Genomic DNA, 85,940 nt, shown 5'->3' with positions numbered 1-85,940 from the left:
GGGCGTTCCCAGACCTGGGAACGCCCTGTGCTGCTACCTAGTTGGGAGCGAGGAACCTACGAGAGCCGGAACGCCGGGTCCGCCGGCAGGTCGAAGCTGTGGTCCCTCGGCTCGGGCAGGAGTGCGGCGGTGAAGCTGAACCCCAAGCCGGGCAGGCCTGTCCCGTACAGGCGGCTGTCACGGATCTGGACGGGTGACGGCCCGGCGAGGATGCCCAGCTGTTCGAAGGAGGCGTCCTCCACATCCTCCACGCTGACGGCCTCGGCGAGGGTCAGGGCCAGCTGGCCGGACAGCTCGGGCAGCAGGTGCGGTGCCACCCGCACGCTGTTGGCCCGGGCCAGCTCAACGATCCGGCGGAAGGGCGTTATGCCGCCCACGCGGATGATGTTGGGCTGGATGATGTCCACGGCCCCGGCCTCGATGAAGTCCCGGAAACGGTAAATGGTGTGGACGTTCTCGCCCAGGGCGATGGGTACCCGCGACTGCTCCCGCAGGCGCCGGTAGGCCGAGAGGTCGTCGGCGCGGAGCGGTTCCTCCAGCCATTCCAGGCCGAACTGGCCCAGCACATCCAGTGCACGGAGGGCCGCGGGCAGGTCCCAGCGCTGGTTCGCGTCGATCATGAGCCTGCGGTCCGGGCCGAGCACCGATCGGACCGCGGCCACGCGTTCGGCGTCCTCCGCCAGGTCGGGCTTGCCCACCTTGATCTTCACGGCCTGGTGGCCCGCGGCCACCCACCGTTCGGTCTGCGCCACGAGTTCCTCGAGGGAGTAGTGCAGGTTCACGCCCGACCCGTAGACCTCCACGGATTCCCGCCGCTGGCCCAGCAGCCCGGCCACGGACACGCCGGCGGTGCGGGCCGCCAGGTCCCAGAGGGCCAGGTCGACGCCGGCCATCGCGATGGTGGTGAGCCCGCCGCCGCCGGCCTCGTGCAGCCGTTTCCAGAGCTGGTCCCAGACTACCTCCGGGTTCGCGTCCAGCCCGGTGATGAACGGGCCGATGTCGTGGTCAAGGAGGGCCTTGACCGCCTGCGGCCCGATGGTGGGCGTCCAGGAAAAACCGTGCCCCGCACCGCCGTCGTCCGTAAATAGACTGGTGGCGATGATGTGGTTTTCCGGCGCGTCGGCACCCCAACTGCGCCGCAGCGGCACCGTGATGAGGCGCGTGTGGAGCCCGGTGATCTTGGCTGCCATCAGCGGCCAGCCAGCTCGTGGCCTTTGGCCAGGATTGCCTTGAGCTCCAGGAGCTGGTCCTCGGTGGGATCAACCAGCGGGGGCCGGACCGGACCGACGGCCAGGCCGTTGAGGCGCAGCCCGGCCTTGATCAGGGAGACGCCGAAGCCGGGTGTCTGGTCGCGCAGGCGCACCAGGGGTGCGTAGAAGCCCTCGAGCAGGGCTTCCCGGCGGTCCTCATCGCCGCCGGCGTAGGCGTCGTAGTAGGCGGTGGCGATTTCCGGGGCCATGGCGAAGGCCGCCGAGGAGTACAGCGGGATGCCCAACCCGCGGTAGGCGCCCTGCGTCAGTTCGGCGGTCAGCAGGCCGTTGAAGAGCAGGAAGTCGTCCCGGCCGCTGGCCCTGACGGCGGAGACGATCTCCTGGGCCAGGCCGACGTCGCCGATGCCGTCCTTGAAGCCGATCACCTTGGGGTTGCCGGTCAGCTGCGCAATGGCCTTGGCCGTGAACTTGGCCGTGCCGCGATGGTACACGATCACCGGGAGGCTGCTCGCGCCGGCCACCGCCTCGATGTAGGCCACCACGCCGTCGGTGGGCCCGGTAACCAGGTACGGAGGCAGGACCAGCAGGGCGTCGGCGCCCGCCTCCTCGGCGGCGCGGGCCGCGGCTAGCGCGTGCCCCAGGGGTCCGCCGGCGCCGGCTATGACCGGCACCTGGCCGTTGACGGTTTCGACGGCGGCCGCCACCACTGTGCGCACCTCGTCGATGCTCAGGGCATGGAATTCGCCGGTTCCACACGCCGGAAACACCCCGCCGGGGCGGTGCGCCAGGCGCGAGGCGATGTGTTCCTTCAGGACCTCAACGTCCACTGCGCCGTCGGCGCGGAAGGGGGTGACGGGAAAGAACAGCACGCCGTCGAGTTTCATTTGGTCTCCTGTGATCCGGATGTGGCTGGTTCTGCGGGGGCTGGTCCTGCGGGGGCTGGTCCCGTGTGGGCCGGTCCTGTGGTGGCGCCGACGAGGGATTCGCCGGCCCGGAACTCGCCGGCGCTGGCTTCGTCGGCTTGGGCGAGTTCCGTGCGCCACGTGCGTTTGGGCTCCCAGCCGAGCAGCCGCTTGGCCTTGGCGATGGAAAAGGCGGGGCTGGTGCCGGTGAGTCCGGCGGCGTGCCCGGCGCTGCCGTCCACGAACCGGGGCAGAAGCGTGGCCAGCGGTTCGGTGGCCAGTGCATCGGCGGCGCCCACGAAGAAGGTCTCGCCGTTGGGGATGGAGTCCATCTTCCGCAGGAGAACGTCGAGGAACTCGGCCACATCCCGGGCATCCACGTAGTTGAAGAGGGCCGGCGCGGACAGGGCCGGGTCGGCGAGTCGTTCGCGGACGGTGTGCCCCTGCTGCGTCGGGGCGCCGTCCCATTCCTCCGGCGAGATGACGTAACAGGGCCGGAAGGCCGCATAGCGGATGCGGTCCCCCTGCGCGGCGGCGAACATCTGCACCGTCTGTTCCGCAATCTGCTTGGACAGCGCGTAGGCGTTCCAGGGGCGGGGCGTCGTGGCCTCGTCCACCGGGAAGGACTCCGGCAGCCAGCCGGCCGGCGAACCGTAGCCCAGGACGGTGGGGCTGCTGGCCGTGATGACCTTCCCGATCCCCAGGTCGGTGGCCGCACTGACCACCGCGAAGGCGAGCCGTGTGTTGGTGCTGAAGATGACATCCTCGGGCGCACTGAAAGGCACGGCAATAGCAGCGAGGTGGATGACGGCGTCGGGCGCTGTGCGTTCCAGGAGGCGGAACGCCTCGCCGGGAACCAGCAGGTCCGCCGTTTCCTGTTCGACGCCGGCGGGGAACGTGCCGTCCGGGACGGCGTCCCGGTCCGCCGAGACTACCTCGTGGCCCGCCCCGGCAAGGCCGGCGACCACGCTGCGTCCCAGCCGCCCGGCGCCGCCGGTGACAAGAATTCTGCTCATGGTGTTGTTTCCTGTTTCTGCTGGGTCAGGCGCGGCCGTGGCGCAGTTCGACGCCCAGGCCGAGCTCGCTGATGCGGACGGGGAGTTCGGTCTCGAGCGATGCGTTGCCCGCGATGCCAACGGACACGGAGCGCAGCCCGTCGAGGTAGCCGGAGGGCCTGCCCAGCGGATCCTCGCCGGGGCCGTTGAAGAGGTCGGACAGCAGGAGGTTGTCGCCGCCGCCGTGACCGCCCTCGCCGTTGACGATGGGCACCTCATAGGCGGGCTCCCAGTGACGCTGGACCACGAGGCGTTCACCGTTGCGGCGCACGGCGTCGTCCTCCTCCACGGGCGTCGCGGACGGGTCCACCACGGTTTTCTGGTCGGTGCTGTGGACGACGGCGGCACGCTCCACCACCTCCAGCTCGGCCCGGCCTTCGGTGCCGTTGACGGCAACCCGGTAGCCCTCCCACGGGCTGTGGGCGTTCAGGGAGTAGCTGAGCGTGGGCCCACCGTCGTAGTCCACCGTGAGCGCCAGGTTGTCTTCGATGGTGATGCCCGCCGTGAAGACGTCCTGGTCCCGGCGGTAACCGTCGAACTTCTCGTTGTCGTAGTACAGCTCGCGCAGCCGCTCGTCCTCACGGAGGTCCAGGGCGAAGGGGTCCCGGGTCCCTTCCGCTTCCTGGACCGTGCCGTTCTCCGTGGCGGCGCGCTCTGTGGTGCCGCGCTCCGGCCGTGCTCCGAGGCCGCGCTCCGCGGCATTTTTGGCGCCGTAGAACCGCAGCCCGCCGGAGGCGTAGACCCGCTCGGGAACGTCGTCGATCCACCAGTTCACCAGGTCGAAGTGGTGGGAGGCCTTGTGGATGAGCAGGCCGCCGGAGTTCTGCTTGTCGCGGTGCCAGCGGCGGAAGTAATCGGCGCCGTGAACGGTGTCCAGGGCCCAGCTGAAGTCGATCGACGTGACCTTGCCGATCACTCCGTCCTGGATGACCTGCTTGAGCGCGCTGTTCCGCGGTGAGTAGCGGTAGTTGAAGGTGACCACCACGTTGCGGCCGGTGGCCGCCACGGCTGAGGTGATGCGGCGGCAGCCCTCGGCGTCGATGGTCAGCGGCTTTTCAACCACGACGTCGGCCCCCGCCTCCAGCGCCTCGACGATGTAGTCGGCGTGGGTGTAGTCCGGGGTGGTGACGATGACGCGGTCGATCGCGTTGGTCCTGATGTATTCGGTCAGACTGCCGGGCTCGAACGAGTCGGCCGGACCCGCCGCGCCGAGTTCCTGGATGAGCCGCTGGTAGTACTCCACGCGGCCGGGATTGGCGTCCGAGAGGGCCACCAGCTCGGCCACGTCCGCGTGCTGGCCGAGGATGGCGCGGATGTACATTTCCGAGCGGCCTCCGGTGCCGATCAGGGCGATGCGGGACCGCGTGACCGGTGTTTTCGTATCAGGCTGTGGCTGCCGGGCGGTGTCGACGTTGACCATGGGTGGGCCCCTTTCCAAAGGCGGTAGGCGGGCCGCTTGACGCCCTGCCCACATGAAGGAAGAATCCTGAGAAAGCGTTTTCTCGAAACGTTATAAGCTTTGTATCAAGACACCGGCGAGCGCGTCAACCATCGTTCGCAAAAGCCGGAGGGGCCGCAGCAGCGGCACGCGGCCACGGACAGGGAAGGAAGCACATGGGCAGGAGAACGGGCACCCGGCGCATCGGCATTGCGGACGTCGCCATCAAGGCCGGCGTCTCGCATGCCACCGTTTCCCGCGTGATGAACGGCAACTTCACTGTGGACCCGGCCATCGCGGAGCGCGTGCGGGATGCCGCGGCCGAACTGAACTACCAGCCAAATCCCGTGGGCCGCAGCCTGGCCCTGGGCAAGACCGACACCATCGGCATCGTGGTGCCGGACCTCGCCAACCCCACGTTCCAGGCCATTCTGCGGGGATTGAGCATGGCCGCAGCCCAGGACGGCTACCGGGTGCTTATTGCGGATTCGTCGGAAGTCTCCAGCGAGGAGGCGATCCTGGCCGGGGAAGCACGGCGGCGCTGCGACGGGCTGGTGCTGTGTGCGCCCCGCATGGCCGACGCCGAACTTGAGGAGCTGGCCCCCTCACTGCACCCCATGGTCCTGATCAACCGCAGCACCACGGAAACCCGAGTGCCCAGCCTCGAGGTGGACTACGGCCAGGGCGTGCAGGAGCTCGCGGAACACCTGGTCCTTTTGGGTCACACCCGAATCGCCTTCCTCGCCGGCCCGGCCCGAAGCGCCTCCAACCGTGCCCGCATGGAGGGACTCGACAAGTTCCGGGCCGCCCATCCCGACGTCGAACTCCGGATGCTCGAGGGCGGGTCCAGCTTCGAGACCGGCCATGAAGCGGTGGACGAGGTGCTGGCCAGCGGGGCCACCGGCGTCCTGGCATTCAACGACCTCGTGGCCATGGGACTGCTCAGCGGACTGCACGAACGCGGCGTCCGCGTTCCCGAGGACATCTCCATCACCGGCTTCGACGACATCCCCTTCGCCCGGTACACCACCCCGCCGCTGACCACCGCCGCGGTGCCGATCACGGAACTCGGCGAACGGTCATGGCACAGCCTGCGGGCCCTCATCCGCAGCACCGAGGCACCCGACGAGGAATCCACCTTCCAGCCGCGCCTGGAGATCCGGGGAAGCACGGGTCCCGCGGCAAACCAGCCGCGGAGCTAGGGCTTTGCCGGGGCCAGGAGCACGTCGACGAGCTCCTTCAGGCCGCCGGCCATGTCCACGTTCTTGTCGTACAGCCACTGCAGCTGAAGGCCGTCGAACGCGGCGATGACCAGCCGCGCGAGTGACTCCGCCCCGACGTCAGACCGGACCTCCCCAGCGTCCTGGCGCCGGCCGATATCCAGCGCCAGCTCCTCCACCAGCTGGGAGTACCTGTCCTGGAAGTAGCCGTGCGAGGCATGCCCGGGGTCGTTGGCCGTTGCCGACGCCACGGCATACAGCGTGGTCAGCCCGGGCTCCTTCCCGTTCCGCTCCGCCACGGACGCCAGGATGGGCAGGCCAAACTCGGCGAGCCCCCCAATGTCCCTGCTGCGGCGGTCCCGTTCGGCAAGCACCGCCGTCAGCAGCTCCTGCTTGCCACTGAAGTAGTGGAAGAGGGTGGCTTCCTTGACCCCCACGAGTTCGGCCACACGCTTGAGGGCGGTGCCCTCGAAACCTTCGGTGGCGAAGACATCTGTAGCGGTTTGGATGATCTGCTCGCGGCGTTCGGCGCCTTTGGCGTACTGCCCGCGGGGCTTGGATGGGGACATTGGGCCAGTTTATTTCACGGCATTGATCCACCGGGCGACAAGCCAATATCGAGCAAAACCTAGTCACACTAGGTTTTTGGCGCTACGCTTTTCTCCGAGGCCCAACGGTGGGTCACTTTTCGTCAGGAGGCAATGTGGCCATCGAATCCCTATCCGAGGAGACCGCGGCTCCGCCCGCACTCTCCCCAACCGCAGGACTGCCCCTCAAGGCGCCGCGGGCCTACGTCGTCGGCATGCCCATCGCCAGTGCCGGCCTCTGGATGGCCCTGCTCGCACCGGCCCTCGTCGTCCTCGCCATCAAAGTCTCCGAGATCACCACCCCGGAAACCAGGGCCGGAGCACTGAGCCTCGTGGCCGGCGTCGGGGCCGTCATCGCCCTGCTGGCCAACCCGTTCTTCGGACGCCTGAGTGACCGCACCACGTCCCGGTTCGGAATGCGCAAGCCGTGGATCGTTGGCGGTTCCCTGATCGGGCTCGGCGCGCTCTTCCTCCTGGGTCTCGCCGGCGATGTGCCCGGCGTCCTGGGCTCATGGGTTGTGGCGCAGCTGGGGTTCAACGCCGCACTGGCGGCCCTCGTGGCGACGCTCCCGGACCAGGCGGCCCCCGCCGAGCGCGGCCGCCTCTCGGGCCTCATCGGCATGACCCTGCCGGTCGGCCTGGTGGCTGCTGCCTACTTCGCCCAGCTCTTCGACAATGCCTTCCAGATGGCGGTGGTTCCCGGCATCGTGGGCACCGCCCTGGCCATCAGTTTCGCCTTCACGTTCAAGGACCGCGTGCTCACTGAACGGCCGGCACCCCTGAACCTCAAGGAAATCCTGGGGTCCTTCTACTTCGATCCGCGCCTCCACCCCGGCCTCGGCTGGGCCTGGCTGACCAAGTTCATGGTCTATGTTGGCTACTGCGCGGGCCTGCTCTACCTGCCGTACTTCTTCGCGGACCAGCTCCATGTGGCAGAGGAGAGCATTCCCTCCCTGGTCTTCCAGGCAACCCTGGTCAGCTCCGCCGGAACCGTGGTCACCAGCATCGCGGGCGGCTGGATCAGCGACCGGATCGGCAAGCGCAAGACCCTGGTCATCGCCTCCAGCCTCATCATCATGGCCGGCCTCATCGTCATCGCCATGAGCACCGGCACAGACCAGGTCCTGGTGGGCCAGGCGATCGTGGGCCTGGGCCTTGGCTGCTTCGGCGCCGTTGACGTGGCCCTCATCGCCGACCTGCTGCCCAGCGACCAGGCCGAGAACGCCAAGACCTTCGGGGTCTTCAACATTGCCCAGGCCCTCCCCCAGTCAATCGTGCCCGCCGTCGCCTTCCCCGTCATTGCCCTGGGTGGCTACCCCGCCCTCTTCCTCGGCGGGGCCGTCGTCGGCATCATCGGCGCCGTCCTCGTCACCCGCATCAAAGGAGTCAAGTAAATGAACGCCACCCTGTCCGCGCAGAAGACCGCCCAGGTGGACACCCAGCTGCCGGAGGACGTCGAGGCGCGCCTGCGCGAACTGGCCGGAAGCCTGGGCCTGGAACAGCAGGTGAGGCTGCTGACCGGCGCCGATGTCTGGTCCACCCATGCCCTGCCGGAAATCGGCCTCAGCCGGATTGTGCTGTCCGACGGCCCTGCCGGCGTCCGAGGCGAAGATTTTGACGAGCGCCACGACTCCGTCTCCCTGCCGTCGTCGTCCGCCCTGTCCGCCACTTGGAGCGTGGACATCGCCCGCCGCTACGGCCAGGTGCTCGGCCAGGAGGCGCGCCGCAAGGGCGTCCACGCCGTCCTCGGCCCCACCATCAACCTGCACCGTTCCCCGCTGGGCGGCCGCCACTTCGAATGCATGAGCGAGGATCCGCGCCTCACCGCCACCCTGGCCGCCGGCTACGTTTCCGGCGTGCAGTCCATGGGGGTGGGCGCCACCCCCAAGCACTACCTCGCCAACGAGGCCGAGACCGACCGCTTTACCTCCGATTCCGTCGTCGACGAACGGCCCCTTCGCGAGCTTTACCTGGCTGCGTTCGAGGACGCCATCACCGAAGCCCGCGCCTGGCTGGTCATGAGCTCCTACAACTCCATCAACGGCACCACCGCCAGCGAGAACAAGCTCCTCGAAACGCCGCTGTCCACCGAGTGGGGCTTCGACGGCGTCGTGGTTTCGGACTGGACCGGCGTCCGCTCGGTGGATGCCGCCAACGCCCACCAGGACCTGGAGATGCCCGGACCGGTAGGCCACTGGGGCGCCAAACTGCTCGCCGCCGTCGAGGACGGCCGCGTCAGCCGGGAAACGATCCTGGAAAAGGTCACCCGCATCCTGCGCCTCGCCGCCAGGGTCGGTTCACTCGACGGCTTCGAGGCGGTCACCGCATTCCCCGCGGAACTCGACGGCGCACAGGTGGCCCGCGAGGTGGCCGTCCGCGGCGCCGTGCTGGTCCGCAACGCGGGCGGCCTGCTCCCCCTCGACGCCAAGGCACTCGGCAGCGTCGCCGTCATCGGCCACAACGCCGAAGAGGCCCGTACGCAGGGCGGGGGCAGCGCCACCGTCATGCCCAAGTACACCGTCTCGCCGCTGGAGGGCCTGCGCAAGGCACTGCCCGACGACGTCACCGTGACATACGCCCGCGGCGCCAAGGTGGCCGAGGGGCTGCAGCCGTTCGCCCGCAGTGCCCTGCACAATCCGGTCAGCGGTGTGCCCGGCATGCGCGTAACCTTCCTGGCGGCCGACGGAACGGAGATCTCGGGTGAGGACCGGCTGGCTTCGCACTTGATCTGGTTCGGCGTCGGCATTCCGGAGGGCACGGCGGCCATCCGCATGCAGACCGAATGGACAGCGGAAACCGCCGGCGTGCGCCACCTCGGTGTGGGCACGGTGGGCCACATCGCCGTCTCCGTTGACGGGACGGAGGTCTTCAACGGCGAACTTGAGGACGACACAGACGTCCTGGGCGCGGCCCTGTTCGACCCGCCGCAGACCATCCACGCCTTCGAGGCCACCGCCGGCCAGAGGTTCGCCATCGACGCCCTGTACCAGATGCCGCAGCAGCAGGAGATTCCGCTGACAGCCATCCTGCTCGGCGAGGAGGCCATCGTCGCCGACCCCCAGGCCGAGATCCGGGCGGCCGTCGAGGCGGCACGGACGGCCGACGTCGCCGTCGTCGTGGTGGGCACCAACGCCGCGATCGAATCCGAGGGCTTCGACCGCAAGGACCTGGACCTCCCGGGCCTCCAGAACGAACTTGTTGAGGCCGTGGCCGCGGTCAATCCGCGCACGGTCGTGGTGGTCAACGCCGGCTCGCCGGTGCTGATGCCGTGGCTGGACAGGGTCAGCTCGGTGCTGCTGGGCTGGTTCGGCGGGCAGGAGTTCGGCACTGCGGTGGCGGACATCCTGCTCGGCAAGGAAGAGCCCGGCGGCCGGCTTCCCACCACGTGGCCGGCGGCGCTCGGGGACGTCCCCGTGCTGAACACCACGCCCGTTGACGGCAAGGTGGTCTACAGCGAGGGCATCCACGTGGGCTACCGCGCCTGGCTCAGGCAGCAGGCTGGGGGCGGCGCCGCCCCGCTCCTGCCATTTGGGTACGGCCTCGGCTACACGACGTTCGAACTCGGCACCGCCTCCGCGCCGCAGTCCGTTCCGGCCGGCCAGGACATCGTGGTGCACGTCCCCGTCCGGAACACCGGCACGCGCACCGGCCGCGAAGTGGTCCAGGTCTACCTGTCCCGCGAGGATTCGGCGGTGGAGCGGCCCGTCCGCTGGCTGGCCGGATACGCCGGTACGCATCTGGCCGCGGGCGGCACGGACACCGTTGAGGTGCGGATCCCGGCCCGCGCCTTTGGCCATTACGACGGCGGCTGGCAGGCTGAGCGCGGCCCGTTCCGCGTGCTGGTGGGCCGGCACGCGGCGGACGACTTCCAGGCGCTGGAGGTCGAGGTCCGCTAACCCGTCAACCCAACTGACTCGCAGTTAATGTCGTTTTGACCGCTCATAACGACATCAATTGCGAGCCAGTTGGGAAAGTCAGCTACGGCCGGGCCGGGTCCGGACCCTTCGGGCCCAGCCCGGCTTCGCTGTAGTACCCCCGGATGTGGGCGGCAACCAGCTCGGCTGCCCGGCCGCCGTCGTCCTTCCTGATGGCTGCCAGGATCTCCCGGTGCTCGGCCCGGAGCCGGGACGCGGTGGCGCCCCAGTCCGGCAGGTTCGCGGTCAGCTGCCCCGCGTAGCCCTGGATGGCCTCGCGCAGGGACCCCATCATGGCGCTGACCACGGCGTTGCCGGCGGCGTCCGCCAGGGCCAGATGGAAGCGGACGTCCAGGGCCAGGAAGTCATCGACGGCGTGGCCCTCGTCCATGTCGTCGAGCAGGGCCCCGGCCAGGTTAAGTGCGGGGGCATCCGGTCTGGCCCGGGCCGCGGCCCAGGACTCGAGCAGCACGCGCGTTTCCACCACGTCCTCCACCGGCAGGTGCTGCGTGGCCACGTGCAGCCGCAGCGCTGAGCCGAGTGCCGCCGTCGGATCCGAGATCACCACCGTCCCTGCCTCGGGGCCGGACCCTACGCCTGCCCGGACCACGCCCATGGCTTCGAGCACCCGGATGGCCTCGCGGACAGAGGTGCGGGAGACGCCGAGCTGCTCGGCCAGGGTCCGCTCGGCCGGAAGGCGGCCTCCGACGGCGAGCTGGCCTCCGGAGAGCTGGTCCTCGATCCACCGCAGGACAAGTTGGTGCGTGCGCATGAGCCCATCGTACTTGATGTGGTTGGACCACATGCTTTAGAGTGTGGTTAGACCACAGCGGGGAGGCTCCTGTTCAGCATCTCCCGGCACGCCCACGGAGGAACGCCATGACCCACACCATCCAGCCGAGCAACCCCGAGACCACCCCGGCCCCGGACGCTACGGACATCGCGGCCACGCGCCCCGGCACCGGCACCGGCACCGGCACCGGCGTCGCTGCCGCAGCCGCTGCTGCCGCGGCAGCCGCCGCCGTCCCGGCCGCGCTGAAGCGCCGCATCCCGAAGTACTCGGACCTCGCCCCGCTCATGCAGTTCAAGAAGCCCGAGTTCAGCAAGGAAGCGCGGCTCAAGCGCGCCAGCACCGTCTGGGAGCTGCGCGACATCGCCAAGCGCCGCACCCCGCAGGCCCCCTTTGACTACACCGACGGCGCGGCAGAGTCCGAGATCACCCTGCGGCGTGCCCGCGAGGCGTTCCTGGACATCGAGTTCCGCCCCGGCATCCTGCGGAACGTCTCCAGTATCGACCTGAGCACCGACATTCTGGGCAAGCCCTCCCGGCTCCCCGTGGGCATCGCCCCCACCGGTTTCACCCGGATGATGCAGTCCGAAGGCGAGTACGCCGGTTCGCGGGCCGCCGAAGCCGCAGGCATCCCCTACACGCTCTCCACCATGGGCACCGCCTCCATCGAGGACGTGGCCGCGGCGGCACCCAACGGCCGGAACTGGTTCCAGCTGTATCTCTGGACGGACCGGGACCGCTCCCTCGAGCTGATCGAGCGCGCAGCGAAGGCCGGGAACGACACCCTGATGGTCACGGTGGACACCGCCGTCGCCGGGGCGCGGCTCCGCGATGTCCGCAACGGCATGACCATCCCGCCGGCACTGACCCTGAAGACCGTCCTGGACGCGTCCTACCGCCCGGCCTGGTGGTTCAACTTCCTCACCCACGAGCCGCTCACCTTCGCGTCGCTCTCGCGGTACACGGGCACGGTGGCAGACCTCATCAACTCGATGTTCGACCCCACCCTCACCTTCGAGGACCTGGACTGGCTGCGCGAAACCTGGAAGGGCAAGCTCGTGGTCAAGGGAATCCAGACCGTGGACGACGCCCGAAAGGTGGTGGACCACGGCGCCGACGGCATCGTGCTCTCCAACCACGGCGGCCGCCAGCTGGACCGCGCCCCCATCCCGTTCCACCTGCTGCCCGAGGTTTCGAAGGCCCTCAAGAAGGACAACTCCGACGCCGCGATCATGCTGGACACCGGCATCATGAGCGGCGCCGACATCATCGCCGCCCTGGCCGTCGGTGCCGACTTCACGCTCATCGGCCGCGCCTACCTGTACGGGCTCATGGCCGGCGGCCGGGCGGGTGTCGACCGCGTCCTGCAGATCCTCGAAAAGGACATGGCCCGCACCATGGCGCTGCTGGGCGTCAGCAGCATCTCCGAGCTGACCCCGGACCACGTGCGGATCCTCGGCAAGTAACGGCCCCTCCGCCCAACTGACTCGCAGTAGTTGACGTTTTGAGGCTCCAAAACGACAACAACTGCGAGTCAGTTGGGTGGGTCTACTTTTTGCGGCCGAACTTGGGCAGGTTCGCCAGCAGGTCGGCGGCCTTCGTCGCGGCGCGGCCCACGGTGCGGCCGATCTGCTGCGGGACGGTGTCGTCCTGGCCGGCGGGTCCGGGTACCTGTCCGCCGGCAACCACGACGGCGGGACTCAGCTGGCCGCTCGCCGGTCGCCCGGGTGCGTGCGTGGCGTCATCCGCCGCGCTGCCGGCATGTGCCACTGCGTCGGCCCCGGCCGCCGCGAAGGCGTCCGGGATCTCTGAGGCCGGCTCGGCCGCCGGGCCGGACGCGGCCGGGGCGGGAGTTCCGGCGGACACGGCGGCCCGGCCAGTACCGGACTGGACTTCCTCAGCCTGCTGGCTTGCGGCGTGCGGTGACGCTGTGGCGGACGCCGGGCGTCCGACGTCGAACGTCTCCAGCCAGCTTGCGACGCCGGCCAGCGGCTTGGGATTGAGCGCGTAGTACCGCTTCTGGCCCTGCGCGCGCATGCTGACCAGGTCGGCTTCGCGGAGCACCTTCAGGTGTTTGGAGATGGTGGGCTGGCTGGCGGCGAGCTCCTCGACCAGCTCCCCCACAGCTTTGTCCCCCGCCTGGAGGGACACGAGAATGTCGCGCCGCGTTGCCTCAGCAATGACGGCAAATACGTCGTCTGTCACCATGAGACCCACCCTAGCGACATATACGCCGAATGGCATCTACTATTTCGCGGGCGGGTTGCCCCGTGAAGGGACTCGGACCTAGTCGAACCAGGGATCCAGGCCGTACAGGGGGAAGACTTCCTTGCGCGTGGCCATCACGGTGCGGTCGATGTCGTCGTTGGGATCGAAGCCCACCTCCCAGGAGCGCCACCAGACGTCGGCGTCGTCGCCCATGGTCTCGGGCGTGTCAACGCCGTAGCGCTCCTGCACATACGACCGCCACGCCTCCGGCACGGGCGTCCGCAGCGGCACCGGACGGTTTGCAGCGATGCCGATCAGGTGGCTCCACGTCCGCGGCACCACGCCCGTGATGTGGTACCCGCCGCCGCCGGTGGCGATCCAGCGGTCTTCGCAGTACCGGGCGGCGAGGCCCGCGACGGCGGATGCGGCCTCGCGCTGTCCGTCGACGCTGACGTTGAGATGGGTGAGCGGATCGAGCCGGTGCGAGTCGCAGCCGTGCTGGCTGACGATGACCTCAGGCGCGAACGCGCCAACGAGCTGCGGGACCACGGCATGGAATGCCCGCAGCCAGCCGGCGTCCCCCGTCCCGGCGGGCAGTGCCACATTCACCGCGCTGCCCAAGGCCCCGGGGCCGCCGATCTCGTTGGCGAATCCAGTGCCGGGGAACAGGGACATTCCGGTCTCATGCAGGGAGATGGTGAGGACGCGGGGGTCGTCCCAGAAGATGCTCTGCGTCCCGTCGCCGTGGTGGGCATCGACGTCGATGTATGCCACGCGCTGCACGCCGCCGTCGAGCAGTTTCCGGAGCGCCAAAGCGGCATCGTTGTAGACGCAAAAGCCGCTGGCGCGGTCCCGCGACGCATGGTGCAGCCCGCCGCCGAAGTTCACGGCCCGCACTGCCGAGCCGTCCAGGATCGAGCCCGCCGCGAGCAGGGAACCGCCGGCCAGGCGGGCCGCGGCCTCGTGCATTCCGGCAAAGGCGGGATCATCCTCGGTGCCCAGCCCGTAGGACTCGTCCGCGGCGGCCGGATTGTCGCTGGCCCGGCGCACCGCGGCCACAAAGTCGGGGCTGTGGACGGTGGTGAGTTCGCCGTCGTCGGCCACGTCCGGGGCAGCCAACGTGACGTGGGCGAGGTCCAGCAGGCCCAGGCTCCCGGCCAGCCGGGCTGTCAGGTCCATGCGCTCGGGTGCCATGGGGTGGCCCGGGCCGAAGTTATACGCCGTCATGGCGGCGTCCCACACCACCGTCGTTGGCAATGCGGGGAGGCTGAGTCCGGGCTGGAATGTCATTACTGACAGGCTACCGGAGCGCGGTCTGCTCCCGGGCCCGGCCACGGCGCGGGGATTAGTGGTTTACTACTGGAGGAAGCAGAGTCAATCGAGGAACAGCCGCACATGACCCAAAGCCAGTCGAGGTCCAAGAGCCCGGCCAGCTGGCAACCCGCAACGCCGGAGCGTGAGGGCCTGTGGATATTCACGGGCATCCGTGACTTCATCGATGACATTGCCAACACGTCGCCGGCCCGCCTTGCCCTGAGCGCCTTCGTGGTGGTCATCGTCCTCTTCACCGCCCTGCTGTCGCTGCCGGCGTCCTCGGCAACGGGCGACTTTACCCCGCTCCACCAGGCGCTCTTCACGGCGGTCTCTGCCGTCTGCGTTACGGGCCTGACCGTGGTCTCCACCGCCGTGCACTGGTCATTCTTCGGGCAGCTGATCATCCTGGTCGGCATTTTCGTCGGCGGCCTCGGCACGCTGACGCTGGCCTCGCTGCTGGCCCTCATGGTGAGCAAGAAGCTGGGGGTCAGGGGCAAGCTCATCGCCCAGGAAGCCATGAACAACGCCGGCCGGCTTGGTGAGGTGGGTACGCTGCTGCGGATCGTCATCACCACCTCCGTGGTCATCGAGGCCACCCTCGCGGTCGCCCTGATCCCGCGCTTCATGGTCCTCGGCGAGCCTTTTTGGCAGTCTGTCTGGCACGGCGTCTTTTACGCGATCTCGTCCTTCAACAACGCCGGATTCACCCCGCACTCGGACGGCATCGTCCCTTACGAAACGGACCTCTGGATCCTCATTCCGCTCATGCTGGGCGTGTTCCTGGGCAGCCTGGGCTTCCCCGTGGTCATGGTGCTGCAGCAAAACGGGCTGAACTGGAAAAAGTGGAACCTGCACACGAAGCTCACCATCCAGGTCTCGTTCATCCTGCTCGCGGCCGGCACCGTTCTGTGGGCGCTCATGGAGTGGGACAACACCCGGACCATCGGCGGCATGGACCTCGGCGACAAGATCACGCACTCGCTCTTCGCCTCCGTCATGACGCGCTCCGGCGGCTTCAACCTCGTGGACCAGAACCAGATGGAATCCACCACCAAGCTGCTCACTGACGCCCTCATGTTCGCCGGCGGCGGCTCCGCCTCAACAGCAGGCGGCATCAAGGTCACCACCATCGCCGTCATGTTCCTGGCCATCATCGCCGAGGCCCGCGGCGACGCCGACGTCAAGGTTTACGGCCGCACTATCCCGGAAGGCACCATGCGCGTGGCCATCTCGGTGATCGTCGCCGGAGCCACGCTGGTGTCCGCGTCCGCCTTCCTGCTCCTGCACATCAGCGGCGCCTCCCTGGACCGGGTGCTCTTCGAAACCATTTCAGCCTTCGCCACCGTCGGCCTGAGCACAAACCTCAGCGCCGAGCTGCCGCCGGAAGGCGTGTATGTGCTGTCCATCCTGATGTTCGCCGGCCGCGTCGGCACCGTCACGCTTGCCGCCGCCCTGGCCCTGCGCCAGCGCAGCCAGCTGTACCACTACCCGGAAGAGAGGCCCATCATTGGCTAATTCGTCAGGCGCCCCCAACCGCCCCGCCCACAACGCACCGGTCCTGGTGATCGGGCTGGGCCGCTTCGGCTCCTCCACCGCTGAGCAGCTGGTGAAGCAGGGCCGCGAGGTGCTGGCCATTGAGCGCGACAGGTCCCTGGTGCAGAAGTGGTCGCCCGTTCTGACCCACGTGGTGGAGGCCGATGCCACCAACATCGACGCGCTGCGGCAGCTGGGCGCGCAGGAGTTCAGCTCAGCAGTGGTGGGCGTGGGCACGTCCATTGAGTCCTCGGTGCTCATCACCGTGAACTTGGTGGACCTCGGCATCGAGCACCTGTGGGTCAAGGCCATCACACCGTCCCACGGCAAGATCCTCACCCGCATCGGCGCCAACCACGTCATCTACCCCGAAGCCGACGCCGGCGTCCGCGCCGCGCACCTGGTCTCCGGGCGCATGCTGGACTTCATCGAATTCGACGACGACTTCGCGATCGTCAAGATGTATCCGCCGCGTGAAACGGTCGGTTTCACGCTGGACGAGTCCAAGGTGCGGTCCAAATACGGCGTGACCATCGTGGGCGTGAAATCCCCGGGCGAGGACTTCACCTATGCCCGGCCCGAGACCAAGGTGTCCGCCCGCGACATGCTGATCGTCTCCGGCCACGTGGACCTGCTGGAACGGTTCGCGGCCCGGCCGTAGCGGCGGGGTTGGCAAGGCGCCCGACGACGGCGCCGCCCGCCGTCGTCCGCAACGCACCAGCCGCCGTCGTTCCCTAACGCCGTGGGGAGAGTTTTTGTCCAGATATCGGGCCCAAAAGGGGCTTTAACCCGCGGTATCTGGACAAAAACTCCAGCGCAGATGGTGGGCCCCGCCCGCAGGGTTCCCTGGCCGAGCTTGCGAGGTTAGGGTGCGGGTGGTGGGCCCCGCCCGCAGGGTTCCCTGGCCGAGCTTGCGAGGTTGGGGTGCGGGTGGGGACTAGCCGAGCTGCTTGGTGATCTCGGCGGCACGGTCGGCGGCGGCGCGTGCGCCCGCGGCGATGATGGCCGGCATGCCGCGGTCATCGAACGTGGCGATGGCGCGTTCGGTGGTCCCGTTGGGGCTGGTCACGGCTTTGCGCAGGGCGGCCGGTTCGGCGCCGGGTTCAGCGAGCATGAGGCCGGCCCCGGCCACGGTTTCGCGTGCCAGCAGGAGCGCCAGCTCCTCATCCAGGCCGAGTTCGACGCCGGCCGCGGCCATGGCCTCAGCCAGGTAGAACGCGTAAGCCGGGCCCGAACCGCTGATGGCGCTCAACGCGTCCACCTGCTCCTCGGGAATTTCGACGACGGTCCCCACCGCGCCAAGGATGTCCTTCGCCCGCTGGAGCTGCTCCGGCGAGCAGTTGGTGCCGGCAGACACCGAGACCACGCCGCGGCCCAGCTTCGCCGGGGTGTTCGGCATCGTCCTGATGACCGCCTGGCCCGCGGGCAGGGCGGCTTCGAGCTGGGCGATGGAGACGGCGGCCGCAACGCTGATGACAATCGCATCCGGGGACAGGGAGCCACTGACTTCCCGGGCCAGCTCGGCGATGCCCACGGGCTTCACGCCGAGAATCACGACGCCGGCCCCCTTAGCCGCCTGCTTGTTGTTGTCGGGTTCTTCGCTGCCGGCAATGGCGGTGATGCCGGTATGCCGTTCGGCCAGCTCCGCTGCCCGCTCCGCACGGCGGACGGTGGCCACGATCTCCATGGGATCCGTGCCGCTCTCCAGCAGGCCGCCCAGGATGGCCTCGTTCATTGATCCACAGCCAAGGAATGCGATTCGGTTGTTCATTGCTCCATCATTGCAGTTCATCGCTCCGGATGCAGACCGTGGCCATTCACAGGAAGCTCACATGTTGGCCGAAGCATTCACACACATTCGGCCCCTAACGTAGGTATTACCTCATTGAGGGTGCGAGTGATGAAGCAAGCATGGGGATGCTTGTCAGGCACCGACGGTCTGCAGTGGTTTTGCCCATTTTTCTGCAGCGGGCCGTCGGTGTCTTTGCTTTTTAAGCTCCAGCCCGGCGGCCGACGGATTCCCAGCCTGTTGTCAGGTAAATCCCGCAGAACACCCAAACTCCCTCGCTAGAGTCGTAAATGCCTCACAGGTGCGAGTGATGGAGCCGGTCCTTCGGGACCGGCGTTGCGCCGGCCGGTTGCAGAAGTGTTCCCCCCAGCTTCTTCTGCGTAACCGGCCGGCGTTTACTCGTTTAAGGCAGCCCCGGAGAGCGGCAGCCTTGTGCCGCCCCGGGCGGCAGGAAACCCTAGACGGCCGGCAGCGCAGAGACCTGCGGGACGCCCACGTGCGGAGCCGGCTCAAGCGGACCGTCAAAGACCAGCTGATCGAGCCGCCGGAGGATGAGGCCCTCGCGCAGCGCCCACGGGCAGATCTTGATCTTCTTGTACTCAAAGAGCTCCAGCGCCGCTTCAGCCACCAGGGCACCGGCGAGGAGCTGGTTGGCTCGTGCCTCGGAGACGCCCGGCAGGTGCAGCCGGTCTTCGGACTTCATGGCGGAAATTCGCTGGGCCCAGAGGCCAAGGTCCGTGCGGTTGAGGTCGCGCTTCACGTACGGGCCGGCGGCGCTGGGGGCTGCACCGGCGATCCGGGCCAGGGAGCGGAAGGTCTTCGAGGTACCGGCCACGACATTTGCCTTGCCCACCTCATTGAAGCTGCGGACCACTGGCTTGAGGGTGGTCCGGATGTAGCGGCGCAGTTCCTTGACGCTCTTCGCGGACGGCGGATCCTCGTGCAGCCAGTCCCGGGTCAGCCGGCTCGCGCCCAGGGGCACGGAGGTTGCAAGTTCCGGCAGTTCGTCCTGCCCCAGCGCCATTTCGAAGGAACCGCCGCCGATGTCGAAGTTCAGGACGGTACCGGCGCCCCAGCCGTACCAGCGTCGGACGGCGAAGAACGTCATGGACGCTTCCTCGCTGCCCGTGAGTTCCTGCAGAGTCACGGTGGTTTCGTGCTTCACGCGGGCGAGTACCGCAGGGCCGTTGGTGGCCTCGCGGATGGCCGAGGTACAGAAGGCCAGCAGGTCGTCAGCCTTGTGCCGCGCTGCAAACTCCCAGGCCTCGAGCACGAACTCCGTGAGCTCATGCTGGCCGGCGTCGGTGATGTTGCCGTCCTCATCGAGGTACTGCACCAGCGAGAGGGGGCGCTTGTGCGAGGCGAAAGGCACAGGCCGTGCGCCGGGGTGGGCATCCACCAGCAGGAGGTGGACAGTGTTTGAACCGATGTCGAGGACGCCTAGCCGCATCCTGCCATTATTCCCCCCGCCGGCGCAGCGGACGCAACCCGTCACCTACATTGCGTGCTTTGGTCTGCGGACAGCCGCGCAGGGTTACTCGCCTTCGAGGCCGGCGGGGTTGGGGTCCACTTCGTCGGCGCGCTTGAAGTCGCGCTTGATGTTGGCGATGCCCTCGGGGTTGATCTCGAAGCCGTAGGCCGCGCCGGGGTTGATGACCATGCCCAGTTCATCGCCGATGTTGGCGATGATCGCCGCACCCTGGGTGCCCAGGACGTTCGGGGCTGCTTCCAGGTACTCCGCGTCCACCCGGGTGGGGTGCGAGAAAACGGCAAGGACCGGCTGGCCGTCCGCGTTGCCCAGCACCAGCGGCTCGACCTGCGAGTCCTGGCCCTCGAGCGCGTCGGAACTGATGATGTAGACCTCGTTGTTGAGGAACGACAGGATGACGTCCACCGGATCGGCGTCCGGCTGGCCGCCCCGGGCGAGCTTCTCCTCAAGATCGTTCAGCGGCGTGATGTCTGCGGGTTCCGGCTGTTCAGTCATGCATCTACTCGACCACGTTGCCTGGCGCGAAGCAATTCCGGCCCGGTGACCCGGGCCGGACCGGCCCTACTTCTTGGCTGCAGCCTTCTTCGCCGGGGCCTTCCGCGTGGTGGTGCGCTTAACCGGGCCCTTGGCCCGCTTTTCGGCGAGAAGTTCGACGGCGCGTTCCCGGGTCAGTTCCTCCAGCGAGGTGCTGCGGGGCACGGTGATGTTGGTGATGCCGTCGGTGATGTACGGACCGAAGCGGCCCTCCTTCACCACGATGTTCTTCTCCGACACCGGATCCGGTCCGAACTCGGCCAGGGGGGGCACGGCTGCGCGGGCGCCGCGCTGCTTGGGCTCGGAGTAGATCTCCAGAGCCTGCTCCAGGGTGATGGTGAAGATTTCCTCTTCCGAGCCGATGGACCGCGAGTCCGTGCCCTTCTTCAGGTACGGGCCGAAACGGCCGTTCTGCACCGTGATCGGGTTGCCCTCGGCGTCCTGACCGAGGACCCGGGGAAGGCTCATGAGCTGCAGCGCCTCGTCCAGGGTGACGGATTCCACGGTCATGGACTTGAACAGCGAACCGGTGCGCGGCTTGGCCTTGACAGGCTTCTTCGGCGGCTTGGGCTTGCCGTTCTTGTAGTACTCCACGGGGAGGTTGGCCAGCTGCTCCTCGGTCATCTCCGGGATGATCTCGGTGACGTAGGCGCCGTAGCGGCCGTTCTTGGCAACAACCGTGTGTCCGGTGTGCGGATCGGCACCCAGGACCCGTTCCTCGGGCGCCGCGGTTTCCATGAGCTCCACTGCCTTGGCGGCGGTGAGTTCGTCCGGGGCGAGGTCCTCCGGGACGTTGGCGCGGGCGGACTCCATCACTTCGCCGGTCTTGGGGTCCACCGTGGGCAGGGAGCTCTCCAGGTAGGGGCCGAACTTGCCGACGCGAAGCGTGATGCCGTCCGCGATGGGCACGGAGTTGATCTCGCGGGCGTCGATCTCGCCCAGGTTGTTCACGATGCTCAGCAGGCCGGGGTCGGTATCTTCGCCGTAGTAGAAGTGCTTGAGCCAGGCGGTGCCCGCAGCCTGGCCGTTGGCGATCTTGTCCAGGTCGCCTTCCATGTCGGCCGTGAACTCATAGTCCACGTAGTCCGTGAAGTGCTGTTCGAGGAGCCGAACCACGGAGAAAGCGATCCAGCTCGGGACCAGGGCAGAGCCCTGCTTCCGCACGTAGCCGCGGTCCTGGATGGTGGAGATCGTGGAGGCGTAGGTGGAGGGGCGTCCGATGCCCTTCTTTTCCAGCTCGGCCGTCAGCGACGCTTCGGTGTAGCGCGGCGGCGGCGAGGTCTCGTGGCCGACGGCGAGAATGTCCGAGGCGGCCAGCGCGTCACCCTTCGCGACGTTCGGCAGGCGGCGGGCATCGTCGGATTCGTCGTCGCCGCGGCTTTCGTCCTTGCCTTCCTCATAGGCGGCCAGGAAGCCGGGGAAGGTGATGACCGTGCCGGAGGCCGAGAATTCGGCGTCGCGGCCGTCGGAGGCAACCGCGCCCAGGCGGATGGTGGCGGTGGAGCCCTTGGCGTCGCCCATCTGGGAGGCGACGGTGCGCTTCCAGATCAGCTCATACAGGCGGAATTCGTCGCCGCTGAGCTGCTTGGCAACCTGCGCCGGGGTGCGGAAGGAGTCACCGGCGGGGCGGATGGCCTCGTGGGCCTCCTGCGCATTGGCGGCCTTGCTGGTGTAGACGCGCGGCGACTGCGGAACGTACTCGGGGCCGTACAGCTCGGCGGCCTGGCGGCGCGCAGCCGTGACGGCCTCGTCGCTCAGCGCCGACGAGTCGGTACGCATATAGGTGATATAGCCGTTTTCGTACAGCCGCTGGGCCACCTGCATGGTGCTCTTGGATGAGAACCGCAGCTTGCGGCCGGCCTCCTGCTGCAGCGTGGAGGTGGTGAAGGGCGCGGCGGGGCGGCGGGTGTAGGGCTTGGTGTCCACGGAACGGACACGGAAATCGGCGTCCTGCAGGGCGGCGGCCAGGGACGTGGCGAGTTCCTCGTTAAGGTGGGCCACGTTGCGCGAGGTGAGTTCGCCGTCGTCGTTAAAGTCCCGGCCGGTGGCGACCTTGGCGCCGTCAACAGCGGCGAGCTTCGCTTTGAAGGAGCCGGCGTCGGCACCGAACTGGCCGGTCAGGTCCCAGTAGGACGCGGCCTTGAACGCCATGCGCTCCCGTTCGCGGTCCACCACCATGCGCGTGACCACGGACTGCACGCGACCGGCGGACAGGCCGCGCGCCACCTTGCGCCACAGCACCGGGGAGATCTCGTAACCGTAGAGGCGGTCCAGGATGCGCCGGGTTTCCTGGGCATCCACCAGGGCGGCATCGACGTCGCGCAGGTTGTCCATGGCGCGGTGGATGGCTTCCTTGGTGATCTCACCGAAGGTCATCCGGTAGACGGGGACCTTGGGCTTCAGGACCTCCAGAAGGTGCCACGCGATGGCTTCGCCCTCGCGGTCCCCATCGGTTGCGAGATAGAGCGCGTCGGCGTCTTTCAGCTGGGCCTTGAGCTCGGCCACCTTTTTCTTCTTGTCCGGAGAGACCACGTAGTAGGGCTTGAAGTCGTTTTCGACGTCGACGGCGAACTTGCCCAGCGAGGTTTTCTTCAGTTCCGCGGGAAGCTCGGACGGCTGCGGCAGGTCGCGGATGTGACCGATGGAGGCCTCAACAATGAAGCCCTCGCCCAGGTACTTGGCGATGGTCTTGCTCTTGGCCGGAGACTCCACAATCACGAGTTTCTTGCCGGTTTTGGCCTTGCTTGGCACAGTGCTCCTACAAAAAAGGTTGCTCGGGCAGATCAGCCCATATTGGCCTAGTTCACCATATTTTGCAGAATTCTGCGCTGTCATGTGGAAAACGGTGGCCCCCGTCACGGCTGTTGTCCTGGCCGGACTGCCGGCGGCCCGGGCGTGTCCCCGGAGCCTGGCAGAGGGCATTCGGCCGCGCCCGTCAGGTGCCTTCGTGGCCGCCCGATGCCCCCGGCAGGGTGCGGTCGTCGGGAATCATGGACCACATGGTGGCGGTCCGCTCGGCACCGGGTGGAATGCGGCTGGGATCATCCAGTTCGTAGTCGCGAAGGAGGTCAAAAACCCTTTCCGTCAGTTCGTTGCGCTGCTCGGCCGTCAGGTAGAGGAGGTTGCTGGCGAGCAGAACCGCCGGGGCCGGCTCGGAGGAGTCACCGCGCTGGCGGTGTTCGTCCCGGGCACGGGCGTAGGCGCTGGCTCGGCGGCGGAACGCGTCCAGTTCGAGGTCGATTACCGCAAAGTCCGGACCGGCCACGGCCCCGCCGGAATTGATCGCAAAATCGGTACCGGCAGCCTTCCACCGGCGTTCGCGGGCGTCGGCCGACGCCTCGGCGGGGACCACTATGCCCCATTTCTGCAGCGCCCGCAGGTGGTAACTCATCGCGCTGGGAGTGAGCCCGGTCTGCTGGGCCAGTTCCGTGGCCGTCCGGCTCGACTGCGTGGAGTACAGCTCGGAAATGACCTCCAGGCGGGCGGCGTGGGCCAGGGCCCGGATCGCTTTGGGGTCGGTGATTTCCACCTTCTTTTCCGGCCGGGTCCTGCGGCGCGGCGCGGCGTCCGGCTGCGGGGTTTCCGCCGGTCCCGAAGACGGCGTATCTGTACTCACTCCTTCAGTCTACGCAGCACGATGAGGTTCTGAAAGAAATGCTTGACATTCGCATTCAGGGGTCGGCCGGCTTGCTCCGGGAATACTAAGCATGCTTTGCTTACAGGCGTAAACAGACCTCCCGCAAGCAGTTCGCGGCGGGGCCGCCGGCGTTGGCGGCCCCGTGAGAAGCCCAAAGGATGACCATGATTACCCTCGACGAAGACGCATTGGTACCCACAACCCGGTCCGCCCCTGAACTCACGGGCGCAGGCCAGGACGCCGGCGCAGCCACGGACGGCGTCCTGCTGGCGCCAACGGGCACGCCCCGGCACTGCAGGCGGCCGATGAAGCGCCTCGATCAGGAGTTTTCGCTGGAGATGGCCATCAGGGTGGAAGGCCAGCGCCTGATCCGTTCGGTGAAGGCCGTGGGCGCAGCCGACGCCGTGACCTACCGCTGCATGTGCGGCTTCACCATCGACGTCCCTACCCCCGGGATGGGCCGCGCCCTGATTAACTGACAAGCCCCGGCATTAACTGACAAACTCAGCGCGAACGGACAGTTGAGCACCTTCGTGGGCCTCAAGTGTCCGTTCGCGCTATCGGATCGCTATCAGTCCGGGTCTACGGGCAGCAGGAATCCGTCCCGGACCAGATTGGCCACTTCGGTGAGCAGACCGGCCCGGAAAGCGTCGCCGTCGAACTCCTCCGTCCCGCCCAGCAGCGCCTCAAGGGCGCCGATAATCTGGCTGGCGGTCAGGTCGCCGTCGCACGCGGAGACAAAGCCCGCCAGTTCGGTGCTCAGCAGGTTGGTGCGGCGGAGGCCTGCTCCTTGGCGCAGGAGGATAACGCCGGGGTGTTCGGCGCCGGGGCGCTGGTGGCGTTCCTCGGTGACGTCCTCGGCCACGAGCAGGTGAGCTGCGGAAACGTCGTGGTCCGCCAGCCAGTCGGCCCTTTCGACCGCTGCCCCCAGATGCGGCCCGACCGGCTGTTCGATCGGGTAGGTGATCTCCTCGAACCGGTGGATCCGCCGCTCACCGGCCGGCCGGCGCAGGAAGATCATGCCGAAGCCGATCCCGCCGACATTCCGGGACGCGAAGTCGGCCAGGTAGGCGGCGTAGGCCTCCTGGTAGTGCCGGCGGTCCCGGGCTTCGGAGGCATCCTGCAGCCAGGTCTCGGCGTACTGTTCCGGCCCCACCTGTTCGCGCTGGATGAACCACGCGTCCGTGTCCGGACCGGCCCAGCTTTGCGGCCGCTCATCCCAGTCCGAGCCCTCCGGGATTTCCCAGTTGCCCAAAAGCTGGGCTGTTCCGCCCGGTGCGAGCACATCGGGCAGGGAACGGATCAGCGACGCGACGATATCGTCCCCCGGCAGGCCGCCGTCGCGGTAGGTGAACTGGTCGGCCGCGGCCTCGCCCGCAGTGCGCGGTGTGATGACGAAGGGCGGATTGGATACGACGAGGTCGAATGTCTCGCCGGCAACGGGCTCGAGGAGCGACCCGAGCCGCAGGTTCACCCGTTCTTCCGGCCGCTCCGGCTCAATGTCGAGGGCTGCCGCATTGAGCAGGAGGTTGAAGCGCGTGAATGCGAGGGCCCGGGCCGAGATGTCCGTGGCGGTGACGTGGCCGCTGTGCTGCAGGAGATGGAAGGTCTGGATGCCGCAGCCGGTGCCCAGGTCCAGCGCTCTGCCGGCGGGCCGGCGGATAGTGGACTGGACAAGGGTGGTGGACGCCTGGCCGATCCCTAGGACGTGGTCGTGCCTGAGGACGCCGGGCCGCTGGTGGGCGGCAAGGTCGCTGGCCACCCAGATTTCGACGCCGCCGTCGCCCGAGTCCCAGCCGTAGGGGCGCAGGTCCGCTTCGGCAGCAACCTCCGTCCCAGCGACTTTGGCCAGCCCCAGCGCCACGAGGCCTTCGGCGCGGGTCCGCGGCAGCGCGCCGTCGAGCACCGCCCCTTCCTGCGGAACGGCCAAAAGCCAGAAACGCACGACGGCGGCCAGCGCCGCGGTGCGCGGCCCGCCGGCGGCTGCTGCTTCCGTCGCGATCAGTGCCGGGATGAGCTGGTCCCGGCTGAGGGCCTCGTAGGCCGATTCCCCCAGCAGGTCCGCCACGCCCTCCAGGGTGTAGCCCACGTCCCGGAGGTCTGCGGCCAGCGCCTGCAGGAGCTCGGTCCGGTCGCTGCGCGGTGCGTCGGGAGTGTTGCCGGCGGTGAAGTGCATTGGTTCGGTCACCGGGCAAGTCTATTTCCCGCCCGCGCCTGCATGCCGGTCCCCATCCTTTTGGGACCTTTCGGCCCTTTCGGCCGCGGCGCCGCCACGTTTCAGGCCCTGGCGCGGCTGTGGTGCCTGATGGTTGTCGGCGGCGAAAGCTACAGTGGGGCCATGCTCGGAACCCAGGCAGTGGCGGCCGATCCCGATTGGCTGCGGTACGCGGCGGCATTCGCACCGCTGCTGGCCGCAGTCATTGCTGGCTGGATCGCGTGGCGCGCGCTCGCCCAGCGGCGCGAGGCGGACCGGCGGGACCAGTGGTGGAAGCGGACGCAGTGGGCCATCGACCTTGCCATGGACCGCGACTTCAGCAGGGCCGTCGTTGGCCTGGTGGCATTGAAACACCTTGGGGCCAGCGATCTGTGCACCGACGAGGACTACGAGATGCTGGACAATATCGGCGGCGCCAAGATCGATGCCCTGACCCTGTCCGAGGAAAGCGCCCGGCGCCAGGCCGGGGAACCGCAGGCCCCGGAATCCCGGCCCCCGCATCGTGAAGCCGCCGTGCCGCCGGACGCTGCGGCGCGAGCAACGGTCATTCCCGTGACCCTGGAGTCCCGGGGCGAGCGGATACTGGCGACCTCGGCAGGCATGGCCAAAGCCCTGACCGAGGCAGACAGACTTGTCTCTTTTGTGGCGTCACGGCGGAGCGGGAGGAGGGGGACTGCAACCGGCGGCACCTCAAACGGGTAAGTTTTAAGCCATGCCTGAACGTTGTCCTCTGATTACCCGTGCCTTGGGCGGGACGGCTGCGTCCGCCCTCATCCTGCTGGCAGCTACTGCCTGCTCCCCTGTGGTGTCTGTCGAAAATGCCGATGTTCCGCAGTGGCGGGCCACCGCGCTGCCGTCCGACGGCCAGGCATTGCTGGAGGACTCCGGCAAGATCCTCAACCGGGACAGGATTATCCAGGCGGCAGCCAGCGTACCGGCGGGTGACTACACGCTGACCATCACGTGCGACGGCGGCGGCAAGGCGTTCTTCGCTGTGACGCTCGCCGGCAAGGAACTGACGGAAGCCGGGGCGGCCTGCAACGGCAGCCGCGAAACCGCGAGGATCACCGTGCCGAAGACCGGGCGGATGGAGATCAGCGCCTCCAGCGTGGACGCGCCGCTCCTGTACGCCTACCACCTCGTTCCTGCGCGTTAGTCCGGGGCCGGTCAGCGGCGGCGCCCTACGGATCCCGCAGATCGGGGACGGCCCGGGCGAATTTTTTTCTTCCGGCGGATTGCCATCTGTACCGGCGCCTCCGGCAGGCTTAAAGTCGGGGTATGCCCGCGGTGCGGATGGCCTCCGCGCATCGTTTCCTGGGGCGGGCGCACCGCATGCTGTGGCTGCGGGCGCCGGCAGCCGCCGTCGTGCTTTTGTTTGTGCTGGTGGCAGCCGTTCTGGGCGGCTGTGAATACAGCTACGACGACGGCCGGGGCGAACTCCCGGACGCCGCCCCGGTGGTGACGGATCCCGTGCTGCCGCGTGATCCGCTGGAGAACGAGCCGGTGTCCGGTCAGGAACTCACGGAATGGGCGAAGGAAGTCCTGCCCGACGCCGAGGGACAGGTCTTCCACACCAGCTACGGCAGCGTTGCCAAGGGCGGCAGCAAGACCGAATCCACCAAGCAACTGCCGGGCGGCACGTACTCCCTCACCCTCGCATGCCGCAGCGAGCGGCGGGTCTCATTCACCGTCCGCGACGCAGAGTTCGCCCTGGTGGACCTGAGCCTCCGGTGCGGCACGTCGCGCGTCAATGTGGTGCACCTGTCCGAGGACTCCGTGCTTCGGGTGACGGTGGAGGCGCGCTCGGACGCCAATTTCGCCTACCGGATCAGCCGGATCTGACGCATCGGCTGCGAGTGGTTCGCTGGCCCGGACCGCTCAGGGGCGCAGTCTCGCCAGCTCAGGCGGCGCAGCCGTCCGGGCAGCGCAGGGTTTCCGGGGTGGCCGCGCACTCGGCGCAGTACAGGGTGAGGGTGCGGCAGCTGGGGTTCGAGCAGTTCTCGAACTTGCTGGTGGGCGCCTGGCACCGGACGCACTCGCCGATGGTCCGGGCGTCCTCGCTGAATTCGAGGTGCATGCGTTTGTCGAAGACGTACAGGGAGCCTTCCCAGAGGCCCTGGTCCTTGAACTTTTCGCCGTAGCGCACGATCCCGCCGTCCAGCTGGTACACCTCCTTGAAGCCGCGGTTCACCATGAGGCTGGACAGCACCTCGCAGCGGATGCCCCCGGTGCAGTAGGTGACGACCGGCTGGTCCTTGAGGTGGTCGTACTTGCCTGAGTCGAGTTCGGTGATGAAGTCGTGGGTGGTGGCGACGTCGGGGACGACGGCGTCCTTGAACTTGCCGATCTGTGCTTCGAACGCGTTGCGGCCGTCGAAGAACACGACGTCCTGGCCACTGGCCTTCTTCACGTCGACGAGTTCGTGGAGTTCCTCGGGATTCAGATGGGTCCCGCCTCCCACGACGCCTTTATCGTCCACCCTCAGCTCGCCGGGCGCGCCGAACGAAACGATCTCGTCGCGGACCTTGACGCTCAGGCGGGGAAAGTCCTCCGCCCCGCCATCGGACCACTTGACGTCGATGCCGTGGAAGCCCTTGTATTCACGCGTGGTTTTCACGTATTGCTTGACGGCCCCGATCTCCCCGCCGACGGTGGCGTTGATGCCGTCCTTGGAGATGAGGATCCGTCCGGTCAGGCCGAGCTTTTCGCACAGGGCACGCTGCCAGAGCCGAACAGCGTCCGGGTCTGCGATGGGAGTAAAGCCGTAAAAGAGTACGATTCGGTTCAAAGCCACGTATTTAAGGGTACTTGGTGGGCGTCCGGGGACGGATTCGGACCGGGGAAGAGCCTCCTATCACAATTGCATAAGCAAGCGCCAAAGCTCTGTTACTTGTGACAGCGCTGGAATACTCTCATCACATGACGCCAGAAGCCATGGTTGGAGACATCACTCATTTGCTTGAAGTCTGGGTAGCCGGTTGGGCTGGTTGCCGGGGCTATGAAACGCGCACCGAGGGACGGTTCCCCGCTGCCCTGCGTGCGGACACGACCGGGGACTGGGAATACTTCGCCTCCGACCCCACGGACGCCGAGTTCGCGGACCTTGCGGCAAAGACTGCCGAGGCCCCCAAGCGGGTTCTGACCATCCTGACCAATGATGTGGGACGCTACAAGCTCCTGGCTGAACAACACAACCTCAACGCCACGTCAGCGTCCCAAGCCATGATGGTCGTGGACATGGAAACGCAGGACTCCGAGGACCCGTGGCTCTCGGACGACGACCTGTCCCTGAAAACGTGGGAGTCCGGCGGGGTCCACTTTGCCGAAGTCCGCTCGGGCGACACTCTGGCGGTGAGCGGCCGCGTGGTGGTCATCAACGGCACCGCGGTCTTCGACAAAATCGTCACCGAGCCCTCCTTCCAGCGCCGGGGCCTGGGCAGCTTCATCATGAAGGCACTGGCGGCGCAGGCGTTCTCCCACGACGTGGAGGACGGACTCCTGCTGGCGTCCCTGGACGGGCAAAAGCTGTATTCGCATCTGGGCTGGTCCTCGGTGTGCCACGTGCTGATGCTCTCCGCCTCCGACGAAGGATCCGACCTCTCCGTGGTCTGACCCTCCCCCGCATTTCCCTCCCTCCGAGCTGTGTCCCGGGCCAGCTGCTCCGCGCCGGTTCGCTGGCCTGTCGTGTCCGCTGTTAGCTCTTCCCTGCTCTGTTCAGTGCCGGCGATTTTTGCCCGGATGAAAGAATGTTGGGGTGAACCCCCATGACTCGCTGATTCCGTTGCTGGGCCGTGGCCCGGACCCGGAGCAGCTCCGGCATGTGCGGACCATTCCGGCGCGCGCCGCCGTGCACGAACCGTGGCCGGACTGGGCGCACCCGGACCTGGTCGCGGCCTACGGCAAGCTCGGCGTTCACCAGCCCTATCGGCACCAGATCCGGGCAGCGGACATTGCCCATGGTGGCGATCACGTGGTGATCGCCACCGGGACGGCGTCCGGGAAGTCCCTGGCCTACCAGCTGCCGGCGCTGGACGCGATTCACCGGTCCGAACTCCGCGTCCTGTCGGAGCCCGGAAAGATCCACGACGACGGCGCCGTGACGCTCTACCTCTCCCCCACCAAGGCGCTGGCGGCAGACCAGCTCGCAGCGATCCGGTCCCTGAACCTCCCTACCGTCCGGGCTGAAACCTACGACGGCGACACCGACCAGGCCTCCCGCCGCTGGATCCGCGACCACGCGAACTTCATTCTGGCCAACCCGGACATGCTGCACTTCGGCATCCTGCCGAACCATGCCTGGTGGGCAGGGTTCTTCCGGCGCCTGCGCTACGTGATCGTGGACGAGGCGCACAGCTACCGCGGCGTTTTCGGCTCCCATGTGGCCAACCTGATGCGCCGGCTGCGGCGCATCTGTGCCTACTACGCGCCCAATGGCAGCTCCGCCGGACCGGTGTTCATTGCGGCGTCCGCCACCGCTTCCGAGCCGGAGACGTCCTTCGGCCGGCTTATTGGCGCCGCGGTCCGCGGAGTCTCCGAAGACTCCTCCCCCCATGGGTCCACGACAGTGGCGTTCTGGGAACCGGCGCTCACCGAGGTCCGCGGCGAGAACGGGGCCAAGGAGCGGAGGACGGCCGTGGCCGAAACCGCCGACCTCCTCGCGAACCTTGTGTCGTCGCGGGTCCGGACCATCGCGTTCATCAAATCCAGGCGCGGCGCCGAAACCATCTCCTCCATCACCAAACGGCTGCTGGATGAGGTCGACCCCAGCCTGCCGCAACGGGTGGCAGCCTACCGCTCCGGGTATCTCCCGGAGGAACGCCGTGCCTTGGAAAAGGCGCTGCGGACCGGCCAGCTGCTGGGCATCTCCAGCACTTCGGCCTTGGAACTGGGCATCGACATCTCCGGACTCGACGCGGTGCTGGTGGCTGGCTGGCCCGGCACCAGGGCGTCCCTCTTCCAGCAGATCGGCCGGGCGGGCCGCGCCGGGCAGGACGCCGTCGCGGCCTTCGTGGCCAGCGACGATCCCCTGGACACCTATCTGGTCAACCATCCGGAAGCTATCTTCGACGTGTCCGTCGAGGCGACGGTGTTTGATCCATCCAATCCCTACGTCCTGGGCCCGCACCTCTGTGCCGCGGCCGCTGAGCTCCCGCTCGGCGTTGCCGAGTTGCCGCTGTTCGGAGCCACTGCGGAGAAGCTCCTCGGGCAGCTGGTGGCACAGGGCTACCTGCGGCGGCGCCCGGCGGGCTGGTTCTGGACCCACCCGCAGAGCGCGGCCGCCATGGTGAACCTGCGGGCCGACGGCGGCGGGCCCGTGAGCATTGTGGATGCCGACACCGGTTCGCTGCTGGGAACCATGGACTCGCCGCAAACGCACTACCAAGCCCATACCGGGGCCGTGTACGTCCACCAGGGTGACAGCTACGTGGTGGAGGACCTGAACGAGGACGATCACTGCGTGGTGGTACGCCGGGCCAACCCCGATTACTACACGACAGCCCGGGACGTCACCCAGATCGAGGTCCTCGAGACCCAGCGGACGGCGCAGTGGGGCGATGTTGCCGTGCACTTCGGCGACGTCAAGGTCACAACGCAAGTGATCTCCTTCCAGCGGAAAGCCCTGATTTCCAATGAAGTCCTGGGCGAGGAGCCCCTCGATCTGGGAGCCCGGGACCTTTTTACGAAAGCAGTATGGTTTGTGGTGGAGAACCGGTCACTCACAGGCGCCGGACTCATCGAAGCCCAGTTCCCCGGAGCCCTCCACGCTGCCGAGCACGCCGCCATCGGACTGCTGCCGCTGGTTGCCTCGAGCGACCGGTGGGACATCGGCGGGGTTTCAACCGCCATCCATGCCGACACCGGCGTGCCGACGATTTTCGTGTACGACGGGCACCCTGGCGGCGCCGGTTTTGCCGAGCGAGGCTTCGAGAAAGCCAAGGTGTGGCTGAAGGCCACGAGAGACGCGATTGAGGCCTGCGAGTGTGAATCCGGTTGCCCCTCCTGTGTCCAGTCGCCGAAATGCGGCAACAAGAACAACCCGTTGGACAAGGACGCAGCAGTCACCCTGATCGATGTCCTGCTGAAGGACGCGCGGGACGCGGCAGCCCCGGAGGATTCCAAGGCGGGAGCACCGGCGTCGAACGCGGTCTAGAGACCAGCGCCGTCCCATTGACGCTGGGGCCAGTTTGGGACGGGTCCCCACGCTGAGAAGCTGTGATGCCGCCCACGCCCGGTGCTCTTTTGAGCCCGCGCAATTTTGGAGCCCCGTGCACTCTGGGAGCTTCGCGAAGGCTAGGGCGGCGGCCCCGCCCTGGCACGGCCGGTGGCGACACCCAGGAGCGGCCCCGCAGGCAGCTCCGTGCTGACTTCGACGGACTGGTCGCCTCCTGCGGTGCAGGTGACGAGCGTTGCTTTATGGCGGGCAGCCACCGCGGCGGCCACGACGCAGGGCTCCCCCGCTGAAACGCCACGGAGCGCGTCAGCCGCGGCCAACGCTGCGAGGTCGGCCGCGGCGGCGGCCCTGGACGCCGCCGCGGACGCCTGCGCCAGCAGGAGGAGCAGGGCCATGACCATCACAACCACCATGCCGAGCCCCGCGGCCAGCACAGTGCCCGATCCGCGTTCGGACTCGACACCGGATACCGGATTTCTGCGCTGGCCGAAGGGCTGTCTGCACCGCCGGCTCACAGGGGCCACCCGGCAGTAGTGCCGTATGCGTGCCCCACCAGTGCCGGCCGCGTCGGTCGCGCCGGGTGCTCCGGGTGCTCCGTTCCCGGAGCCGGCGCAGATGATGCCGTTTCGCTGCGTGCCTCCGCCCTGGCGGTCAGCGTCCAGGGCATCATGCGTCCCAGAGGCCCAGCCGCCCGGTCCGACACGGTGACGCTCATCCATTCACCAGCCGGCACCACGGCCGATGAGGCCGACGGGCCAGCCAGCTTCCGGACAATACCGTCGACGGCGGCTGGGTCCTCACCCCTGGCGAGTGCCCTGGCACCCGCCCGCGCCGCGTCCTCCAGCCGCAGTTGGGTGATTCCCGCCGCAGACCCCGCCAGCAGCATCGCCAGAAGCAGCAGGACAGCCGGAAGAGCGACCGCAAATTCAGCGGTCACAGCGCCACGGCTCGTCCCGTGCCCGCACTCGGCGCCGCGGACCTTCCCCTGACCGCGGCCGGCCTCTTCTCCGGATGGGTGCCTCTGCTGCCGGCAGGACTCAAGTCCGGCCGCAAAGGTCTGCGGAGCGGGTTTCACGGCAGGGCCAGCGCCGTACGGATCAGGTTGAGGAGGAAGCCACGGACTTCGTCGCTGCGCAGGATGAACACCAGGAGCCCGGCGAAGCCCACCGCCGCCAGCGTGGCGATGGCGTATTCGGCGGTGGCCATACCCGCTTCCGAAGCCATGAGACGCCTGCGTGGCCGTGGCTTCACCCGCGGCGCGGTGCTGGCGCCAGGGTAGATCTCCAGCACATCGGCTTCGTCGGAGTCCCGGCGCAAGGGCCGGGCGGCTTCACCCGGAGTTTGGTAGTTGAGGGACATGAATTTTCCTTTCTTGAGTTCCGGCGGATTGCCGGTGTAGTCGACTCTCCCGTCCGCCACCGGGACCGGTAAGGCCTGAACTTCGCTAAGTGGAAAAGCAGCCAGACCGGCCGTATGTGGAGGGGAAGTGCCGGTGTATCCGCGGCGGCCGCGCGGAAAGTGGGCCCTACGCCAAAGCAGAATGTGCGGCCGTACGGAAGGGGAAATGCAGGCAGCCCGAGAAAGCCTGCGGGACAGCCATGCACGCCGACCGGGCTTGTGGGGCCGAGAGAATGCGGCTGCTTGAGGGATGTCAGCTGCCGAAAGGATCTCACGTGCCGAAAGGATCTCACGTGCCGAAGGATCTCAGCTGCCTGAAGGAATCAGGGCAAGCAGTACAGGAACGACTCCCAGACAGATGAAGGCGGGCAGCGAACAAAGCCCCAGCGGAACCACCAGCTTGACTCCGAGGGAGGCCGCGCGCTTCTCCGCGGCCCGGAAGCGTTCGCGCCTCATTCTGGCGGCCTGGGCATAAAGGATGGATGACGACGGCGCACCGGTCAGCGCGGCGAAGCCCAACGCGTCCCGGAGGGCAAGTATTTCCGGCGACCGAACGTCCGAACTGCGCCAGGCCGTCTCCCAGTCGGCACCGATGGCCATGGCTCCCACGACTGGCCGGAGGGCGCGACCGTACTCGGGTGAGGCCGCATTAGCCACCAGTTCCAAGGCTCGTCCGATACCCGCACCTGCGTGGAGCATGGCGGCAATCAGCTCAAGCATCATGGCGGTATCCCGCAACCCCGGTGACTGCTCCGCGCCGCTCAGGGAGCGATCGTACCCATCCGCATTGCCGCTGCCCGCCGCCAAGCCGCTCCGGCGGAGGAGCACTGATCTGGCGTGAGCGGTTCCACTAAAGGCGAGGCCTGCGGCGGCCGCCAGCGCCAGGGAGATGAGGGCAGCAGCCAAGACCGATCCACTCATTGGCCTGGTCTGTTCACGCGGAGGGAACCCGGCGGTCGGGTCTTCATGGCGGGGCTCCGTTGGCGCGAGTTCATGGCACAGCCGCGCCAGCCGCTGCCTGCACGAGCCTTGCGGACCAGATGCGGCCGGCGACGGTCAGTCCGATGCCCGCGACCAGGGCAGCCACGCCGAACGGTGTGCCCAGCAACATCGCCAGCGGGTCCACGCCGAGGCAGACACCCAGACCCAGTCCCAGCAACGGGAGCCAGGTCAGCAGTGCGACCGTTGCCTTCGGTCCGGCGAGCGCAGTCTGCCGGGCCGCTTCAGCATCATCTTCAACCTCCAACTGGGCCGCAAAGCGAGTCAGGACATCAGCCAGCGGACAGCCGCTGGCGGCCGCTATCTCGAAGCAGGCGGCCAGTTCAGCCCAGATCCGCAGCTCACGGCCGCCGTCGCCATGTCGCGAAGACGAACACGCCGACCGTATTGCCTCGGCTACCGGGCCTCCCCGCAGGGCGGCTCCACGGGCGGCTGACAGGACAGCCGCCGATCCGGGGCTGAGCCGCGGCCGGCGGGGGTCGTCATCTGCGGAGCCCCGCTCCACGTAGAGCTGCCACAGTTCGTCCCACAGCCGTGAAGGTGAACGGCCGCCCTTCAACAGGGCGGCCAGTTGCTGAACCACAACCGTCAGGGACACGAAGGCTGCCTTGCGGCGACCCCGGGCGAGGACAAACCTGCCTCCGCCGGGAACGGCAGGCCGGCCGTTCCGGGCAACACGGCCGCCAGCCGCTAAACCGCTCGGGCCGAGGGCACTGCGTGCTCGCCGGAGTGGCCCGCGCGCAGGGCTCAGGATCAGCCACGCGGCTAGCGCCAGTGCACCGACAAACACGGCGGTCATGCTGCCGCCCTGCGGGCTCCGCGTTTTTCACCCATGATCTCCGGACCGTCCTGTCCCGTTGGCCCTGCGGCCGCGTCCGGGGGCAACGGCTCTGGCCTTCCAGCCGCTGGCCCGGGCAGGCCGGAGTCGCGGACGGGGCCGGAATGGCCGGCTGATCCGGCCAAGCCGGAGTCGCGGACGGGCATGAGGTCGCGGGCTGGCCCGGGCAGGCCCGAGTTGCGGACGGGGCCGTAATCGCGGCCTGACCCGGGCATGGCCGAGTCGCGGACAGGGATGGGGTCGCCTGCGTGGCCGGCATCGGGGAGAGAGCCTGTGTCCAGGGCCAGGCCCGGATCGAGGGCCAGTCGCCGGGCAAGCACCTCCCACGCCGGCCCGGGGACCGGCCTGCCGCCTGAGACGTCCAACGCCACGGCGACGTCTAGGCCACCGTGCCGCTCCGTCAGGATGCCGATGCAGGCGACATAGCGTCCGTGCCTCGACCGGGCAACGTGCACCACCACATCAAGGGCGCTTGCCACCTGCAGGCGGACCGCATCCTGTCCAAGTCCGGCCAAGGCCCCGAGTGCGGTGAGCCTGGCCGGAACCGCGCCTGCGGCATTGGCGTGGATGGTGCCCCCGCCTCCGGTGTGCCCGGTGTTCATGGCCGTCAGGAGTTCGCGCACTTCGGAACCGCGGCACTCCCCCACGATCAGCCGGTCCGGCCGCATCCGGAGGGCCTGGCGGACGAGTTCTCCAAGGTCTACGGCCCCGCCTCCCTCGAGGTTCCCGTGCCGCGATTCCAGCGAAACCACGTGCGGGTGTACCGGGTTCAGCTCCGAGGCGTCCTCGATCAGAACCAGCCGCTCCCCCGGATGACAGAGCCCCAGCAGTGTAGAAAGAAGCGTGGTCTTCCCGGAACCGGTGGCTCCGCTGACCAGGAAGCTCAGCCTCCGCTCCACCATGCGCTCCAGAACACCCTGAACCAGTGGCCCGAACATGCCCCCGTCCCGGAGTTCATCCATGGTGAAGACCTGTTCGCGCCGGATCCTGATACTAAGCAGCGTGCCCGAGGCTGAGATAGGCGGCAGGACGGCATGGACCCGGTAACCACCCTCGAGCCGCACATCCACGCACGGCGATCCGTCGTCCAGCCGCCTGCCGCCCGATGCCACCAGCCTGGCGGCAAGGGCCCTTAGCTGGGTCTCCCCCGCGAAGGTCACGGATGTCCGTTCGATGCCGCGTCCCCTGTCCAGCCAAACGGAGTCCGGGGCGTTCACGAAAATGTCCGTGACCGACGGGTCCCGGACCAGGTGCTGCAGCGGCCCGAGCCCGTTGAGCTCGGCACTGATGCGCTCAGCGGCGGCGAGGGAACCGGCCGTGCCCAACAGCTTCCCGGTGGCCTGGACTGCGGCTGCCACCCGCGACGGGGTAACCGGCCCCGCTTCCGCCATGACCGACTCACGGACCGTCTCAAGAAGCCCAGCGTCCAGGACGCGGGCCGCTCGCCGCCTGCCGGCAGTCTCCGCGAGCGCGGCACGGGAAGCGGGTGCACCAGGGGTCCCTGCTGCGGCGCGGCGGCCGGTATCGGCCCCGGGGCCCACCAGATGATCGCTCACCGGAGGTCCCCGGCCTGCAGATCGCTGGCCAGAAAGCCAAGCACTGAGGAAGCGAAGCGCCGGACAGACTTCCGCCGGCCATGGTCGAGCAGGCGGCCCAGTTCGGTGGCCGAGGCTGTGCCCCGCACCTTGGGCATCACGCCGTGCAGAGGGAGTCCCACGGATTCGGCGACGAGCGCAGCGTCCAACGCCACGCCGGCGTTTCCCCTGATGACCAGGGCGGATTCGACGGGCGGAAGCTCCTGCAGCAGCCGGGCGGCGGCAACTGCAGCCTTCAGTTGGGCGGGGACGACAACCAGGAGGCGGTCGCAGTCCCATGCGAACGTCCGCAGCGGCTCGGCGCTGCGGCCGATATCGACGATCACCACTTCGTATCCCCGTCTGGCGGCGTCGAGGACGCCTCCCACGGTGACCGGGTCCACGAGGGGTGGCCGTTCCCTGCTTCCAGGCCAGGACAGAAACGAGAACCCGCCGGCGACGGGCAAGGCGTCCGCGAGCTGCTGCGGGTCAATGCTGCCACTGGCATCGGCGAGGTCCGGCCAGCGGAGCCCCGGGGATTCCTCCGCAGCGAGGGCAAGTTCCAGGCCGCCGCCCCAGGGATCGGCGTCCACGAGCAGGACCCGTGCACCGAGTTCAGCGGCTGCCTGCGCGAGCCACGCCGCCGCGGTGGTGGCACCTGCCCCTCCGCAGCCGCCGGTAACACCGAGCACCAGGCCTCCGGCCTCCGGTGAACGTGACCGGCTGAGATACTCCGCCAACCAGGCGGCGGCGTCGGGAAGAACGGCGACGCGTTGTGCACCCAAGGCAGCGCCCAGGTGCCAGAGCGTATCCCCTTCCCCGCTCAGGCCCACGAGAACGGCTGGCGCGCGGCGCCGGGGCGGCAGTTCACGGACATCGCTGCCGACCAGCACGTCGGCTGCGGAATCCCAGAATGGTGCCGCCTCCGCCACATCGTCCACCACCCGGAGCCGTCCGCCGGCCGCCGCGACAATCCGTTCGACCTCGCCCCGCAGATATTCGAAGCCCGTGACGAGCAGAACGTCGCCGCCGCCGTCGGGGACCCAGGGTCCGGCTTCAGAAGAGGTCGGAGGCCTCGCCGGAGCTGGCCCGCGCTGGACTTCAGGCACGGCAGCATCCGGCAGCGCGCCATCCGGGTCTGGTGGGAGTCGCCGGTTCCGGGCGTGGTGCCTGCTCATGCAGCAACTGTGCCCGAAGGTCCGGCCGCCCGTCAGAGACTAATGGGCCTATGTGGAAAACCGGCCGCCCGGCTCCCGGAAAAGCAAGCCCTGCCCGCTGTGGAGGACAGGAGCGGCACCTCCACCCGGACGAACCAGTGGGCCACAGGGCGCTGGTGGCGACGCCGAACACCTCGGCGGCAGGGCAGAATTGGACATATGTATCTGTTGCTCGCCGCCCACCCCAACGGCGCAGCCATACAGGAGCTCACGGCGGCAGGCCTCCCCCACCCCGACAATCCCGAACCAAGGATCGTCAGCGCGGCTCCGCCAGCCACCCAACCCGGCAGCCAGCCCGGAGCACCCGGCGACGGACCCGGACTGGCCGCCGTCGTCCGCGAACTCGAGAAGCGGCGCCCGCGCTGGATCTGGCACCGCACCCAGGACTGGTACCTGCCCCTGCTGGCGGCGGGCGTCGACGTGGAACGCTGCTATGACCTCTCCTTGTGTGGCGCCATCCTGGCCCATTCCGAGTTCACAGCCCACACCCCGTACGCCCGGAATGCCGAGAAGCTGACGCAGGACGACGATCTGCAGCCGCCGCGGCTGCTCCAGCCGCCCCCTCCGCCCGCCGACCAGGGCGCACTCTTCGACGATCCGGCCGCGGCACCCCAACCGCGCCAGACCCTTGCCGAGCTGCGCGCCGAATACGCGGCCCAGCAGGGCGCCCTGGCAGCCGCCGCAGGAGCAGCCGCCACAGGAGCAACCGCCACGGGCGACAACAACCGGCGGCAGCGGCTCCAGCTCCTCCTCGCCGCAGAGTCGGCCAGCGCCCTCGTGGCGGCCGAGATGCAGCATGCCGGCGTGCCCTGGCGCGAAGAACTGCACGAGCGGATCCTGGCCGATCATCTGGGCACGCGGCCGCCGCTGGGGCACCGTCCCGCCAAACTCGAGGCCCTGAACACTGAGCTCCGGGGCCTGCTGAATGCGCCGGCCTTGAATCCGGACTCACCGCAGGAGCTCATGCGCGCCCTGCACCGCAACGGCATCGAGGTGAAGTCCACGCGGAAATGGGAGCTGAAGGAGTCCAGCCACCCGGCCATCGAACCCCTGCTGGAGTACAAGAAATTGTCGCGACTCCACACAGCCAACGGCTGGGCGTGGCTTGACGCCTGGGTGCGGAACGGGAGGTTCCGGCCCGAGTACGTGGTGGGCGGGGTCGTGTCGGGCCGCTGGGCGTCGCGCGGCGGCGGAGCACTTCAGATCCCCCGCCAGGTCCGCGGTGCCGTTCACGCCGACCCCGGGCACAAGCTCATCGTGGCCGACGCGTCCCAGCTGGAACCGCGTGTCCTGGCCGCTCTCGCGCAGGATTCGGTCATGGCCGAGGCCGCCCGGGACCAGGATCTCTACGCGGGGATCGCCGCCAAGGGATTCGGCGGCGACCGTAGCAAGGCAAAAATGGCCCTGCTCGGCGCAATGTACGGTGCCACGTCCGGCGAAGCGGGCCGCCTGATGCCGCAGCTGGCCAGGACCTACCCGCGCGCTGTGGGCTTCGTCGAACGCGCCGCCCGCGACGGCGAAGCCGGCAGGACCGTCACTTCCCGCCTGGGACGCAGCAGCCCGCCGCCGTCGGAAATGTGGTTCCGCAGCCAGCGTTCCACTTCGGCGGAGGAGCAACGCCGGGCGGACGCCATCGCCCGTTCCCGCGGTCGTTTCACCCGGAACTTCGTCGTCCAGGGTTCAGCTGCGGACTGGGCTGCCTGCTGGCTGGCGGAATTACGACGGCGGCTGCGCACCATGCGTGCCGACGGTTCAGCAACCGGGGAACTCGTATTTTTCCTGCATGACGAGGTGATGGTCCATGCCCCTGATTCCGCCGTGGACGCCTGCATCCGCGCCATCGAGGAAGCCGCCTACGCCGCCAAGGAGCTGCTCTTCGGGCCCATTCCGGTCGAGTTTCCGGTGAGCATCGCCGTCGTCGATTCCTACGACAACGCAAAGTAGCCCCGCCGCAGAGCCGGCCGAACTGAAACGGGGCACTTTGACACGCTGGGGCCGGGACAATAGCCTCTGCCGACGGTAAACAAAAGTCACATAGACCCCAGACGGAATACAGGGTTGTACTGAGTAATGTACCGGTGAGTAGTTGGCTTCGTGTGGCGTGGGCCACTAAGGTCATTGGTGGCCGGGCAGTGGCAATAAGTTGGCCCGGCACGTGCGACGAAGCATCAGCAGGGGGTTTCCACGCCAATGGCGGGCAAGTTCGAAGTTCACCAGGATAGCGATCAGACTTACAAATTCCGTCTCATGGATGGGGACGGAAACATCGTGGCAGAGTCGCCGCGGTTCAAGAGCGTTTCGGGAGTAGTGGCGGGCATCAACGCACTGCGCGAAAACGCCGCCACCGGCCTGGTGGTGGATCTGCGGAAATCGCAGCACTGACGCTGGCGGAATAGCCAGCAGCGCCGCCTAGAGGTCCAGCGGGTGAAGCCTGGTCCGGTCCCAGGGAACGGCCCAGGCCAGCTGGTCGAACAGTTCGTTCAGGATCATGCCCGTAAAGCCCCAGACCACCAGGCTGTTCACGGTGAACGCCGGGCTCTGGAACGTCTGGTTCATGCGGGTCACGGCGGCCATCGTGCGGTTTTCGGGGTCCAGCAGATCGCGGACCGGCACCCGGAAGACCTGGGCGGACTCGCCGTAGTCCACCACCCGGACGGGCGACGGCGCGGCCCACCAGGCCAGGACAGGGGTCACCAGAAAGTTTCCGCGCGGCAGGGCCAGTTCCGGCAGGGCACCCAGCACTTCGACGCCGGAAGGGTCCAGGCCGGTCTCCTCCTCCGCTTCCCGAAGCGCGGCCTCCACCGGAGTCTCACCCACGTGGATGCCGCCGCCGGGAAAGGCCACCTGTCCGGGATGGTCATCCAGGGTGTGGGCGCGTTCCAGGAGCAGAACGTCCAGGTCGGCGGCCACGAGCGGCTTGCCGGAGACTGCGGGCACATCGTCCAGGGCTCCGAAGAGGATCAGGACGGCCGCTTTGCGAGCGACGGACTCGTCGACGGTGAGCTTGCGCCAGTATGGATTTCTATCCGGACCTGTACCCGCCCGGATAGAATCGACGAGGTCCACCAGATCCTGGCGTGCTGTCATTGCGTCCTCCGCTGCGATTCCATCCGGATCTCGGCGGCGCGGTGCGTCTCTGCCAGCAGCTTCGCCAGGAGCTCCTCGTTTCCGGGCGCCAGTTCGTACTTCAGCAGCTTCGCGGCCTTGGCCGGGTTCGTCTCGCCCGAGCCGAAGCTGGGGCACCAGTTGGCGACGGCGCAGGCACCGCAGGCCGGCTTGCGGGAATGGCACACGCGCCGGCCGTGGAACACCACCCGGTGGGAGAGCATGGTCCAGTCCCGGGGCTCAAACAGCTCCGCGACGTCGGACTCGATCCGGACGGGGTCGTCCGATTCCGTCCAGCCGAAGCGCCGCGCCAGGCGGCCGAAGTGGGTGTCCACCGTGATGCCGGGAATCCCGAATGCATTGCCCAGCACCACGTTCGCGGTTTTCCGTCCGACGCCGGGAAGTGTCACCAGATCCTCCAGCCGCCCTGGTACCACGCCGTCGTACTCATCCACCACCCGGTTCGCCAGCGCGAGGAGGTTCCTCGTCTTGGCGCGGAAAAACCCGGTCGGCTTGATGATGGCTTCGAGCTCCTCGGTGTCGGCTTCCGCCATGGCGCGGGCGTCCGGGTATCGGGTGAAGAGCAGCGGCGTGATCAGGTTGACCGTCACGTCCGTGGTCTGGGCGGAGAGCACGGTGGCCACGAGCAGCTCGAAGGGGTTCCGGAAGTCGAGCTCGGCGTGGGCGTACGGGTACTGCTCGGCGAGGGCCCGATCAATCCTCCGGGCGCGGCGTTTCAGGGCCAGGGGCGACTCGCCGGAACGGGCCGGCGGGGTGGCCGCCGGCCCGCTTTCGGCGGGGATGGCATCGCCAGGGAGGGTCTCTGCGGGAGACCCGGTGGGGATGGCGCCCCCTGGAATCTCCGCGGAAACCTCCGCCGGAGCAGCGGCCACAGGGATGCCCGGCGTGCCGCGCCGGCGCGAAGCTGAATCGGCCACGGCGGCCGGCTAGCCGCGCTCGATGTTGCTGAGGTCGCGCAGGACGCCCACCCGGCCGTCCGTGTGCTGGACCAGGAACTCGTCGCCGCGGTCCTCGAGGGCCAGTACCCAGCCACCGGGCTCGATCCCGAACAGCGGCGCGCCGGTGCGCTCGTCAACGGCGGTGCGGTGCTGTGCAACGGCGAACCAGAAGGCTTCGTGGACCTGCTCCTGCTCAGACTCCTCCGGCCGGCTTGCGGGGTCGACGGTGGCACCGATCGGTTCCTGCGACCTCGCCTGCTCCGGCAGTTCCACCCTTGGGTGAACGGCGGTGGCAGGCGTGGCAGAGGCCGTCCGGGCCGTCTCCTCCGCGGCGTCACGTGCAGTTACGTCCGACTTGCCCTGCGCGACGGGGGCTTCCGCTGCCGGCTCCTCCGCGCCTGCCGCCCCTGCCGGGGCTTTGGCGTCCGGGGCTTCCGCTGCGGGCTCCTCCGCGCCTGCCGCAGCAGCCGGGGCTTCAGCTGCCGGGGCTTTGGCGCCCGCCGCTCCTGAGCCGGCTGGCGCTGCGCTGGCCGCCGGGGCGGCCGGGGCTGCGTTCACCTGGGTCTGCTCGGCCTCCGCCGTTGCCGGCTGCGCGCCGGCGTCAGCTGCCTTGGTTGACGGCAGTGTGCCCGTCTGCGCGGCGGCGGCGCCGCCAGTCGGCGGAGACGGCACGACGGCGGCAGGTCCCGTTTCCGGCGAGGCAGCGGCGCTGCTGGCCGCGTTGGCGGCGGGCCAAATACCAGTCGCCGGTGCTGCACCGGCGATTCCGGAACCGGCAGCTGCAGCGCCAGATGTTCCGGCGCCGGAGACCCCGGTTTGGGCTGCACCGTGGCCCGGCTGGCCGACCGCCGTCGCACCATGGGAACTGGCACCAGCGGAAACTGGACGGCGGGAATCAGTGCCCGCAGCCGAAGCGGCACCCGCCGAGGTTGCTCCGATCGAAGCACCGGTGGAACCTGTGGAAGGGGCACCCGGCGCGGCGGCGGCAGGCTTGGGCTCCTTGGGTGCTTTGGGCTTGCGCACCGGAACGGCCGAGTCACGCGCCATGATGTGGGCCGGCACCTCGGTGCGGTCCAGGAAGTCGCCGGCGAAGAACGGGATGTAACGGGCCAGCACCGTGGCAGCCAGCAGCACGAGGGAACCGATCAGCGCCACGAGCAGGCTGGGCGTGTAGGCGCCGGCGACAGACAGGAAGAAGAAGCCGACAGCAAACGAGGCAACCACCGAACCGAACTGGTCCACGGAGAGGGATCCGATGCGGACCCGCGTGTCGGGGGCAAGCCGGCGGGCGGCGAACAGCGCGGCAACGATGAGCGGCAGCACCACGCCCAGTCCCAGGAAGAAGAGGCTTCCGAGGTTCCACAGGTTGTAGCGCACGGCGAACATCGGGATCAATGACGCAATGAAGAGAACCAGGGTGGCCGCGAAGACGGTCAGGTCACGGACGGTGAAGGGTCCAGCAACGGCCTCATTCCGCACGCCCTGCTGCTTCATGAACGTCGGCGCAGCACTGTGCGCTTCCGGCCGCCCGGACGGTTCCGCCCCGTGCGGTGCCCGGCCGGCGCCCTGCTGGGCCGTGCCCTGCTGGCCCGGCTGGCCCTGGCTTTGCTGATTCATTTCTGTTCTCCTTAGCGTGGCGGCGCCCGGACTGGCGTCCCTGCGTGATTCCGCCCTACGGCCGGAGCCTGACCACAAGCGGTCTGGCTGCCTCCGGCCACTGTCACGAGTCCATCTCAGCCTAGCCAAGTGGAGGGTGCTTCACTAGCTGACTGGCCGCAGTGCGGCGCGCTCACAGAAGCAACACAGCTCTCCCAAAGAACCATTCACCGCTAAAAGGGCACCGTTCACGGCTCGTCGTGTGACGCGGCCCACGCGCCCATGCCGGAGGCGCTAGTCTGGTTTCGGAACAGCTCTTTGCGGTTTGTCCGCGACGGGCCGTTGCCCGCCGCCGTGCCACGGCCGGGCAAAGGCCGGGACCGGCGCACCGCGCAGCAAAGATCGATGAATGATGAGGTTCACCATGTCCCAGGACACCCCCGGCTCGACGGCCACCGCTGCCACCCCCAGCCAGCAGGGCGATGCTCTTGAAAACCTGCTGCATGAGAACCGCAAGTTCGCCCCTTCCGAGGACTTTGCCGCCAACGCCGTGGTGGGCGCCGAGGCCTATGCCGAGGCGGCAGCCGACCGGCCTGCTTTCTGGGCCAGCCAGGCCCGCGAGTTGCTGACCTGGAGCAAGGACTTCACCGAGGCGCTGGACTGGTCCAACCCGCCGTTCGCGAAGTGGTTTGTCGGCGGTGAGGTCAACGCCGCGTACAACGCCCTGGACCGGCACGTGGAGAACGGCCTCGGCGACCGGGTGGCCATCTACTTCGAGGGCGAGCCGGGCGATTCCCGCTCGTACACCTACGCGGAACTGACCGAGGAAGTGAAGAAGGCAGCGAACGCGTTTGAATCCCTCGGTGTGGCCAAGGGCGACCGTGTGGCCGTCTACCTTCCGATGATCCCCGAGGCCGTCATCACCCTGCTGGCCTGCGCCCGGATCGGTGCCGTGCATTCGGTGGTGTTCGGCGGCTTCTCCGCCGACGCGCTCCGGTCCCGGATCGAGGACGCCGAAGCCAAGCTCGTGGTCACCGCGGACGGCACGTACCGGCGCGGCAAGCCCAGCGCCCTGAAAACAGCGGTCGACGCCGCCCTCGAACAGGACGGGCACACCGTGCAGAACGTCGTGGTGGTCAAGCGCAACGGCCAGGACGTGGACTGGCACGAGGGCCGGGACCACTGGTGGGAGGACACCGTCGGGGAAGCGTCAGCCGAGCACACCGCCGTCGGGCATGACTCCGAACACCCGCTGTTCATCCTCTACACCTCCGGGACCACCGGCAAGCCCAAGGGCATCCTGCACACCACCGGCGGCTACCTCACCCAGACCGCCTACACCCACAAGGCCGTCTTCGACCTGCACCCCGAGACGGACGTGTACTGGTGCACGGCCGACGTCGGATGGGTCACCGGGCACTCCTACGTCGCCTACGCGCCGCTCATCAACGGCGCCACCCAGGTCATGTACGAGGGCACCCCGGACTCCCCGCACCAGGGCCGCTGGTGGGAGATCGTGGAGAAGTACAAGGTCTCAATCCTTTACACCGCCCCCACCGCGATCCGCACGTTCATGAAGTGGGGACGGGACATCCCGGACAAGTACGATCTGTCCTCCATCCGGGTCCTGGGTTCCGTGGGCGAACCCATCAACCCCGAGGCGTGGATGTGGTACCGCGACGTCATCGGCGGCAACAAGGCACCCATTGTGGACACCTGGTGGCAGACCGAAACCGGGGCCCAGATGATCGCCCCGCTGCCCGGCGTCACGGAGACCAAGCCCGGCTCCGCGCAGGTTCCCCTGCCCGGCATCGCCGTGGACGTCGTGGACGAGAACGGAGCCTCCGTCCCCGACGGGCACGGCGGCTTCCTGGTGATCCGCGAACCCTGGCCGGCCATGCTCCGCGGCATCTGGGGCGACCCCGAACGGTTCAAGGACACCTACTGGTCCCGCTTCGAAACCATGTACTTCGCCGGGGACGGCGCCAAGAAGGATGAGGACGGTGACATCTGGCTCCTGGGGCGGGTGGACGATGTCATGAATGTCTCCGGGCACAGGCTCTCCACCACGGAAATCGAGTCCGCCCTGGTCAGCCACCCCGCTGTGGCGGAGGCCGCCGTCGTAGGCGCCGCAGATGAAACGACCGGCCAGGCCGTCGTCGCGTTCGTCATCCTCCGCGGCGATGCCGTGGACTCCGGCGACGAAATTGTCCAGGACCTGCGCAACCACGTCGGTAAGGAAATCGGACCGATCGCCAAACCCAAGACCATCCTCGTGGTCCCCGAACTGCCCAAGACCCGCTCGGGCAAGATCATGCGCCGACTCCTCAAGGACGTTGCCGAAGGACGCGACGTCGGAGACGCCACCACCCTCGCCGACAACACGGTCATGCAGCAGATCGCGGCATCGCTCAAGAAGTAGACGCATCACAGCCAGGCAGGGCCCGTCCGGAACACCGGGCGGGCCCTGCCTTGTGCGGCGCTGCCCCGGGCCCCGCCGTCGGAATCCCGCGTGTTATTTTGCGATCTTTCCTGTTCCCTTTTGCGAGGTTATAGTCAGTGATATGTGACACATGTCACACACTTCCATTTCCCCGGGAGAGATCATGGCACCACATCCGGAAGCGTCCACAAGCGCCGGGCCAGCCCGGCGGACATTCCTTAAAACAATGGGCGTCAGTGCCGCCGGCATGGCCGGCGTGCCACTGTTGGCGGCGTGCACCGGAGGCAGCGGACCGTCCGCCGGCGGCTCGGAATCCTCCGGCCTGACCTTCGGCTCCGGCTCCTCCGACGAAGTTCCCAAGAAGGCGTACCAGGCGGTCACCGACGCTTTCACGAAGAAGACAGGCAAAACAGTCAGCACCAACGTGGTGCCGCACAACGACTTCCAGAACAAGATCAATTCCTACCTGCAGGGCTCGCCGGACGACGCCTTCACCTGGTTCGCCGGCTACAGGATGCAGTTCTACGCGGGCAAGGGCCTCCTGGCACCGGTCGATGACGTCTGGGCCAAGATCGGCGGCAATTTCTCCGACGCCCTGAAGAAGGCCTCCACCGGGCCGGACGGGAAGATGTACTTCGTCCCCAACTACAACTATCCGTGGGGCTTCTTCTACCGGAAGAGCGTGTGGGCCGACAAGGGTTACGAGGTGCCGGAAACCTTCGATGCCCTCAAGGCCCTGGCGGCCAAGATGAAGGCAGACGGCATCATCCCGATCGGTTTCGCGGACAAGGACGGCTGGCCCGCCATGGGCACGTTCGACTACATCAACATGCGCCTCAACGGGTACCAGTTCCACGTGGACCTGTGCGCCCACAAGGAGACCTGGGACCAGAAGAAGGTGACAGACGTCTTCGACACCTGGTCCGCGCTGCTCCCCTTCCAGGATCCTGCGGCGCTCGGCCAGACCTGGCAGGACGCGGCGAGGGCGCTGGCCGCCAAGAAGACAGGCATGTACCTGCTCGGCTCGTTCGTCACACAGCAGTTCACCGACCCCGCAGTGCTGAAGGACATCGATTTCTTCGCATTCCCGGAGATCGCCACCGAGGGGCGCGAGTCGGTGGAGGCACCCATCGACGGGCTGCTGCTGTCCACCAAGGGCGGCGGGAACGCGGCCGCGCACCAGTTCATGGAATTCATCGGCACCCCCGAGGGCCAGGACATCTACGCCTCGGTGGACGCCTCCAACATCGCCACGGCCAAAGGCGCGGACACCTCCAAGTTCACGCCGCTGAACAAGAAATGCGCTGACACCATCGCCCAGGCGAAGTCCATCAGCCAGTTCTTTGACCGCGACGCCCTGCCCGCCATGGCCAACAACGTCATGATCCCGGCCCTGCAGACCTTCCTCAAGGACGGCAAGATGGACGTCAAGAATCTTGAGGCGCAGGCCAAGTCACTGTACGCGGCCCAATAGCGGCCGGGAGCCTCCCATGAGCGCAACAGCACGAGACCTGGTCCCGCCGGAGTCCAGGGCACCATCCGGGGCGCCGCCGAAGCGGGCCCGCGGCGGAAAGGTCCGCCGGCTCTCCAAACGGGACAAGGCCGCCCTGTCCCTTATGGTGGGCATTCCCACCCTCATCCAACTGGTGTTTGTGTGGCTGCCGACATTCATGTCCGTGGGGCTGAGCTTCACCCGCTGGAACGGCCTCGCCCTGACCGACATCCGGCCGGCAGGCGCGGACAACTACCAGTACATCTCCCAGGATTACCCGCCGTTCTGGCCAGCCATCCAGCACAACCTGCTGTGGCTGGCCTTCCTGGCCCTGGTGGCCACCCCGCTGGGCTTGCTCCTGGCGGTGCTGCTGGACCAGCAGATCCGCGGCAGCAGGATCTACCAAAGCATCTTCTTCACACCCGTAATGCTGTCGTTGGCACTGATCGGCATCATCTGGCAGCTGTTCTACCAGCGTGACAACGGCCTGCTGAACTTCCTGCTCGGAACCTCGGGAACGCCGCAGGCCGTTGACTGGTTCGGGGATTCCTCGGTGAACATCTGGGCGGCCATGATCGCCGCCACGTGGCGGCACTCCGGCTACGTCATGCTGCTGTACCTGGCGGGCCTCAAAGGCGTGGACCCCAGCCTGAAGGAAGCCGCCGCGATCGACGGGGCGAACGCGGCGCAGACCTTCTTCCGCGTGGTGTTCCCGGCCATGCGGCCCATCAACATCGTCATCGTCGTCATCACGATCATCGAGTCCCTGCGGGCGTTCGACGTCGTCTACGTCATCAACCGCGGCACCAACGGCCTGGAACTCCTCAGCGCCCTGGTGATCCAGAACCTCGTGGGCGAAGGACAGGTGATCGGCGTCGGCTCCGCCCTTGCGGTGGTCCTGCTGGTCATCTCCCTCGTGCCCATCGTGTTCTATCTCAGCCGCACCTTCGGCAAGGAGAAGAGGGCATGAGCGCCGCCGTCTCCCCCGGCACGACCGCCACCGGAAAAACCGGACGCTCCGGCAGCAAACCGAAGCGGCATTACGGGACGCACATCTTCCTCACGGCCATGGCGGTCATGTGGCTGATCCCCCTGCTCTGGGCCGTCTTCACCGCGCTGCGGCCGATCGCCTCGACCAACGAGCACGGCTACTTCAGCGTGGCCGGCGACTTCAACTTCGACAACTTCATCCAGGCGTGGTCCCAGGGCGGCTTCGCCAAATACCTGTGGAATTCGGTGATCATCTGCGTTCCGGCCGTGCTGCTGGTGCTCTTTCTCGCGTCCATGATGGCGTTCGCCGTCAGCCGGGTGAACTGGAAGTTCAATATCACGCTGCTCATCATGTTCACCGCGGGGAACCTGCTGCCGCCCCAGGTGCTGGCGGCGCCGCTGTTTGAGATGGCCAAGCACTTCCAGGTGCCCTACTCCTTCAGCGATTCGGGCAACATGCTTAACACCTACATCATCGTCATTGCCGTGAACATGGCGTTCCAGATGGGGTTCTGCACCTTCGTGCTGTCCAACTACATGAAGGCGCTCTCCGCGGACCTGACCGAGGCCGCACTCGTGGACGGAGCCGGCATCTGGCGCCAGTACCGGGAAATCATCATGCCGCTGTGCCGTCCGGCCTTCGCGGCCCTGGCCACCCTGGAAGTCATCTTCATCTACAACGACTTCTTCTGGCCCCTGCTGTTCATCCAGAGCGGCGACCGGCTGCCCGTCACCACGGCCATCAACAACCTCCAGGGCGAGTTCCTGAACAACTACAACCTGCTGGCGGCCGGCGCGGTCATCACCGTCATCCCCACCCTGGTGGTCTATCTGCTCCTGCAGCGGCAGTTTGTTGCGGGCCTGACTCTTGGTTCCAGCAAGGGCTAGGCGATGATGGGCAGTACGAGGTTTCATCCAGCGAAAGGACCCCGATGCTTCCCGCGGCCCGCCACCAGTCCATAGTGGACGCCGTCCGGCGCGAGCGGGTGGTCCGCGTGTCGGACCTGGCCCAGCAGCTGGGCGTGTCCCTGATGACGGTCCGCCGCGACATCGAGATGCTGGAGGAGAGCGGCCAGGTGGAGCGGATCCACGGCGGCGCCAAGCTGCCCGGGGATGCCAGCACGCACGAGCCCGGATTCGAGCTGAAGTCCACCCAGCTGACCGCGCAGAAACGCGCCATCGCCCTGGAGGCCGCCGCCCTGGTTCACGAGGGCATGGCGGTGGCCCTGAGCGCGGGCACCACCACCTGGGCGCTGGCCAAGGAACTCGCCAACGGCCCCCGGATCACCGCGGTGACCAACTCGGTAAAGATCGCCGACCTCTTCCACCACGCCTCCGCGACGGGCTCCGGTCGCCACGCCTCAACAGTGATCCTCATCGGCGGCGAGCGCACGCCGTCGGACGCCCTGGTGGGTCCCATCGCGACGGCGGCGCTAAGCCAGCTGCACCTGGACCTGCTGTTCCTCGGCGTGCACGGCATGGACGCGGACGCCGGCTACACCACGCCGAACCTCCTGGAGGCCGAAACCAACCGCGCCTTTATCGCAGCCTCCCGGAAGGTGGTGGTCCTGGCGGACCACACCAAGTGGGGCACCCAGGGAATCAGCACGATCGCCAAACTCGAGGAAGCCGACGAGGTGATCTGCGATTCCGGGCTGTCCCCCGACGCCCAGCGGATCCTCCGGGACCGGGTGGGCCGGCTCAGGCTCGTGTAGTCCCCGTCAGCCCCGCTACGGGCAGCCGCAGGACTGCCTGACCAGGAGTTTCGTCGGAAAGACGCGGTGCTGCGCAGGCTCGCCGCGGTCCGCTCCGACCAGCGCCCGGACGGCGGCCTCCGCCATGTCCCGCACGGGCTGCTCGACTGTGGTCAGCGTGGGCCAGGAGTATTCGGCGTCCTCTGACCCGTCGAAGGAAACCAGTGCGATGTCCCCCGGGACGGACAGGCCGGCCTCGTGGAGCGCGCGGAGGATGCCGATGGCCTGCATGTCCGAGCTGGCGAAGATGGCGGTGGGCCGGTGGCCCGACGCCAGGAACCGCTGCCCGGCGGCGTAGCCGCCAACCCGGGTGAAGGCGCTGCGTGCAATGGGGCCTTCCGGCAGCCCGGCACCCTTGAGCGCCTGCAGCCAGCCCTCTTCGCGGGCGTCCGCTTCGTTGCCGGTGGTGGTGCCCATGGCCAGTCCAATGTTGGTGTGGCCGTGCCCGATCAGATGCTCGACGGCGGTGCGGGCACCTTTGGCCAGGTCCACGCCCACCGTGGTGACGCCGGCCGAACTGCCGCTGTGGCTCAGGAGCACGGACGGGATCTCCGCGGTCTCCAGGTCAGCCAGGTCAGGCTCGAACAGGACGCTGGCCAGTACCACGCCGTCCACCTGCCGGGCGGCCAGGTTCCGGATGTTCCGGCGCTCCTTGGCCAGGTTGCCGTCCGAGTTCGTCAGCACCAGGGCGTACCCAAGGGCCCCCGCAGCGTCCTCCACAGCATGGGCGAGCATGGAGAAAAAAGGGTTGCTGTTGTCCGGAATGACCAAACCGATCGTTTCGCTGGACCCCAGTTTCAGGGCCCGCGCAGCCGCGTTGGGGCGGTAGCCCAGCTGCCGGATGGCCTCCTGGACTTTCGCCTCGGTGGCGGGCGCCACCTTCTTCGGCCCGCCGTTCACCACGTAGCTGACGACGGCGGTGCTCACCCCGGCGTAACGGGCAACATCCTTGCGGGTCACCTGCGTCCGCGGGGTGGGCACTGCCGGAATGGTCATAGTGTCCATGCTAGCCACAGCCCGGGCTAGAGCGCGGACGGAGCATCCCCAAAGTCGCGGATGGGGAGGCGTTCGCCGTTCCGCCGGGCCGATTCGTGGGCCACGATGCCGGGCAGGGTGAAGCGCGCGGCCGTCCAGGCGTTGACGGGCGGCAGCGACCCCGTGTTCACCGCCGTGACAAAGTCGTCCACGAGGAAGTGGTGGCTGCCCTCGTGTCCGTTGGGGGCGCCGCGGAACTCCTCCGGCAGCCTGTCGCTGTCATGCACGGGAGCCAGGCCGGACACGAAGGCGTCCCGGAGTTCAGGCGCCACGTTGGCGAGCGAGGGATCGTCCAGGGCCATGCTGGGCCGGGACTCCACCTGTTCGGAGATGTCGTGCACGTCGGCCTTGTCCTGCCACACCGTCACCTTGGCCAGCTGCTCGAAGCTGGCCTCGGTGCCGAAGAAGCGGAAGCGGGATTCACGGATATGCGAGGGGTAGCCCACCCGGCGCATTTCGTTGGTCCGCATGGCACCGCCGTCGTTCAGTTCAAAGAGGGCCGTGGCGTTGGAGAAGTCGTTCCCGAACATGCTGATGTCCTTGTCGAACACCCCGTCCTGGCGGTCGTCCTTCACACCGACGCAGCTGACGCTGACGGCGTGCGCCGGCAGGGCACCAAGGACCCCGCCGATCGCGTGGGTCGGGTACAGCATGGGCGGGTAGCTGGCGGTTTCCTTCCAGCGCTCGCCGCCGCTGTACTGGTAGGCGTCGTAGAAGCCCAGGTCCATGTCGTGGACGTAGTCGCCCTCGGAGTAGAACACCCTGCCGAACCGGCCTGCCGCGTGCTGCTCCCGCGCGTAGACCGTGGCCGGGTTGTAGTAGCTGGTTTCACCCATCATGTAGACGTTGCGGGTTTCCCGGACGGCGTCGATGATCCTCGCGATCTCTTCCTCGGTGACGGCCATGGGTACGGCCGAGTAGACATGCTTTCCGGCGCGGAGGGCCCGCTCCACGAGCGGCCCGTGGGTCCACCGCTGCGTGAAGATGGCAACGGCATCGACGTCGGACGCCAGCAGCTCATCGAAGCTGCCGATGCTGCCGGCCAGGTCGTACAGCTCAACTGCCTCGGCCGCACGGTCGCCCCGCTCGTCCACCACGAAGACCTCGCTGACCCCGGGGTGCAGGTTGAAGAGATGGGCGAACTGGCCACCGAATTGCCCCACGCCTACTACTCCGATTGAAAACGCCATTGTTCCTGCCTTTCAGGATCCGGCGGCACCGCTTTTCGGCGCGCACACATGTTTGCGCCACAGTCTTGCACCTGAATCTACTCGAGTCAACGCCTGCAACGTTGGAGAAAATTTACCCTGTAATTCCACGGAAATATTCCTTGCACTCGTAGATCTACTCGTGTAGATTCATTGGCGATTGTTAGTTCCATCACACACCCAGGAAGGGTCGATGATGACCACCCTTACCAAGCAGCAACAGGGCACGGCAGCGCGGGCCGGCCGGCCCGGGTCAGCGAAACCCGCCCGGAAGAGCTTCATCCACCGCCTCGGTGACTTGAAGGTGGCACTGTTCTTTGTCTTCCCGGCAATGATCGGCTTTGTTCTCTTCTATCTGGTCCCCACCATCCGGGGCGTCTACCTGAGCTTCACCGAGTACAGCATCCTGGGCGACCCCACCTGGATCGGCATCAAGAACTACACCGCCATGCTGGGCGACGAACTGTTCTGGAACGCGATGTGGGTCACCGTCCAGTATGTCGGGCTGAACATCGGCTTCCAGACGGTGATCGCCCTCGGGCTGGCACTCCTGATGCACCGCGTCGCAAAGTCCACGTTCATCCGCGGCGCGCTGCTCCTGCCCTTCCTGGTGGCCAACGTCATCGTGGCGCTGCTGTGGTTCTGGATGCTCGACTACCAGATCGGCATCGTCAACGAAATCATCAGCTGGATGGGCCTGCCACGCATCGCCTTCTTCGGCAGCGAGCAGTGGGCGATTCCCACCGTTGCGGCCGTCAACGTCTGGCGCCACATGGGCTACACCGCCCTTCTGCTGTTCGCTGGCCTGCAGTCCATCCCCAACCACGTGTACGAGGTTGCCTCCCTCGACGGCGCCTCCCCCACCCGGACCTTCTGGAGCATCACCATGCCGCTCCTGCGCCCCGTGCTGGTGCTGGTGCTGGTGGTCACCGTGATCGGGTCCTTCCAGGTGTTCGACACCGTTGCCGTGACCACGGCCGGCGGACCCATCAACGCCTCCCGCGTCATCCAGATGTACATCTACCAAAAGGCCTTCGGCGAATCGGACTTCGGCTACGCATCGGCACTGTCCGTCATTCTCTTCCTCATCCTTGCCCTGGTGGCCTTCGTGCAAATGAAGTTCCTCAAAGGCAACGAATCGGATCTGGACTAAGGAACCCCAGCCATGAGCACCTCCACACTTTCCCGCAAGAAGCCCGTCAGCACCATCCATATCCGGAAGAAGCCGGTCAGCTGGCGGCGCATCGGAGCCTGGGCCCTGGTGGCCGTCGCCATCGCCGTCACCGTGGCGCCGTTCCTGTGGATGCTGCGCACCGCGCTGTCCAGCAATGCCTCGCTGGCATCGAACGCCGGCAACCTGCTGCCCGCCGACTTCAGCCTCGGCGCCTTCAAGCGGGTCCTCGGCATGCAGAGCCCGGAAGAGGCCATCGCCGAAGGAGGCTCGGGAGCCGCCATCAACTTCTGGCTGTACCTGCGGAACTCTGTCATCTTCGCCAGTGTCACCACTGCCGGGCAGGTCTTCTTCAGCGCGATGGCAGCCTACGCCTTCTCCCGGCTCCGCTGGCCCGGGCGGAACGCTGTGTTCGGCCTGTTCCTGGCCACGATGATGGTCCCGCCGATCTTCACCGCGCTGCCCAACTTCCTGATGATCAAGAACCTGGGTCTGCTCAACACCTTCGCCGGCATGACCCTGCCGTTCCTGTTCATGACCCCGTTCGCCATATTCTTCCTGCGCCAGTTCTTCCTCAGCATGTCCAGGGAAGTGGAGGAAGCCGCCATGCTCGACGGCGCCAAGCACCTGAGGATCTTCTTCCAGATCGTCCTGCCGAACGCCGCGGCACCCCTGGCCACCCTGGCCCTGCTGACCTTCATCGGCCAGTGGAACGAATACTTCTGGCCGCTCCTGGTGGGCCAGGACGAAAGCGTCCGCGTGCTCACCGTGGGCCTGGGCGTCTTCAAGTCCCAGTCCCCGCAGGGCGCCCCGGACTGGACCGGACTGATGGCCGCCACGCTGGTGGCCGCCCTCCCCGTCCTCCTGCTGTTCATCGCCTTCGGCAAGAAGGTCGTCAACTCCATCGGCTTCTCCGGAATCAAGTAACCCCCTCCCCCGCAATACCCTCGAAAGGTCCATCATGAAGAAAACCATCGGCGTCGCAGCTGCCGCCGCGGCAATCGCACTGTCCCTCTCCGCCTGTGGCGGAGGCAGCCCTGCCTCCAGCGAGGCCAAGGGCGAAATCAACTACTGGCTGTGGGACGCCAACCAGCTCCCCGCCTACCAGCAGTGCGCCACGGACTTCACCAAGGCCAACCCGGACATCAAGGTCAAGATCACCCAGCGCGGCTGGGACGACTACTGGACCACGCTGACCAACGGCTTCGTCGCCGGCACGGCCCCTGACGTCTTCACCAACCACCTTTCGAAGTACCCCGAGTACGCCGCCAAGAAGCAGCTGCTCTCCCTCGATGATGCCGTGGCCAAGGACGGCGTCAAGCTGGACAGCTACACCAAGGGCCTGCCCGAACTCTGGGTCGGCCAGGACGGCAAGCGTTACGGCCTGCCCAAGGACTGGGACACCGTGGGCCTGTTCTACAACAAGGCCCTGACGGACTCCGCCGGCATCAGCGCCGAACAGATGGCCAACCTTGACTGGAACCCGAAGGACGGCGGCAGCTACGAGAAGGCCATTGCCCACCTGACCGTGGACAAAAGCGGCAAGCGGGGCGACGAAGCCGGCTTCGACAAGAACAACGTCGCCGTGTACGGGCTGGGCCTTGCAGGCAGCGGCTCCGGCCAGGGCCAGACCGAATGGAGCTTCCTCAGCGCCACCACAGGCTGGACCCACACGGACAAGAACCCCTGGGGCACCAAGTTCAACTACGACGACCCCAAGTTCCAGGAGACCATCGCCTGGTGGGCCGGCCTGATCGAGAAGGGCTACATGCCCAAACTGGAAACCACGGTGGGCGCCAGCCTCGCTGACAACTTCGGCGCCGGCAAGGCCGCGATCAACACCACAGGTGACTGGCTGATCGGCCAGTACAAGAGCTACAAGGGCGTGGATACTGCGTTTGCCCCCACCCCCAAAGGCCCCGACGGCAAGCGTGCCAGCATGTTCAACGGCCTGGCCGACTCCGTCTGGGCAGGCACCAAGAACCCTGCAGCGTCCGTCAAATGGGTTGAATACCTCGGTTCCGCCGCCTGCCAGGACGTCGTAGCATCCAAGGCCGTGGTGTTCCCGGCCATCACCAGTTCCTCCGAAAAAGCGGCCCAGGCGTTCAAGGCCAAGGGCATCGATGTGTCGGCCTTCACCACCCACGTCAAGGACGGCACCACGTTCCTCTTCCCCATCGCTGACAAGGCCGCGAAGGTGGACGGCATCTTGAAGCCGGCCATGGATGCGGTGCTCTCCGGCAAGAAGCCCGCCAGCTCCCTGACCGACGCCAACAACCAGGTGAACGACCTCTTCAAGTAGCGGGCCAACTGGGCGAAAATCAAAGTCCAGGCATCCACACAGCACCACACCTGCGGGGCCGGAACAGCGCACACCGCGCCCGGCCCCGCAACACCTCCCATACCATTCTGCTCATCACGAAAGAGACCCACCTATGGATCCCCTGCACCTCCGTTCCGCCGGCACCAGCCTGGTGATCAGCTTCAACAGCGGGGAGGCCGAGGTCATCCACTGGGGTGCCGACCTTGGCAGCGAACTCCCTGACCTGTCCATACTCACGGAAACCATCACCAACTCCGCCGTCGACGTGAACGTCCCGACCGGGCTGCTCCCCCAGGCGTCCTCCGGCTGGCGCGGGCGGGCCGCCCTGCGCGGCCATCGGATTGCCGACGGCGTCTCCGGACTCGACTTCTCCGTTCGCCTGCGCACCGTACGCGCCACAGTCAACGGCAACGCCGCCGCCATCGTCCAGCACGATGCCGACGCCGGCGTCACTGTCGAATCCACGCTTGCCCTCCACGAAGGCGGCCTGCTGGAACTGCACCACGCTGTCACGAACACCGGAACCACGCCGTTCCAGCTCGACGAACTGGCCACTGTCCTCCCGGTGGCTCCGGACGCCGTCGAACTTCTCGACCTGACCGGGCGCTGGTGCCGGGAACGGCACCCCCAGCGCCGCCCCATCCAGCAGGGCACCTGGGTGCGCACCGGCCGGCACGGCCGGACCGGACACGACTCCTCGCTGCTGTTCGCGGCCGGGACGGCCGGCTTCGGCAACCGCCGCGGCCGGGTCTGGGCCACCCACCTGGCATGGAGCGGCAACCACGAACAGTTTGCGGATGCCCTCGCAAACGGGCGAACCATGATCGGCGGCTCCGAACTGCTCGGCCCGGCCGAGGTGGTCCTGGAGCCCGGCGCCAGCTACACCACGCCCAAGCTCTTCGCCGCGTACTCGGACCGCGGCCTGGACGGCATCAGCGAGGCGTTCTACAGCTGGTTCCGTTCGCGTCCGCACCACGTGCTCCCCGCGGCGGGCGGCGGAAAGCCGCGGCCCGTGGTCCTCAACACCTGGGAGGCCGTCTACTTTGACCACAACCTGGACACCCTGATCGAACTCGCCGACTCGGCCGCCGACCTCGGCGTGGAGCGCTTCGTCCTGGACGACGGCTGGTTCCGCGGCCGCCGCGACGACACCGCCGGGCTGGGTGACTGGTTCGTGGACGAGACGATGTGGCCGGACGGGCTGACGCCGCTCATCGACGCCGTCACCTCCCGGGGCATGGAGTTCGGCCTGTGGGTGGAACCGGAGATGATCAACCTCAATTCGGACGTGGCACGGGCGCACCCGGACTGGATTGTGGGCCCGGCGGCGGTTTCCCACAAGGACGGCGGCCGGCTTCCCCTGACCTGGCGCCACCAGCACGTGATCGACCTGGTCAATCCGGAGGCTTGGCAGTACGTCTTTGACCGGATTGACGCGCTCCTGCGCGACAACAGGATCAGCTACCTGAAGTGGGACCAGAACCGCGACCTCACCGAACACGGGCACGCCGGGCGCCCTTCCGTGCACGGACAGACTCTCGCCGCGTACCGCCTGTTCGACGAGCTGCGGAAGGCGCATCCCGGCGTCGAGATTGAGAGCTGCTCCTCCGGCGGGGCACGCGTGGACCTGGGCATTTTGGAGCACACGGACCGCATCTGGGCTTCAGACTGCAACGACGCCCTGGAACGGCAGACCATCCAGCGCTGGACCGGCGTCGTGGTTCCGCCCGAACTCGTGGGCGGCCACATCGGCCCCACGACGTCACACACCACCGCCCGCACCCACGACCTGTCCTTCCGCGCCATCACGGCACTGTTTGGCCATTTCGGGATGGAATGGGACGTCCGGGAGGTGCAGGGCGCCGAGCGCGAGGAGTTGAAGCGGTTCATCGCCCTGTACAAGGAGCACCGCGGGCTGATCCACAGCGGCCGGATGGTCCGGGCCGATGTGCCCGACGACTCGCTCATGCTGCACGGCGTGGTGGCTGGTGCTGCCGGCTCCGGTGCTTCCGTTGCTTCCGTTGCCTCCGGCACGACGGCGGCGCTGTTCGCCGTGGTGAGCACGCGCACCTCGTTCGCCGAGCTGCTGGGACGCGTAGCCCTGCCCGGGCTGGAGGCGTCGCGCCGCTACCGGGTGGAGGCCATCTTCCCGGCCCCGGGAGACGCGGACTACGCCCACACGTTCACCCAGATCCAGCCGCCGGCCTGGCTGGCTTCCGGCGCGGAAGCCAGCGGCCGTTTCCTGGCCGAGGTCGGGCTGCCGATGCCCAGCCTCAACCCGGAGCACGCTTTGGTGCTGAAGGTCACGGCGCTCTAGGGACGCCAAACCAAGGGGCACTGGCCGGGGCGATACGCCGCCCGGGCCGGTGCCCCTTGCGTTGCAGACCAGCGCGAACGAACACTTAAGCCCCGCCGAAAGCCGAGCCGGCCGCCCGACCGGGCGTCCCGCCGTCGAACATTCAGTGTCAGAACAAGCGGAGGCCGTAACGAAACCCGTCCCATCGAAGACCGGCAACCCGACGCGATAGATTTGCAGTCATGACTGAAGCCCCCTCCGCCACCGAAGCCGGCCGCGGCACCATCCTTGTCCTCAACGGCCCCAACCTGAACCTCCTCGGCACCCGCGAGCCGGAGAAGTACGGCACGGCCACCCTTGCCGACGTCGAACAGCTCGCCAAGGACGCCGCCGCCGCGCACGGGCTGGACGTCGAATGCTTCCAGTCCAACCATGAAGGCGCCCTGGTGGACGCCATCCACGCGGCCCGGGGCAAGGCCATCGGCATCGTACTGAACGCGGGGGCCTACACCCACACCTCGGTGGCCATCCGGGACGCCATCTCCGCGGTGCAGATTCCCGCGGTTGAGGTCCACATCACCAACGTGCACGCGCGCGAGGAATTCCGCCACCACTCCTACCTCTCGGACATCAGCAAGGCCGTGATCGCCGGCGCCGGGATTCTGGGGTACCGGTTCGCCGTGGAATTCCTCGCCGACCTGAATGCCGGCAAGGCCTGACCATGCCGGCGGCGGGGTCCGCTTCTGGCTCCGGCACCGCAGAGTGGTACCGGCACTTCGGCACGGTTGATGCCCCCGGTTCCTCGCCGTGCTACGCCGACTGGTCGCTGCACATCGCCGACGATCCCCGGCTGATTGCCCGGATCGACGAGTGGCCGTACAACAAGCGCCAGCCGCTGCTGATGCTGGCTGCCGCCCGCTTCCTCGGCGCCGCGGTGGCCCCGTACGCGGAGTTCCGGACGTTCATGGACAGGCACTGGGATGAGATCTCGCGCACCGTTCTGTCCCGCGCCACCCAGACCAACGAGGTGGGCCGCTGCGTCACTTTGCTGCCCTCGCTCGCGGCCATCGCCGCCGCGGAGGGCAGGCCGCTCGCCCTGATCGAGGTGGGCGCCTCCGCGGGGCTCGCCCTGTTCCCGGACCACTACAGCTACGAGTTCGACGACGGCGCAACAGTCACGCGGTTGGCTCCCGCCGCGTCCTGCGAACCGCCGGCCGGCCCCGGGGAGCCTCCGGTCCTCCGCTGCCGGACAGCCGGTCCGGTTCCCCTGCCCGGCAGCCTCCCCGAAGTGGTGTGGCGGGCCGGAATTGATCTGAACCCCCTGGATGTACGCAATCCCGACGACGTCGCCTGGCTTGAGGCGCTGATCTGGCCGGAGCAGGAGTTCCGCCGCGAGCGGCTGCGCCGGGCCATCGCCGTTGCGCGCCAAAATCCGCCGTTGCTCGTGGCCGGCGACCTGAACGATCAGCTGCCGTCGCTGGCCGCCAGGGCACCTGCCGACGCCGCGCTGGTGGTGTTCCACAGCGCCGTCATGGGTTACGTCAGCGCTGACGGGCGTGCCAGGTTTCGGGCCACCGTACAGGACCTGGCGCTTGATCGGGGTTGCCACTGGCTGTCCAACGAGGGCGAGACGGTGATCATCCAGGAGGACGGCTCTGCGGTTGTCCCGGAGATGGACCCCGGCCGCCTTCGCGGTAACTTCCTGCTGCTGCACGACGGCCAGCCGGTGGCCATCACCGGCCCGCACGGTCAGAGCCTGGACTGGCTCTGACCGGCTGATCCTGTTGTTGGATGCCGTTTGCCGGATGCACTTATTGCTGGATGCCCCTACTGCTGAATGCCCCTACTGCTGAATGCACTGCCCCGACGACACCGGGCTGGACAGGTCCGGCGCCTCTGCCGCCACCGGCCGGAGGTCGATCATCGGGATTGCAAAGCCCAGGGCGGCGTTGGACGTGGTCTTCGCGAAGATGACGCCCGCCACCTCTCCGTTGGTGGTGAGCAGCGGCCCGCCCGAGTTGCCGGGCTGGACGTCGCCAGCCAGTTTGTACACTTCGTCCGGAACGGGGTTGTTGCCATAGATGTCCGGTACCAGCACCGTGGAAATGCCCTGCACCGTGGCCGGCTTGGACTGGTACGGGCCGCCGTGCGGGTAGCCGGCAAAGGCGGCGGCGGTTCCCGCGGGCAAATCGGAGCTCAGCGGCAATGCCGCGGTGGACAGCCCGTCCACCGCCAGGACCGCAAGGTCGCGCTTGCTGTCGAAATACACCACCCTGCCGGGCATGGCTCCTCCGCCGGGGACTTCCACCACCGGCTGCGACACACCTGCCACCACGTGAGCGTTGGTCACCACGCGTCCCGGCGACACCACAAAGCCCGTTCCGGTCTGGTTCTGCCCGCACTGGAAGGCGGTCCCGGCAATCTTCAGGACCGAACCGGCTGCCCTGTTCAGCGCCGGGGTATCCGTGCTGGCGTTCGGAACCGGGACCTGCTGGTCCTGCCCGATACCCTCGATGAGCGTGGGGATGCCGTCGCCGATGACGGCCGAGCGCAGCTGCGCCATGGCGGTTTTGACGGGATTGGGCGTCAGTCCGTCTATGAAACGGATCACTTTCGACTCGGCCAGCTGCTGCGACACGAAGGGCACGCCGAGTGCGCTGATGCTGAACGCCAACATGGACATAACCAGCGCGGACACGATCAGGTTCACGGCCCCGCCGATGATTCTGTCCATGGCCCGGAGCGGCTGCATGCGGACGGCGCTGCGGATACTGCGCCCGATCATGGTGCCAAGGGCGTTTCCCAGGACCACCAGCAGGACGGCAGTGCCGATGATGGCGGTCAGGCGCCACCCGCTGTCCTTTACGAAGTCGCTGACCAGCGGAACGGAAAGGAAAGCGGCCACTGCGCCAGCCGCGAAACCGGCGAGGCCGCCCACGGTCACCAGAAAGCCGTTGCGCAGGCCGTAGATCAGATAGGACAAAAGCGTGAGAATCAACGCAAGGTCCAGAACGGTCAGGCCAAACACCGGGTCTCCTCACAAGCAGCTGAGCCCCGATTCTACTGGCCAAGTCTGACAATTTGCCGTGGATGCGCGGAGCCTGCGCCGGTCTCGCGGCGTCTTTTAGGGCGTTTCAGCTGCCAAGTACGTCACAGAACGTTGAAAATTCTGAAACAATGGCACAAGCGCCCCAGACGACACTTTTACTCAGGAGAATTCATGGACATCGAGGTATTGCGCCGCGCACCCCTTTTCGCAACGCTGGACGACGACGCGTTCCGCCTGCTCACGGACGAACTGACCGAGGTCGACCTGTCCCGCGGCGCATCCGTCTTCCGCGAAGGCGACCAGGGTGACCAGCTTTACTTCATTGTCTCCGGCAAGGTGAAGCTCGGCCGCACCTCCCCCGACGGCCGCGAATCCCTGCTGGCCATCCTTGGCCCGGGCGAGCTCTTCGGCGAGATGGCCCTGTTCGACCCGAGCCCCCGCACCGCCACGGCCACGGCCGTGTCGGAAACCCGCCTGGCCGGCCTCAAGAACGAAAGCCTGAACTCCCTGCTGCGGACCCGCCCCGAGGTCTCTGCCCAACTGCTGCAGGCACTGGCCCGCCGCCTCCGCCGCACCAACGACTCCCTCTCCGACCTGGTCTTCTCCGACGTGCCGGGCCGCGTGGCCAAGGCCCTCCTGGACCTCGCCGACCGCTTCGGCCGTCCCGCCACCGACGGCGTTCTCGTGGCACACGAGCTCACCCAGGAGGAACTGGCCCAACTGGTCGGCGCCTCCCGTGAAACCGTCAACAAGGCTCTCGCCGAGTTCGTCCAGCGCGGCTGGCTCCGCCTCGAGGCCCGCGCCGTCGTGATCTTGGACATGCAGCGCCTCCGCCAGCGCTCGCGCTAATCCGCCCTGCAGGGGCCGCCTCGTTCATCTCGGGGCGGCCTTTCGCTTTTTAACTCACCCCCGGCGGAAGGCGGCCAAAACCCGACAGGACCTGAGGAAGCGTCGGGGAAAAGGCGACGGGATCTGAGGAAGCGTTGGGGGAGATACGCACGAGCCGTGCTGCGGGCCTTCGGGTAGGAGCGCATCGCGGGGCATCGGGGTCCGGAGGTCGCTCAGCGACCGCAGGGGCCCCTATGACCCGTGTCTAAGCGACGGCGAAGGGCCGCCGCCCGGTGAAGGTGACCAAAGCGAACGCAACCCAAGCGGACGGAACCATAAGAGACGGCGAAGGTTCAGCGCTCGCGCTGGGGCTCTCCGGCTACCGTCTTTGCTGCCTCGACCTCAAGCATGAGCGTGCCGTCTTCCTCGACGAGGCGAGGCTGGTAGACGTGCGGGGTGCGCTTGTAGCTGAGGTAGGCGATGCAGCCGTTGGCCTTAGCCATCTTCTCGAGCATGATCTCGGAGCCGGGAACCATGAGCTGCCCGAGGGTGAGGCCAACGGTGTTCTCCTGGCCCAACTCGTCACCCAGGGCGGTGGTGTCACGTTCAGCAACCACCTTGGTGGCGCACACCCACCGTCCCCAGACACCCTTGCTCGCCAGGATGGAGGGCTGCTGGTTCATGGGGACGGTGGCGGCGAAATACCGGGTGTTGAAGCGCCGGTGCGCGAAGTCCGGGCTGAGCCAGTTTACGAGCGGCTTCAGCAGGTCGGTCCGAAGGGACAGGCCGCGCTTGGCCAGCTCCGCTGTGAACGACTTTTCCTGCGACGCCACCGCTTCCCGGGCCTTCATCCACTCGGCGGTGGATGTTGCCTCCACGGTGGAGGAAAGATCCGGGCCGGCCAGCAGCACGCCGGTCTCCTCGAACAGCTCGCGGACGGCGCCCACCACGTGGCGGCGCGCCAGTCCGACGTCGTCCGTTCCCATCTGTTCCGCCCAATGCTGGGGCGAAGGCCCCAGCCAGCCGACGGCGTCGTCGTCGGACGCATCCAGGGAGCCGCCCGGAAAGGCAACGACGCCCAGCGGTGACTCCCCGGGACGGTAACCGAGCCATGTTTCCAGGCCGGTGGGTGAATCCCGGAGAAGCACCACTGACGAGGCGAAACGGGGTGCGCGCGGAGTCCGTTCGCCGTGTTCGAGCCAGCTACGTGCAGCCCCTTCAAAATCGGGGGGAAGAACAAACAGCCGGCGTGCTAGGTGAGGCAAGGGAACCGACTGCTCCCTAGCTGAATTCGGCGATCAGTTCGACTTCCACGGGAGAGTCGAGGGGCAGGACTGAAACGCCGACGGCGGAGCGTGCGTGCTGGCCCGCGTCACCGAAGACCCGGCCCAGGAGCTCAGACGCGCCGTTGATGACGCCGGGCTGGCCGGTAAAGGAAGGATCGGAAGAGACGAAGCCCACAACCTTCACAATGCGCGTGATGCGGTCGAGGTCACCGATGACGCTCTTCACGGCGGCCAGGGCGTTCACGGCACAGACGGCGGCGTAGGCCTTGGCGTCTTCCGGGGACACAGTCGGCTCGTCCGAGGTTCCCTCGGTGCCGGCGGACACCTTGCCCGTAGCTTCGAGTTTGCCGTTAACAAACGGCAGCTGTCCGGACGTGTAAACGTGGTTGCCGGAGACTACGGCCGGCACGTAGGCGGCGACGGGCGCGGCAACTTCCGGGAGGGTCAGTCCGAGCTCGGCGAGACGCTGCTCGACGGCGGACGATGGCGCCAGATCAGCGCTGGAAGCGGTTTCCTGGGGGGTGGTCATGCTACTGCTTCTCCCTCTTAAGGTAGGCGACAAGGCCGTTGCCGTCGGGTCCGGGGACTACCTGAACAAGCTCCCAGCCGTCGTCTCCCCACTGGTCCAGAATCTGCTTCGTGGCGTGGATGATGAGCGGAATCGTGGCGTACTCCCATTTGGTCATGAAATAAAGCCTAATCGTTGGCGGTAAACTGGAGAACATGGCGACTCGTAAGAACCCCATATTCGACACGGCCACCACCCTCGGAAAAATTCTTGGCTTCCTTGGCGTGAGCGCTATTTGTGGTGTCCTCGTGGCCGGCCTGCTGGTTCCTGCAGCCGCCGTTTCGGGCAGCACAGCCAGCGGCTCGATCGAATTCTTTGACACCCTGCCCGCTGAACTCCAGGTGGACCCGCCCAGCCAGTCCACCAAGGTCCTGGCCGCGGACGGGAGCGTGATCGCCAACCTGTACGCGGAAAACCGCACCCGCGTTCCGCTGGACCAGATCTCCCCGTTCATGAAGGACGCGGTGATCTCCATTGAGGACAGCCGGTTCTACGAGCACGGCGGCGTGGACACCACCGGCATCCTCCGCGCCCTGGTGGCCACGGCCCGCGGCAACAAGCAGGGCGCGTCCACCATCACGCAGCAGTACGTCAACAACGTCCTCAACGCCAACCTTGAAGCATCGGGCAACTCCGATGAGGTCAAGCTCAACGGTGTCAACAAGGGCGTCGGCGACAAGCTCCGCGAAATGAAGCTCGCGATCGCCCTGGAGAAGAAATTCACCAAGGAGCAGATCCTTGAGGGCTACCTGAACATCGTCTTCTTCAACCGTGACGCGTACGGCATTGAGGCCGCCTCCAAGTTCTTCTTCAGCACCACCGCGAAGAACCTGACGCTCCCCCAGGCCGCGCTGCTTGCCGGCCTCGTGAACAGCCCGTCGGCCTTCGACCCGATCACCAACCCGGACAACGCGAAGAAGCGCCGGGACCTGGTGCTGAGCGCCATGCTCACCCACAACAAGATCACCAAGGCCCAGTACACCGCCGCAGTTGCCGCCCCCGTGACACCGAAGGTGACCCCGGCGCGGCAGGGCTGCGCCTACTCGCCCACCGCCCCCTACTTCTGCGACTACGTGCTGCACCTCCTGCTGAACAACCCGGCCTACGGTGCAGATGCGACCGAGCGCGAGAAGAAGGTGTTCCGCGGCGGTCTGACCATCAAGACCACCCTGGACCCGAAGGCGCAGAAAGCGGCGCAGGACCAGGTGAACTCTGCAGCCGGCTCGAACCCGGACAAGTGGGGCGCTGCGCTGGTGTCCGTTGAACCGGGTACGGGCAAGATCACCAACATGGCCCAGAACACCTCATGGTTTGCGGGCAAGGGCAAATTCGATTCCCAGATCAACTTCAGCGTGGACCAGTACGACGACCAGGGCAATGACCTGAACGGCCTCGGCGGCGCGCAGCCCGGCTCCACCATGAAGCCGTTCACCTTTGCCGAGTGGCTGAATGAAGGCAAATCGATGAACACCATCGTCAATGCCGCCCAGCGCCGGTACCCGCAGGACTTCCCGTGGCAGAACACCTGTTCCACTCCGACAGTGGGCTGGTATGACAGCACGAACGGCACCGAGGACCTGCAGAACGCCGAAGAGAATTACTACCGCCCCATGACCGTGCTGGACGGCCTCAAGAACTCCATCAACACCGCAACGTTCGCCTCGGCTGCGCAGCTTGACCTGTGCGGTATCCAGAAGGTCGTGGACGCCGTCGGGCTGCACGAAGGCCTGCCCATCCGCGACAAGGACACCAACGCGGTGGTGGATCCGAACCCCAAGATCACCATGACCACCATCGGTAACCTGCTGGGTTCGCGGCAGACAGCTCCGCTGACCATGGCCAGCGCCTTTGCCACGTTCTCCGACGACGGCAAGTACTGTGCCCCGATCGCCATCACCTCGGTGACCGACCAGACCGGCGCACAGCTGCCGGCGCAGTCCCCGGCCTGCCGGGACGCCCTCAAGCCCGAGGTGGCGCGCGGCGTGAACTACGCACTGCAGAAGGTCCTGAACGAGGGCTCCGGCTCCCTGATCGAGCCGCGGATCTCCACACAGACCAACTTCCCCATCGCGGCCAAGACCGGTACCTCCAACAACAACGGCTCCACCTGGGTCGTCGGACACACCACGGGCCTCGCGACGGCAGCGTGGTTCGGTGACCCGCTCGGCAGCCAGCAGCGCGCCGGCCAGAACGTGACCATCAACGGGAAGTTCTACACCGGCATCGACGGCTACATGATCGCCGGGCCGATGTTCTCCAACTTCATGTCCCAGATTGCGCCGGGCTACGGCACGGAACCCTTCCCGGAACCGCCGTCGAACCTGCTTTACGGCACCCCCCAGTTCGAGCCCACGGTCCCGAACAATCCCTCGACCGGAGGAGACACCGGCGGGAACAACGGCGCCAACACCGGTGGCAACACCGGCGGAAGCACCGGGGGCAACAGCAATAACAACAGCGGTAATAACGGAAACGGCAACGGCAATAAGGGGAACGGCTGACCGTGGCTGACCTTTCACGCGTGGCAAGCCGCGTCCGTAGCATCGGGCGCGGCTTTGCCGTCACCGCAGGCGCGGGGACGGCGGCCGCCCTCGCCGCCACGGCCTACGGGCTGTGGGAGAAGAACCAGTTCGTCATCCGCGAGGAGACCGTCCCGGTCCTCCCAGCAGGCAGGGCACCGTTCCGGATCCTGCACCTGAGCGATATCCACTTCGTACCGGGTCAGAAGGCCAAGGCCGAGTGGCTGCAGTCGCTGGCGGCACTCAGGCCGGACCTGGTGGTGAACACGGGTGACAACCTCAGCCACCCCAAGGCCGTGGACCCGCTGCTCCACGCGCTGGCGCCGCTCCTGGAATTCCCGGGTGTGTTTGTTCCTGGCTCCAACGACTACTACGCCCCCAAGCTGAAGAACCCGGCCGCCTATCTGGTGGGGCCCTCCAAGGCACGCCGCGACACCCAGGAGCTTGACTGGCCCCGCCTGCGTTCCGGCTTCGGCATGGCCGGCTGGATTGACCTGACCAATCGGCACCAGTCCGTGGTCCTGAACGGCATGCGGTTCGATTTCTCGGGCGTGGATGATCCGCACCTCAACCGCGAACGCTACGCCGGCTGGCCGCGCGGCACCCGGGGCCAGAACGCCAAGGACCACCTGCGCATCGCCGTCATCCATGCCCCCTACCAGCGGGTCCTGGACCACTTCACCGAGGACGGCGCGGACCTTCTTCTGGCCGGCCACACGCACGGCGGCCAGCTGTGCATCCCTGGGTACGGCGCCGTCGTCGCCAACTGCGACATCCCCACCTGGCGGGCCAAGGGCCTCAACGACTGGAGCAGCAACGGAAGCACGACGCCGGTCAACGTCTCGGGCGGGATCGGCACCTCGCGCTTTGCGCCGGTCCGCATCGCCTGCAGGCCCGAGGCCGTCCTGCTGACGCTCACCCCGCGCGCCTGACGTCCCGCCCGCCGCTATCCCGCCGGCTGTCGCCGGCGGGAGCTGTTGGTCCTCCGGTGACAAGTCACCTGTGAAGCGTGCCAGCCATGGCATAGGGTAGTTGCTACGGGAAACTACATCACGTTCAAGAAGCGGGCATGGCCAAGCAGAGTTCATTTTTTCGATCCGTCAGCCGTCTCTATCCGCATGTGAAGCCGGTTCTGCCGCGGCTGGTGGCAGGCCTGCTGTCCGCGCTCCTGGCCAGCGTCGTTGCCCTGGCCATCCCGCAGGTCCTGCGCGTGCTCATCAACGATTCCCTCCGGCCCGGGGCAACCTCGGACGCCGTCTGGAGCTCCGCGGCGCTGATCCTGGCCCTGGGCGTCGCCGAAGCCCTGCTGGTTGCGCTGCGCCGCACCTTCGTGATCAACCCGGCCACCACCGTAGAGACCCGGATGCGGGTCTCGCTCTACGGCCACCTCCAGGACCTCCCCGTCGCCTTCCACGACCGCTGGGGCTCGGGCCAACTGCTCTCCCGTGCCATGACTGACCTTAACTTCATCCGGCGCTGGATGGCGTTCGGGGCCATCATGCTGGTGGTGACCACACTGACGGTGGTGATCGGCGTCGTCGTCATGTTCACCATGAGCTGGCAGCTGGCGCTGATCTTCCTGGCCGCCGCGGGGCCGGTGATGGTCTACGGCTTCCGTTTCCGGACCCGATTCAGCAAGGTTGCCCGGCGCAGCCAGGACCAGGCCGGCGACCTTGCCACCACCGTTGAAGAATCCGTCCACGGCATCCGCGTGCTGAAGGCCTTCGGCCGCAGCCGCGAAGCACTGGAAACCTTTAACGGCCAGGCCGAGGAACTGCGCCAGACGGAGATCGCCAAGGCCAGGCACCAGGCCGTTTTCAGCATGGTGGTGACGCTCCTGCCCGAGCTGGCGCTGGGTGCGGGGCTGGTCACGGGCATTCTGCTGGCCGCCGGCGGCCAGCTCAGCATCGGCTCGCTCGTGGCCTTCTTCGCCACCGCCGCGGTCATCGCGGCGCCCGTGGAGTTCTCCGGGATGCTGCTGGCCATGGCGCTGACGGCGAAAACGGCGCTGGACCGGCACTTCGAGGTCATGGACTCGCAAAACACCATCACCAGCGCACCGGAACCCCGGCGCCCGGCCGACGTCAAAGGCGCGCTGAGCTTCAACAACGTGACGTTCGCGTTCGACGACGCCCCGGACAAACCCGTCCTGAAGGACGTCCGGCTGGACATCTGTCCGGGCGAGACCATGGCGCTGGTGGGCATCACCGGCAGCGGCAAGAGCGCACTGCTGCAGCTGGTGCCCCGGCTCTACGACGTCACTTCGGGTTCCATCGAGCTCGACGGCGTGGACCTGCGGCAGTTCAGCGTCGAGGAGCTCCGTACCCTCGTGGCTGTGGCCTTCGAAGACACCACCCTCTTTTCCAGCTCGGTGCGCGACAACGTGCTGCTCGGTGTCCAGGACACTGGCACCGAAACCCGGGAGGAAATCCTGGCGGAGGCCCTGGACACGGCGCAGGCGCACTTCGCCTATTCGCTGCCCGAAGGGCTGGACACCCTCATCGGCGAGGAGGGCCTCAGCCTGTCCGGCGGGCAGCGCCAGCGCCTCGCCCTGGCGCGGGCCATCGCTGCGCGGCCCTCCGTGCTGGTCCTGGACGATCCGCTGTCCGCGCTGGACGTGAACACCGAGGAGCTCGTGGAAAACCGGCTGCGGGAGGTGCTGGCCGGCACCACCACGCTCATCGTCGCCCACCGGCCGTCCACCGTTGCCCTGGCCGACAGGGTGGCGCTGCTGGAGGACGGCCGCATCGGCGCCGTCGGAACCCATACCGAACTGCTGGCCGGGAACAGCCACTACCGTTACGTGATCGCGAGCCTGGAAACGGAGCCGCGCGACCTGGACTCCGAGCTGTCGGCCCTCGACGACGCAGAGGAGGTCAGCCGGTGAGTACCACGGCATTCGGCACTGCCAACGAGGACAACGCCAACCTGAGCAGGAGCGACAGCAAAGCAGTACGACGCCGGTCACTCGCCTTGCTGGGCTCGCTGATCCGTCCGGTGCGGCTGCGGTTCTGGCTCACCATCGCCACGGTGGTCCTGTCGCAGGCGGCCCGGGTGGCCGGCCCGGCGCTGATCGCGTTCGGCATCGACCACGCGCTGCCCGCCCTCCGCGCGGGCAACAGCCTCCCTCTGGTGCTGACCGGCGTCGGCTATCTCGTCACAGCAGTGGCGGCGGCCGGCCTGACCGCCCTCTACGTGACCTCGACGGCGAAGCTCAGCCAGGCTATGCTGCTGGACCTGCGGCTGTGGGTATTCCGCCACACCCAGCGGCTCAGCCTCGAATTCCACGAAAAGTACACCTCGGGCCGGATCATCGCCCGGCAAACCTCGGACCTCGAAGCGTTGCGGGAGCTTCTGGATTCAGGAGTCAGCTCGCTCGCCTCGGGCGCCCTGTTCATGGCGTTCACCGCTGTCACCGTCTTCGCCCTCGACTGGCGCAGCGGACTGGTGGTTCTGGCCGCGGCCGTGCCCATGTTCCTCCTGGCCCGCTGGTACCAGAAGCACTCCCAGATTGCGTTCCGCCAGTCCCGGGTGGTGTCAGCCAGGCTCATCGTGCACTTCATCGAAACCATGACCGGCATCCGGGCGGTCAAGGCCTTCCGCAAGGAGCGCGAGAACGCCGGACGCTATGGCGAGCTGGCCGAGGACTACCGGCAGGCGACCGTCCGCTCCATCAACCTGAACGGCGTCTTCCAGCCTGGCCTGGTGCTGATCGGCAATGTCTGTGTCGCCGCCGTGCTGCTGTCCGGCGGCTTCCGGGTGCTGACCGGTGACCTGGCCGTGGGCGTTCTGCTGGCCCTGATGCTCTCCACGAAGCGCTTCTTCCAGCCCGTGGACCAGATGGCCATGTTCTACAACTCCTTCCAGAGCGCACAGGCCGCGCTGGAGAAGGTCTCCGGCCTGCTCGAGGAGGTCCCCACGGTGCGCCCGCCGCGGAACGCGGTGGAACTCGTCGACGCGCGCGGCGCCCTCGAATTCCGGGACGTCGAGTTCCGCTACGGCAGCGGCCCGCTCGTCATCCCCGCACTGAACCTCACCATCCCCGCGGGCCAGACCGTGGCGCTGGTGGGCCAGACGGGGGCCGGCAAGTCCACGCTGGCCAAGCTGATTGCCCGCTTCTACGACGTGTCCGCCGGCGCGGTGATGCTCGACGGCGTGGACATCCGGCAGCTCGCCACCGCGGACCTGCGGCGGAACATCGTGATGGTCACCCAGGAGGCCTTCCTGTTCAGCGGTTCCGTGGCGGACAACATCGCCCTCGGCAGGCCGGACGCCCCGCGGGAGGAGATCGAGGCGGCAGCGAAGGCCGTGGGTGCGCACGAGTTCATCATGGAGCTCCCCGAGGGGTACGACACCGACGTCAACAAGCGTGGCGGCCGCGTTTCCTCGGGCCAGCGCCAGCTGATCAGCTTTGCGCGCGCGTTCCTCGCCCGGCCGGCGGTCCTGATCCTGGATGAGGCAACGTCCTCGCTGGACATCCCCTCCGAGCGGCTCGTGCAGGGCGGTCTCGCCGGGCTGCTGCGCGGCATGGACGGCAACGGCCCGTCCGGCACCGGAACGTCCGGCGGCCGAGTGCCCCGCGGAACAGCCCGCACGGCGCTGATCATCGCCCACCGGCTGTCCACGGTGGAAACCGCGGACAGGGTGCTCGTGGTCCACGACGGACAGGTGGTGGAGGACGGAACACCCGAAGAACTGATCGGCGGCAACGGCCGCTTCGCCCGGCTGCACAGCGCCTGGAAGGACTCGCTGGTCTGAGCCCGGGCGGGCCTTCCGGGACTCGATTTCACATGTTGGCCAGGTATCGGATATCCTTGTTCAGTTGCTTTCGCAGCAACGGATCGGGATGTAGCGCAGCTTGGTAGCGCGCTTCGTTCGGGACGAAGAGGTCGCAGGTTCAAATCCTGTCATCCCGACCAAAACAGAAAGAGGGTCTCCCCAGGGGAGGCCCTCTTTCTGATTCTTCAGTTTCCGCCCAGGCTCTGGTTGGTGATGTTTGGCGTCGCCTGCCCGTCGCCGAGCAGGGGTATCTTCGGCCGGCGGGATCCGTCGTCCGGCAGGTAATCGCCGCGGCTGTCGTAGCTTTGGACCTGGTTCAGATACCGGTGGCGCAGACGCAGGCCGACGGCGAAAAGCACCATTGACTCCAGCAGCGCCGCCATGCCGATCATCCCCCAGACGAAAGTTCCGGCGTCGGCCGTTCCCGTGAACACCTCAACTATTGCGGCACCGGCCGCGGCCGCCACGATCAGTGACGTGCCGGCGATGGTCCAGAGAAAAAAGGCCCGCTGCTGGCCGTCGGTCGCTGTCCGCGTCATGGTCCCCACTCCTTAGTTACGGCTGCTGTTTTAGGTAGAAAAACGGCCCCGGAACATGATGTGCGCATGTTCCGGAGCCGTTTTCCTCATGGAAGCTGTTTACATGGGATCGGGCCAATTGCCAATGGTGGTCTCCGACACCATGGGATCAGGCCAATTGCCGATAGTGGTCTTGTTCACGTCCTTGACGCCCATCGGATCCGGCCAGTTGCCAATGGCAACCGAGGTGCCTGCGTTGTCCGCGATCGAGCCTGCAGACAGAACGGCGGGAGCCGCAGCAGAAAATGCGAGGGCCCCCGCCAGAACGGCAGCGGCTGCTATCTTCTTCAACATGTGAGAGTTCCTCAATACGAGTCGGATTCGTTACCAAGTCAGCACAGTCCTTGTTGACATACATTGTAAAATGTTTTCCACAGAGGGTGTCAAGCATTCTGTACAACGGCTGTCCGGAATAGGAGGAACCCCAGTGGGTAACGGATTCGGGGAGAAGCTCCGCGCAGAGCGGCTGGAGCGCGGACTGACCCAGGCCGAGCTGGGCAAAGACCTGTACTCCCCCAGCTACATTTCCTTGCTGGAGACCGGCCGGCGGGAACCCACAGCCGACGTCATCGAAGAGCTCGCCCGCAGGCTGGAGCTCGCGCCCAAGGCGCTCGAGGCGTGGAGCCAGCCCATCTCGGTCAGCGACGCAGAATACGTGCTGGCCGGACTGTACGCGCGGCAGGCCTGGGACCTGCGCGACTACGCCCTCGCTGCCGAGCACGCCGCCAACGCGGCCCGGATCGCCCTCGACGGCAAGAACACCAGCGCTTGGTGGAACATGACCTACATGCAGGCCGAATGCCTCATGAAGCAGGGCCAGCTCAAGGAATGCCAGAAGATCATGGAGCACCTGTCCGAGCACCCCATGGCCACCGAATCGGCCGGCCTCGGTGTCCGGGCGCGCCAGATGCTCGCCGCCCTGTGCCACGGACAGGGGCAGCTGAGCACCGCCGTCGAACATGCCGAAAAGGCGGTGGAGCTGTGTGCGCAGCTACCCAAGGGCTCAACGCTGATCATCGGCGCGCTCCGTGCGCTGATCGGTGCCCTGGCCGAGAGCGGCAGGCTGGACGAGGCCTGGAAGTACTGCCAGGACATGAACGAGCAGATGGATGAGCACTCGATGTCCCAGCTCGCCGGCGAGGTGGCCTGGGTGATCGGGAATGTCGCGTTCATGCGGCACGACTACCCGGAGGGCATCAAGCACCACGAGCGGGCCGCCAAGCTGCTCTCCCCCGCCAACGACATCGAGCTCTGGGCCCGCTTCAACAAGGCGTCAGCCGCCGTCCGTCTCTCCTCCGGAATCGTCGAGCCGGAGACCCTTTCAGCCATTGAACGGGCCGAGCTCGCGCTGTCCATTGTGGGCGGCAACAAAACCGACCAGCTGGAGGTGGCATTCATCCGCGCCCGCTGGCTCTATCTGACCGGTGACATCGTGGCAGCCGTGCAGAAGCTCCGCGACATCCACGCCGAACGCGCGGACCTGGCCCGGCACACGGCAGGCGAGGTCTCGCTGCTCCTCGGCAAGTCCCTGAAGGCCGCGGGCGAAGCTGATGAGGCGCTGGTGCACCTGGAGGAGGCGCAGAAGGAATTCAGCGCGGCCGGTGCGCCGGACCGCGTCCAGCAGGCCCTCGACGCCGTGCTGGAAATCCGTCTCGCCCAGCGCCGCGCCGCGGCAGCCGAGGCCAGCTAGGGCCCGAGGCCAGCTAGGGCCCGAAGCCAGCTGGCAGCAGGCACAAAAAGGCGCCCCTGGACTCCCGTCCCGGGGCGCCTTTTGCGTCTGCTAGCTAAACGTGCGGCCGGTCAGCTTCTCATACGCCTCGACGTAACGGGCGCGGGTGCGCTCCACGATGTCGGCCGGCAGGGCCGGCGGCGGAGTGTCGGAGGCCTTGTCCCAGCCCGATTCGGCGGACGTCAGCCAGTCCCGGACAAACTGCTTGTCGTAGGAGGGCTGCGCCTTGCCGGGCTCATAGGTGGCGGCGTCCCAGAAGCGGGAGGAGTCCGGCGTCAGGACCTCGTCGCCCAGCGTGATGGCGCCGTTCACGACGTCGTAGCCGAACTCCACCTTGGTGTCGGCCAGGATGATGCCGCGGCCGCGGGCGATCTCCTCCGCCTTGGTGTAGATGCCCAGGGTCAGCTCGCTCAGGCGCGCGGCGATGTCGTCTCCCACCATGGACACGACGGCGTCGTACGTGATGTTTTCGTCGTGCTCGCCCACCTCGGCCTTGGCGGACGGCGTGAAGATGGCGTGCTCCAGGCGGGAGCCGTCCATCAGGCCTTCCGGCAGCGGGATCTCGCAGACGGTGCCGGACTGCCGGTACTCTACGAGGCCCGAGCCCGTGAGGTAGCCGCGGGCGATGCACTCCACCGGGAACATGTCCAGCTTCTTGCAGATCATGGCCCGGCCCTCGACTGCTGCCGGCACGCCGTCCTCCGCGGTGGACGCCAGGACGTGGTGCTCAACATCCAGCTGGTCGAACCACCAGAGGCTCAGCTGGGTCAGGACCCGTCCCTTGTCCGGGATCTCGCTGCTGAGCACGTGGTCGAAGGCGCTGATGCGGTCGCTCGCCACCACCAGCACGCATTCCTGACCGAACTGCTCGTCGATGGAGTCGCTGGCCGGGACGTACAGGTCACGGACCTTGCCCGAGTAGACGTGCCTCCATCCGGGCAGCTCGGTGTGCGGGGTGTCCAGGCCGCGGGGGCCTTCCTGTTCAGCCACTGTCACGCCTTCTCTTCCGAAGCGGAGCCGGCCTTGGCAGCCGACGGGGCCGCGGCGGCGGCCGATACCTTTATTTCACCGCGTGCGGCCTTGCCTGCGATATCCGTGCGGAACTGGGCGCCTTCGAGCTGAACCAGCTCCACGCCGTCGTACGCCCTTTCCCTTGCTTCGACGAGGTCGGATCCCAGCGCAACCACGGCCAGCACGCGGCCGCCGGCGGAGACCACCTTGCCCTCGTCGTCGAGCTTGGTTCCGGCGTGGATCACGTGGACGCCGTCCAGCTCGTCCACCTTCTTGAGCCCGCGGATGCGGTCACCCATGCGCGGGGTGTCAGGGTAGTTTTCGGAGGCAACGACGACGGCGACTGCCGTGTCCTTTGACCAGCGCAGCTCTTCTGCCTGGTCCAGTTCGCCCTTGGCGGCGGACAGGAGCAGGGCACCGAGGGGCGTCTTGAGCCGGGCGAGGACGGCCTGGGTTTCGGGGTCGCCGAAGCGGACGTTGAATTCGATGACGCGGGTGCCGCGCCTGGTCAGCGCCAGGCCGACGAACAGCACGCCCACGAACGGGGTGCCGCGGCGGGCCATCTCGTCCACTGTGGGCTGGGCAATGCGGTCGATGACCTCCTGGACGAGGCCTTCGGGGGCCCAGTCGAGCGGGGTGTAGGCGCCCATGCCGCCGGTGTTGGGGCCTTCGTCGTTGTCGTAGATGCGCTTGAAGTCCTGCGCCGGGGACAGGGCCACGGTGTTGCGGCCGTCGCACAGGACGAACACGGAGACCTCGGGTCCGTCCAGGAACTCCTCGATGACGACGGTTCCGCCGGCGTCGAAGCAGCTTTGGGCGTGGGCCAGGGCATCGTTCCGGTTGTTGGTGACCACCACGCCCTTGCCGGCGGCCAGGCCGTCGTCCTTGACGACGTAGGGGGCACCGAAGGTGTCCAGCGCCGCGGCTGCCTCGTCAGCGTTGGCGGCCACCAGCGCCATGGCGGTGGGAACGCCGGCCTCGGCCATGACCTGCTTGGCGAAGGCCTTGGAGGCCTCGAGCTGGGCGGCTGCCTTGCTGGGGCCGAACACCGGGATGCCGGCGTCGCGCACGGCGTCGGAAACACCGGCGGCGAGGGGGGCTTCGGGACCAACGACCACCAGGTCGACCTCGAGCCGGGTGGCGAGCGCCGCCACTGCGTCCGGATCGTTCCCGTTGATCGCGTGCGTGGGGACGAGCTTGCTGATGCCGGCGTTGCCCGGAGCCGCGTGGACTTCCGAAACGTTGGGGTCGGCAAGGAGGGAGCGGACAATGGCGTGTTCGCGGCCACCGGGGCCAATGACAAGTACCTTCACAGTCTCCAAGGGTACTTTGTGCACCGTGCTGGCTCCTAAGCTGAGGCCCGGCCCTCAGTTGGGACCCGGCCATCCGCGTACGCACCCGCTACGAACCATGGTCATGAAGAAGCTCATGAGGTGGCTCAGCGGACCGGCTGCACTGGCGGCCCTGGCCGGGGTGGCCGCCGCCGCCGTCGTTCTTTCCGTTGCGGAACTGGCGGGGGCGTTTTTTACCGCCCGCGCCACTCCCCTGATTGCCCTGGGCTCGACGTTCATTGACTTCACGCCGCCGTGGCTGAAGGACTTCGCGATTGCGACGTTCGGCACCAATGACAAGGCTGCGCTCTTCGCAGGGATGGGCCTGACGATTGTGGTGCTGGCGTGCGTGCTCGGCGTGGTGGCGTACCGGAAGTGGGCGCTGGGCGTTGCCGGAGTGCTGTTCATGGGCGCGGTGATCGTGGCCAGCGTGGTGACCCGCGCAGGTGTCAGGCCGCTGGATGCCGTGCCCACGCTGGCGGGAACGGTGGCCGGGCTGGTGGTGCTAAGACTGCTGGTGGCGCGGCTGTGGCGGCTGCGGGCCTTTCCTGATGCTCCTGCCGACGTCGCGGCCAAGGCCCCGGAGCGCCCGGCGACCTCCCGGCGGGCCTTCTTCGCGGCCACCGGCCTCACCGTGGCTGCCGCAGGCATCGCCGCCACCGGAGGCCGGCTGCTCAGTGCCGCGCGCAGCAGTGTGGCCCAGGCACGGGAGTCCCTCCGGCTGCCGGCGCCGGCCCGGCCCGCAGCCGCCGTGCCCGCCGGAGTGCAGTCGGCGACACCCGGTGTGACGCCGTGGCTGACGCCCGGCAGGGACTTCTACCGGATCGACACCGCCCTCAGCGTCCCGGAGATCAAGGCCGAGGAGTGGGAGCTGCGCGTGCACGGGCTCGTGGAGCAGGAGGTCCGGCTCACCTTTCAGGACCTGCTCGACGCCGAGCTGATCGAGTCCCATGTGACCCTCACCTGTGTCTCCAATCCGGTAGGCGGCAACCTCGCCGGCAATGCCAAATGGCTGGGGCTTCCTATCCGCGAAGTGCTCAAGCGGGCCAGGCCCACCGCCGGCGCGGACATGGTGCTCTCCACCTCCGTCGACGGTTTCAGCGCCTCCACACCGCTGGAGGTCCTGCAGGACGGCCGCGACGCCATGCTCGCCATTGGCATGAACGGCGAGCCGCTGCCGGTGGAACACGGCTACCCCGTGCGCATGGTGGTCCCCGGACTGTACGGCTTCGTGTCCGCCACGAAGTGGGTGGTGGATCTGGAGGTGACCCGCTTCGCCGACAGCAAGGCCTACTGGACCCAGCGCGGCTGGTCGGAGCGCGGCCCCATCAAGACGATGGCCCGGGTGGAGGTGCCCAAATCCTTCGCCACGGTGCCTGCCGGGAAAGTGGCCATCGGCGGCACCGCGTGGGCTCAGACCCGGGGCATCACCAAGGTCGAGGTGCAGATCGACGGCGGGGACTGGGCCGAGGCGGTGCTCTCGGCCGAGGCTTCCGTGGACACGTGGCGGCAGTGGTCCTTCGCCTGGGACGCCAAGCCCGGCCCGCACTACATCAAGGTGCGCGCGACCGACGGGACGGGCGAGGTGCAGACGGAGAAGCGCGCCGATCCCGTGCCCGACGGCGCCTCAGGCTGGCAGTCGGTCATGGTGACGGTTGCATAGGCGGTTCAGCGGAACATTGCACGCGTTTTATCCCGCCACAAGCACCTGGGGGCTCCCGGGGAATGCCCCTACCGCACCATAGACTGGGGCCATGGCCCTAAATTCGCACGCCACGTTCACTGTGGATTCCGCCGTCGAACTCGCAGTGGTTGAACGAAGCGGATTCGTGGAGTCCCGCCATATCGGGTCGGCCGTGGTCCTCGCCGCGGACGGCCACGTGGTCACCCAGCTTGGCGACATCACCACCCCCATCATGGCCCGGTCCACGCTCAAGCCGCTCCAGGCGCTGGCGGCCATGCAGTCAGGCGTTCCGCTCCGCGGCGCCCAGGTGGCACTCGCCTGCGCCAGCCACACCGGATCACTCGACCACATGGACGTCGTCGAAGGCATGCTCAAGGCAGCGGGCGTCAAGGAGCACCAGCTGCAGTGCCCCGCCGCGTGGCCGCAGGACGAGACCGCACGGACATGGCTGACCCGGTCCGAGCGGGGCAAGTCGCGGCTGGCTTTCAACTGCTCGGGCAAGCACGCGGCGTTCCTGTGGGCGTGCACCGAAAACGGCTGGGACACCCACAGCTACCTGGAACCCAACCACCCGCTGCAGCAGCGCATCCGAACAGTGATCGAGGAGTATTCCGACGAGAAGATCGCGCACCTGGGCATCGACGGCTGCGGAGCGCCGGTTGCGGCCATTTCGCTGACGGGCCTGGCCCGCGCCTATTCCCTGCTCGCCAAGGCCCCCTCCGACAAATCCGCCAACGCCCGCGCCGCCACCATCGCAACATCCATGCTGGACTACCCATGGGCGGTCCAGGGCAGGGGTGAAGCCAACACCATCGTCATGGAGGAGCTGGACGTCATCGCCAAGATCGGCGCCGAAGGCATCCTGGTCATGGCCACGGCCCAGGGGGTCGCCGTGGCCCTCAAGATGCTCGACGGCAACCTCCGGGCCACGTCGCTCGTCGGACTGACCCTGCTGGCCGCCTGCGGGGCCGTCGACATACCGGGAGTCTCGAGCGTGCTTGAAAAGGTGGTGGAGCCGGTCCTTGGCGGCGGCCGCCCCGTCGGCAAGATCCGCCTGGGCCACGCTGTCTCGGCATTGCTGGACTAACGTACTTTGAGCTTTCAAGGAGGTTACGGTGGCTGTTGCGCGCCGCAGAATTGACCCGGCCGACGGCCAAGCGGCCCTGAACGAATGGGCGGCAGGTGCCGTCCCGCCGTCGGACGCTGCCCCGACGCTTCCGGCCGTGCCCCGTTCGGTGATCGCGACGGCGGTCCGCTACTCCCTGGAGGAGGTCACCGCCCGGGCGCCGGGGAATTCGGTGGAGGTGCGCGTGCCGCCGTTCGGCGTCACGCAGTGCGTGGAGGGTCCGCGACACACGCGCGGCACGCCCCCGAACGTCATCGAGTGCGACGCAGCCACCTGGCTGGCGATGGTGACCGGCCGGCTGAGCTGGGCGGACGCCGTCGAGGCCGGGCGCGTGGCCGCGTCCGGCCTGCGGGCAGACCTGTCCGCCCTGCTCCCCCTCTGAACCCCGCCCTATTTGTCAACAGCGGGCCGCCGGGAAGCTTTAAGAGGAAGGACCCCGTCCGGGCTGAACTGCTCAGCCCGGACGGGATCCCGCCGCCTATCTTTGGAGTTTTTGTCCATTTGTCGCGACTTTACGGGCCTCTAGCGGCCAATATCTGGACAAAAACTCCGTACGTTATTCGTGGTTGATGGCTGCCGACGGCCTGCTCATCTGAAACTCGGGCATCTCACCGGGGTTCGGGCCGCCGCGGAACTTGGGCGACGCCTGCCCGCCTCCGCTGATCCGTTCCAGTTCCTGCTCCTGGAAGTCCTCCTCCACACCGAGCATGACGGCGGAATCGTGGTTGGTGATCTCGCCGCGGAAGGCCCTGACCATGACGCTGCGGTCGAACTGGCCCTCCCACTTGGAGACCACGAAGGTTGCCACGCAGTTGCCCAGCAGGTTGACCACCACGCGCATGGAGTCCATGAGCCGGTCGGCGCCGAGGAGCAGCGCCACGCCGGCCACGGGGAAGATTCCGAGCGCGGCTGCCGTGGCCGACAGTGCCAGGAAGGACGAGCCGGGAACGCCGGCCATGCCCTTTGAGGTCAGCAGCAGGACACCGAGGGCTGCCAACTGCTGACCGAGGTCCAGATGGTGGCCGAAGGCCTGGGCGAGGAACAGCAGGGAGATGGACAGGTAGATTGCCGCACCGTCCAGGTTGAACGAGTAGCCCGTGGGAACCACCAGGCCGGTGGTGGCCCGGGAGCAGCCGGCATTCGTCAGCTTGGTCATGATGCGGGGCATCACGGCTTCCGTGGATGCGGTGCCGAGGGCCAGCAGGAATTCCTCTCGGGTGTACTTGAGGAACTGCCACAGCGGAACCCGGGCGAAGCTCCAGGCCACGAGGAACAGGAGCCCGATGAACACCACCGCGGCTCCATAGCAGGCGGCAATCAGCATCGCGTAGGTGCCCAGGGTGTCCAGCCCGTATTGGCCGATGATGAAGGCCATCGCGCCGAAGGCACCGATCGGCGCGACTTTCATGATCCAGGACATGATCTTGAAAACGAGCTCGAGGACGGTCTCCATGAGGCTGACGACCGGCAGGCAACGCTCGCGGCCGATGACCACGATCGCGGCGCCGAAGAACACGGAGAAGAAGAGGACCTGTAGCAGGCTGTTGTTGGCGAACGCGCCGATGACGCTAGTGGGGATGACGTCCAGGATGAACGCCGCTGCGTCCTTCGGCACGGCGTGGCCGGTCTTGGCGTCGAGAGCCTCCTGGGACAGGGTGCTCGGATCGATGTTCAGACCTGCTCCGGGCTGGACCAGGTTGCCGACAATCAGGCCGAAGACCAGGGCGAAAAGTGTGGCCGCTGTGAAGTAGAGAAGGGCCTTGACTCCTACCCTTCCGACCGCCTTGACGTCGCCAACGGCTGAGATTCCCGTAACGATCACGAGGAAGATCAGCGGCGCGATGATCATCTTGATGAGCTGGATGAAGCCGTCACCGAGCGGCCTCAGTTGAGCGCCTAGGTCCGGCCAGAAATGCCCGATGAGGACACCTGCCACGACGGCGATCAGAATTTGGAAGAAGAGCGACCTGTACAGGGGCTTCTTCTTCGACGGCGCCGAACTCGCCTTCAGCGCCGAGGAATCTGGGATCTTCATTGATCTGTACCTATCAATTGGGAACAGCCCCGGATCGGGGTCTGTTTCCAACGTAACCCCGGTCACACGATTCCGCAAGAGGAAATTAAGTTTTCACGATGCGGAACTGCATTTGCCGGTCACAATTGAGTTTTTGTCCACTTGTTGGGACTTGGGGGCTCTCCAGCGGCGGATATCTGGACAAAAACTCCTCACCGCTGCCAGCCCTGCTTGCCCAGCGCCTGCCGCACGCGCGAGACGACCCAGTCCCGCCCGTGGCCCATGTCGACACTGTTGATTTTGACCTGGCGCCAACCCGCATCCGTCACGCGCTGGTCCCGGTAGGCATCCAGCGCCTGCTGCTCCGGGGTCAGGTGATGGAGCCCCTCATACTCGATGCACGTCCGGAACCTCGGGCAGCCCAAGTCCGTCCAGACCGGCCTGTTGAGCACGTCGTCCACGCGGCAGTTCGGCGTGAACTCCGGAAGACCGGCGTCGTCCAGCAGCAGACGGAGCTTGCTTTCCGGCGGCGAGTCGACGCCTACACGGAGCAGGTCGAGGGCAAGCCTTGCCTTCCGCACGCCATGGATAGCATTGGCGCCGTCCACGAACGCCCGCAGCTCGGCCAGCGGCACCATGGCGATCTTGGGCGGCCCGAAATGGCGGGCGTGTTCACTGACAATGGCGTCGCCGGCCACCACAAGGTCATCGATGGGCAGGACCGAGCCGAGGTCCACCCACGTCCGGGCGACGGAAGTCAGGCGCAGGCCGTCGATCTCCACGAGGTCGCCCTCGCGGACCTTGAGGCGGTGCCCGGCGATGCCGCGGCGGCGCGGAAGCGTGCCGCCGCGCTCCCTGGCGAGGTGAAGGAACCGCCCGGGCTCCCGGAAATGCGGTCCGCTTTTCTTGCCCCAGGGCACAGGTTCGACGACGGCGGTCACCGGCCCGCCGTCGTCGGGCCTGAACTCCGCCCACGGCGGCAGCGGAACGCCGTGGATTTCCGCTGCGGTGACCAGGCTCGCGAAGACATCGGCACCAAGGGCTGTGTGCGAGCGGACGAGCGCGGGGAGGTCGGGACCGCATGACCTGGGCACGCGGATGCCCCTGCTTGGGCGGTGCAAATCGCGGGCGAAGAGCCTGCTGCCGGGGACGCCTGCGACGGCCGCCTCGGGAACGGCGAACGGCCGGCCACGGATTTCCTCGGGCAGCGGTAACAATCTGGTCATGCTCCATTGAGGCATCAAATGGAGGCCCGCGGGACGTTATCCACAGGCGGGACTTCGGGTGGCGAGTTTTTGTCCAGATATTCGCCGCTCAGGGCCGGCAAAGTCGCGATATGTGGACAAAAACTCGAAGAGAAGGGCGGTCGGGCGGAAGGAAGGGAGGGGGGCTGACGGAAGGGTGGTCGGACGGAACTAGCCGCGGCCGATGAAGGGCATTCCGGCGGCCGTGATGACCACCGAGCCCACGCTCGCAGACGGCGGCATCCCGGCCATCATCAGCACCGCCCTGGCCGCGTCCTCCACCGGGAACATCGGTTCCACCCTGCGGCTTCCGTCGGCCTGGAGCGCCCCGGAGCCAACCCCGATGGTGTCCATGATTTCCGTAGCCGTGTTGCCGATATCGATCTGCCCGCAGGTGATGCCGAACTCCCGGCCGTCCAGCTCGATGCTCTTGGTCAGACCCGTCATGGCGTGCTTGGTGACGGCGTAGGCAACGGTGCGCGGCCGGGGCGAGTGGGCCGAGATGGAGCCGTTGTTGATGATCCGGCCGCCCTGGGGCGACTGCGCCTTCATGGCCCGGACAGCCGCCCCGGCGCACAGCACCGAGCCGGTCAGGTTCACGGCCACGGTGGCCTCCCAGTCCGCAAGGCTGATCTCATCCACCGACGCCGCCGGGCCGAAGACGCCGGCGTTGTTGAACAGGACGTCCACCCGGCCCCAGCGCCGGAGGACAGCGGCGAAAAGGCGCTCGACGTCGTCGGGCACGGTGACATCGCACGGCACGGCCAGCGCCTCCGGATGGCCGTCTGCTGTTTCCAGGAGCTGTGGCTCACGGCGGCCTGCCAGGGCCACCCGGTATCCGTCCGCCAGCATCTGCCGGGCAACCGCGCGCCCGATGCCGGAACCGGCACCGGTGACGACGGCGACCCGTCCCGGAGTGGGTGGAACGGTCATGCTGCTTCTCCTGTTGTTGCTGGGCTAATGGACGACGGGAACGTTGTTCCCCGCCAGCGGCCAGCCTATGACGTTCTTGGGCCGCGGCGTGGCGTACGTCCGCACCTTGGACGTGGAAAGCTGCATCCGGACCAGGGATTCGGCGATGGTCACGGCGGCCGCAACGCCGTCGACGACGGGCACTCCGGCGCGCTGCCGGATCTGTTCGTCCAGGCCGGCCATGCCGCCGCAGCCCAGGACGATCACCTCGGCCTTGTCCTCCCGGACGGCGAGCAGCGCCTGGCTGATGATGGCCTCGACAGCCCGCTCCGGCTCCTCCTCCAGTTCCAGCACGGCCATGCCGCTGGCCCGGACGGAAGCGCAGCGCGCGTCGAGGCCGGCCAGCTTCAGCCGGTCCTCGATGAGCGGCACCGCACGGTCCAGGGTGGTGACCACGGAATACTTGTGGCCCAGGAACATGGCCGTGCTGGCCGCCGCCTCGGTGATGTCGACGACGGGCACGTCCAGCAGCTCCTGGAGGCCCTCCCGGCCGTGCTCGCCGTAGCCGGCCTGGACGACGGCGTCGAACGGTTCGGGGTAGTTGACCACGCGGTCCATCACGGCGATCGCGGCCAGGTAGCTCTCGAAGTTGCCTTCGCAGGAGTCGGCGCCGAAGCGCGGCGTGATCCCTATGATCTCGGTGCCGGGCGCCGCGATGCTGCGGGCCTGGGCGGCGATGGAGTCGGTCATGGACTGGGTGGTGTTGACGTTCGCGACGAGTATGCGCATGGGTGTCCTTCTGGAGGGTTGGTTGGCCCAACTGACTCGCAGTAGATGTCGTTTTGGAGGCCCAGAACGACATCTATTGCGAGTCAGTTGGGTTAGCCGTTAGTGGGTGCTGGCGACGGCGATCGTTTCGCCGTCGACGTCCTCAAAGCGCTGCCTGCGGTCGGCGATCACGTAGTAGCTCAGCGCACCGACGCCGGCACCGAAGAACCAGGCAAACGGTGCGGCCGCCTCGAAGACGGGGAGGAAAGCGACCATGATGGCCAGGACGGCCGCCGGTACCAGCGCGATGATGGCCCGCGGGTTGACGCCCCGCTTGTAGAAGTAGGCTCCGGACGGGTTCTCGGTGTAGAGCTCGGGGACGTTGACCTTTCCGCGGCGGAGCAGCCAGTAGTCGGCCATGACCACGCCGAACAGGGGTCCGAGCAGTGCACCCAGTCCGCCCAGGAAGTACACGATGACGAGCGGGTTGTTGTACAGGTTCCACGGCAGGATGACCAGGCCGATGGTGCCGCTCACCCAGGCTGCCCGGCGGAAGTTGAGCCGCTTGGGGAAGAGGTTGGTGAGGGCATACACGGGGGCGACGAAGTTGGCCATCAGGTTGACCGCGACGGTCAGGATGAGGATCGCGAGGCAGGCCAGGACCAGGAACAGCGTGTTGGGGATGCTCTGGACGATGTCCGACGGCGTTTCGATGATGGTGCCGTTGATCTTGTACTGCCCGCCAGCCAGGACCACCACGATGGCGCCGAAGAGGAGCATGTTGATCGGGATGCCCCAGAAGTTGCCGCGAACGATCGATTTCTTGGACACGGCGGAGCGGGTGAAGTCGCAGAAGTTCAGGACGAATGTTCCGTAGATGGACACCCAGAGGGCGCCTCCGGCGAAGATGGTCCGCCACATCTCGCCGCCTTCGAGGCCCCGGATTCCGGTCCACTGGACCGAGCCCTGTGCCTCGGTGAACACCCAAATGGCCAGCAGGACCATTGTCAGCAGGATGATGGGACCGGCGAAGGCCTCGTATTTGCGGATCATCTCCATGCCGAAGCTGACGATCACGAGCTGCACAATCCACAGCCCCACAAAGGAGATCCATCCCAGCGTGGACAGGCCGAGAATGGAGTTCGTGTCGAGTTCGTGGAGTGACGGAGCCATGGCCACCAGCATGACCCGGAGCACCACCGAGGCCAGGAACGTCTGGATTCCGAACCACGCCACAGCTACCGCGCCGCGGATCAGGCTGGCGAGCTGGGCGCCGCGGATGCCAAAGCTGATGCGGCTCATGACAGGAAACGGAACGCCTGTTTTCTGCCCCATGAAACCTGAGAAGCTGAGGAGCACGAAGAGCAGGGCGGCGCCGATGGCCAGGGCCGTCAGAATCTGCCAGCCCCCGAGGCCAAGGGAAAAGAGTCCGACGGCGAACGCATAGTTCCCGAGGCTGTGCACGTCGTTCGCCCAGAGGGTGAAGATGCTGTAGGCCGTCCAGCGGCGCCCTTGCCGCTTGGTGGGTGCGAGGTCGGTGTTGTAGAGGCTGGGGCTGATGTCGCGGCCGGCTGCGGCGCTGGCCGCTTCGAACAGGGCGTCGGCACCGGCGGCGGGATGGACCGGCTGGGCCGACAGCGGCGTCGGCCCGTCCGTTTCGACGCCGACAGAGGGGGTCGTCTGCATCTGGTTCTCCAGTTTCTGGGATTTTCGCGGTGGTGAGCCCTCGATCGGACGATCCTGGATCATCGGATTATCGCTGTTATTCCACATCGCGAAATAAACTTGTTGAATGGTGAAATCATAGTATGACCTGGATCACCTTCGGGTCAAGATGCGGCCCAGCCCTCGGCGGTCACAATCGGGCCATTCGGCCGGGGGCCCGGTCGGCACCGCCAGGACTCGCGCCAGCGTTTGACCCAGATCCGGTGCGCCGGATAATCTCGAATGGCAAGAATGTTTTCTCACAATACGAAAACATGAGCCCAACATTCAAAGATGAAACGAGGCTGCCGTGGCTGCAGGAGAAGATACCTCCCATATCCTCAGCGGGTTGACTAACCAGCTGCCTGATCGTGATCCGGAAGAGACCGCCGAGTGGGTTGAGT

General features: G+C 67.3%; 73 protein-coding genes, 1 tRNA gene and 1 pseudogene. 35 read left to right on the top strand and 40 right to left on the bottom strand.

The window, feature by feature from the left end:
• Positions 1–56: 56 nt before the first annotated feature.
• From ACFQ50_RS08695 to ACFQ50_RS08680, 4 genes are read right to left on the bottom strand one after another with little or no spacing between them, the layout of a single operon-like run.
• Positions 57–1,190 carry a mandelate racemase/muconate lactonizing enzyme family protein gene (locus tag ACFQ50_RS08695; protein WP_377995119.1) on the bottom strand — a complete coding sequence of 378 codons (1,134 nt, stop codon included), beginning with the start codon at positions 1,188–1,190 and terminating at the stop codon, positions 57–59.
• Complete coding sequence (locus ACFQ50_RS08690) at positions 1,190–2,095, bottom strand: 5-dehydro-4-deoxyglucarate dehydratase (protein ID WP_377995118.1); 906 nt, start codon at positions 2,093–2,095, stop codon at positions 1,190–1,192. Before ACFQ50_RS08690 ends, ACFQ50_RS08695 begins: the two co-directional genes overlap by 1 nt.
• Complete coding sequence (locus tag ACFQ50_RS08685) at positions 2,092–3,129, bottom strand: NAD-dependent epimerase/dehydratase family protein (RefSeq protein WP_377995117.1); 1,038 nt, start codon at positions 3,127–3,129, stop codon at positions 2,092–2,094. The genes ACFQ50_RS08690 and ACFQ50_RS08685 overlap by 4 nt, the downstream gene beginning before the upstream one ends.
• A 25-nt stretch (positions 3,130–3,154) precedes the next feature.
• A complete protein-coding gene (locus ACFQ50_RS08680; protein WP_377995116.1) occupies positions 3,155–4,588 on the bottom strand; it encodes a Gfo/Idh/MocA family protein in 1,434 nt (477 codons plus the stop codon).
• Positions 4,589–4,782: 194 nt separating this feature from the next.
• On the opposite strand from ACFQ50_RS08680, the gene ACFQ50_RS08675 reads away from it, so the two are divergent.
• Complete coding sequence (locus tag ACFQ50_RS08675) at positions 4,783–5,808, top strand: LacI family DNA-binding transcriptional regulator (RefSeq protein WP_377995115.1); 1,026 nt, start codon at positions 4,783–4,785, stop codon at positions 5,806–5,808.
• Here ACFQ50_RS08675 and ACFQ50_RS08670 read toward each other — a convergent pair.
• Positions 5,805–6,395: a TetR/AcrR family transcriptional regulator gene (locus tag ACFQ50_RS08670; protein ID WP_377995114.1), complete on the bottom strand. Its 591-nt coding sequence runs from the start codon at positions 6,393–6,395 to the stop codon at positions 5,805–5,807. The genes ACFQ50_RS08675 and ACFQ50_RS08670 overlap by 4 nt on opposite strands.
• Before the next feature lie 134 nt (positions 6,396–6,529).
• On the opposite strand from ACFQ50_RS08670, the gene ACFQ50_RS08665 reads away from it, so the two are divergent.
• Both ACFQ50_RS08665 and ACFQ50_RS08660 read left to right on the top strand, forming a co-directional pair.
• A complete protein-coding gene (locus ACFQ50_RS08665) occupies positions 6,530–7,807 on the top strand; it encodes an MFS transporter (RefSeq protein WP_377995113.1) in 1,278 nt (425 codons plus the stop codon).
• A complete protein-coding gene (locus ACFQ50_RS08660; RefSeq protein ID WP_377995112.1) occupies positions 7,808–10,309 on the top strand; it encodes a beta-glucosidase in 2,502 nt (833 codons plus the stop codon).
• An 82-nt stretch (positions 10,310–10,391) separates the two neighbouring features.
• On the opposite strand, the gene ACFQ50_RS08655 is transcribed toward ACFQ50_RS08660, so the two are convergent.
• Positions 10,392–11,099, bottom strand: coding sequence for a FadR/GntR family transcriptional regulator (locus ACFQ50_RS08655; protein WP_377995111.1), 708 nt, complete (start codon positions 11,097–11,099; stop codon positions 10,392–10,394).
• Between the two features lie 107 nt (positions 11,100–11,206).
• Here ACFQ50_RS08655 and ACFQ50_RS08650 point away from each other — a divergent pair, with 107 nt between their 5' ends.
• Complete coding sequence (locus ACFQ50_RS08650; RefSeq protein ID WP_377995110.1) at positions 11,207–12,583, top strand: alpha-hydroxy-acid oxidizing protein; 1,377 nt, start codon at positions 11,207–11,209, stop codon at positions 12,581–12,583.
• Positions 12,584–12,665: 82 nt separating this feature from the next.
• On the opposite strand, the gene ACFQ50_RS08645 is transcribed toward ACFQ50_RS08650, so the two are convergent.
• Both ACFQ50_RS08645 and ACFQ50_RS08640 read right to left on the bottom strand, forming a co-directional pair.
• Positions 12,666–13,325, bottom strand: coding sequence for an ArsR/SmtB family transcription factor (locus ACFQ50_RS08645; protein WP_377995109.1), 660 nt, complete (start codon positions 13,323–13,325; stop codon positions 12,666–12,668).
• 78 nt (positions 13,326–13,403) lie between these two features.
• Positions 13,404–14,615 (bottom strand): acetoin utilization protein AcuC, encoded by a 1,212-nt coding sequence (locus ACFQ50_RS08640; protein ID WP_377995108.1) that lies wholly within the window; start codon positions 14,613–14,615, stop codon positions 13,404–13,406.
• A 105-nt stretch (positions 14,616–14,720) separates the two neighbouring features.
• On the opposite strand from ACFQ50_RS08640, the gene ACFQ50_RS08635 reads away from it, so the two are divergent.
• Together ACFQ50_RS08635 and ACFQ50_RS08630 are read left to right on the top strand one after the other, a co-directional pair.
• Positions 14,721–16,154, top strand: coding sequence for a TrkH family potassium uptake protein (locus ACFQ50_RS08635; RefSeq protein WP_377995107.1), 1,434 nt, complete (start codon positions 14,721–14,723; stop codon positions 16,152–16,154).
• Positions 16,147–16,833: a TrkA family potassium uptake protein gene (locus ACFQ50_RS08630; RefSeq protein ID WP_003797805.1), complete on the top strand. Its 687-nt coding sequence runs from the start codon at positions 16,147–16,149 to the stop codon at positions 16,831–16,833. Before ACFQ50_RS08635 ends, ACFQ50_RS08630 begins: the two co-directional genes overlap by 8 nt.
• A gap of 276 nt (positions 16,834–17,109) precedes the next feature.
• Here the strand turns inward: ACFQ50_RS08630 and proC are convergent, their stop codons facing one another.
• From proC to ACFQ50_RS08605, 5 genes are all read right to left on the bottom strand, one after another.
• Complete coding sequence (gene proC, locus ACFQ50_RS08625) at positions 17,110–17,943, bottom strand: pyrroline-5-carboxylate reductase (RefSeq protein ID WP_377995106.1); 834 nt, start codon at positions 17,941–17,943, stop codon at positions 17,110–17,112.
• A 475-nt stretch (positions 17,944–18,418) separates the two neighbouring features.
• Positions 18,419–19,411, bottom strand: a complete 993-nt coding sequence (locus tag ACFQ50_RS08620; RefSeq protein WP_377995105.1) for a Ppx/GppA phosphatase family protein — start codon at positions 19,409–19,411, stop codon at positions 18,419–18,421.
• Positions 19,412–19,495: 84 nt separating this feature from the next.
• On the bottom strand, positions 19,496–19,945 hold the full coding sequence (locus tag ACFQ50_RS08615) for an SseB family protein (protein WP_377995104.1): 450 nt from the start codon (positions 19,943–19,945) through the stop codon (positions 19,496–19,498).
• Positions 19,946–20,011: 66 nt separating this feature from the next.
• Positions 20,012–22,735: a type I DNA topoisomerase gene (gene topA / locus ACFQ50_RS08610; protein ID WP_377995103.1), complete on the bottom strand. Its 2,724-nt coding sequence runs from the start codon at positions 22,733–22,735 to the stop codon at positions 20,012–20,014.
• 184 nt (positions 22,736–22,919) lie between these two features.
• A complete protein-coding gene (locus ACFQ50_RS08605; RefSeq protein WP_377995102.1) occupies positions 22,920–23,600 on the bottom strand; it encodes an ArsR/SmtB family transcription factor in 681 nt (226 codons plus the stop codon).
• 185 nt (positions 23,601–23,785) lie between these two features.
• Here ACFQ50_RS08605 and ACFQ50_RS08600 point away from each other — a divergent pair, with 185 nt between their 5' ends.
• Positions 23,786–24,100 (top strand): hypothetical protein, encoded by a 315-nt coding sequence (locus tag ACFQ50_RS08600; RefSeq protein WP_377995101.1) that lies wholly within the window; start codon positions 23,786–23,788, stop codon positions 24,098–24,100.
• Between the two features lie 92 nt (positions 24,101–24,192).
• On the opposite strand, the gene ACFQ50_RS08595 is transcribed toward ACFQ50_RS08600, so the two are convergent.
• Entirely contained in the window at positions 24,193–25,797 is a 1,605-nt protein-coding gene (locus tag ACFQ50_RS08595; RefSeq protein WP_377995124.1) for a methyltransferase, read from the bottom strand.
• A 162-nt stretch (positions 25,798–25,959) separates the two neighbouring features.
• Between ACFQ50_RS08595 and ACFQ50_RS08590 the strand changes: the two genes are divergently transcribed.
• The 3 genes from ACFQ50_RS08590 (at position 25,960) to ACFQ50_RS08580 (ending at position 27,678) form a co-directional block, all read left to right on the top strand.
• Positions 25,960–26,538, top strand: a complete 579-nt coding sequence (locus tag ACFQ50_RS08590; protein WP_377995100.1) for a hypothetical protein — start codon at positions 25,960–25,962, stop codon at positions 26,536–26,538.
• Positions 26,539–26,548: 10 nt separating this feature from the next.
• Complete coding sequence (locus ACFQ50_RS08585; RefSeq protein WP_377995099.1) at positions 26,549–26,992, top strand: hypothetical protein; 444 nt, start codon at positions 26,549–26,551, stop codon at positions 26,990–26,992.
• A gap of 122 nt (positions 26,993–27,114) precedes the next feature.
• A complete protein-coding gene (locus ACFQ50_RS08580; protein ID WP_377995098.1) occupies positions 27,115–27,678 on the top strand; it encodes a hypothetical protein in 564 nt (187 codons plus the stop codon).
• A gap of 58 nt (positions 27,679–27,736) precedes the next feature.
• Here ACFQ50_RS08580 and ACFQ50_RS08575 read toward each other — a convergent pair whose 3' ends face one another.
• A complete protein-coding gene (locus ACFQ50_RS08575; RefSeq protein WP_377995097.1) occupies positions 27,737–28,630 on the bottom strand; it encodes a rhodanese-related sulfurtransferase in 894 nt (297 codons plus the stop codon).
• A 125-nt stretch (positions 28,631–28,755) separates the two neighbouring features.
• Between ACFQ50_RS08575 and ACFQ50_RS08570 the strand changes: the two genes are divergently transcribed.
• Both ACFQ50_RS08570 and ACFQ50_RS08565 read left to right on the top strand, forming a co-directional pair.
• Complete coding sequence (locus tag ACFQ50_RS08570; protein WP_377995096.1) at positions 28,756–29,448, top strand: GNAT family N-acetyltransferase; 693 nt, start codon at positions 28,756–28,758, stop codon at positions 29,446–29,448.
• 142 nt (positions 29,449–29,590) lie between these two features.
• On the top strand, positions 29,591–31,987 hold the full coding sequence (locus tag ACFQ50_RS08565; RefSeq protein ID WP_377995095.1) for a DEAD/DEAH box helicase: 2,397 nt from the start codon (positions 29,591–29,593) through the stop codon (positions 31,985–31,987).
• A 140-nt stretch (positions 31,988–32,127) separates the two neighbouring features.
• Here the strand turns inward: ACFQ50_RS08565 and ACFQ50_RS08560 are convergent, their stop codons facing one another.
• From ACFQ50_RS08560 to ssd, 7 genes and pseudogenes are all read right to left on the bottom strand, one after another.
• Complete coding sequence (locus ACFQ50_RS08560; protein ID WP_377995094.1) at positions 32,128–32,523, bottom strand: Rv3654c family TadE-like protein; 396 nt, start codon at positions 32,521–32,523, stop codon at positions 32,128–32,130.
• Positions 32,520–32,945 carry a TadE family type IV pilus minor pilin gene (locus tag ACFQ50_RS08555; RefSeq protein ID WP_377995093.1) on the bottom strand — a complete coding sequence of 142 codons (426 nt, stop codon included), beginning with the start codon at positions 32,943–32,945 and terminating at the stop codon, positions 32,520–32,522. The genes ACFQ50_RS08560 and ACFQ50_RS08555 overlap by 4 nt, the downstream gene beginning before the upstream one ends.
• 134 nt (positions 32,946–33,079) lie before the next feature.
• Positions 33,080–33,367 carry a DUF4244 domain-containing protein gene (locus ACFQ50_RS08550; RefSeq protein WP_377995092.1) on the bottom strand — a complete coding sequence of 96 codons (288 nt, stop codon included), beginning with the start codon at positions 33,365–33,367 and terminating at the stop codon, positions 33,080–33,082.
• A gap of 345 nt (positions 33,368–33,712) precedes the next feature.
• Positions 33,713–34,327: a type II secretion system F family protein gene (locus ACFQ50_RS08545; RefSeq protein ID WP_377995091.1), complete on the bottom strand. Its 615-nt coding sequence runs from the start codon at positions 34,325–34,327 to the stop codon at positions 33,713–33,715.
• 70 nt (positions 34,328–34,397) lie between these two features.
• Complete coding sequence (locus ACFQ50_RS08540) at positions 34,398–35,204, bottom strand: hypothetical protein (protein ID WP_377995090.1); 807 nt, start codon at positions 35,202–35,204, stop codon at positions 34,398–34,400.
• Between the two features lie 317 nt (positions 35,205–35,521).
• Positions 35,522–36,634: pseudogene (locus ACFQ50_RS08535) on the bottom strand (TadA family conjugal transfer-associated ATPase); the annotation flags it as partial.
• Positions 36,635–36,795: 161 nt separating this feature from the next.
• Entirely contained in the window at positions 36,796–37,995 is a 1,200-nt protein-coding gene (gene ssd / locus ACFQ50_RS08530; protein ID WP_377995089.1) for a septum site-determining protein Ssd, read from the bottom strand.
• 198 nt (positions 37,996–38,193) lie between these two features.
• Between ssd and ACFQ50_RS08525 the strand changes: the two genes are divergently transcribed.
• Positions 38,194–39,978, top strand: a complete 1,785-nt coding sequence (locus ACFQ50_RS08525) for a bifunctional 3'-5' exonuclease/DNA polymerase (RefSeq protein WP_377995088.1) — start codon at positions 38,194–38,196, stop codon at positions 39,976–39,978.
• A 246-nt stretch (positions 39,979–40,224) separates the two neighbouring features.
• Positions 40,225–40,416: a YegP family protein gene (locus tag ACFQ50_RS08520; RefSeq protein ID WP_377995087.1), complete on the top strand. Its 192-nt coding sequence runs from the start codon at positions 40,225–40,227 to the stop codon at positions 40,414–40,416.
• 27 nt (positions 40,417–40,443) lie between these two features.
• Here the strand turns inward: ACFQ50_RS08520 and ACFQ50_RS08515 are convergent, their stop codons facing one another.
• The 3 genes from ACFQ50_RS08515 to ACFQ50_RS08505 form a co-directional block, all read right to left on the bottom strand.
• Positions 40,444–41,121, bottom strand: a complete 678-nt coding sequence (locus ACFQ50_RS08515) for an NUDIX hydrolase (RefSeq protein WP_377995086.1) — start codon at positions 41,119–41,121, stop codon at positions 40,444–40,446.
• Complete coding sequence (gene nth, locus ACFQ50_RS08510; protein WP_377995123.1) at positions 41,118–41,942, bottom strand: endonuclease III; 825 nt, start codon at positions 41,940–41,942, stop codon at positions 41,118–41,120. Before nth ends, ACFQ50_RS08515 begins: the two co-directional genes overlap by 4 nt.
• A 144-nt stretch (positions 41,943–42,086) precedes the next feature.
• Positions 42,087–43,715 (bottom strand): hypothetical protein, encoded by a 1,629-nt coding sequence (locus ACFQ50_RS08505; RefSeq protein ID WP_377995085.1) that lies wholly within the window; start codon positions 43,713–43,715, stop codon positions 42,087–42,089.
• Between the two features lie 403 nt (positions 43,716–44,118).
• Here ACFQ50_RS08505 and acs point away from each other — a divergent pair, with 403 nt between their 5' ends.
• The 5 genes from acs to ACFQ50_RS08480 all read left to right on the top strand — a co-directional run bounded on the left by acs (position 44,119) and on the right by ACFQ50_RS08480 (position 50,334).
• Positions 44,119–46,116 (top strand): acetate--CoA ligase, encoded by a 1,998-nt coding sequence (acs, locus tag ACFQ50_RS08500; protein WP_377995122.1) that lies wholly within the window; start codon positions 44,119–44,121, stop codon positions 46,114–46,116.
• 184 nt (positions 46,117–46,300) lie between these two features.
• Positions 46,301–47,611: an ABC transporter substrate-binding protein gene (locus ACFQ50_RS08495; RefSeq protein ID WP_377995084.1), complete on the top strand. Its 1,311-nt coding sequence runs from the start codon at positions 46,301–46,303 to the stop codon at positions 47,609–47,611.
• A 16-nt stretch (positions 47,612–47,627) separates the two neighbouring features.
• Positions 47,628–48,599, top strand: a complete 972-nt coding sequence (locus ACFQ50_RS08490; protein WP_377995083.1) for a carbohydrate ABC transporter permease — start codon at positions 47,628–47,630, stop codon at positions 48,597–48,599.
• Positions 48,596–49,507 (top strand): carbohydrate ABC transporter permease, encoded by a 912-nt coding sequence (locus ACFQ50_RS08485; RefSeq protein ID WP_377995082.1) that lies wholly within the window; start codon positions 48,596–48,598, stop codon positions 49,505–49,507. Before ACFQ50_RS08490 ends, ACFQ50_RS08485 begins: the two co-directional genes overlap by 4 nt.
• A gap of 44 nt (positions 49,508–49,551) precedes the next feature.
• On the top strand, positions 49,552–50,334 hold the full coding sequence (locus tag ACFQ50_RS08480; RefSeq protein ID WP_377995081.1) for a DeoR/GlpR family DNA-binding transcription regulator: 783 nt from the start codon (positions 49,552–49,554) through the stop codon (positions 50,332–50,334).
• Between the two features lie 15 nt (positions 50,335–50,349).
• Here the strand turns inward: ACFQ50_RS08480 and ACFQ50_RS08475 are convergent, their stop codons facing one another.
• Positions 50,350–51,369 carry a LacI family DNA-binding transcriptional regulator gene (locus ACFQ50_RS08475; protein WP_377995080.1) on the bottom strand — a complete coding sequence of 340 codons (1,020 nt, stop codon included), beginning with the start codon at positions 51,367–51,369 and terminating at the stop codon, positions 50,350–50,352.
• Positions 51,370–51,395: 26 nt separating this feature from the next.
• Positions 51,396–52,598, bottom strand: coding sequence for a Gfo/Idh/MocA family protein (locus ACFQ50_RS08470; RefSeq protein WP_377995079.1), 1,203 nt, complete (start codon positions 52,596–52,598; stop codon positions 51,396–51,398).
• Between the two features lie 214 nt (positions 52,599–52,812).
• Here ACFQ50_RS08470 and ACFQ50_RS08465 point away from each other — a divergent pair, with 214 nt between their 5' ends.
• The 6 genes from ACFQ50_RS08465 to ACFQ50_RS08440 all read left to right on the top strand — a co-directional run bounded on the left by ACFQ50_RS08465 (position 52,813) and on the right by ACFQ50_RS08440 (position 60,177).
• The gene (locus tag ACFQ50_RS08465; RefSeq protein ID WP_377995121.1) at positions 52,813–53,769 is read left to right on the top strand and encodes a carbohydrate ABC transporter permease; all 957 of its coding nucleotides are present in this window, start codon (positions 52,813–52,815) and stop codon (positions 53,767–53,769) included.
• A gap of 12 nt (positions 53,770–53,781) precedes the next feature.
• A complete protein-coding gene (locus ACFQ50_RS08460) occupies positions 53,782–54,714 on the top strand; it encodes a carbohydrate ABC transporter permease (protein ID WP_377995078.1) in 933 nt (310 codons plus the stop codon).
• A 34-nt stretch (positions 54,715–54,748) separates the two neighbouring features.
• Positions 54,749–56,089, top strand: a complete 1,341-nt coding sequence (locus tag ACFQ50_RS08455) for an ABC transporter substrate-binding protein (protein WP_377995077.1) — start codon at positions 54,749–54,751, stop codon at positions 56,087–56,089.
• A 133-nt stretch (positions 56,090–56,222) separates the two neighbouring features.
• On the top strand, positions 56,223–58,427 hold the full coding sequence (locus ACFQ50_RS08450) for an alpha-galactosidase (protein ID WP_377995076.1): 2,205 nt from the start codon (positions 56,223–56,225) through the stop codon (positions 58,425–58,427).
• A gap of 221 nt (positions 58,428–58,648) precedes the next feature.
• Positions 58,649–59,125: a type II 3-dehydroquinate dehydratase gene (gene aroQ, locus ACFQ50_RS08445; protein WP_377995075.1), complete on the top strand. Its 477-nt coding sequence runs from the start codon at positions 58,649–58,651 to the stop codon at positions 59,123–59,125.
• A 2-nt stretch (positions 59,126–59,127) separates the two neighbouring features.
• Positions 59,128–60,177 (top strand): DUF2332 domain-containing protein, encoded by a 1,050-nt coding sequence (locus ACFQ50_RS08440; RefSeq protein WP_377995074.1) that lies wholly within the window; start codon positions 59,128–59,130, stop codon positions 60,175–60,177.
• 72 nt (positions 60,178–60,249) lie between these two features.
• Here ACFQ50_RS08440 and ACFQ50_RS08435 read toward each other — a convergent pair whose 3' ends face one another.
• Entirely contained in the window at positions 60,250–61,434 is a 1,185-nt protein-coding gene (locus ACFQ50_RS08435) for a MarP family serine protease (RefSeq protein WP_377995073.1), read from the bottom strand.
• A gap of 192 nt (positions 61,435–61,626) precedes the next feature.
• Here ACFQ50_RS08435 and ACFQ50_RS08430 point away from each other — a divergent pair, with 192 nt between their 5' ends.
• Positions 61,627–62,304 carry a Crp/Fnr family transcriptional regulator gene (locus ACFQ50_RS08430; RefSeq protein WP_003797871.1) on the top strand — a complete coding sequence of 226 codons (678 nt, stop codon included), beginning with the start codon at positions 61,627–61,629 and terminating at the stop codon, positions 62,302–62,304.
• A 332-nt stretch (positions 62,305–62,636) separates the two neighbouring features.
• On the opposite strand, the gene ACFQ50_RS08425 is transcribed toward ACFQ50_RS08430, so the two are convergent.
• Genes ACFQ50_RS08425 through ACFQ50_RS08415 form a run of 3 tightly spaced genes read right to left on the bottom strand, consistent with a single transcriptional unit; the run spans position 62,637 to position 64,255 of the window.
• Positions 62,637–63,548, bottom strand: a complete 912-nt coding sequence (locus ACFQ50_RS08425) for an NUDIX hydrolase (protein ID WP_377995072.1) — start codon at positions 63,546–63,548, stop codon at positions 62,637–62,639.
• A 16-nt stretch (positions 63,549–63,564) separates the two neighbouring features.
• Positions 63,565–64,098: a RidA family protein gene (locus ACFQ50_RS08420; protein ID WP_377995071.1), complete on the bottom strand. Its 534-nt coding sequence runs from the start codon at positions 64,096–64,098 to the stop codon at positions 63,565–63,567.
• 1 nt (position 64,099) lies between these two features.
• Positions 64,100–64,255 (bottom strand): DUF4177 domain-containing protein, encoded by a 156-nt coding sequence (locus ACFQ50_RS08415; RefSeq protein WP_003797879.1) that lies wholly within the window; start codon positions 64,253–64,255, stop codon positions 64,100–64,102.
• 37 nt (positions 64,256–64,292) lie between these two features.
• Between ACFQ50_RS08415 and ACFQ50_RS08410 the strand changes: the two genes are divergently transcribed.
• The 5 genes from ACFQ50_RS08410 (at position 64,293) to ACFQ50_RS08390 (ending at position 71,575) form a co-directional block, all read left to right on the top strand.
• Positions 64,293–66,638 (top strand): transglycosylase domain-containing protein, encoded by a 2,346-nt coding sequence (locus tag ACFQ50_RS08410; protein WP_377995070.1) that lies wholly within the window; start codon positions 64,293–64,295, stop codon positions 66,636–66,638.
• 2 nt (positions 66,639–66,640) lie between these two features.
• Positions 66,641–67,588: a metallophosphoesterase gene (locus tag ACFQ50_RS08405; RefSeq protein ID WP_377995069.1), complete on the top strand. Its 948-nt coding sequence runs from the start codon at positions 66,641–66,643 to the stop codon at positions 67,586–67,588.
• Between the two features lie 137 nt (positions 67,589–67,725).
• Positions 67,726–69,543, top strand: coding sequence for an ABC transporter ATP-binding protein (locus tag ACFQ50_RS08400; protein WP_377995068.1), 1,818 nt, complete (start codon positions 67,726–67,728; stop codon positions 69,541–69,543).
• Positions 69,540–71,414 carry an ABC transporter ATP-binding protein gene (locus ACFQ50_RS08395; protein ID WP_377995067.1) on the top strand — a complete coding sequence of 625 codons (1,875 nt, stop codon included), beginning with the start codon at positions 69,540–69,542 and terminating at the stop codon, positions 71,412–71,414. Before ACFQ50_RS08400 ends, ACFQ50_RS08395 begins: the two co-directional genes overlap by 4 nt.
• An 84-nt stretch (positions 71,415–71,498) precedes the next feature.
• Positions 71,499–71,575: transfer RNA gene (locus ACFQ50_RS08390), tRNA-Pro, on the top strand.
• A gap of 45 nt (positions 71,576–71,620) precedes the next feature.
• Here ACFQ50_RS08390 and ACFQ50_RS08385 read toward each other — a convergent pair.
• Both ACFQ50_RS08385 and ACFQ50_RS08380 read right to left on the bottom strand, forming a co-directional pair.
• On the bottom strand, positions 71,621–71,974 hold the full coding sequence (locus ACFQ50_RS08385; protein ID WP_377995066.1) for a hypothetical protein: 354 nt from the start codon (positions 71,972–71,974) through the stop codon (positions 71,621–71,623).
• A 99-nt stretch (positions 71,975–72,073) separates the two neighbouring features.
• Positions 72,074–72,307 carry a hypothetical protein gene (locus tag ACFQ50_RS08380; RefSeq protein WP_377995065.1) on the bottom strand — a complete coding sequence of 78 codons (234 nt, stop codon included), beginning with the start codon at positions 72,305–72,307 and terminating at the stop codon, positions 72,074–72,076.
• Between the two features lie 133 nt (positions 72,308–72,440).
• On the opposite strand from ACFQ50_RS08380, the gene ACFQ50_RS08375 reads away from it, so the two are divergent.
• The gene (locus tag ACFQ50_RS08375; RefSeq protein WP_377995064.1) at positions 72,441–73,703 is read left to right on the top strand and encodes a helix-turn-helix domain-containing protein; all 1,263 of its coding nucleotides are present in this window, start codon (positions 72,441–72,443) and stop codon (positions 73,701–73,703) included.
• A gap of 90 nt (positions 73,704–73,793) precedes the next feature.
• Here ACFQ50_RS08375 and ACFQ50_RS08370 read toward each other — a convergent pair whose 3' ends face one another.
• Complete coding sequence (locus ACFQ50_RS08370) at positions 73,794–74,732, bottom strand: phosphoribosylaminoimidazolesuccinocarboxamide synthase (RefSeq protein WP_377995063.1); 939 nt, start codon at positions 74,730–74,732, stop codon at positions 73,794–73,796.
• 2 nt (positions 74,733–74,734) lie between these two features.
• Positions 74,735–76,066 (bottom strand): phosphoribosylamine--glycine ligase, encoded by a 1,332-nt coding sequence (gene purD, locus ACFQ50_RS08365; protein ID WP_377995120.1) that lies wholly within the window; start codon positions 76,064–76,066, stop codon positions 74,735–74,737.
• A gap of 103 nt (positions 76,067–76,169) precedes the next feature.
• Between purD and ACFQ50_RS08360 the strand changes: the two genes are divergently transcribed.
• The 3 genes from ACFQ50_RS08360 to ACFQ50_RS08350 all read left to right on the top strand — a co-directional run bounded on the left by ACFQ50_RS08360 (position 76,170) and on the right by ACFQ50_RS08350 (position 79,276).
• Positions 76,170–77,747 carry a molybdopterin-dependent oxidoreductase gene (locus ACFQ50_RS08360; RefSeq protein WP_377995062.1) on the top strand — a complete coding sequence of 526 codons (1,578 nt, stop codon included), beginning with the start codon at positions 76,170–76,172 and terminating at the stop codon, positions 77,745–77,747.
• Positions 77,748–77,838: 91 nt separating this feature from the next.
• Positions 77,839–78,855, top strand: coding sequence for an asparaginase (locus ACFQ50_RS08355; RefSeq protein WP_377995061.1), 1,017 nt, complete (start codon positions 77,839–77,841; stop codon positions 78,853–78,855).
• Between the two features lie 28 nt (positions 78,856–78,883).
• Complete coding sequence (locus tag ACFQ50_RS08350; RefSeq protein WP_377995060.1) at positions 78,884–79,276, top strand: sterol carrier family protein; 393 nt, start codon at positions 78,884–78,886, stop codon at positions 79,274–79,276.
• Between the two features lie 174 nt (positions 79,277–79,450).
• Here the strand turns inward: ACFQ50_RS08350 and ACFQ50_RS08345 are convergent, their stop codons facing one another.
• The 5 genes from ACFQ50_RS08345 to ACFQ50_RS08325 form a co-directional block, all read right to left on the bottom strand.
• A complete protein-coding gene (locus ACFQ50_RS08345) occupies positions 79,451–80,929 on the bottom strand; it encodes a cation:dicarboxylate symporter family transporter (protein WP_377995059.1) in 1,479 nt (492 codons plus the stop codon).
• Positions 80,930–81,120: 191 nt separating this feature from the next.
• Positions 81,121–82,134: an endonuclease domain-containing protein gene (locus ACFQ50_RS08340; RefSeq protein ID WP_377995058.1), complete on the bottom strand. Its 1,014-nt coding sequence runs from the start codon at positions 82,132–82,134 to the stop codon at positions 81,121–81,123.
• A gap of 189 nt (positions 82,135–82,323) precedes the next feature.
• Positions 82,324–83,085 carry an SDR family oxidoreductase gene (locus ACFQ50_RS08335; RefSeq protein ID WP_377995057.1) on the bottom strand — a complete coding sequence of 254 codons (762 nt, stop codon included), beginning with the start codon at positions 83,083–83,085 and terminating at the stop codon, positions 82,324–82,326.
• 24 nt (positions 83,086–83,109) lie between these two features.
• Positions 83,110–83,853 carry an aspartate/glutamate racemase family protein gene (locus tag ACFQ50_RS08330; protein WP_377995056.1) on the bottom strand — a complete coding sequence of 248 codons (744 nt, stop codon included), beginning with the start codon at positions 83,851–83,853 and terminating at the stop codon, positions 83,110–83,112.
• Positions 83,854–83,952: 99 nt separating this feature from the next.
• Positions 83,953–85,518, bottom strand: coding sequence for an NCS1 family nucleobase:cation symporter-1 (locus tag ACFQ50_RS08325; protein ID WP_377995055.1), 1,566 nt, complete (start codon positions 85,516–85,518; stop codon positions 83,953–83,955).
• Positions 85,519–85,940: the final 422 nt, after the last annotated feature.

The organism is Arthrobacter sp. NPDC056493 (assembly GCF_042795115.1).
In the GTDB taxonomy this organism is placed as follows: Bacteria; Actinomycetota; Actinomycetes; order Actinomycetales; family Micrococcaceae; genus Arthrobacter.
The sequence above is the reverse complement of the archived record's forward strand: the minus strand, read 5'-3'. Positions and strand labels throughout refer to the sequence as shown.

What these genes read in the sequence shown, in the direction of transcription:
- ACFQ50_RS08695 (WP_377995119.1), bottom strand. Translation starts at nt 1,190, where the DNA reads ATGGCAGCCAAGATCACCGGGCTCCACACGCGCCTCATCACGGTGCCG.
- ACFQ50_RS08690 (WP_377995118.1), bottom strand. Translation starts at nt 2,095, where the DNA reads ATGAAACTCGACGGCGTGCTGTTCTTTCCCGTCACCCCCTTCCGCGCC.
- ACFQ50_RS08685 (WP_377995117.1), bottom strand. Translation starts at nt 3,129, where the DNA reads ATGAGCAGAATTCTTGTCACCGGCGGCGCCGGGCGGCTGGGACGCAGC.
- ACFQ50_RS08680 (WP_377995116.1), bottom strand. Translation starts at nt 4,588, where the DNA reads ATGGTCAACGTCGACACCGCCCGGCAGCCACAGCCTGATACGAAAACA.
- ACFQ50_RS08675 (WP_377995115.1), top strand. Translation starts at nt 4,783, where the DNA reads ATGGGCAGGAGAACGGGCACCCGGCGCATCGGCATTGCGGACGTCGCC.
- ACFQ50_RS08670 (WP_377995114.1), bottom strand. Translation starts at nt 6,395, where the DNA reads ATGTCCCCATCCAAGCCCCGCGGGCAGTACGCCAAAGGCGCCGAACGC.
- ACFQ50_RS08660 (WP_377995112.1), top strand. Translation starts at nt 7,808, where the DNA reads ATGAACGCCACCCTGTCCGCGCAGAAGACCGCCCAGGTGGACACCCAG.
- ACFQ50_RS08655 (WP_377995111.1), bottom strand. Translation starts at nt 11,099, where the DNA reads ATGCGCACGCACCAACTTGTCCTGCGGTGGATCGAGGACCAGCTCTCC.
- ACFQ50_RS08650 (WP_377995110.1), top strand. Translation starts at nt 11,207, where the DNA reads ATGACCCACACCATCCAGCCGAGCAACCCCGAGACCACCCCGGCCCCG.
- ACFQ50_RS08645 (WP_377995109.1), bottom strand. Translation starts at nt 13,325, where the DNA reads ATGGTGACAGACGACGTATTTGCCGTCATTGCTGAGGCAACGCGGCGC.
- ACFQ50_RS08640 (WP_377995108.1), bottom strand. Translation starts at nt 14,615, where the DNA reads ATGACATTCCAGCCCGGACTCAGCCTCCCCGCATTGCCAACGACGGTG.
- ACFQ50_RS08635 (WP_377995107.1), top strand. Translation starts at nt 14,721, where the DNA reads ATGACCCAAAGCCAGTCGAGGTCCAAGAGCCCGGCCAGCTGGCAACCC.
- proC (WP_377995106.1), bottom strand. Translation starts at nt 17,943, where the DNA reads ATGAACAACCGAATCGCATTCCTTGGCTGTGGATCAATGAACGAGGCC.
- ACFQ50_RS08620 (WP_377995105.1), bottom strand. Translation starts at nt 19,411, where the DNA reads ATGCGGCTAGGCGTCCTCGACATCGGTTCAAACACTGTCCACCTCCTG.
- ACFQ50_RS08615 (WP_377995104.1), bottom strand. Translation starts at nt 19,945, where the DNA reads ATGACTGAACAGCCGGAACCCGCAGACATCACGCCGCTGAACGATCTT.
- ACFQ50_RS08600 (WP_377995101.1), top strand. Translation starts at nt 23,786, where the DNA reads ATGATTACCCTCGACGAAGACGCATTGGTACCCACAACCCGGTCCGCC.
- ACFQ50_RS08595 (WP_377995124.1), bottom strand. Translation starts at nt 25,797, where the DNA reads ATGCACTTCACCGCCGGCAACACTCCCGACGCACCGCGCAGCGACCGG.
- ACFQ50_RS08590 (WP_377995100.1), top strand. Translation starts at nt 25,960, where the DNA reads ATGCTCGGAACCCAGGCAGTGGCGGCCGATCCCGATTGGCTGCGGTAC.
- ACFQ50_RS08585 (WP_377995099.1), top strand. Translation starts at nt 26,549, where the DNA reads ATGCCTGAACGTTGTCCTCTGATTACCCGTGCCTTGGGCGGGACGGCT.
- ACFQ50_RS08580 (WP_377995098.1), top strand. Translation starts at nt 27,115, where the DNA reads ATGCCCGCGGTGCGGATGGCCTCCGCGCATCGTTTCCTGGGGCGGGCG.
- ACFQ50_RS08570 (WP_377995096.1), top strand. Translation starts at nt 28,756, where the DNA reads ATGACGCCAGAAGCCATGGTTGGAGACATCACTCATTTGCTTGAAGTC.
- ACFQ50_RS08550 (WP_377995092.1), bottom strand. Translation starts at nt 33,367, where the DNA reads ATGTCCCTCAACTACCAAACTCCGGGTGAAGCCGCCCGGCCCTTGCGC.
- ACFQ50_RS08545 (WP_377995091.1), bottom strand. Translation starts at nt 34,327, where the DNA reads ATGAGTGGATCGGTCTTGGCTGCTGCCCTCATCTCCCTGGCGCTGGCG.
- ACFQ50_RS08540 (WP_377995090.1), bottom strand. Translation starts at nt 35,204, where the DNA reads ATGACCGCCGTGTTTGTCGGTGCACTGGCGCTAGCCGCGTGGCTGATC.
- ssd (WP_377995089.1), bottom strand. Translation starts at nt 37,995, where the DNA reads ATGAGCAGGCACCACGCCCGGAACCGGCGACTCCCACCAGACCCGGAT.
- ACFQ50_RS08525 (WP_377995088.1), top strand. Translation starts at nt 38,194, where the DNA reads ATGTATCTGTTGCTCGCCGCCCACCCCAACGGCGCAGCCATACAGGAG.
- ACFQ50_RS08520 (WP_377995087.1), top strand. Translation starts at nt 40,225, where the DNA reads ATGGCGGGCAAGTTCGAAGTTCACCAGGATAGCGATCAGACTTACAAA.
- ACFQ50_RS08515 (WP_377995086.1), bottom strand. Translation starts at nt 41,121, where the DNA reads ATGACAGCACGCCAGGATCTGGTGGACCTCGTCGATTCTATCCGGGCG.
- ACFQ50_RS08505 (WP_377995085.1), bottom strand. Translation starts at nt 43,715, where the DNA reads ATGAATCAGCAAAGCCAGGGCCAGCCGGGCCAGCAGGGCACGGCCCAG.
- acs (WP_377995122.1), top strand. Translation starts at nt 44,119, where the DNA reads ATGTCCCAGGACACCCCCGGCTCGACGGCCACCGCTGCCACCCCCAGC.
- ACFQ50_RS08495 (WP_377995084.1), top strand. Translation starts at nt 46,301, where the DNA reads ATGGCACCACATCCGGAAGCGTCCACAAGCGCCGGGCCAGCCCGGCGG.
- ACFQ50_RS08490 (WP_377995083.1), top strand. Translation starts at nt 47,628, where the DNA reads ATGAGCGCAACAGCACGAGACCTGGTCCCGCCGGAGTCCAGGGCACCA.
- ACFQ50_RS08485 (WP_377995082.1), top strand. Translation starts at nt 48,596, where the DNA reads ATGAGCGCCGCCGTCTCCCCCGGCACGACCGCCACCGGAAAAACCGGA.
- ACFQ50_RS08480 (WP_377995081.1), top strand. Translation starts at nt 49,552, where the DNA reads ATGCTTCCCGCGGCCCGCCACCAGTCCATAGTGGACGCCGTCCGGCGC.
- ACFQ50_RS08475 (WP_377995080.1), bottom strand. Translation starts at nt 51,369, where the DNA reads ATGACCATTCCGGCAGTGCCCACCCCGCGGACGCAGGTGACCCGCAAG.
- ACFQ50_RS08470 (WP_377995079.1), bottom strand. Translation starts at nt 52,598, where the DNA reads ATGGCGTTTTCAATCGGAGTAGTAGGCGTGGGGCAATTCGGTGGCCAG.
- ACFQ50_RS08465 (WP_377995121.1), top strand. Translation starts at nt 52,813, where the DNA reads ATGACCACCCTTACCAAGCAGCAACAGGGCACGGCAGCGCGGGCCGGC.
- ACFQ50_RS08460 (WP_377995078.1), top strand. Translation starts at nt 53,782, where the DNA reads ATGAGCACCTCCACACTTTCCCGCAAGAAGCCCGTCAGCACCATCCAT.
- ACFQ50_RS08455 (WP_377995077.1), top strand. Translation starts at nt 54,749, where the DNA reads ATGAAGAAAACCATCGGCGTCGCAGCTGCCGCCGCGGCAATCGCACTG.
- ACFQ50_RS08450 (WP_377995076.1), top strand. Translation starts at nt 56,223, where the DNA reads ATGGATCCCCTGCACCTCCGTTCCGCCGGCACCAGCCTGGTGATCAGC.
- aroQ (WP_377995075.1), top strand. Translation starts at nt 58,649, where the DNA reads ATGACTGAAGCCCCCTCCGCCACCGAAGCCGGCCGCGGCACCATCCTT.
- ACFQ50_RS08440 (WP_377995074.1), top strand. Translation starts at nt 59,128, where the DNA reads ATGCCGGCGGCGGGGTCCGCTTCTGGCTCCGGCACCGCAGAGTGGTAC.
- ACFQ50_RS08430 (WP_003797871.1), top strand. Translation starts at nt 61,627, where the DNA reads ATGGACATCGAGGTATTGCGCCGCGCACCCCTTTTCGCAACGCTGGAC.
- ACFQ50_RS08420 (WP_377995071.1), bottom strand. Translation starts at nt 64,098, where the DNA reads ATGACCACCCCCCAGGAAACCGCTTCCAGCGCTGATCTGGCGCCATCG.
- ACFQ50_RS08415 (WP_003797879.1), bottom strand. Translation starts at nt 64,255, where the DNA reads ATGACCAAATGGGAGTACGCCACGATTCCGCTCATCATCCACGCCACG.
- ACFQ50_RS08410 (WP_377995070.1), top strand. Translation starts at nt 64,293, where the DNA reads ATGGCGACTCGTAAGAACCCCATATTCGACACGGCCACCACCCTCGGA.
- ACFQ50_RS08400 (WP_377995068.1), top strand. Translation starts at nt 67,726, where the DNA reads ATGGCCAAGCAGAGTTCATTTTTTCGATCCGTCAGCCGTCTCTATCCG.
- ACFQ50_RS08385 (WP_377995066.1), bottom strand. Translation starts at nt 71,974, where the DNA reads ATGACGCGGACAGCGACCGACGGCCAGCAGCGGGCCTTTTTTCTCTGG.
- ACFQ50_RS08380 (WP_377995065.1), bottom strand. Translation starts at nt 72,307, where the DNA reads ATGTTGAAGAAGATAGCAGCCGCTGCCGTTCTGGCGGGGGCCCTCGCA.
- ACFQ50_RS08360 (WP_377995062.1), top strand. Translation starts at nt 76,170, where the DNA reads ATGAAGAAGCTCATGAGGTGGCTCAGCGGACCGGCTGCACTGGCGGCC.
- ACFQ50_RS08355 (WP_377995061.1), top strand. Translation starts at nt 77,839, where the DNA reads ATGGCCCTAAATTCGCACGCCACGTTCACTGTGGATTCCGCCGTCGAA.
- ACFQ50_RS08345 (WP_377995059.1), bottom strand. Translation starts at nt 80,929, where the DNA reads ATGAAGATCCCAGATTCCTCGGCGCTGAAGGCGAGTTCGGCGCCGTCG.
- ACFQ50_RS08340 (WP_377995058.1), bottom strand. Translation starts at nt 82,134, where the DNA reads ATGACCAGATTGTTACCGCTGCCCGAGGAAATCCGTGGCCGGCCGTTC.
- ACFQ50_RS08335 (WP_377995057.1), bottom strand. Translation starts at nt 83,085, where the DNA reads ATGACCGTTCCACCCACTCCGGGACGGGTCGCCGTCGTCACCGGTGCC.
- ACFQ50_RS08330 (WP_377995056.1), bottom strand. Translation starts at nt 83,853, where the DNA reads ATGCGCATACTCGTCGCGAACGTCAACACCACCCAGTCCATGACCGAC.
- ACFQ50_RS08325 (WP_377995055.1), bottom strand. Translation starts at nt 85,518, where the DNA reads ATGCAGACGACCCCCTCTGTCGGCGTCGAAACGGACGGGCCGACGCCG.